A 110,934-nucleotide genomic window follows, 5' to 3' on the forward strand; every position below is an offset into this window, starting at 1 on the left:
CGTTCGTCTGGCACGGCTCGATCCGCTCGCCCGAGATCGCCGAGCAGGCCGCGTACTACGGCGACGGCTTCTTCCACAACAACATCTTCTGGCCCAAGGAGCACACCAAGCGGATGGTCGAGCTGTACCGGACCCGGTACGCCCACTACGGGCACGGCACGCCGGAGCAGGCGATCGTGGGCCTGGGCGGCCAGGTGTTCATGCGCCCCAACTCGCAGGACGCCATCCGCGAGTTCCGGCCGTACTTCGACAACGCGCCGGTGTACGGGCACGGGCCGTCGCTGGAGGACTTCACCGAGCAGACCCCGTTGACGGTGGGCTCCCCGCAGCAGGTGATCGAGAAGACCCTGTCCTTCCGCGAGTACGCCGGCGACTACCAGCGTCAGCTGTTCCTGACGGACCACGCGGGGCTGCCGCTGAAGACCGTGCTGGAGCAGATCGACATGCTGGGCGAGGAGGTCGTACCGGTGCTGCGGAAGGAGTTCGCGAACGGCCGTCCGGCCCATGTGCCGGGGGCCCCGACCCACGACTCCCTGCTGGCCGAGAACGAGGTGACCGCCGCATGAAGCTCGTCGTCGTGTCCGCGGGGCTGAGCGTCCCGTCCTCCACCCGGCTGCTGGCCGACCGGCTCGCCGCCGCCGTGGACCGTCAGGCGCCGGTGGACCTCCAGGTGGTCGAACTGCGTGACCTCGCGGTCGAGATCGCGCAGAACTTCACCAACGGGTTCCCCGGGCGGAAGCTGGCGGCGGCGCTGGACGCGGTGACGCAGGCGGACGGGCTGATCGCCGTCACGCCCGTGTTCACCGCGTCGTACAGCGGGCTGTTCAAGTCGTTCTTCGACGTGCTGGACAAGGACGCCCTGGCCGGGAAGCCGGTCCTGATCGCCGCGACGGGCGGTACGGCCCGGCACTCGCTGGTCCTCGAGCACGCACTGCGTCCGCTCTTCGCCCACCTCCGGGCCGTGGTCGTCCCGACCGGCGTCTATGGCGCGTCGGAGGACTGGGGCGCGCAGGGGCTTGCGGAGCGGATCGAGCGGGCCGCCGGGGAGCTGGCCGCGCTGATGAGCGGGCTGTCGGGCGCCCGCCCGAGCCCGGCCGCGGAGGAGCGGCCGGCCCCTGTCGAGGTCGCCGACTTCACCGTGGTCCCCTTCGAGGAGCAGCTCGCCGCACTGCGATCCGCGGGGTGAAAGGACGGTAGGGGCACGCTCCCGGTTGCCCGTGTGACGGTGAGAGCCGGGTAAAAAGGGTGATCGTAGGCCCGCTCGCCCCGGCCGAACCGCCGGCGGCCTTGGCAGACTGGGGACGTGCCCCAGACTGTGCTGCTCGCCGAAGACGACCGCGCCATCCGTCATGCCCTGGAGCGGGCCCTGACCCTGGAGGGGTACGAGGTCACGGCGGTCTCCGACGGAGTCGAAGCCCTGGCGCAGGCGCACACGACCCCGCCGGACGTCCTCGTGCTCGATGTGATGATGCCGGGCATCGACGGACTCCAGGTCTGCCGGGTGCTGCGGGCCGAGGGCGACCGCACCCCGATCCTCATGCTCACCGCCCTGGTGGAGACCGCCGACCGGATCGCGGGCCTGGACGCCGGCGCCGACGACTACGTGGTCAAGCCGTTCGACGTGGAAGAGGTCTTCGCACGGCTGCGGGCCCTGCTGCGGCGCACCAGCCCGGTGCCCGCCGGCGGTGGCAGTGCGGCTGCCGGCGGCGACGGCGGGCGGGAGGTGCAGGTCTCCGACCGGCAGCTGGAGGCCGCCGGGATCAGGATGGACCTGCAGGCCCGCCGGGCCTGGCGCGGCAAGCGCGAACTGGAGCTGACCCGCACCGAGTTCGAGCTGCTGGAGCTGCTCGTGCGCAACGCGGGCATCGTGCTCGACCATTCGACGATCTACGACCGCATCTGGGGCTACGACTTCGGACCCGGCTCCAAGAACCTCGCGGTGTACGTCGGCTACCTGCGCCGCAAGCTGGACGAGCCCGGCGCCCCCCAGTTGATCCACACCGTGCGGGGCGTGGGTTACGTGCTGCGGGAGGACTAATGGGCCGCCGCTGGCGGCCCCCGGCCGGGCCCCGGCCCCGGCTGGTGTCGCTGCGCACCACCTTCGCGGTGTCCTTCGCGGCCGTCGCCGCGGCCGTGACCATGCTCGTCGGCATCCTGTCGTACGGCTCCGCCGCCCGCCTGGTCCGGGTCGACCAGCAGTCGGTGTTCACGCAGGTCGTGCAGGACGTGCAGGACGAGGTGCGGCAGCACGCGATGGTCCCCGAGGACTTCTCCTCCTCCCGCCCCGGACACGATCTGGTCCGGCCGGCCCGGACCGATGTGCAGGTGCTCGGCGCGCAGGGGCAGATCGTCGACCACGGCAGCCCGGTGCTGCCCGTCACCGCCGGGGACAAGGCCGTGGCCACCGCGCCGGCGGCCGGCCGGGTGGTCCAGCACAAGGACGTCCGGGTCGACCAGGACCTGTTCCGCGTCGCCACCGTCTCGCTCGGCCGCGGCAAGGGCGCCGTGCAGGTCGCCCAGGAGTTCAGCGACACCGAGGACCTGCTGCGGGCGCTGCAGCAGCGGACGCTGATGCTGATGGCGGCGGTCGTGGTCGCCGCAGGACTGTTCGGCTGGTGGCTGGCGCGCCGGATCACCCGGCGCCTGGTGATCCTCACCTCCGCCGCCGAGGACGTGGCCCGCACCCGGCAGCTGGGCATCGAGGTGCCCGTCGCGGGCCTGGACGAGGTGGGCCGGCTGGGTCGCGCCTTCGACCGGATGCTGGGCCGGCTCGCCCAGTCGGAGGAGGACCAGCGCCGGCTGGTCCAGGACGCCGGACACGAGCTGCGGACACCGCTGACCTCACTGCGGACGAACATCTCCCTGCTGCGCCGCATCGACGAGCTGCCGCCCGCGACCCGGGAGGAACTTGTCGCCGACCTCACCCAGGAGGCCCGCGAGCTGACCGACCTGGTCAACGAGCTGGTCGACCTCGCCGCGGGGCAGTCCGACAGCGAGCCGCCGCAGCGGGTGGACCTCGCCGACATCGCCGAGGACGTGCTGGGGCTGGCCAAGCGTCGTACGGGCCGGGAGATCGTGCTCCGCACCAGCGGCGACACACGCACCGACGGGCGGCCCGCGATGCTGCAGCGGGCCCTGTCCAACCTGGTGGAGAACGCGGCGAAGTTCGACCGCGACGGCACGGCGCCCATCGAGATCAACATCACCGGGCCCGCGCGGCCGGGCACGGTCCGCGTCGAGGTCCTCGACCGGGGGCCGGGCATCGCCGAGGGCGATCTGATCCGCATCTTCGACCGCTTCTACCGGGCCGCCGACGCCCGGTCCCAGCCGGGGTCGGGGCTCGGCCTGTCCATCGTCCGCGAGGTCGCCATGGCGCATGGCGGGGCACCCTTCGCCTACCGGCGGGAAGGGGGCGGGTCGGTGATCGGGTTCACGTTGGGCGGCGGGATCGTCGGCGGCGGGGGCTGAGCTGGTGGGGATGCTGTTCGGGGCGGCCTCCGTGGGGCGGGAGCGCCGTCGGCGGCCTTCGGTCGTCCGGGATCTGGTCCCGACGCGGGCCGTGGGGTGATGATCGGCACAGAGAACGCACCCTAGGCGGGGAGTCGCCGTGCTCAGTGACCAGGAGGCTGCCGCCCTCGCGCAGCTCGACGAGGGTGACGTCGGGCGGATGCTGCTGGAGTTGATCTCGGTTCCGAGCGTGACCGGGAGTGCGGCCGAGTCGGAGATCCAGCATCTGCTCGCCGGATGGCTGGAGCGGCTCGGGCTGGACGTCGATCTGTGGTCCATGGATCTGGCCGGGCTGCGCGCCGACCCGGGGTTTCCCGGCGCGGAGGCCGCCCGGGACGAGGCGTGGGGGCTCGTCGGGTACACGGCCCAGGGGGGCGACGGGCCCACGCTCGTCCTTCAGGGGCACGTGGACGTCGTACCGCCCGGGGATCCGGGGGCCTGGGACGGGGATCCGTTCGTGCCGCGGGTGGTCGGCGATGTCGTGTACGGGCGTGGGGCCTGTGACATGAAGGCGGGGCTCGTCGCGCATCTGGCGGCGCTCGCGGCCGTCGGGGCGGCCGGGATCCGGTTGCGCGGGCGCGTCGCCGTGCACTTCGTCGTGGGGGAGGAGGACGGTGGGCTCGGTGCCTTCGGGACCCTGCGGCGCGGGCACACCGGGGACGCCTGTGTGATCACCGAGCCGACCGCCGGGACCCTGATCACCGCCAACGCCGGCGCCCTCACCTTCCGGCTCACCGTCCCCGGCAAGGCCGCCCACGCCAGTTCCCGGGACGCCGGGGTCAGTGCGATCGACGCGTATGTGCCGCTGCACCGGGCGCTGGCCGAGCTGGAGAGCGAGCGGAACCGGGATCCGTCCGCACTCATGGCCGAGTACCCGATTCCCTACGCACTCTCCGTCGGCACCCTGCGCGCCGGTGACTGGGCCAGCAGCGTGCCCGGCCTGCTGGTCGCGGAGGGGCGGCTCGGGGTGCGGCTGGGCGAGGAACCGGCCGCCGCTCGTGCTCAGTTCGAGCGGTGTGTGGCCGAGGCCTGCGCCGGTGATCCCTGGCTGCGGGACCATCCGGCGACCGTGAGCTGGCCGGGCGGGCAGTTCGCCGGTGGACGCCTCCCGGAGGGACATCCGCTGCGGGACGAGGTGCGCGACGCCTGCACGGACGCCAACGGCTGGGCCGCCCGGCCCCGGGAGCGCGGGGCGCCCTACGGGAGCGACCTGCGGCTGTACGCCGGGGCCGGGATCCCGACCCTGCAGTACGGGCCGGGGGACGTACGGGTCGCGCACAGTCCGCGGGAGTGTGTGTCCCTTCCCGAGGTGGTGGAGGTGGCGCGGACCCTGGTGCTCACGGTGCTGCGGACGGCCGGGGTGAAGTGAGGTCCGGGCCGGCCTGCTGCCTGCGGCGGGTGAAGGCCGGCAGGGCGGGCGGGGTGAGGAAGCCCTCCGCACGGGCGCTGGCCAGGCCGATCCTCGGGATGTCGCTGCTCTTGGCGAAGAGCAGGAAGCGTGGCTCCCAGACCGGGCGGTACTTGGCGTTGGCGCGGTAGAGGGACTCGATCTGCCACCAGCGTGAGAAGAAGGTGAGGATCGAGCGCCACAGGCGCAGCACCGGGCCGGCGCCGAGTCGGGAGCCGCGTTCGAAGACCGAGCGGAACATGGCGAAGTTCAGGGACACCCGGCGGACGTTCAGTTCGTCGGCCCGGAGCAGCAGCTCTACGACCATGTACTCCATCAGGCCGTTCTCGCAGGCGCGGTCGCGGCGCATCAGGTCCAGGGAGAGACCGTGTTCGCCCCAGGGGACGAAGCTGAGCAGGGCCCGGGGCACGTCGTCCGCGTCCCGGCACTCCAGCATCACGCAGCGGCCGTCGCCGGGGTCGCCGAGGCGGCCCAGGGCCATGGAGAAGCCGCGCTCGGTGGCGCCGTCGCGCCAGTGGTCGGCGCGGTCGACGAGGTGGGCCATCTCCTCGTCGGGGATGTCCTCGTGGCGGCGGATGCGGACCGTGTAGCCGGCCCGGCGGACCCGGTTGTGGGCCTGGCGGACCACGCGCATGGCCCGGCCGTCGAGGGTGAAGTCGGCGAGGTCGACGAGCGCCTCGTCCCCGAGTTCGAGGGCGTCCAGGCCGTGGCGGGCGTAGATCGTGCCCGCCTCCTCGCTCGCGCCCATGACGGCCGGAGTCCAGGCGTGCCGACGGGCCTCGGCCAGCCAGGCGTCGATGGCGCCGGGCCAGGCCTCGGGGTCGCCGATGGGGTCCCCGGAGGCCAGGCTGACGCCGCCGACGACGCGGTAGGTGACGGCCGCCTTGCCGCTGGGGGAGAAGATGACGGCCTTGTCGCGGCGCAGGGCGAAGTAGCCGAGGGAGTCGCGGTCGCCGTGCTTGGCGAGGAGGCAGCGGAGCTTGTCCTCGTCCTCCGCGGCCAGCAGGCAGGCGCCGCGGGGGGCGCGGAAGCAGGCGTACAGCACCAGGAGGAAGGTCGCCGCGATCAGGATGTTGACGATCACGTCCGCCCAGCGGGGGGCGTCGACGGCGTCGACGCGGTCGGCGAGCGGGCCGACGCTGATGCCGCGCAGCAGGGTGTAGGCGATCTCGTCCGTGAGGGTGGCGCCGGGGAGCTTGTTGGTCGCGTGCACCAGCAGGGTGCCGAGCACGCCGCTGACCAGTGCGCCGCCGGTGCCGACGGCGAGGGCGAGGCGCGGGTTGGAGCGGTCGCCGATGGCGTCGAACTCGCGCCGGCCGAGCAGCAGGGCGGCCACGAACAGGCCGGTCAGGCCGGCGGAGAGCCAGTTGAAGAGGTGCTCGCGGTACGGGTCGCGGGTGAGGGCGAGGACGTAGAGGCCGAAGAGCGGGCCGGCCAGGAGGAGGTTGAAGACCCAGGCGGCGCGTTTGCGGCGGCGCATCACGAGTGCGAGGAAGAGGGCGAGGGCCGCCGAGACCAGGCCGGCGGTGGCCAGGTACGGCGTGAAGTACGCGCCCGCGTTGTGCTCGTGCACCTCCTCGCGGAACGGCAGCGAGAGGACCGCGGCGATGTTGAGCACGGCCTGCAGGCGCAGGTACCACACGGTGGCCGCCGCCGCCCGCTTCCGCAGCCGGTTGTCGCCGGTGGGCATGAAGGCGGGCAGGAAGGGGATGCGGGGGCGCGGGTCGCGCTGAGCGGGAACCTGTGGGGAGATCAGGGTCGACTGTCGTGCGGGCATGGTGACGGGCACCTTGGGGAAGGGGACGGGGCAAACGCTGACCCTACAGCTTGTAGGACTGCGTGGACACCGATGTGCACATACCTGGTGCACAGGGTCTCATCCCGAGCCCTCTCCGCCGCGCCGGGCCGCCGCCAGTATCCAGGCCAGATTGCCCACCGCCGCCCCGGCCGCCACCACGGCGACGATCACCCCGCCGGTCGCGAGGCCGTCGCTGAACAGATGCGGGCGCCGGTCGAGGCTGTGCAGCCCGAAGCCGCACAGCTCGTACACGCCGACGGCGGCGACGACGAGGCTGCTGACCAGCAGGGTCAGCGTCGGGCCGAGGCTGCGCACCCCGACCTCCGTCGGACTCAGCTCCGGTTCGGTGTCCTGCATGGTGTCCCCCGATGAACAGACGTGTGGCCGTGGGCGGTTGGGAACCTACAATACGTAGGGTCGGGTTAGGGTCGGTGCCATGCGCATCTATCTGAGCGTGGACATGGAAGGCATCACCGGTCTCGTCGACGCCGACGACGTCCAGCCCGGCGGGCGGGACTACGAGCGGGGCCGCTCCATGATGGCGGAGGACGTGAACGCGGCCGTGCGCGGCGCGCTGGCGGCCGGCGCCACGGACATCCTCGTGAACGACGCCCACGGCCCGATGCGCAACCTGCTGCCCGAGGCACTGCACCCGGCCGCCCGCCTGGTGCGCGGCTAGGGCCTGTTGCGAAAGTCCCGTCGTCCGCCCGAAGGGCGGGCCCGGCGGCGTCCGGTGCGTGCTCTCGGCGTGCCGGGTGCAGGCCCTCGTACTGGACGTACTTGGGTCTGTACCTGGTGCGGCGAGAGTGCGTGCCGGGCGTCGCCGGGCAGGCGGGACTTTCGCAACAGGCCCTAGCCCAAGCAGATGGGCATGCTGGAGGGGCTCACCGCCGGGTACGACGCCGCAGTGTGCGTCGGCTACCACTCCCGGGCCGGTGCGCTGGGCGTGCTCAGCCACAGCTTCATGGGCCACGAGATCGAGGACATCTGGCTGGACGGCCGCCCCGTCGGGGAGATCGGCCTCGCCCACGCCACCGCGGCGGCCCTCGGCGTCCCCGTGGTGGCCCTCACGGGTGACGACGCCGCGTGCGCGGAGATGACGGCGTGGGACGCGTCGGTCGGCACCGTCCCCGTGAAGTACGCCCACGACCGGTTCGCGGCCAGGCTGCGTCCGGCGGACGAGGCACGCGAGGCCATCGAGGAAGGCGTCGCACGGGCGCTGACGCGGAGGCCGGCGACCCCGCCGGCCTCCGCCGCCGAGGCGACCCTCGCCGTCCGCTGGCAGTCCGCCTCGGTCGCCTCGACGCTGCTCGGCATACCCGGGGTCACCGCCGACGACAGCCGCACGGTCCGGGCGAGCGCCGGCCTTCCGTCCCTCTACCGGCAGTTCGGCATCTGGATGCGCGTGGCAGCCTCGCTCACCAACCAGCCGCCGTACTGCTAGGGCGCGGGGAGGAGCGCCTCGGCGGCGCTCATGCGTCGCTGTGCAGCAGGCGGTATGCCGCGCCCGTCAGGGCGAGTGCCGTCCAGGCGAGGAAGACCAGCAGGCCGGGCAGGGGCGAGAGGGTGGTGGAGTCGTGGGTCAGGGCGAACAGTGCCCGGCCCGCGGTGCTCGGCAGGTAGGGGCTGATGTCGGCCTGCCAGGAGCTGGGCAGGAGGGAGACCAGGCCGGGGATGAGCATCAGGGTGGCGACCAGGACGGCGATGCCGGCGGCCACCGACCGCAGCAGCGCGCCGAGGGCGGTGCCGATCACGCCGACCAGGCCGAGGTAGAGCCCGGCGCCGAAGAGGCTGCGGACGACTCCCGCGTGGGCCAGGTCCATCGCGGCGGGCGTGCCGGAGAGGATCCCGCTGCCGATCAGGAAGGCGACGAACGCGCCGAGGGTGCCGACGACCAGCGCGACCAGCCCGTACACGGCCGCCTTCGACCACAGGACGGGCAGCCGGCGTGGTACGGCCGCCAGGGTCGAGCGGATCGTGCCGGTGGCGTACTCCCCGGCCGTGACCAGCACACCGAGGACGCCCAGGGCCAGTTGGGCGAAGTTGGTGCCGAAGAGGGACAGGCTCACGGCCGTCGCGCGGGCGAATTCCTGGTCCATGCGAGGCGTGCCGGTCAGGGCCTTGTAGCGGCTCGCGGCGATCAGCCCGAAGACGACGAGGAAGAGCAGTCCGAGGCCGAGGGTGATCCAGGTCGACCGCAGCGACCAGAGTTTGGCCCACTCGGAGGCCAGCACCCGCCGCCCGGTCACGCGGTAGGCGGTGCGGGCCGGTGCGGTGCGGGGTGCGTCGGCGGCGGCGGTGAGGGTGCGGGTGCTCATGCGGTCCTCCCGGCGGTCTCGGGGATCTCGATGCCGGTCGCGCAGCCGTGGTACTCGACGGCGTCCCGGGTCAGGTCCATGAACGCCTCCTCCAGGGAGACGGTCCGCGCGGTCAGCTCGAACAGCGGGATCCCGTGCTCGGCGGCCTTCAGCCCGATCTCACGGGCGGTCACCCCCGTCACCTGCAGCTCCTCGGAGCCGACGCGGCCGGTGATCTCGACGCCGGGCCCGGCCAGCAGCTCCCGCAGCCGTACCGGGTCCCGGGTCGCCACCTTCACCGTGTGGCCGCCCGCCGCACGGACCAGGTCGCGCACGGTGGTGTCGGCCAGCAGCCGCCCCCGTCCCACGACGATCAGGTGGTCCGCCACCAGCGCGACCTCGCTCATCAGGTGGGAGGAGACGAACACCGTCCGGCCCTCCGCGGCGAGCGAGGTCAGCAGGGTGCGGATCCACCGCACGCCCTCCGGGTCCAACCCGTTGACCGGCTCGTCCAGCATCACCGTCTGCGGGTCGCCGAGCAGCGCCGCCGCGATGCCGAGCCGCTGGCCCATGCCCAGGGAGAAGGCGCCGGTCCGCTTGTGCGCCACGCTGCCGATCCCGGCCAGCTCGATGACCTCGTCGATCCGGCGGCGCGGAATGCCGTGGGTCAGCGCGAGCGCCCTGAGGTGGTGGTAGGCCGTGCGGCCCGGGTGGACGGACTTGGCCTCCAGGAGCGCCCCGACCTCCTGCAGCGGTGCTCGGTGACGGGAGTAGTGGCGGCCGCCCACGGTGACGGTGCCGCTCGTCGGGGCGTCGAGCCCGACGATCATCCGCATGGTGGTGGACTTCCCGGCGCCGTTGGGCCCCAGGAAGCCGGTCACCGTGCCCGGCTTCACGACGAAGTCCAGCCCGTCGACGGCCGTCTTCTCCCCGTACCTCTTGGTCAGTTCCCGTGCGTCGATCATGAGCGTTGCTTTCTCTCGGACGCTTTCTCTCGGACTCGGGCGTCCGTCGCGTCTGACGCCTCACTCGCAACGCTATGGTCCTCATCGCCCCGATTTCGTGGTATTGGGGGCCGAACGGGGGTGGGGGGAGTCGTACGGGGTTCAGTCCAGCTGCAGCCGGTCCACCAGACCCGCCTCGACGAACGCGGTCACCACGTCCTCCTTCGTCTCCGTGAAGTGGGCCCAGCTGTCGCAGTGGGCCGGGACCACGCGGCGGGCGTCGAGGAGGCGGGCGGCGGTGGCGGCTCCGACGCCGTCGAGGACGAGGAGGGCGTTGTCCAGCACGGGCAGGCGGGGAGCGCCGGCGAAGAGGACGGCGGTGTCGACGGGGGCGTACCGGTCGGCGATCTCCTGGACCAGTTCGAGGGAGGCGTTGTCGCCGCTGACGTAGACGGTCGGCAGGTCGGGGGAGGTCAGGACGAAGCCGGTGACCTCGCCGACGATCGGCTCGGAGCCCTTGGGGCCGTGCAGGCCGGGCGCGGCGGTGACGGTGAGGGTGCCGCCGTCGGGGCGGGGCAGCTCGACGGACTCCCAGGGGGCGAGGGCCCGGGTGGTGCCGCCCAGGCGCTCGGCGGCGCTCGGGGTGGTGAAGGTGCGGGGCACCTCGGCGATGAGGGCGCGTCCGGAGTGGTCGAGGTTGTCGGCGTGCTGGTCGTGGGAGAGCAGGACGACGTCCACGGGGCCGAGTTCGGCCGGGGTGAGGCGGGGCGGTGCCGTCTTGGTCAGGACCCGGCCGCTGGGTGCGGGGTAGTCGCCGGGGGCGTCGAAGGTGGGGTCGGTCAGCAGGCGGAGGCCGCCGTACTCGATGAGGACGGTGGGGCCGCCGAGGACGCGGACGGGCACCTGCTCGCTCGTGGGGTGGGGGGTCGGACCGGCAGCAGCCATGGGAGGCACCTCGAAGATCGTCTCACGGATGGCGAGTTGTCCATCCGTGAAGTGACGTTAGTCCTGTCTCACGGATGGGCGCAAGCCGTACCATGAGACTCATGAAGGGGACCGTGACCGAGGACCTGCTGACCATGCCCCCCGCGCCGGGCGCGGAGCAGTACGCCGCCCTCGACCTCGCCAACAGTGCCGTCGTCGTGCCCGGCGGCCGGGTCGTCGATCTGCTCGGCACGCCCGAGGCGGCGAACCGGTGGCTGGTGGCGCACGGCCTGGCCCCGGCCGATGCGGATCTCCAGGAGAGCTGCGCGGCCCAGCTGCGGGCCCTGCGCGAACGGATCCGTCCGCTGCTCGCCTCCCGCATCGACGGCAGCCCCGCGCCCGCCGACGCCCTGAACGCCCTCAACCACGCGCTCACCCGCGCCCCCGCGGCCGCGCTGCTGCACTGGGACCCCGCACGCGGCCTGTACCGGGCGGCCGCCCACCCCACGACCCAGATCGTGGAGCACGCCCTGGCGGCCCTCGCCGCCGACGCCGCCGAACTGCTCACCGGCCCCGACGCCGACCGCCTGACCGCCTGCGGCTCCGCCCCGTGCAACCGCTACCTGCTCCGGCACGGCCGCCGCCACTGGTGCTCCACCCGCTGCGGCGACCGCGCCCGCGCGGCCCGCGCCTACGCCCGCCGCGCCGCGTCCGCACGGCCGGACTGAACCAACCGAAGCATGGCCACTACACACACGGCTCCTGCACGGAGATGACATGGACCGTTCATCTACGGGCCGTCTACGTCGCCCGGAAGCGACAGCATCCAGCCATTGACTCTCCCCGCGCGGGGACGCCGTTCCCGTACATGTCGCTGCATGTCGCTTGGGGGGCCATACGTGGTGTCCGCGGTAGTGGGGCCCGGCAGACCGGAGCCCAGTGGATCCGAAGATCCCGAAAGACCTGAACGGCCGTTGCCCCGAAGGGCGTTCGCCGCTCGGGGACTCGGGGACCGGATCTTCCGATACCAGTTGACGGCCACCGGTGTCGCTGTCCTCGCCGTCATGGCAGGGGTTGGCCTGTTTCTGCTGCTCCGGGCCGGGCAGGCGCTGCGGGTCAGAGGGTTCCGCTTCCTCACGACCGCCGAATGGCAGCCGGACGTCCACAACTTCGGCATCGCGGCCGTGCTCACCGGGACGCTGCTCATCGCCGCCGTCGCCGTGACCATCTCGGTGCCGCTGGCCGTGGGCACCGCACTGTTCATCTCCGACGTGGCACCGCGCCCGCTGCGCCGCACCCTCGTCACCATGGTCGACCTGATGGCGGCCGTGCCGTCGGTGGTGTACGGGCTGTGGGGGCTGTTCTTCCTCCAGCAGCACGTGATCGGGCTGTCGCGCTGGCTGTCCGACTGGTTCGGCTGGATCCCCTTCCTGAAGGTGGACGGCGCCCAGCCCGGCGAGCCGCTGGCCTCCGAGAGCGTGTACACCGCCTCGACCTTCATCGCCGGGCTCGTCGTGGCCCTGATGGTGGCGCCGATCCAGTGCTCGGTGATGCGCGAGGTGTTCGCGCAGGCCCCGGCCGGTGAACGGGAGGGCGCCTACGCCCTCGGCGCGACCCGCTGGGGGATGATCCGCTCGGTCGTCCTGCCGTACGGCAAGGGCGGGATCATCGGCGGCACCATGCTGGGGCTCGGGCGGGCCCTCGGCGAGACCATCGCCGTCTACCTGATCATCTCGCCCGTCTTCACCATCCAGCCGCACATCCTGCAGACCGGCACGAACTCCGTCTCCTCGCTGATCGCCCTGCACTACGGCGACGCCTCCACCTTCGGCATGTCGGCCCTGATGGCGGCGGGCCTGGCGCTGTTCCTGCTGACCCTGGCGGTCAACTTCACCGCGTCGTCGATCGTGGCCCGCTCCCGGTCCGGCGCCCAGAGCGAGGCCTGAGATGACCGTCGTGGAAGAGAACGCCGTGCGCGACGGCGGCGTCGAAGAGAGCGCAGCAACCCCGCAGGCCGCGGCCGAACTCCCCGATCTGCCCCGCCGGATCGGCGGCCCCACCCGCTCGGGTGTCCTGTCCCTGACCGGCGCCGCCGCCTCCGGACTGTGCACGGCGGTGCTGCTGTTCGGCCAACTCGCCCCGTTCTCCGGCGGGTTGGGCTTCACGGTGACGGCCTACCTCGTCTTCCTCCTGGTCTACGGCGTGCTCACCGGCCTGGAGGAGGACGGGCAGGCGGTCCGGGACCGGGTGATGACCGTCGTGCTGTGGAGCGCGGCCACGCTGCTGTTCGTCGCCCTCGCCCTGGTCGTCGGCTTCACCGCCTGGCGCGGGCGCGAGGCGCTGCCGCACGGCAACTTCTTCACCCAGGACATGCAGGCCGCGGGCCCGCTCGACCCGCTCACCAACGGCGGCATCGCCCACGCCATGCTGGGCACCCTCATCATGATCACCATCGCCCTGGTGATCACGGTCCCGCTGGGCCTGGCCTGTGCGGTGTACCTGAACCAGATACCGGGCCGCTTCTCCCGCTTCGTCCGCACCATCGTCGAGGCGATGACCGCACTCCCGTCGATCGTGGCCGGCCTGATGGTGTACGCCACCTGGATCCTCGGGCTCGGCATGCAGAAGTCGGGTGTCGCGGCGGGATTCGCGATCAGCGTGATGATGCTGCCGATCGTGATCCGGGCGTCGGACGTCGTGCTCCGCCTCGTGCCCGGCACGCTGACCGAGGCGGCGGAGGCGCTGGGCGCCCCGCGCTGGCGCACGGTGTGGCACGTGGTGCTCCCGACCGCCCGCTCGGGCCTCGCCACGGCCGTCATCCTCGGCACCGCCCGCGGCATCGGCGAGACCTCGCCGGTCCTGCTGACCGCCGGCTTCACGGCGTCCCTGAACGCCAACCCCACCGACGGCCCGATGGTCTCCCTGCCGCTCGCCGTCTTCAACTTCGTCAAGTCACCGCAGCCGACGATGATCGCCCGCGGCTTCGGCGCGGCGGCGGTCCTCATGGCCCTGGTGCTGGTCCTGTTCGCGATCGCCCGCGTGATCGGCGGCCGCGGCCCCGGCCACCAGAGCAAGCGCCAGGCGCGCAGAGCGGCCCGGGCGTCCCGCCGGGACGCGGCCAGATTCGCCGAACTCCACGTACCGGGCCTCCAGCTCTTCGAGACCGGCGAGAACAACGAACCCAGGGGCGCGGAGCCGAATCGATCAGCGGCTCCGCCGCGATGGGGGTCCCCCCGCTCGAGCGAAGCCGAGAGTGGGGGAGCGCCCAGCCACCAAGCACCCGCACCCGCCGACGGCGAACAGCCCCCCTCTTCCGCAGGAGACGCGCACTGATGTCCAGCCAAGTCATCAACGCCCTACGACGGCTGGGCATCCTGGCCGCGCTGATAGGCATCCTCACGACCGCCACCCCCGCGTCGGCGGACAGCTACACCCCGATCGCCGGCGCCGGCTCCACCTGGGCGGAGAACGCCGTCGACGAGTGGCGCCGCGCGGTGAACCAGTACGGCATGCGCATCAGCTACGCCGGCACCGGCTCCTCCGACGGCCGCCGCCAGTTCCTCAGCGGCACGGTCGACTTCGCGGTGTCCGACATCCCCTTCCAGACCCACCCGACCGACGGCTCCGCGGCCGAACGCCCGGCACCGGGCAGTTACGCCTACATGCCGATCGTGGCCGGCGGCACCGTCTTCATGTACCACCTGACCGTCAACGGCAAGCGCGTCACCAACCTGCGCCTGTCCGGCGACATCGTCACGAAGATCTTCACCGGGGTCATCAAGACCTGGGACGACCCGGCGATCAAGGCGGACAACCCCGGCCTGCAGCTGCCCCACCGCACGATCGTCCCGGTCGTCCGCTCCGACGGCTCCGGCTCCACCGCCCAGTTCACGCTGTGGATGACCAACCAGCACAAGGCCCTCTGGCAGGCCTACTGCCGCAAGGTCGGCCGTTCCGGCGCCTGCGGCCAGACCTCGAACTACCCGACCAGCCCCGGGATGATCGCCCAGTCCGGCGACCTCGGCGTGGCCGGGTACGTCGCCCAGAACTACGGCGAGGGCGCGATCGGTTACGTCAACTACTCCTACGCGCTCAACGCGCACTATCCGGTCGCCAAGGTCCTCAACCACGCGGGCTACTACACCGAGCCCACCCCGCAGAACGTGGCGGTCTCGCTGCTCAAGGCGCGGATCAACACCGACAAGAGCTCCCCGGACTACCTCACCCAGCAACTCGACGGCGTCTACAACGACTCCGACCGGCGCAACTACCCGCTGTCCAGCTACTCGTACATGATCCTGCCGCTGAAGGTGCGGGGCACCTTCAGCCAGGTCAAGGGCAAGACGCTGGGCGCGTTCTCGTACTACTTCATGTGCCAGGGCCAGCAGCAGGCGCCCGACCTCGGCTACTCCCCGCTGCCGATCAACCTGGTCAAGGCGGGCTTCGAGCAGATCCGCCGGATCCCGGGCGTGCAGGCGCAGAACATCAACATCAAGCGCTGCAACAACCCGACGTTCACCCCGGACGGCCACAACCGGCTCGCCGACACCGCGCCGTACCCGAAGCCCTGCGACAAGAAGGGCGCCCCGCCGTGCACCACGGGCAGCGGCGGCGCCAAGGACGGCAACGGCGGTTCCGGCGGCGGATCCGCGGCGGGCGGTGCGACGGGCGGCGGGGCCTCGGCCACCGGAGGAAACGGTACGGCGGGCACCGGCGGCAGCGGCGGACCGTCCGTCGACCCCGACACCGGCCAGACCCTCGCGCCGGGCGGCAGCTCGGGCGGCGCCTCGGGCGGCACCGGCACGGGGGCCGACAACACCGTGGCCCTCGCCCAGCCGGTCGCCGTCGCCGCCGGCCACGGCTGGACCGCGACACAGACCCTGATGCTGCTCGCCGCGTTCCTGGTGCTCGGGCTGCTCCTGCTGCCCTCGGTCGTCTCCCGCCTGGTCGGCGCCCGCTCGCAGAACGGGCCCCAGGACAGCTTCAAGGACGGTGGTCGGCGATGACCGGCAGACGGCCCGGCCGCATCCGCGGCGCCCTGCTCCGTCTGGTCGCCGGCGCCACCGTGGGAGCCCTCGCGGGCTTCGCGGTCGCCCAGGCGGCACCCTCCGCGACCGCCGCCCCCGCGAACTCGGCGGTCACCGTCTCCGGGCGGGGCGAGTTCAAGAGCATGAAGTTCACCGTCGACCAGACGAGCCACCTCACCAGCCAGGCCGTCAAGGTCTCCTGGAGCGGCGGCACCCCGACCACCTTCGCGGGCACCTGGTTCAACACCGACTTCGTGCAGATCATGCAGTGCTGGGGCGACGACGACCACAGCGTCCCGGACAACCCCGGACCGCCCCGCACCCAGTGCCAGTACGGCGCCTCCCCGACCACCGACCGGGGCAACTGGCCCGGCAACCAGCAGGACGACACGCGCCAGGTCTTCTACAGCGCCGACCCCACCAACTACGGCCAGGACAACAGGTACGGGGCCGCCCAGCCCCCCGGCGTCCCGGGCGAGGTGCCGTTCAAGTCGGTCACCGGCGAGACGATCACCACCAACACCCAGAACAACCGGTTCTTCAACCACAACACCACCAACGAGGTGGACTTCGCCCGCACCGGCGCCGCCGGCAGGGGCGAGGAGTACTTCGAGGTGCAGACCGCCAACGAGGCCCCGCACCTGGGCTGCGGCGCGCCGGTCACCGAGAACGGCGTGACCAGGCCCCGCTCCTGCTGGCTGGTGATCGTCCCGCAGGGCCACCTCGACCTCGACGGAAAGCCGTACGCCGACCACAGCCAGGTCAACGCGGGCTCCCCGGTCTCCTCGACCAACTGGCAGAACCGCATCGCGATCCCGCTGCACTTCAACCAGGTGGGCAGCAACTGCGCGCTGGGCAGCGCCGAGCGCCCCACCACCGGCAGCGAGCTGATCGCCGACGCCGTGACCAGCTGGCAGGCGGCCCTGTGCCCGTCCGGCAAGGTGTACGGCTACACGGAACTCGGCGAGCCCGACACCCGCTCCCGGCTCGGCAACGACGGCACCTTCGGCCTCGGCTTCACCACCCGCGCCCTGGGCGCCGACGAGGGCACCTCGGCGCCGCCCGGTACGACGGCGTACGCGCCCGTGGCCCTGTCCGGAACGGTCATCGGCTTCACCATCGAACGCAGACCCAAGGCCGGAGCACCCGAGGACATCCGCAGGCTCGCGGGCACCAGGGTCGCGTCGATCAAGCTGACGCCCCGGCTGGTCGCCAAGCTGCTCACCGAGTCGTACCGCAACTCCACCTGGGGTTCGGTGCTCGGCGGCAAGGCGGCCCACGGGTACCGCTGGGCGAAGAACAACCCGGCGGGCCTCGCGAGCGACCCCGAGTTCATCTCCCTCAACCCCGAGTTCGCGCAGCTCTCGGTCGCCGAGACCCCGGCCACCGACACCGACCTGCTCACCTCGCTCGGGCACAGCGACTCCGCCCGCGCCGTGTGGCAGTGGATCCTGTCGGACAAGGAGGCCCGGCAGTTCCTGTCCGGCGTCTCCGACGACTGGGGCATGCAGGTCAACCCGTACTACAGCACCAACGCGGAGTGGAACCCCGTCGGTCTCGCCTTCGACCCCACGCACGTCGACGAGTACCCGAAGAGCGACCCCTGGTGCACGGTCCCGCCGGGCACGGATGCTCCCAAGGAAGCCAAACAGTGCATGACCGACTTCCACCCGTACGTCGAGAACATGCACTCCGGCGCCCTGCACACCCGCCGTGCCGACACCCTGTGGAAGTCGACCTGGGACCCGCTGTCCAACCCGCCCGCGTGGCGCAGCCCCGGCCCGCAGACGGTCGGCTCCCGGTTCGTCGTCACCGTCACCGACGCGGCCTCCGCCGCCCGGTACGGCCTGCAGACGGCCAAGCTGCGCAACGCGGCGGGCACGTTCGTCTCCCCGACCACCGGCGCGCTGACCGATGCGGCCAAGAGTGCCTCCGGCAAGGGCGTCGCCGAGATCACCCCGGGCGGCGCCAAGGCGAAGGGCGCCTATCCACTGGCCCAGCTGGTCTACGCGGCCGTACGGCCGGGCTCGCTGAAGGCGGACGCCCGCGCGGACTACGCGGCGCTGCTGCGCTACGCGGCGGGCGCCGGTCAGGTCAGCGGCGCCGACCCGGGCCGCCTGCCCGCCGGTTACGCCCCGCTCTCCCGCACCCTGCGCGACCGCGCGCTGCGGGCGGCCGACGCGATCCTGCACTACAAGGGCGCGCCCTCCACCCACGGTGACTCGACCTCGGGCGGCACCGGCGGCGGCGACACCACCGGCGGCACCGGCGGCGGGTCGGGCGGCACCGGCTCCGGCGGCGGGTCGGGCGCCGGCGGCACGGGCGCGGACGGGGGTCCCAGCGCCTCGCCCAGCGCCCAGCCCTCCTTCGACGGCGGCAAGGCCGTGGCGACCACGGCCGCCGGGAACACGCCCGGCGACCCTGCGAATCCGCTGCGCTATGCCGTACCGGTCGGTGCCGCACTCGGCGCCTTCGCCGGTGTCGGCGCGCCCTTCGCGGGCGGCGGCCAGCTCCGGCTGCCCCTGCGGCTGCCGCTGCCCGGCGGCCGCACGGTGACCGTCGTCCCCGCCTTCACCCTCCCGGAGTGGCTGCGCAGGCGGCTGCCCTGAGGCCCTGAGACCGGGGCGCCCGCACCGGGCGCCCCGCACAGACGGCCGCCCGCCCCGAAAGGCAGTCGGGGCGGACGGCCCGTACCACCCTGCCAGATCCCTTCTCCCGCACCCACGCACTACCTCAGGAGACTCTCGATGCGCAGAACGCGCTCTACGGCGGCGCTCGTCGCTGCCGCCGTGGTGGCCGGCGGCCTGGCTCTGGCGAGCCCCGCATACGCCGACCCCACCCCCGCCGGAACCTTCCGCCAGCTGGTCGGCGTGGGCTCCGACACCACCCAGGACGTCCTCAACGCCCTGGCCGGTGACACCGTCAACGGCAAGAGCTACACCGCCACGGCCGTGAAGTCGGCGTCCGGCGCGGGCATCGCCTCCTACGACGCGATCGAGCCCGGCACCGGCTCCACCAGCTCGAACATCGCCACCCGCTCCGGCGGCCCGGCCTTCCTGCGCCCCAATGGCTCCGGCAAGGGCCGCCTGGCCCTGAGCGAGTCCCTGACCGGTGACAAGTACCCGGACTCCTCCGGTGTCTCCATCAAGGGCCAGGTCTCCTTCGCCCGCTCCTCCAGCGGCCCGTCCACCTCCGGCACCGCGCTCACCTACATCCCGTTCGCCCGGGACGCGGTCGGTGTCGCGGTCAAGGGCTCGGCGCTGAACAGCCTGACGGTGGACCAGCTGCACGACATCTACTCCGGCTCGCTCACCTCGGTGAACGGCCAGACCGTGCACCCGAAGATCCCGCAGAGCGGCTCGGGCACCCGCAAGTTCTTCCTGTCGGCGATCGGCCTCACGGACGCCACGATCTCCCCGAACATCCCGACCGTCCAGGAGAACCAGGGCAACAGCGCGCTGACCGAGGACGGTGCCCTGGTGCCGTTCTCCGTGGGCAGCTGGATCGCCCAGAACAACGACGTCGCCCCCGACTACAGCAAGACCGCGGCGGCGGCCGGCGGTCACCTGGCGGCCGTGCAGCTGCCCGGCGACGCCGGCGCCACCAGCCCGGTGACGACGGTCAACGGCAAGCTCTCCCCGGTCAACGCCTACTACGAGAACGCCACCTTCGGCCGTGACGTCTACAACGTCGTGCCCTCCCGGGCGATCGACCCGACCAGCATCTTCTTCGACAAGGACCTCTACGACGTCTTCGTGACCAGCGGCAGCCACAGCGCCGCGCTGGCCTCGGACGCCGCCGAGGGCGTCATCTCCGCCTTCGGCTTCGTCAACGAGTCGTACAACGGCTCGGTCAGCGTGGCCAAGCACGCCAAGCTGGGCGGCCTGGAGGAGTCGGGCATCGACACCTCGACGCCCTCCGCGCCGACCGGCCTGAAGGCCACCCCGGGCGACGCGTCCCTGAAGCTGTCCTGGACCGCCCCGGCGCCCACCGGTCTGCCGCTCACCGACTACCGGGTCACGCTGACCGGCTCGGACGGCGCCGTCGTGGCCGTCAAGGACATTCCGGCCGGCTCCACCTCGTACACCTTCACGAACCTGGCCAACGGCAGCTACACCGCCTCGGTCGCCGGCGCCAACCTCAACGGCCAGGGCTCGCCCGCCACGTGGTCCGGCTCGGTCAAGTTCGCCAGCACCACCACGGCGACCGCCGCCACCACCGCGTACGGCAGGACCCCGAAGGTCGTCGTCACCGTCAAGGGCTCGCACAGCGTGGCCCCGACCGGCAAGGTCACGGTGAAGGAGGGCTCCACCGTCCTCGGCACCGGCACCCTGGACGCCTCCGGCAAGGTCACCATCGGCCTGTCGAACCACCTCAAGGTCGCCACGCACACGCTGTCCGTCTCCTACGCGGGCAGCGCCAAGCTCAACGCGTCCTCGACGACGGTCTCGCTGAAGATCACCAAGGCGACGGCGTCCGTCAGCTCCACCGCGCCGTCCTCGGTCAGCCACACGGCGCGGGCCAAGGTCACCGTGAAGGTCGCCGCGACCGGCACCACGCCGACCGGCACCGTGCGCATCTACGAGGGCACCAAGGTGATCGCCACCGGCACGCTGAGCGGCGGCAAGGTGACCATCACCCTGCCGAAGCTGAGCCGCGGCAACCACACGCTGCACGCCTTCTACGCGGGCTCCTCGACGGTGAACGCCAAGAGCGGCCCGAACTTCACCATCAAGTCCACCTGACCCACCCGGCTGCCGGGGAGACCCGCCCCGTCTCCCCGGCAGCCCCCCTACGACCACCGAAGGAGGCGGGCCGCCGTGACCGTCGCCGTACCGACCACGCTCGCACCGGCCGCACCGGCCGCATCGTGCACCCGTGTCCGCGGCGTCACCGCCGTCCGCCACCTGGCCCGCGGCGGCCTGCTCAGCCTCGCCGCCCTGCTGCTCGGCATCACCGTCCAGCTGCTGCTGGTCAGCGGCATCCAGGAGCACAGCGCGCAGCACGCCGCGTTCGACGAGCTGCGCGAGCAACTCGCCCTGGGCACGGCCCCGGTGTCCCAGACCGACCAGCAGGGCAAGCTGCTGGCGCCGGGCACCCCGGTCGCGCTCATCGGCGTACCGAAGCTCGGTCTGAGCGAGGTGGTGCTCGAGGGCACCGACTCCGCCGTCATGACCGACGGCCCCGGTCACCGCCGGGACACCCCGCTGCCCGGGCAGGCCGGGACCAGCGTCCTGATGGGCCGGGCGGCCGCGTACGGCGGCCCGTTCGGACACCTGGCCGACCTCGCCGCGGGCGACACGTTCACCGTGACCACCGGTCAGGGCAGGGCCGAGTACCGGGTGTCCGGCGTCCGCCGGGCCGGCGACCCGGCGCCCACCCCGCCGGCCGCGGGCAAGGGCCGGCTGGTGCTGGTCACCGCGACCGGCCCGCACTTCATGCCGGGCGGCGTCCTGCGCGTCGACGCCGACCTCGTCTCCGCCGCCTTCCAGACCCCGCCGGCCGTGATCCGCTCCGGCACGCTGCCCGGGTCCGAGGAGCCGCTGGCGCGCCCCTCCGGGCTGCCGTGGCCGCTGGTGATGTGGCTTCAGGCGCTGCTCCTGACCGCGGTCGCCGCGGTGTGGGCGTGGCACCGCTGGGGCCGCCACCAGACGTGGATCGTCTTCGCGCCGGTCGTCGCGGTGCTGGGCCTCCAGGTCGCCACGCGCACCACCGAGCTGCTCCCGAACCTGCTGTAACCCCTTCCGACCCGAGGTGCCCACCATGACGATCGACACCGCCGACACCGCGGACACCGCCGTACTGCCCGTCACGGCCGCTTCCCCCTTCGCCGCGCCCGCCGCCCTGGAGGCCCGCGCGGTCTCGGCCTGGTTCGGCAGCCACCAGGTGCTCAGCCGGGTCTCGCTGACCATGCCCGCGGGCCGGGTGACCGCCCTGATCGGCCCCTCCGGCTGCGGCAAGTCGACGTTCCTGCGCACCCTCAACCGCATGCACGAGCTGATCCCGAGCGCGGCCTTCGGCGGCGAGGTGCTCTTCGACGGCGAGGACATCTACGCCCCCGAGCGCCGGCTGACCGACGCCCGCCGCCGGATCGGCATGGTCTTCCAGAAGCCCAACCCGTTCCCCGCGATGTCGATCTACGACAACGTGGTGGCGGGCCTGAAGCTGACGGGCACGCGCGTGAGCCGCCGGGAGAAGGACGAGCTGGTGGAGGAGTCGCTGACCCGGGCGGGCCTGTGGAAGGAGGTCCGCGACCGCCTCCGGCAGCCCGGCGGCGCGCTCTCCGGCGGCCAGCAGCAGCGCCTGTGCATCGCCCGCGCCCTGGCCGTACGCCCCCGCGTCCTGCTCATGGACGAGCCGTGCTCGGCGCTCGACCCGACCTCCACCCGCCGGGTCGAGGAGACGATCCACGAACTCGCGGGCCAGGTCACGATCGTGATCGTCACCCACAACATGCAGCAGGCAGCCCGCGTCTCCGACCAGTGCGCCTTCTTCCTCGCCGAGCAGGGCACCCCCGGCGGGATCGTCGAGCACGGCGCGACCGAGCAGATGTTCAACTCTCCGGCGGACCAGCGGACGGCGGACTACGTGGCGGGCCGCTTCGGCTGAGGCGCGGCCGCGGTCGCTTCGGGCGGGAGATTCCCTTCAGGCGGGAGATTCACCCGAACGGAGTCACCTGATCGGCCCCGGCCGAAGACCGGAGCAGCCCGGGCGCGGCGGGCCGGACAGTGCGCGCGGTCTTCCGTGGTATCAGGACCGGCCGGTTCTCGCCGGGCGCCGTCGAGAACGCGGTCGGATAGTGGTGCCGGAACGACGTCCCGACGGCTCTGCCCCCGTACAGGAGGCTCCATGCGCGCTTCACGGTCGCTGGTCGCGCTCACCGGCATCGCGCTGCTCGGCATCGCGCTGACCGCCTGCCAGGATCAGGCGTCCGGCACGATCGTGGCGCGCAACGGTGTCAAGCCGGTGCAGACCCTGTCGAATCCGCCGACCCACGGGTGCCACCGTTTCCGCGAGGGCGTGACCCACGTCGACAACTTCACGCTGAGCAACATGCTCCTGTACACGACACCCGACTGCACCGTGCCGCCCGGCGGGGCGAGCGTCTATCTGGACATGGGGTCGTCGGACGAGGTGGTCAGGGCCACCGGTCCGTGGCGCAGTTTCTCGTTCGCCCCCGAGTGAGGCCGGTGACCCCAAGGGCTCACCGTGGCCCGGGTCAGGACTCCGACGGCGGCCGGACCCCGAGGACGTCGAGCATCGCCCGGGTGGCGGGGCTGGGGTTGAACCGGCTCCAGACCAGATACTCGAGGCGATGCGGTCCGTCGACCACCGGGACCAGCGCCAGGCCGGGGTCGTCGGCGGCCAGCGGCCGGATGAACGCCGACGGCAGCAGCGCGACGCCGAGCCCGCGCGCGATCAGCCGCGTGATCAGCTCGACGACCCCGGCCTCGTACGCCACGTCGCGCACCAGTCCCGCGGCCGCGAACGCCTGATCGGACTGGGCCCGGGCGGGCGTCCCGGCCACGAAATCCACGAACGTCTCCCCGGCGATCTCCTCCAGCGTGACCTGCGCAGCACCCGCCAGCCGGTGCCCGGCCGGCACCACCAGCACATGTGCGTCATGGTCGAGCACGACGGTCTCCACACCGGAGGGCCGCTCGCCCTCCGGCAGGCCGAGGAAGGCGATGTCCAGGTCGCCGCCGCGGACCGCCTGCGCCAGCTCGTCGCTGCGCCCGGAACGGAGCAGGACGCGGACCTCCGGGTGCTGGGCGCGGTACCGCTGGAGCAACTCGGGTACGTCGACGGCAGCCGTGGTCACGATCACGCCGACGGCGAGCCGGCCGCGTACGACGCCGGTCGCCGCGGCGGCGTCGGCGGCCGCGCGGTCGGCAGCGGCCAGGCACTCGCGCGCGCCGACGACAAACGCCTCTCCTGCGCTGGTCAGTTCGACGCGGCGGCTGGAGCGGGCGAACAGCTTGACCCCGAGCTCCCGCTCCAGGCTCGCGATCCGGTGACTGAGTGACGACTGCACCACGAAACAGCGCTCCGCCGCGCGCGTGAAGTTGCGGGTTTCGGCGACGGCGACGACGTAGCGCATCTGCTGGAGATCCACACGGCAATCGTTCTCGTTCATGGCTGGCATCGCAAGCATGTATTGGACTCATGGCTGTCCGTGCCGAGACTTCATCACATGCATTCCTTGACCGAGCGAACACCGGGTCGGCTGCGGACCTCGCACCCACGGCAGGCCGCAACCGTCGCTCTGACCGCACTCGCTCCCGCGTCCTGGGGCACCACGTACGCCGTGACCACGCAGCTGCTGCCGCCCGGGCATCCGCTGTTCGCCGGGCTGATGCGCGCCCTGCCCGCCGGGCTGCTCGCGCTGGCGATCACGCGGGTGCTCCCGCGCGGGGACTGGTGGTGGAAGGCCGTCGTCCTCGGCGTGCTCAACATCGGCGGGATGCCCCTGCTGTTCCTGGCGGCCGAACGACTCCCCGGCGGTGTCGCCGCCACCCTCGGCGCCGCCCAGCCGCTGCTGGTCGCCGGGTTGGCGACCGCGCTGCTCCGCGACCGCCCGACGGCCTGGCGACTGGCCTGGGGCGTCATCGGCGTGGTCGGCGTCGGACTCGTCGTGCTCGGTCCGCAGGCCCGGCTGGACGCCGTCGGGGTGCTCGCCGGCCTCGGCCATACGGCGACCATGGCCGGCGGGGTCGTCCTCACCAAGCGGTGGGGCCGTCCGACGGGGGTCGGCCCTCTCACCCTGGCCGGCTGGCAACTGACGGTCGGCGGCCTGCTGTTGCTCCCGCTCACACTCGCGGTCGAGGGGGCGCCGCAGGGGATCGACGCCGCAGCGGTCGGCGGCTACCTGTGGCTCGGCAGCATGGGCGGGCTGATCGCGTACACGCTGTGGTTCCGCGGGATCGGACGGCTGCCGGTCGGTGCGACCGCACCGCTGGTGCTGCTGTCTCCGCTGGTCGCGACCGTCATCGGCCTCGCGCTCGGCGAGTCACTGAGCCTCCTGCAGACCCTCGGCTTCGCCCTCGCCCTGGCCGCCTTGCTCGCCGCACAGCTCAATGCACCGAAGGGACACATCCGATGAGGACGGCTTCGATGAAGACAGCTTCGACGAGGACAGGGTCGACGAAGACAGATGCGATGAGGCCAGCCATGACGATCGCCGTGGTCGGCGCCACCGGGATGGTCGGCAGCCGGGTGATCGCCGAGGCCCGGGCACGCGGACACCGGGTGCTCGCCCTGTCCCGGAAGCCGGCGAGCGAGGACCCGCACGTGACGCCGGTCGCGGTCGATGCGAACGACCCGCACGCCGTACGCGGGGCACTCGCAGGCTCCGCCTCGAACAGCACCGCGGATGCCGTCGTGCTGGCCGTGCGGAGCTTTCCGGTGGACCAGGAGTTCCTGGTCGACGCCACCCGTACGGTGCTGGACATCGCCGCGGAGCTGGGCCTTCGTGTCCTGGTGGTCGGCGGCGCCGGCGCCTTGCGCAGCCCGGGCGACGACGGCCTCCTGGTCGCCGACAATCCCGCGTACGTACCCGCCGAATGGAAGGCCGTCGCCGCTGCCGGAACAGCCCAGCTGCGGACCTGCCGGGCCCATGCCGATGCCGACTGGGTCTACCTGAGCCCACCCGCCCTGCTCGCACCCGGTGAACGAACCGGCCGCTACCGCCGCGGCACCGACACCTTGCTCACCGGGGCCGACGGGCGCTCGTGGATCAGCGCCGAGGACCTGGCCGTCGCCGTGGTCGACGAACTCGACACCCCCGGCCCCGAACGCCACATCACGGTCGTCCACCGCGACGTACACCCGGCGGTGTGAGCGCGTCCAGGCCGGGGAGGCGGTGGGCCTCCCCGGCGAGGACGGTGCGTTCGACCAGCCGGTCAGGCCTTGGCGCCCCGCTGTTTCCGCCGGGACAGCCGGCGGGTGCTCAAGACGCCTTCCCGCCGCTGCAGGCCGCGCCCGGCTCAGGTGTCTGCGGGCCCTGCACGTACTTGTCGAAGAACTCGTTCACGCGCTTGTCGGACGCCGACGTCACGTTCAGCTGGTGCCCCCAGGCGGACAGCGTGATCGGCGACGACTCGCTCTTGTACGGGCTCATCAAGGTGTACGGCGTCTTGGCCACCTTCGCCGCGAGCGTCTTCACGTCGGCCTGTGGGGCCTTGTCGTTGTAGGTGACCCACACGGCGCCGTGCTCCAGGGAGTGCACGGCGTTCTCGTTCTGGAGCTCGTGGGTGTAGACGTTGCCGTTGCAGTCCTGCCACACCGGGGCGTGGTTGCCGCCGACGGGCGGGGTCATCGGGTAGCCGACCTTGGTGGAGACGTGGGTGCGGCTCAGCTTCGACCAGGTCCTCTCCCCGGTGACGGGGGCGGTCTTGGCCTGCTCCTTCTCGTTGGCCCGGTCGACGAGGTACCAGCCCCCGCCGACCAGCCCGGCGAGGATCGCGGTGGACGCGACGACGGTGATGATGCGGTTGCGGCGCTCGCGGGCGCGTTCGGCGCGGCGCTGTTCCTCTATGCGGGCGCGGCGGGCGGCGGCCCTGTCCTTGCCCGAGGGCTTGTTCGGGTTCTTGCCCTTGTTGGGGTTCGGTGTCCTGGAATCGGCGGAAGCCATGGCGAAGTGCCTTTCGTGCAGCGGAAAGTGACGGATGCCGGTGAATCTGTGGGGAAGGGCGTCCGTCTAGGTCCGCAGCACCTGGAGCACGTGAAGGTCCGGCGCACGCGGGGCCGCGGGGTGCGCCGTGACGGCCGTCGCAACGGTGGTCGGCCGGGCGTCCACGCGGGCGGGCAGCGCCTGCGGGAACGGGTGGGGCTCGGGGCCGGTCGCCGGTGAGTACGCCGACGTCTTCGCCCCGCACTGGTCGTGACCGGGTACGGCGCACACGCGGTCGCGGGAGTCGCCGGACGAGCCGTGGTGGACGGCCGGTGCGCCGGTGACGGGCTGCATCACAGCGGATTGCTGCATCACGGCGACGGGCTGCATCACGGGGCCGTGCGCGCAGAGGCAGGCCGCGCCGAGCACCGTGGCCAGGACCACCATCAGGCCCAGCACCACGGACGCAGTCCGCCACCGTATGCGCATCGTCAGTCGCCGTTCTCCGTAGCCTCTGCAGCTTCCGCGGCCTCCGGACAGGTGAAGGAGCGGCGGATGAGGTGATCCGGTCCCACCAGTGTCTCGCGTGTGATGCGATCGTGGTCGTCCAGGGTCACCCCGCGGGGGAGAGGCGACGGCGGAGGTCCGCCGCGAGCCGCTCAGGCAGTCCTGATCAACGGGCGTGCCCAGCACTCGGGCGGGAAAATGGGTTCGTCCCGGCCACTGTCGGCGGGAGGAGCGGACATGGAGATCAGGCCGCAGGCGGTCGTCCTCCCCAAAGAGACGGATCATCTCGAACAGGGGAAGTACGGGCCCATATTCCCCAGGACTCCGGCTTGTTACGGCTTCACCATCGTCGCGCGGGTCAAGCCCGGCCACGCCGACGCGATGCGCCAGTACGGCTACGCACTGGCCGAGGCGCTGGAACAGGATCCGTACCTTCTCGCGCCGTTGAAGCTGCACTATCTGCGCTGGGTCCTCTTCGACGACGACACGCGCTTCATGTACCAGGGGATCTTCGACACCGACTTCGACAAGTACACCGAGGACGCCGTCGCGCTGTTCTCGAAGGCGGGCGTGAGTACGGCGTTCGAGCATCTGGAGGGGTTCCCGGAGGACTGGCGGACCAATCCGGAGGCGTTCGTCAGGTTCGTTCGCGAACACCACTGTCCGAGCTTCATCGAGTACGGAGAGTATCCGTATGTGACGGCGGACGAGATCAAGAAGGCTCTGCGGATCAAGGGCGCTCTGTCGGAGATGCTCGACCAGATGCAGTGAGGGCTGGGCCATGAGTGAGGCCAGAACAGCGCGGACCTACAACCAGCGGCACATCCCCCGGAAGTACACCCCTGCCGGGCATCGCGTGAGCATCTACGTCTCGTGGAGCTACCCGGCTGAAGCAGGCCGGAACGCGGCCGAGCTGGACAACCGGTTCTCCACCATGACCGAGGTGCGGCGGGTGGCGTGGCCGGCCTACGAGGACCCGAAATGGTCGGACCCGTATCGGTTCCAGCAGGGCATCGCGGGATCGCTGGAGCTGTTCTTCTGGGCCTGGGTGCCGTTCCAGGACTTCGTCGGAGAGGTCACCGGGCATCCCGTCCCGGTCTATCAGCGCATCGACCAGGCCGGTTTCCACACCCCGCTCGACGAGCGGGTGCTCGACGACACGGACGTCCTGTTCGTCTTCGGACTGGACCACATGGTCACAGGTCAGGAGGCCGAGCCCGGCGAGATCGAGGCCCTGCGGGCTTTCCTCGCGCGGGAGGACGCCTGCCTCGTCCTGGGGCCCCATCACGACGTCGGTGCGTCGGACGACCTGTCCGTGCGGGAGGTGGAGTACCGCCACCACGGCGATCCCCTGGTGCCTCGCCAGCAGCGGTTCGCCACCTACGTCAGGGACGTGATGAAGGGCCTGGGCGTGCCGGTCGTCAACCAGTACGGGCTGCGCCCCGCCACCGGTGAGGGCAACCGGATCGCCCCTTTGTCGACCATCAGGGATCTGGACGAAAAGGGATGGCTGAACGGGGTCACGAACTTCAACTTCCACATGCACCTGCCGCACTACGCGGTGACGACCGAGGAGCCGAAGGCCATCCATGTGCTGGCCCGGCAGCCGATCGACACGTCCCGGCCCCATCCGTTCACCGAGGACGGGAACACCGAGTTCAACATGTTCCTGTGGATGCCCCCTGGCGACGACCGCGCGGCAGACGTGCTGCTGGCCGATTCGACGATCTTCAGCACGCTCTTCGGCGCCGACGACAGCCTGCGGAATTTCTGGCGCAACCTCGTTACGTAGCGATGCCGGAGGGAGGCCGACGTTGAGCGCACCCACGGACGTCACACTGGAACTCGACGACATTCAGCGCGGGGTCCTCAGCCCGCGGCCGACCCCGTACGCGGCGACGTACCTGGTCTTCCGCATCGACGACCGCTCCCAGGGCCGGGAGTTGATGCGGCGGGCGAGCGCGGCGGCGACCTCCGCCGCCGACGCGGCCAGCCCCCTCGGGGACACCTGGGTCAGTGTCGCCGTCACGTACTGGGGCCTGGAGGCCCTGGGAGTGCCGCGCGCATCGCTGGAGACGTTCGCGTGGGAGTTCCGGCAGGGAATGGCCGCCCGCGCACGAGCGCTGTGCGACGAGGGAGCGAGCAGCCCACAGCACTGGGAAGCGCCGCTCGGTACGCGCGACGTCCATGTGGTGATCACGGCGGTCGCACCCGATCCCCCGCGCCTGGAGGCGGCCATCGACCGCGCCCGGCCCGCCTACGACCGCCTCCCCGGCGTGACGGCGATCTGGCGGCAGGACTGCCACGCACTGCCCACCGGGAAGGAGCACTTCGGCTACCTCGACGGCGTCAGCCATCCGGCGGTCGAAGGCAGCGGCATTCCGGGATCGAACGAGCTGGAAGTGCCGTTGAAGGGCGGGGAGTTCATCCTCGGTTACCCGGACGAGATCGGCGGTGTCCAGGCGCCACTGCCGACCGTGCTGGGACGCAACGGCAGTTACGCGGTCTTCCGTAAACTCCACCAGGACGTCGCCGCGTTCAGGCGCTATCTGAGGGACAACTCCACCGGGGCCCAGGACGAGGAGCTGATCGCGGCGAAGATCATGGGCCGCTGGCGCAGTGGAGCGCCCCTGGCTCTCTCCCCGCAGCACGACGACCCGGCCCTGGGAGCCGACCCCCACCGCCGCAACACCTTCGTCTACGAGCAGGACGACCCGACGGGCTTCACCACCCCCGGCGGCTGTCACATCCGCAGGGCCAACCCGCGCGACGCCTCGGTGGCCGGTGAGGTGCGGTTGCACCGCATGATCCGGCGCGGCGCGGTCTACGGCCCGCCGCTGCCCGAAGGCGTCCTGGAGGACGACGGAGCGGACCGGGGTCTGATGTTCGCGTTCATCGGTGCCCATCTGGGCCGGCAGTTCGAGTTCGTCCAGTCGGAGTGGATGAACGACGGCGTCTTCTTCGGATCCGGCAACACGAAGGACCCCGTCGTCGGATCCGCGGACGGGCAGACCGGCTACACCATTCCCCGACGGCCTTTGCGGCGCCGCCTCGCCCCGCTGCCCCGGTTCGTCGTCACCCGGGGAGGCGAGTACTGCTTCCTGCCGAGCCTGAGCGCCCTGCGCTGGCTCGGCGACCTTCGCGACTGAACGGGCGGGGCAAGCGCCATGGACACCTTGCATCTCGTCCTCAACGCGGTCACCGTCATCTTCATCGCGGCCACCATGTTCGCCGCCGGCCTGAGAGCCACCGTCCCGGCACTGCGCGGCGTCTTCGCCGACGTCCCCCTGCTGGTGCTGGCGCTGATCGCCAACCTGGTGGTCATCCCGCTGCTCGGCTGGGGCATCGGCGCGCTGCTCAGTCTCCCCTCGGCCTCCTTCATCGCCCTCGTCCTGATCGCCTCGTCCCCGGGCGGCCCCTTCGGGGCGAAACTGGCGACGGTGCAGCAGGGTGACGTCGTCGCGGGCGCGGCGATGCAGGTACTGCTCGCCTCCATCGGCAGCCTCACCTTCGCCCCCACCGCCGGCGCCCTCCTCACCGCCGCCGACATCGGCACCAAAGTCTCCCTCGACGTCGGCGCGCTGGTGCGGACGGTGGCGCTCCTGCAACTCGTCCCCTTCGCCGTCGGCCTGCTCCTGCGCCGCTACGCCGAACCCACCGCACAGTCCTGGCACCCCCCGGCAGCCGCGGTCTCCAACATCACGTTCCTGATCGTGCTGGCAGGCATGCTGCTCGGCAGCTGGCACGATGTCGTCGGCCTCTTCGGCTCACTCGCCCTGCTCGCCGGCTTCCTGCTCGCCGTCTTCGCCTTCGCCGTGGGAACACTGCTGGCCACCGGCCCGATGCCACGCCGCACCACCATGGGAGGCGTCGCCTCGGTACGCAACGCCGGCCCCGCCCTGGCCGCCATCGGCCTCGCCTTCGCCGACCAGCCCGCCGTCCTGGGCGCACTCGCCGCGATCCTCCTCAGCGGCCTGGCGGCGGCCCTCCCGATCGCCACGCTTGTCCGCCCGAGAAAGGCGCCATGACAAGGGCGGAACCCGAAAGCCCCGCCCGCACCCCACGAAACCCCAGCTCAGGGCCAAACCAAGCAATACGGCTGATGCCCCGCCTCATGAAACCGATGCGAAAATCCTGCCACTCATGCAGCGATTGGGGGTGGCGGGGCGCTGACCTGGGGTTTTTCAGTGAAACGCATGTGCCCTGGATGTGCCCTGGAACGCCCCTGGTGGGTTGTGTCCCGGAGTGGCCGAGCCGACCCAACTGCGTGGCCGAGGTCGCCTGCGCTGCCGAAGCGCCCCATTTACGACACCCGCTTTAGGAGTTTTCCCTGGGCGGGGCTGTGACCTGCGGAAACGCCAGCCTCGTAGGGCCTGGCCTGGGAAAACACCGCTCCGTAGTTCTCATGTGTTCACGGGGTTTCCCGGCCTCATGTGTGCTGGATCCGTTCCGGCGGTGGTCTGCCTGAAAGTCGACCGGGTCGGCCATGATGCCCGCGTCACTCAGCGCCCGTGCGGCCCGTCAGGTGATGGACGACCGTTTCGCAGATTTCCGTGAGGCACTCCAGCTGCTCGCTAGTGAGCGCCTCGACGAAGTGGCGCCGGACGTTGGCCACATGAACCGGGGCCGCGCGGCGGATCGCCTCGAGCCCCTGAGGCGTGAGCACGGCGAGAGCACCTCGGGCGTCTGTCGGACACTCCTCGCGGCGCACGAGACCGCGCTGCTCCATGCGGCGAACCTGGTGGGAGAGCCGGCTCTTCTCCCACCACGCCTGCGCGGCGAGGTCCTGCATCCGAAGCTTGTGGTCCTTCGCCTCGGACAGCGGGACGAGGATCCGGTAGTCGGCCATGGACAGCTCGCCCGCCTGCCGGAGACCACGGTTCACCTGCGTCTCGACCAGTTGGCTCACGGCGACGAAGCCGCGCCACGCGCGCTCCTCCTGATCATCCAGCCATGGGGTTTCCGTCACTGGTCGAGCCTAACTCCCGGTTGATTGACACATCAACCTTAGCGTCCGGAGTGGGGCCCTTGGCGGTGGTGGCCGGTCGCCGCCGACCACCACCGCACCTCCTGGCCTGTGTACCGCAGCGCCCGCTGTCAGGACGCGCCCACGTTGCTGTCCACCCGAAGGCTCTGGATCAGGGTCCAGCAGTTGCTCTCGGTGAAGGTCTCCGAACCGCCGAGGGTGCGGGCCCACTTGCTGTTCGTGGCCTTGGCGCACTGCCCGGCAGCCTCGTCCAGGTATGTGGCGTACAGCTTCCACGGATCCTTCGTGCCGACGCGCCTGGCGACGGCGGCGAAGTCGACGGTCTTCAGCGCGTTGGCCGCGTTGGCCCGCACGTCTTGGATGCACTGGCGTGAGACCTGGACGTCCTGCCGTGTGCCGTAGCGCGTCACGTGTCCGCCGACGATGTACTTGAGGGGGTAGGTGAGGATCTTGTCGTAGGCGTCGTAGACCCCTGGTACGTCCTCGGCGATGGCCATGTTGGCGAACGGCACCCAGCCCGGGGCGAGCAGGTCGACGGCCATCAGGACCTTCTGGCGGGGAGCCCAGATGAAGATGTTGCCCGGCTGGTGGTTGGTGCCGAAGTACCTGAGCTCCACCGTCTGGTTGCCGGCCTTCAGGACGTACCGGTCGCGGAAGGTGATCTCCGGCAGTGGCCGCTTGGGATCGTGCGCTCGCTTGAGCAGACGGGCTGTCTCCTCGTGTGCGATGACCGTGGCGTCCTTGGGGTATCGGTGGGCCTCTCCGATGTGGTCTCCGTGGGCGTGGCTGTAGATCACCCAGCGGATGGGCTCGGAGGTCACCGATTTGATGGCCTGGAGCATCGGGCCGGCGAGCCCGGGCGGTGCGTCGACCACGATGACGCCCTTGCCCGTGGTGAGGAACTCGGTGTCGTAGGCCCCATTGGACACCCAGTACAGGCCGTCCCCGAGCTTCTTCATGGCGTAGCCCTTGGCCGGGTCCACGGCGGGGCCCTTGGCGCCGGGCGGGATGTCTCCGTCCTCGGCGGCCTGGGCGGCAGCCGCGAGGGCTGCGTCCTCGTCGCCACCCGGCGGCCGGGGCTGGGACGCGGTCCGAGCCGGGTGATCGGTATCAGTGGAGACGGTGGGAGCGCTGGTCGGGGAGACCAGCGCGGGGATGGCCGCCAGCGTGCCCAGCACAGCGCCCCGACGGTACCGGCGAACGGAAGGCATGACAGCCCCCTTGTGCCTGAGGATGACGAAAGTACCCCCTGGGATCCGAGGGCCGGATGGGAAGCGGTCCACGGACCGTGAACGGGCTCCGAGCGAAGCGTGCGGCCTGCCGGTCTTGCGGTGACGCGCCAACCAGCCCCTGGCTCGGCAGCTGCGGTGGATGAGTCAACTGCCTCCGGCGGGCCGTTGAAGCCCGTTGCGTACGGTTGCCGTACTTGAGCTGCGCCCGCAGAAGTACCGATGGCTGAGAGTCCCCTGCCGCAAGCCCTGGTGCAGAACCACCCCGAGCTGGGGCGCTTCGAGATGTGTGGGGCCGGAGCCGGCCGGTCGCGAGTTCGGGGGTCGCGGGCTGGGGAGCGCGGACTGCATCCACCGGCATCCACGGTACGTGGAGCTCGTGGATCCCGCTCGCCGTCGGGGTTCACCGGCTGACCGGGAGGCCGGCGAGGGGACGTCATAACAGACTTCCCAGACACCACCCCACCTCCGGACCGCCCGGCAAGGCGTACCGGGGCAAGGGCGTTGACGGCCGCGGCTGGCCAAGGGGGACGGGGAGCTGACGGAGACTCGCGCCGCCCTGTGCCGCTGCGGGGGAAGCGGCAACCTGCCCTTCTGCGACCGCAGCGGCTCCTGTTTCGGCAACGAGGGCCAGGAGGCGTCAGGGGCGGACACCGAACGGTCCGAGAACCCCGTAGTCGATCCGTAGCGACTCGAACAGCGCGAAGGCGTTGTCGAAGGTGAATACGTCGACGCCCCCCAGGCGGTCCTTCCAGTCGGCGATGACGCGTTCGCCCGCCGTTCGGCTGACCTCGTCGAGGTAGGTCTTGAAGATCGCCCACGGGTTGTCCGGGTACCGGGCGAACATCGGTGTCGGGTCCACGGCGGCGATTGCATCGCGCGTACTGCGCTCCAGGTCGCGCATGTAGTCGAGCTGGGTCTCGACGTCCTGACGGGTGCCCAGCCGGTTCAGGTGTCCCCCGATGTAGGTCTCGAAGGGGAAGGCCAGGGCCTGCTTGTGCGCCTCGATCCAGCCCGGGATGTCACTGGACATGGCGAGGTTCTTGAACGGGACCCAGCCTGGGAACACGACGTCGACCAGCATCAGGACGCGTTGCCGGGGCGCGTAAATGAACAGGTTGTCCGGACTGTGGTTCGGTCCCTTGTAGCGCAGTTGCAGCACCTGGTCGCCGACCTCCAGCCGGTACGAGTCCGACACGAACCGCGTCGGCATCGGCCGGTTGGAGTCCTCCACCTCGCCCAGCAGATGACGGGTGCTCTCATGGGCGATGCGCACGGCTTTGCTCGGGTAGAGGCCGGCCGCCCCGATGTGGTCCGCGTGGTGGTGCGAGTAGACCACGTGCGTGATCGTCTCCGGCGTGACCTCGGCGATGGCGCGGAGGATGTTGTGGCCAAGGGTGGGTGGGGCGTCCACGACGATCACCCCCTCGCCGCTGACGAGGAACATCATCTGGTACGTGCCGTCGGTGAGCCAGTACAGGCGGTCCCGGATCTCGCGCACCAGATAGCCCTTGGCGGGGATCTGCGGGCCTTGGGCAGCGGCAGGGATCGGCGCGTACCCGGTGTCGGCCGCGGCGGCGGTGCTCGGCCGCCAGAGCGGCTCCAGGAGCGCGGCGCCGGCTGGGATGGAGGCCGCGAGCGCTGAGTACCGCAGGAGGCTCCTGCGACTGGGCATGGCGCTGGACGGCGTGGATGGGTGTGGAGCATGTGAGTCGGGCATGGCGGCCTCTCCGCGTGAATAGTTGAAGCATCAACCAATAGCGGAATCATACGAGGGGGAAAGTTGATATGTCAACCACTGTGGCAGGACTGCTGGCGGACACCCTTGAGAGGTCGTTTTCTGCACTTCCTCGCTTTCGCCGGCATGGCCGCGACCCTGATCGGCTACCGGCGACTCGCCAAATGAAGCGACGTCGCAGGTTCAAGCTGCCCTGGTAGCCGCGCTCTCGGGTCTCATGGAGGAGCTGAAGGAGGCTGTGCCAAATGTGCCATGGGTCACTGACCTGCAGCGCTTTCGGCAGGGCCCTGCATACGGCTTCCGCGTAGCCGGCGGCGCTGTCCCGGCAGGCGATCTCGACGCCCCCATGTAGCGCGAAGTCGTCGACGACCAGCACCCGTGGCGTCGTTGCTGTCGGGTAGCAGACGCCGCAGGGCCGTTACTGAGATCTGCGTTTCCGCGTGACGGTTCGCACTGTCCGGCCTGGTGTCACGGCACCTGGCTGAGTTCGAGGAGATGGCCGTCCGGGTCGCGGAAGAAGCAGCGGATCTCGGCACCGGAGTTCACGGGTGGAGTCAGGAAGACCGCCCCGCGCCGCCGCAGCTCGTTGTACGCGGCTTCGCAGTCCCGGACGCGGAAGGTCATCTCATGGCTGACCCGGTCGGCATCGTCCGGCGGGGCGAACACGACCGTCGGTTTGTCGGGCGTGGGGCCGCCGCCCGTGACAAGGAGCAGCCACGTGCCGAACAGGCGCAGGACGGCGCTGGTGCCTGCGTACTCCCGTGTCACTTCGGCGCCGACCACGTCCCGGTAGAAGTCGCGGGCGGCGGCCAGGTCGCGGACCACCAGCAGATGTGTCAGTTCGGCACCGGTCTGGAACTCGTTGTCACTCATGGCGTTGTCCTCGCTGTCAGGGCGAAGGGCCTCCTGCCGGCGTGCGCCCGGGAAGGCGGCCAGGCTATTCCTCGGCGCGCTGGGTGACCGGAGCACTGGTCTGGTCGCCGAGGAACTCGTACCAGCAGCGTTGCAGCGCGGGGTAGCGTGTGTCGGCCTCGGTGAGACTGAGAAATGCCTTCACGGTGGCCGCGAGCCGCTCCTGCAGTCCGGCGTCGTTCAGGTCGCCGCTGCTGCCGAACGCCTGGTGGGCCTTTGCCAGGCTGAACATGTCCGGGTAGACGCGGGCCCCGAGATGCTCCAGCGGTACGCGGAGCGCCCACAGTCCCCGGTTTCCTCCCACCATTGAGGGAGAAGCCGAGACCAGAAGGGCGTGCTTGTCCTTGAACGGCTGCGGCCGAAAGCGCGACAGCCAGTCGATCGCGTTCTTCACCACGCCCGGGATGGATGCGTTGTACTCCGGCGAGGCGAGTACGAACGCCTGCGCAGCCTGAAGCCGATCCCGCAGTGCGACGGAGTTCTGTGGCGGACCCTGGGCGGTCTCGACGTCCCCGTCGTACGACGGCGTGTCGAAGTCCCGCAAGTCGGCAAGATCGGCGGCGGCACCGTTCTCGTTCACCAGCCTGGCGGTCAGCCTGGCCAGCTGTCCGTTGAACGATCCCTTCCGGTAGGACCCGGACAGCACCAGCACGCGCAGCGGCTCACCGTGGCCGTCGCCCGGAACTGGCTGGACGACATTCCGCAGTGAGCCCACCGTACGGGCGGAGGCCGGAATGGCTGGGTTCGCGCTCACATGCGCCACCTTGCCACGCGACTGCCCACCCCGCCGCCGACGCTGGTCCGAACGCGGGCGCACAGGCACGCCAGCCCGGCCCCGCCGGCTACCTGGCTTCGGCTTGTCAGGGTGGCGTTGAGGCGCCCGGCGTGGGCTGGTTCGGCGAGGATGCCTGCGCCGTGCTGGACGACACCGAGGTCTCGCATGCGCTGGCTGGGCCGTCCGTCAGCCACCTGGACTCCCTTGGGTGTGAGGAGGCAGTGCCCCAGGCTCCCTTACCTGAAGGCGAGTTCCCGGAACGCGTTGCGGACGTCGGTCAGAGGGCCGCGGTCGCGGGTGTAGTAGAGCTTGTTGGTCAGGAGCACTGCCCACCGAGCTTGAGCAGGCGCGATCCACATGCCCGTGCCGGTGAACCCGTAGTGGACCCACACGTCCTGCTCGGCGGTGGTACCAACGGCCGGATGCCAGAAGAGCCCACGGGCTGGCTGTAGCCGGCCCGATTGGATGGTCAGGGAGCACGTGGTCCACTCGGTCCCGAAGCCGGGGGTGGTCCGGGAGCTGGAGCTGTCGAGCATGTAGCGGAGAAGGGCGACGAGGTCGTCAAGGACCGTGAAGACACCGGCGATGCCGCAGACGCCGCCCAGGAGGCGGGCCGAGAAGTCGTGGGCGATGCCCTTTAGGTGAGTGTCGGTGTCCTGGTCGAGTTCGGTGGGGGCGCAGCGGTTTGCGATCTCGTCGGGCAGGGGGCCGAAGCGTGTGGAGTGCATGCCCAGTGGGTGCCAGGTGCGTTCCGTTGCGAGCTGGTCGAGTCGCTTGCCGGAGAGGTGTTCGGCGAGGTAGCCGAGGATGAGGGCGGCCCGGTCGGTGTACTCGACTGCTTCGCCGGGTGGCCGGTGGAGCTGCTCATGCAGTACGCCGCGGCGGATGTCGTCGGGGTTGGCGCCGTAGAGGTTCTTCAGCTGGGCTCGCAGTGGGACGCCGGCCGTGTGGGTCAGCAACTGTCGGGCGGTCACGGCGCCGAGCGGATGGCCGGTGACCTCGGGCCAGAAGGTGCCGAGCGGCTGGTCGAGGTCGAGGGCGCCGTCCTCCCACAGGGCGCCGACGGATGACCACACGGCGAGGATCTTGGTGAGGCTGGCGGCGTCGAAGACGGTGTCCGCGCGCATCGGCACGTCCGGCTCGTCGGGATCGAGGACGCCGGTGGTGCCTTGGGCGTGGATGCCGGTGGCGTCGCCGACGGCCCACACGGCGCCCGGGTACACCTTGTCGCGAACTCCCTCGTCGAGCAGGGCTTCGATGCGGTCGCGGTCGTACGTCATGGTCTCCCTCTTCGCCGGGGGTATCCCGTCGGTCAGCGTAGTGACGTTCGCGGAGCGGTTCGGGTAGTGACGTGTCGGGTCGTCTGGCGGTCGGTTCATGTGAGCTGTCGGCCGAGGTCGGTCAGGGATCGTGCGGTCGCCGAGAGGGGATAGCGTGCCGCGTTGGCATAGCTCGCCTGTCGGAGGGCGGTCAGCAGCCCGGGTGTCTTTCTCAGCCGGTCGAGGGCGCGCGCCAGTGCGGCGGAGTGGGTGAAGTCGGTGGCCATGCCGGAAGCGGCGAGGGATTCGTTGAGGCCGGGTACGGGCTGGTAGAGGACGGGGAGTCCGCACGCTTGGGCTTCCAGTGCGACCAGTCCCATGGCTTCCAGGGTGGTGGACGGCATGACCAGCACGTCGTGTTCGGTGAAGACTTTCCACAGCTGTGGGCGACGGAGCCAGCCGAGGTAGCGGACTCGTACGCCGGCTCGTTGCAGCAGTGGGGCCAGTGCGTGGAACTGGGCTCTGGGCGCTGCGACGCTCAGCTCGACACCGGGCACGGGAGCCAGGCTTTTGATCAGGGCCTCGACACCCTTTTCTGCGGTCAGGCGTCCTGCGTACAGGAGCCGCAGGTGGCTGGTGGAGGTGCGTGCCGGCCGGGCGGGCGGGGCGGTGAGCAGGTGGTCGGGGATGCCCCAGGGGATATGGGTGATCTTGCGGCGTTCGATCTGCGGGGCGAGCTTGAGGAGGCGGTCGGCCATTGCGGTGGTCGGGACCACGATGGCGTCGGTGGCCCTGGCCGTTTCGCGTAGCACCTGGAGCTGGTCTCGGTGGGTCTCGGCGAAGAGCAGGTCCGTGCCGTGGACGAGGGCGATCCGGGGATGCGAGGGCAGAGCCCGGATGAGGGCAGGAGTGGCGCCGAATGCGAGGTGCTGCAAGTGGAGGACGCCGATCTGTGTGGGATCGAGCGTGGCTGTAAGCGCTCTGCGCAGGGTGGCGACGTAGCGGCTGAAGGCCGTTCCTTCCAGGCATTTGCCCGCTACGGGGAGCACGTTGAGTCCGGCGGGTGGACGGGGAGCGTGACCAGGTGGTGCGAGCATGAAGGCGCGGGCCGCGATGAGGGGTTGTTGGCCGGTGTAGAGGTCGAGGAAGAGCTCGACGCTGCCGCCGGGGCTTCCGGCGGGGAGATCCAGGAAGGTGGCGGCCATCGGACCGGTGGCCGAGCGAGCGTTCACCGCGCTCCTCCGTCGATCTCCTCGTAGAGGCGCGAGATGTCGATGCCTTCCGTGGACGCGTACTTGGCAGGCTGCTGCTGGTAGCTGGCCGGGGCGCCGAAGGTGGTGAGGAAGACGAGCTTGCCGAAGGTCATGCCCGGATACACGCGCACCGGTCGGGCGGCGCGGATCTCCAGCGTCCAGCGGATCGCATGGCCCTGGTGTCCGAGCGGAGCCGACACGTGAACCCAGATGCCCAGGGAGCCGGTGGTGCGGTCGCCGTTCAGCAGCTGCGCGTACGTCTCCGAACCGGTCCGCTCCAGAGTGATGCCGAGGTAGAGCAGGTCAGGGCGCAGCACGAGGCCGGCGTCGGGGATGGGCTGATCGGTGAAGGCGGTGGGGGTCGCGGCGTCGAGGTCGCCGTCGCAGACGCGGATCGTGTCCCCGAGCCGCCAGTCGTAGGCGTTGGGGGAGACGCGGCTGGGCTCGTACGGGTCGATGGTGATATCGCCGGCCTGGACGGCCGCGGCGATGGCGGGGCCGGTGAGGATCACGATGCCACCGCCCGGAGTCGGGCGAGGTCTCGCCAGTAGGCGGAGGGCTGCGGTCCTGCGGCGGCCTGGTACTTGCCGCGGTAGAGGTCGATGGCGCCGGTGGAGACGAAGAACATGATCTGCCCGATCGCCATGCCGGCGTACACGCGCAGTGGTCGGATCGGGGTGAGCATGAGCGTCCACTGGCCGTGGAACCCGATGTCGCCGATGGGGGCGGTGATCTCGACGAACAGGCCGAGGCGGCCGACGGAGGAGCGGCCGAACAGCAGTGGCACGAAGGTGTTGGAGCCGACCTCTTCGAGGGTGTGGCCGAGGTAGAGCTCGCCTGGCTGGAGGATGTGCCCGTCCGGGCCGATGCTGATTGCGCGGGTGGGGTTGGGCCGGTGTGCGTCCAGGACCGTACTCGTGTAGGTGATCAGGGTGGGGCCCAGACGCACGTTGTAGCTGTTGGGGTTGACCTGGTCAGCGGCGAACGGGGTGATGCGGAGGCGGCCGTCGTGAGCGGCAGCGGTGATCTCCGGGCCGGTGAGGATCATTACCTGCCTCCTTCCGCGGTGTCGGGAGCGGTGAGGACGTGTTGGACAGCCTGATCCAGACGCAGACCGGCCTCGTGCGTGCGCCCGCCGAGGTAGGTGTCGGCGAGATAGTCGGTGGTCAGCACGGTGGTGAGAGCGTCCGGCAAGGGATCGGGGGCGGTGACGAGCGGGCCGGTCTGGGTGGTCAGATGTGACAGCAGGCCACGGGGGTCGCTGCGTGCCGGCTCAGGTACGTGGGCGTGCACCAGCTGGTTGGCGAACGGCTCGATGGAGAGCAGGTCGCCCTGGGTGAGGGTGTCGCCGAGCGGGAGGGCACGTAGTGCCGTCTCGTTGAGGACGACCGCGTCTGCCCCGAGCGCCGTACGCAGGCGGGCGGTGAGGTCCACGAGCAGGCTGCGCCGGTCGAGGGACTGGTGGCGGTAGGCCGGTCTGATCGGGCCGAGGACGCCGGCCAGCTGCTGCTTGACGTCCTCGATGCGTGAGCGCAGGGCCGCAAGCTCCGTGGGAACAACGCTCGGGGCCCGATCCGGGAAGGACGTGGTGCCCGCACCCCATCCCGTGCCCACGGGCGTGGCGATGGCATAGCCATCGGCGAGTTCCCGGCCCTTGACGACCAGGGTGTCGTCGACCCGGACCGGCCCGTACTGATCGCTGTGGCAGTGCCCGGCGAAGACCACGTCGAGAAACGGACAGGCTGCCGCGAGTTTCCGGTCCTCGTCGAAGCCGGAGTGGCTGAGCAGGACCCAGCTGTCCACCTCATGGTGGTGAGCGAGCATCAGCTCGCGTAGGGCCTGGACGGGATCAGTGACGCAGTGGCTTGCTCGCTGGGCGGCCGGGATCGAGTGGAAGGCTTGCCGACCGATCACAGCGGTTACGCCGATGCGACGTCCAGCGATGTCCGCGATATACAAGCGGCGGAAGAGTGCGTCGCCGGTGTTGGCGTCGACGGCGTTGGCGCAGACAGTGCGCCGGTGAAGGTCCGGCTCGAAGTGGTGACCCCAGCCGTGGTTGCCGGGGGCCAGCACGTCGTACAGCTTGAGCAGGATCTCCCGCTCGATGGTGCCGTGAGCGAGACGGTAGTAGCCGCTGCCTTCGAAGAAGTCGCCGCAGTCCGCGATGAGCGAAGTCGGGCGGAGGGCGTGGAGGTGGGCTAGGAACGGCGCGGCGTTATGGAAGGCGGAGTGGACGTCCGCAGTGGCAACGATTTGGCGCAGGTTCCGGCTGTCTGTGGTCATGGGGTGACCTCGCAGATGTCGGCACCCAGAGTGCGCAGTTTGCCGGACAGGTCGGCGTGGCCGCGGCGCAGCTGGTCGAGGCCGCCGATAGTGGTGACGCCTCGGGCGGTGAGGCCGGCGATCATGAGAGCGGACCCGGTGCGGATGTCAGTGGCTTCGACGCCCGCGCCCGTCAGCTGCTGGGGCCCGGTCAGGCGGCATTCGGTGGGGGAGATCTCCTCGATCTCGACGCCCAGGCGGGACAGCTGCGGCAGCAGGTTGCCGTGGCGGCCGGGATTGATGGCGTCGGCGAACAGATGCGTGCCGGGCAGTCCGACGGCGAGTGCCATGAGCGGTGGTTCGAAGTCGGCGTCCAGGCCGGCCGGGCTCAGGGAGGCGATGGCCCGCAGGGGACGGCCAGTGGGGGCTGTCTCCTGGGCGCGGACGGTAAGGCCATTCGGCTCCGCGTCTGCGGGGATGCCGAGTTGATGAAGGGCAGCCACGAACGGGCCTACGTCCTTGCCCTGCACGCCGTCGATGCGGGCAGTACCGCGCGTCGCGGCGATCGCGCAGGCCAGCGTGGCTGCCTCGATCTTGTCTCCGGGGACTGTCCAGGCAGTGGGGGCAGTCGGCGGCCAGGAGGTCGGTGCGAGAGTGAGTACATGCTCGCCGGCGTGCGTTTCCCAGCCCACCGAACTCAGGGCGTCGAGCACGCTCAGGACTTCGGGCGAGAGGTTTGGCTGACCCAGCCGTAAAGGTCGGCCGGTTGTGAAGGCGCGCAGTGTCGCGGCCACGGTCGCACCGCGGGAGCGGAAAGGCAGTGCGATGGAGACGGTGCCGGTCTGTGAGGTGTGGGCCTCGATGCCGTATCCGGAACTGTCCTGCCGGCTCCAGTCGCCGAACGCCTCGTATACCTTGAAGTGCAGATCCATCCCGCGCGCACCGATCCGGCAGCCGCCTGGCCAGGGCAGCCGCGCCTGGCCGTAACGCGCGAGCAAGGCGGGGACGAGGTAGTACGAGGCTCGGATGTGGGCTGCCTGCGCCAGATCGGGCAGTCCCCGAGATGACTCCGTCGGCAGGATCACATAGGTGGTCGGTTCGCCGACGGGCTGCGTGACATGCCAGCCCGCTTGTTGCAGCAGAACGAGCATGATCTGGACGTCCGTGCTGTCCGGGACATTGCTCAGCCGAACCGGGCGGCCGAGGGCAGCCGTGGCGGCCAGGAGCGGCAGAGCGGCGTTCTTGGACCCGTCGACGCTCACGGTGCCGGCGAGTGGTGGCCCAGGGCGTACGGCGATCACCTCGGCGGCCACGCCGGGGGCGTGGGTGGTCGTCATCATCAACTCCTCTGCAGAGGAAGGAAACAGGCCATGTCCTGGCTGGGTTTGGTGATCAGATCGATCTCGGCCCAGCAGCGCTTGCCGTTCTCCGTCGGCTCGGCGCGGTACCGATCAGCGAGAGCGGCGACGAGGAACAGGCCCCGGCCGCCCTCGCTGTCCGCATCGGGCAGAGCCGGCTGGGGCAGCACCGGGCTTGTGTCGCAGACCTCGATCCGCAGGACGACCTCGTCGAGACAGACCGCGAGCGAGACCGATCCGGTGTCGGCGTACTGGACCGCGTTGGTGACGAGCTCGCTGACCAGCAGTTCGGCCGTGCGCACCACCTCGGTGCCCAGTCCCGCGTCCCAGCCCGCTATTGCGCTCAGGGCCTGGTGCCGAGCCGCGGTCGCTGCGGCGGGCGTCGCGGGTAGGGAAAGAGCGAGCTGGTGCGCTTCCATGAGCGGCCTCCCGGTGTAGGTGGGGCCACACCAAGCAATCAGCCCGTCGCCGTGAGTGGTTAACTCATGCGCGGGCGCTGCATGACTTATGCAGGAGCTGCATCACCGCCAACTACGGCTGATCTATGCTCGATTGAGCAGGCAGGATCAGCGACGGCGGAGGGAGCCGTGGCAGATGGCCGATGCATATGGGGAAGCGAGACGGATCGGAGAACGAATCCGTCGGGCACGGGTGTTACAGCGGCGTTCACAGCACGACGTGGCTGCAGCGCTCGGGTATCACCAGTCCAAGGTGAGCCGTCTGGAGAGCGGTCGCGGCACGGAGGACATCCGCGTACTACGCGCCGTCGCGCAGGAATTAGACATCCCGCCCCACGAGTTGGGCCTCGCCCCCGCTCAGGACACCTCTGTCGCCGACCCAGAAGCTGATGACATGCACCGCCGCACCTTCCTCGCCGCGAGCATCGCAGCGCTCGCGACCCCGGCCGGCTCTTCCGCCTCGCACACCGCCCTCGTCCAGGCACTCCTGCCCGGCCCCGGCCACGCGGGCACCGGTGGCCCACAGGACACGGCCGTCCTGTACGAGCGAGTCGGATCGGCGCTCAGGCTCTTCCACACCTGCCACTACACAGAGCTGGAGCGCACCCTCCCGGATCTGATCGGTGACCTGCGACAGGCCGCCAGCGAGGCGACGGACAGGGATACGGTGTCCGGGCTCCTGGCCACGGCGTACCAGACCGCGACCAGCCTGCTGCTCAAACAGCACGACCAGGGCAACGCATGGCTCGCCGTCGGCCGGGCGATGGCCGAAGCAGAGCGCTCGGCCGACCCGGTGGTCCTCGCCTCCAGCGTCCGTGTCCAGGCCCACGTCCTGGTGCGCGAGAAGCACGCCACCGAAGCCGTCACTCTGGTCAGGCACACCGCCGACCACCTCACCGGTTCCTATGACCGGCGCTCTCCGAAGTACCTCGCTGCTGTAGGACTGCTGCTCCTGCGCGGTGTGACCGCGGCCAGCAGCCGCGGTGATCGCGCGGCCACGAAGGAATTCCTCACCGAGGCCAAGGAAGTCTCCCGGTACGTGACCCTGGACCGGCCTGACGCTTGGGCCACCTTCAGCCCCACCAATGTCGCCCTGCACGAGCTGAGTGCCCTGGTGGCCTTCGGTGACGCCGGCCTCGCCCTCCAGGCGGCCCGACCCCTCATGCGCCGACACATCCCGGTCCCCGAGCGCCGCGCCGCCCTATGGGTGGAGGCGGCTCGTGCCTACAGCCAGCAGGGCCGCCTCGCCGACGGCTACCAGGCCCTGCGCATCGCCGAAACCTGCGCCGCCCAGGACATCCGCCGTCCCGACGTCCGCAACCTGGTTGCCGACATGGCAGCCCGCGACCGCCGTCGTACCCTGCCGGAACTGCACCACTTCAGCCGCCAACTGGGAGTCCCCGCGTGACCGAACCGACCGCCCCGGACAAGAAGCCCTTCCTGTACGTCGTCGTGTGCGCGGCAGGTGTTGCCCGTGACGTCGGCAAGCTCATCACCACCGCCCAGGAGGCGAACTGGGACGTCGGCGCCATCGCCACACCGCAGGGACTCGGCTTCATCGACGCCAAGGCGATCGAGGCACAGACCGGCTACCCGATCCGCTCCGCCTGGCGGTCACCGGGAGACCCGCGCCCCCTGCCTCCGGCGGACGCGATCGCCGTCGCTCCCGCCACGTTCAACACGATCAACAAGTGGGCCGCCGGGATCTCAGACACCCTCGCCCTGGGCATCCTGTGCGAGGCGTACGGCATGGGTATCCCGACTGTGGCGCTGCCCTACCTGAACTCCGCCCAGGCCGCCCACCCCGCCTACCAGCAGAGCCTGGACCGGCTGCGGAGCATGGGTGTCCTGATCGGCTCATGCGAACCGCACCGGCCGAGGGCTGGCGGTGCGGCGGAACGCTTCCGCTGGGAGGAAGCCCTTGAACTGCTGGAATCCATAGTCGAAACGGCGCGGTGATTACCTGTGCCGTGCATGCAGCGGTGCCGGGACCGCAGCGGTTGCTGGCGTGTGATCGGGATCCGCGGAGGGCTGGGTTGCACCTCGTGCCTGTGCAGCACGGGCTCGTGTATTAGGCGCCGGCCCTTCGCCAAGGCGTTAGATGCGCCAGATGAGCGTCCCTGCAGTGGAGCGGGCATCATCCAGCGCGTGCTGGTGGGCGGCCTGCTGGAGGAGTTGTCGGGGGATCGTGGCCTGCTGCCTCGGTTCGGGTGAGGACGACGGTCAGAGCCGGCCAGGCGGGGTCGTCGAGGACTCGCTGGGCGTGTTCAGGTAGGGCCTCGTAGAGCATGGCGGCAAATCGTTCGACCTTGGGCGCCGGCGGCTTGCGGCGGGCGAGGACAGCCAGCGGAACTGCGGCTGCCTGGTCGTAGGCAGCCTGGAGGTCGACGAGCGCTTGGCGGGAGGCGACGACCTGCTGGTCGTGCTGCCGGAGTGCGTGCCAACGTCTGGCTGCGATGACCGGCAGCGTATTCAACATGGGGGACTGGAAGCGCGCTCTGGCCGCCGCCGGCGTGATCCCTCCGCGCGAGCGCGGGGCGAGGTACCTCCAGGCGGCCCCGGAGGACAGGATGCACGCCCTCCCGCACGCCTACGCCTCCGTGCTCCTGGACGCGGGGGAGAGCATCAAGGCGCTCTCCGAGTACCTCGGCACCCTGACACGGGCTTCACGCTCCGGACGTACACGCACCTGCTGCCGTCCAGCGAGACGCGTACCCGCAAGGCGATCGACGACGCCTTAACGGAAGCGGAGACGGAGGCGCAGGCCAGCGGAGACGCCCAGGGCACATCGGTGCCCTCACCGAAACCCATGTGCCCTCAATGTGCCCTGGCCGCCTAACGGCCCACCTCAGGCACTAGCGAAGGCAGGACCCGAAAGCCCCGCCCCAACCCCACGAAACCCCAGCTCAGGGCCAAACCAGGCAATACGGCTGATGCCCCGCCTCATGCAACCGATGCGAAAAGTCCTGCCACTCGTGCAGCAACTGGTACACATTGAACGCATCCCGCGGCCCACCCCGGTCCGGCACCGTCGACCAGATGAAGGCCGCCGCGCCCACCGCTTCCTCGCCGATGCCGCGGAGGGGGTCGACGACGGTCATGGGGAGCTTGACGACGGCGTAGTCGGGGTGCAGGACGACCAGCTCCAGGGGCGGCACCTTGTGCAGGGGCACGCCCTCGATGCCGGTCAGCACCATCGCGGCCATCGTCTCCGGCTTGATCTTGGTGAACATGCCGTTCATGCCCAGCTCGTCGCCGCCGAGTTCCTCGGGGCGCATCGAGATGGGGACGCGGGCCGCGGTCGCGCCGTCCGGCGCGCCGAAGTACTTGTACGTCACCCCCACCCGACCACCATTCCTGCTCCCCGCCCGGAGGCGGTCGGCCCGGCTCCGCTCGGGCTCACCCGGTACACCTTGTGTATGACGTGCTTCGGTACTTTCCTCCGCGTCGCGCCGGTGCCTTCCCCGCCGGGCACGTCGAGGACCCAGGTCATCAGTCCCCTCGCCCAGTCCGCCACCGCGATGCATATCTCCACCCGACTGCTTTTCTAGGACGCGTGGCCCCCGCCGCGCAACCCGATCATCGTGTCAGTGACCTCCCCCACGGCCGCCCGCCGAAACGTGCGGTGAAATACCAGTCCGCAGGATCTTCAACAGGCCCTTACTACTACGTGCCGCATGAGCTGTGTGTATCAGGTGCCAGTCTCGCAGATGCCACGACTGCGATCTTGAGGTCGGCCGCTCGCGGAGCGAGGCGCGGCCTACCCTGAGGAGGTCACCACGCAACCGGAGTCCGAGAAGTCGGAGAAGTCGCACGTCATGAGTGCCATGAGCGAACTGCCCTATCCCTATGAAGCGCCCGCCTCGCAGGCGCTCTTCGACCGTGCGTCCGTCGTCACGCCGGGCGGCGTGAACTCCCCGGTGCGCGCCTTCCGCGCCGTGGGCGGCACGCCCCGGTTCATGGTCTCCGGCAGGGGACCGTACCTGACCGACGCCGACGGGCGGGAGTATGTCGACCTGGTCTGCTCCTGGGGGCCGATGATTCTGGGGCATTCCCACCCCGAGGTCATCGCCGCCGTCCAGGAGGCGGTCGCGCGCGGTACGTCCTTCGGTACGCCCGGTGAGGGCGAGGTCGCGCTCGCCGAGGAGATCGTCGCCCGGGTCGAGCCCGTCGAGCAGGTGCGGCTCGTCAGCAGCGGGACCGAGGCCACCATGTCGGCCATCCGGCTCGCCCGTGGGTTCACCCGGCGGTCCAAGGTGATCAAGTTCGCCGGGTGTTATCACGGTCACGTGGACTCGCTGCTCGCGGCGGCGGGGAGCGGGGTCGCGACCTTTGCGCTGCCCGACACCCCGGGTGTCACCGGCGCCCAGGCCGGCGACACGATCGTGCTGCCGTACAACGATCTCGAGGCCGTGCAGGAGGCCTTCCACCGGCACCCGGGCGAGATCGCCTGCGTCATCACCGAGGCCTCGCCCGGCAACATGGGCGTCGTGCCGCCGGGGCCCGGCTTCAACCAGGGGCTCAAGGACGCCTGCCGGAAGAACGGCGCTCTGTTCATCTCCGATGAGGTCATGACGGGCTTCCGGACCAGCAGGAGCGGCTGGTACGGGATCGACGGGGTCACGCCCGATCTCATGACCTTCGGGAAGGTCATGGGTGGCGGGTTCCCCGCCGCCGCCTTCGGTGGTCGCGCCGATGTGATGGCCCACCTTGCGCCCGCCGGGCCCGTCTACCAGGCCGGCACCCTCTCCGGGAACCCCGTCGCCACCGCCGCCGGGCTCGCCCAGCTGCGGCTCCTCGACGATGCGGCGTACGAGAAGGTCGATGCCGTCTCCGAGCAGATCCAGGGCCTGGTCACGGAGGCGCTGAGCAAGGAGGGCGTCGCGCACCGGCTGCAGACCGCCTCCAACATGTTCTCCGTGTTCTTCACCGACCGGCAGGTGCGAGACTACGAGGACGCCAAGCGGCAGGAGTCGTTCCGCTTCACCGCCTTCTTCCACTCGCTGCTGGCGAACGGCGTCTATCTGCCGCCGTCGTCCTTCGAGTCCTGGTTCGTGTCCACGGCCCACGACGAGCGGGCCATCCAGAAGATCGCCGACGCCCTTCCGGCGGCGGCCCGAGCCGCCGCGGAGGCCACCGCGTGAGCGCCGACAGCGCCAACAGCAAGGACATCACCGTCGTCCATCTCATGCGGCACGGCGAGGTCGACAACCCGGACGGGATCCTCTACGGGCGGCTCTCCGGCTACCACCTGTCCGAGCTGGGCCGGCAGATGGCCGACCGGGTCGCGGACCACCTCGCCTCGCGGGACGTCACGTACGTGGCGGCCTCGCCGCTGGAGCGCGCGCAGGAGACCGCCACCCCGATCGCCAAGGCGCACGGGCTGGACCTCGCCACCGACGAGCGGCTGATCGAGGCCGACAACGTCTTCCAGGGCAAGACCTTCGGGGTCGGGGACGGCGCGCTGCGCAAGCCCGCGAACTGGAAGCACCTCGTCAACCCGTTCAAGCCGTCCTGGGGCGAGCCGTACGTCGACCAGGTCGTACGGATGATGGGCGCGCTGAACGCGGCCAAGGACCAGGCCCGCGGGCACGAGGCGGTGCTGGTCAGCCACCAGCTGCCGATCTGGATCGTGCGGTCGTACGTCGAGAAGCGGCGGCTGTGGCACGACCCGCGCCGGCGGCAGTGCACGCTCGCCTCCCTGACGACTTTCACATATCAGGGGGACAGGATCGTCTCCGTCGGCTACGGCGAGCCCGCCATCGACCTCGTACCGGCGCACCTGCGCGCCGGTGCCAAGCCGGTGAAGGGCAAGAGCAAGGCCTTCGGCGCGTAACTGCCGTTCCTGGCAGTCCGTTTGACATCCTTAGGGTGCTTTTGCCGGAGCTATTGCGAAAAACATAAGAATCAACGGAACCTCCCCGATCGTCGCACCCTCTGACTGGGTGACCCAGCAGGCGCGATGAATCGGGGATTTCCATGCGCACGTTCTCCCGGACCCTTTCCCGGAGGGGAATACTCGGCCTCGGCGCGGGCGCGGCGGCCGCCGCCGGGCTCGCCGGCTGTGGGTCCCTCAAGTCCTCGGACGGCGGCGGGCACACGTCCGGTTCCGGGAACTCCGGCGGAGGAGGCGGGGGAGGGAAGAACGGCGGGATCAAGGCGCGTCCCATCGGCGACGGCTCCACCTCCTTCACCGGCAGGCAGCCGCACCAGCCGGCCAAGCCCGAGCCGCTGGAGCCGGGCCAGACCCCGCCGCAGTTCGTGATCTTCTCCTGGGACGGTGCCGGCGAGGTCGGCAACGGTCTCTTCCCGCGCTTCCTGGACCTCGCCAAGGAGCACGGCGCGAGCATGACCTTCTTCCTCTCGGGGCTGTATCTGCTGCCCGAGGCGAAGAAGCGGATGTACGAGCCGCCGAACAACCCGCGCGGCGCCTCCGACATCGGCTACCTCACCGACCCGCACATCAAGGCCACGCTGACCAATGTGCGCCGGGCCTGGCTGGAGGGGCACGAGATCGGCACCCACTTCAACGGGCACTTCTGCGCGGGCACCGGCACGGTCGGCAACTGGACCGCGCAGCAGTGGGACAGCGAGATCCGGCAGGCCAAGGCGTTCGTGAAGGAGTGGCGCACCAACACCGGCTGGACCGACCTGCCCTCGCTGCCGTTCGACTACGACAAGGAGCTGGTCGGCGGCCGGACGCCCTGTCTGCTCGGCCAGAACAACCTGCTGCCCACCGCCAAGAAGCTGGGCTGGCGCTACGACGCCTCCTCGCCGGGCGGCCGTCAGGTGTGGCCGGAGAAGAAGCTGGGCATCTGGGACCTGCCGTTGCAGCAGATACCTTTCCCCGGACGCTCCTTCGAGGTCCTGTCCATGGACTACAACATGCTCGCCAACCAGTCGGTCAACTCGACCAAGGCGCCGCCCGCCAACTACCCGGGCTGGCGCAAGCAGTCCGCGGGGGCGTACATCGCGGGATTTGAGCGGGCATACAAGACAAACCGGGCACCGTTCTTCATCGGCAACCACTTCGAGCAGTGGAACGGCGGCATCTACATGGACTCCGTCGAGGAGGCCTTCAAGCACATCGCGCGCGAGAAGGAGAAGGGCGCGGACGTACGCCTGGTCTCCTTCCGGCAGTTCGTGGACTGGATGGACGTCCAGAAGCCCGAGGTGCTCGCCAAGCTGCGCACGCTGGGGGTCGGACAGCAGCCGACCGGCGGCTGGAAGGAGTTCCTGCGGGACACCAGGTCGGGCTCCTCCGATGCCGCCTGAAATGTCCGGAGTAAATACGCCCTGAAATGCGGTTTTCCGCCCGGCAGGGGGGCGCGCGAGATCCTCGGAACAGGCATGCGAAACTTTTCACATGAGTACCCGTAGCCGCGCCGCCCTGCTCGGTGCCGTGGCCGCCGCGGCGGCCCTGACCCTGTCCGCGTGCGGCAACGGAGGCACCTCCGGCGGGGGCGGCAACACCAACTTCGTCACCGGCAACAACGGCATCGACACCGCCCCGCAGGGCAAGCGGGCCACGGCGCCCGACCTGTCCGGCAAGACCATCGACGGCAAGACCCTGGACGTCGCCGACTACCGGGGCAAGGTCGTCGTGATCAACGTCTGGGGCTCGTGGTGCGGGCCCTGCCGGGAGGAGGCCCAGTACTTCTCCAAGGTCTCCAAGGCGTACGAGGGCAAGGGCGTCCAGTTCGTCGGCATCAACACCCGGGACACCAGCACCACCCCCGCGGTCGCCTTCGAGAAGGAGCACGGGATCAGCTACCCGAGCCTGTACGACCCGACGGGCAAGCTGATGCTCCGCTTCAAGAGGGGCACGCTCAACCCGCAGCTGATCCCCTCCACGCTCGTCATCGACAAGCACGGGAAGGTCGCCGCGCGGGCGCTGGAGGCGCTCGACGACACCAGCCTGCTGAAGATGCTCAAGCCGGTCCTCGCGGAGAAGTGACGTGAGCGCACTCGTCACGCTGGCCGCGGAGACGGGCCGGAACTCCACCGTCCTCAACGGCGCCCTGCTGATCGCCCTGCCGATCGCCGTGCTCGGCGGTCTCGTCTCCTTCTTCTCGCCGTGCGTCCTGCCGCTCGTGCCCGGTTACCTCTCCTACGTCACCGGGGTCGCCGGCACCGACCTGGCCGAGGCCCGGCGCGGGCGGATGGCCACGGGCGCCGCCCTCTTCGTCCTCGGCTTCACGGTCGTGTTCGTCTCCGGCGGGGCCCTGTTCGGGTTCTTCGGCTCGACCCTGCAGGAGTACAAGGACACCCTGTCCAAGGTGCTCGGCGTACTCATGATCCTGCTGGGCGTCTTCTTCATGGGCCTGATGCCCTGGCTGACCCAGCGCGAGTTCCGCTTCCACCAGCGCCCGGCCACCGGCCTGGTCGGCGCGCCCCTCCTCGGTGCCCTGTTCGGCATCGGCTGGACGCCCTGCATCGGACCCACCCTCGCCTCCGTCGTCGCCCTCTCCTCCCAGCAGGCGAGCGCCGGCCGGGGCGCGATACTGACCGTCGCGTACTGCCTGGGCCTGGGCGTGCCCTTCGTCATCACGGCCATCGCCTTCCGCAAGGCGCTCGGTGCCTTCGGCTGGGTCAAGCGCCACTATGTCTGGGTGATGCGCATCGGCGGCACGATGATGATCGTGACCGGTGTGCTGCTGCTGACCGGGGCGTGGGACAGTCTCGTGCAGGAGATGCAGGGCTGGTCCAACGGCTTCACTGTGGGGATCTGATCGATGAGCACAACCGAAACCGACAAGAGCCAGGACCAGGAGGACCTGGGGGCGGCCGGCTCCCAGTTGTCCACCGCCCCGCAGGAGGAGCTCGCCTCGGTGCCCGGCCTGGGGGTGATCGGCTGGGTCCGCTGGTTCTGGCGGCAGCTGACCTCCATGCGGGTCGCGCTGCTGCTGCTCCTGCTGCTCTCGCTCGGTGCGATCCCCGGCTCGCTGATCCCGCAGACCGGCGCCGACGCCACCAAGGTCGACGACTTCCGCAAGGCGCACGAGACGCTCGCGCCGATTTACGACAAGCTCGGCCTGTTCCACGTCTACAGCTCGGTGTGGTTCTCCGCGATCTACATCCTGCTGTTCGTCTCCCTCATCGGCTGCATCGTCCCGCGCACCTGGCAGTTCGTCGGTCAGCTACGCGGCCGTCCGCCGGGTGCACCGAGGCGGCTGACCCGGCTGCCCGCCTACACCACCTGGCGCACCACCGCCGAGCCGGAAGAGGTCCGCGAGGCCGCGCTCGCGCTGCTGAACAAGCGCCGCTTCCGCGCCCACCTCGCCGGTGACGCGGTCGCCGCCGAGAAGGGGTATGTGCGCGAGCTGGGCAACCTGGCCTTCCACATCGCGCTGATCGTGCTGCTGGTCGCCTTCGCCTCGGGCCAGCTGTTCAAGTCGGACGGCACCAAGCTGATGGTGGAGGGCGACGGCTTCTCCAACGCGCTGCCGATGTACGACGACTTCAAGTCCGGCAGCATGTTCCAGAACGACGACCTCGTGCCGTTCAGCTTCGACCTGAAGGACTTCCGGGCCACCTACGAGGTCAGCGGCCCCAACCGGGGCACCCCGCGCACCTTCCAGGCGAACATCACCTACAGCGAGGGTGCGTACGGCAAGGAGAAGCCGGCCACCGTCAAGGTCAACAAGCCGCTGGAGATCGGCGACTCCAAGGTCTACCTCGTCAGCCACGGCTACGCGCCCGTCGTCACCGTCCGCGACGGCCGGGGCACGATCGTCTTCCAGGACGCCGTCCCGCTGCTGCCGCTCGACGGCAACGTCACCTCCAACGGCGTGATCAAGGTGATGGACGGTTACCGCGACGGCCGGGGCACGAAGGAACAGCTCGGCTTCCAGGCCTTCTTCGTGCCGACCTTCGACCCGAAGAGCGGCACGATGCTGTCGCAGTACCCGGCGCTGGTGAACCCGCTCCTCGCGGTGAACGCCTACCACGGCGACCTGGGCGGGGTGAACGCGGGCCTGGCGCAGAGCGTGTACCAGCTCGACACCAAGCACATGAAGCAGTTCAAGGACGCCCAGGGCAATCAGCTGAAGAAGCTGCTCAAGCCGGGCGACACCATGCAGCTGCCGAACGGCGCCGGGTCCATCACCTTCGAGAAGGACGTCAAGGAGTGGGCCGGCTTCGAGATCGTCCAGGAGCCGGGCAGCGGCTGGGCGCTCGGCGGTGCCATCGCGGCGATCTTCGGTCTGGCCGCCTCCCTGTTCATCCAGCGCCGCCGTGTGTGGGTGCGGGCGGTGCGCGGCGCCGACGGCGTCACGGTCGTCGAGATGGCCGGGCTCGGCCGCAGCGAGTCCGCCAAGGTGCCCGAGGAGCTGGGCGACCTCGCCGGAATCCTCTACGACCAGGCGCCGGGGGCACCCGACCCCGACGACGACCCTTCACAAACCCCCGACCCCGAAGTCGTACCTGCCGAAGGGGCTGACCAGTGACTCTCGCCGCCGCAACCGATCTCGCCGCCGCGACCAACGAACACCTGGCGAGCATCAGCAACACGCTGATCTACTCGTCCATGGCCGTCTACACCCTGGCCTTCTTCGCGCACATCGCCGAGTGGCTCTTCGGCAGCCGCAGCAAGGTGGCCCGTACGGCCGCCGCGCTGACCGCCGACACCGCGGCGAAAGCGAGCGGCCCCGCCGTCACCGTGAAGCAGGCCGGTGGCACCGCCGTACTGGAGCGGCCCAAGGTGGTCGTCCGCTCAGCCTCCGGCGCCCGCGACGTGCCGGACGGGCCCGGCGCGCACGGCGGGGACGAGCAGGGCGACCTCTACGGGCGGATCGCCATCTCGCTCACGGTGCTCGCGTTCCTGGTGGAGCTGGCCGGGGTCGTCAGCCGCGCGGCCTCCGTGGAGCGGGCGCCGTGGGGCAACATGTACGAGTTCAACATCACCTTCTCCACGGTCGCCGTCGGCGTGTACCTCGGGCTGCTGGCGCTGAAGAAGAACGTGCGCTGGCTCGGCCTGTTCCTGGTCACCACGGTCCTGCTCGACCTCGGCCTGGCGGTCACCGTCCTGTACACCGCCAGCGACCAGCTGGTCCCCGCCCTGCACTCGTACTGGCTGTACATCCACGTCTCCACCGCGATCTTCTGCGGCGCGGTCTTCTACGTCGGCGCGGTCGCCACGATCCTGTACCTGTTCAAGGACTCGTACGAGAACAAGCTGCAGACCGGCGGCAAGCCCGGCGCGTTCGCGGCCTCGGTCCTGGAGCGCCTGCCCGCCTCGGCGTCCCTCGACAAGTTCGCCTACCGGGTCAACGCGGCCGTCTTCCCCCTCTGGACGTTCACGATCATCGCGGGCGCCATCTGGGCGGGCGACGCCTGGGGTCGGTACTGGAACTGGGACCCCAAGGAGACCTGGTCCTTCATCACCTGGATCGCCTATGCCTGCTACCTGCACGCCCGCGCCACGGCCGGCTGGAAGGGCCGCAAGGCCGCCTACCTGGCGATGATCGCGTTCGGCTGCTGGCTGTTCAACTACTACGGCGTCAACATCTTCGTGAGCGGCAAGCACTCCTACGCGGGCGTGTGACTGCCCGGTCGGGGACACTGGTGCCATGACCGGTTCCATCGAACAGGGCACCAGCCAGACGCACGGGGACACGCACATACTCCACTTCCTGGTGCGGATCCCGCGGCGCATGGAGGAGGTCTGGGCGGCGGTGGGCACCCCCGCGGGGCTCGGGGGCTGGTTCACCCCCGTCGACGAGCTCGAACCCCGGCTCGGCGGCGCGGTCACCCTGCGTGACCTGGGCAGCGGGCGGGTGACGGCGTGGGACGTCGACCGGGTGGCGGAGTACACGGTGGAGGGCGGCGGCCGGATCCGGTTCCACCTGGAGCGGGACGGGGAGACGGCGAGCGTGCTGCGCTTCACCCATGAGTTCAAGGGGGAGCGGGAGTCGGAGGCCGGCTGGCGCACCCGCTTCGAACGCCTGATCGAAGTCCTGGAGCCCTCCCAGGCCTAGGCCAGGCCTGGGCCCGGTCCGGCTAGGACGGCGGCAGGCACTCCTTCGCCGGGGGCTTCCCCTCCGGCCAGGCGATCCGGACGAACCGTGAGCCGCCCTCGGGGGTCAGCTCCACGATGGGCACGGCCTTGTCGTACGGGTTGCCGTGCACGTCCAGGCAGATCCAGCCGCTCGCCCCGCTCACCCTGAGCGAGCCCTTGACCTGCGGCCACTGGAGGCCGACGTCCGCGAGCGCCGGGACGCTCCTCCCGTCCGGCACCGCCTCGCGGATGCCGTGCACCGCCAGCTGCAGGGCGTCATAGCCGATGATCAGCTGGCCGTCGTCCAGGGCGACCGGGCCGATCGGCCCGGACGGCTCCCGCCCGGCGGCCGTCAGCAGCCGCTGCAGCACCCCGAAGTCCGCCGCCGAGCCGCCGGTCTTCGCCGGGTCCCTGGTCCAGGCGTCCGGGTGGGCGAGGGAGGTGTAGCGCACGGAGAGGTTGTGGCGCAGGGCGTCGCGGTCCAGGTCCTTCTCGTGGGTCAGGTACGAGGCCTCGTCGCCGGTCAGCACGGTGAACTTCCGGTCCTGGCAGCCGCGTCCGCCCAGCGCGTTGATGAACTGCCGCAGCTGGGTGTGGCGTCCCGCGAACAGGATCGTGTCGGTCCCCCGGGAGGTGTCGCACACCAGGTGCGTGATCTGCCGGAAGGTGTTCGCGGTCGTGCCCTCCTTGCTGCGGTCGGCGGGCGGTGTGAACGGCTGCGGCTCGTACGGCGAGCCCTTGATCAGCGCCGCGAACGACTCCTGCAGCGTCCGGGTGTACGGGTCGCCCGGCTTGTCGTACACCAGCAGCGCCTTGCCCGCGCTCACCTTGGCGAAGGAGGCGAGCGCACGGGCCTCGTCGGTGTTCGTCGGCGACACCCGGGCCAGACCGGGATAGGGGTCCGCGCCGCCCTGCCCGTTGGCCAGGTCGTCGGCGGTGATCGAGGAGCCCACCACCGGGATCCCGCGTCGGGTCAGCGCCTGGACGGCCTTCTTGTTGTTGTCGGTGCTCTGCCCGATGCCCGCAACGGCCCGCAGCCGGTCCGCGCTCCTCGTCATCCGGGCCAGCTGGTCCACCGTCTGCTGCCAGTGGTCCCCGGTCGCGCCCGGGTTGGCGAGCACCAGCCGGATCGCGGGCGCCTCCCCGTTGGCGGCGTGGTTGGCCTGGTACTGCGCCAGATAGGCGCCCTGCAGCTGGTGCTGGATGTCGTTCAGGTTGGTCGGCGCGTCGGAGCTGTACGGGAGCATCAGCGCGACCGTCACGTAGCCGCCGGGCTTGAGGCGGTCGTTCTCGCGCGCGATCGCCCGTACGACGTCCCGGAGTTGGGCGTGCCCGAAGTCGTACGAGCCCGTCGCCACGCCCACGCACTCGTCGCTGTCCGCCGGCCGGGCCACCCCCGGCGCGCAGGACCGGTCCTGGTGCGCGAGCGCCCGGACGCCGAACACCAGCCCCGTCACCACGGCCACCGTCACCAGCAGCGCCAGATAGCGGCGCAGCGGGATCTCCCACACGCTCTCGCGCACCCACGTGCCCACGCCTCTGCGCGCCATCACGCCTCCCCGGTCAGGTCGTCCGGTCCGTCGTCCGTGTCGTCGGGGTCGTCGGGGTCGTCGGGGTCGTCGGGGTCGTGGGGGTCGTGGGGGTCGTCGGGTACGCCCATCGGGCGCCCGGCGAGCGCCGCCGTCGGCCAGTCCCGGGACGCCCGCCACAGCAGCGCATTGCCCGCGGGCCGCAGGTTGGACAGCTGCTCCAGCTCGAAGCGGAGCCGGTCGCACACCTTCGGGTCGGGCAGCACCAGCGGATCGCCCAGGTGCCACACCGCGTGCAGCAACCGCCGTATGCGCAGGTGCAGTACGGCGTCCGCGTCCTCGGGCGGCCGCTGCCCGGCGTCCGTGCGGCCGAGCGCGATCGCGGCCCGCCGGTCGCCGCCTCCGCCGAAGTCGCGGCCCTCGGCGTCGTGCGCGTGGAAGTAGGGCGCGGCCGCGACGAAGCGCAGCGTGCGCAGCCAGGCGCGGGTGTCCGCGGTGGGGAAGGTGTCGCGCAGATGGGCGACCGCCGCCTCCGTGCTGCCCAGGGCGAGCTGGTGATGGAGCCGGTAGCGGGCCTGCTCGGGGTCCGGGTAGTGCGCGATCAGCGTCTCGTGGGCCGTACGCCACGAGGCGTGGTCGGCGTCCAGCAGGTGCAGCCGGAGCAGCAGCAGGGTGCGGACGAAGGGATCGCCGACGAACTGCCCCGGCACGGTCGGCAGCCCCTCCTCGGCCAGCCGGGCCTGCAGGGCCCGTACGTCCGCCGGGCCGAAGGTGTCCGGCAGCAGGGCCGCGGCCAGCGCACAGGCAGAGTCGTGGTCGTGGGCGGCAGCCAGCACCGTCAGCTCCTCCAGGTGCTCGGCGGGCACCAGCCGGTCCAGCAGCGCCTCGTGGACGGGCACGGCCGGCTGGTCCTCGCCGGGCCGTACGTCCGCCGTCAGCAGCTCGCCCAGCGAGGACGCCTCCGGCAGGTGCTGCGCGGCAGACTCGGCGAGCAGGACGATCCCCAGCGGATTGCCGCCGGTCAACCGGTGGGTGGCATGCGGGAGTTGGGGCGGGACCGGGATGTCGTCGCAGACCGCGCCGACGATGTGCAGGGTGTCGTCCGGGCTCAGCGGCGGCAGCGCGACGACCAGCGCCCGCGAGGAAGGGGCCGCGTCCGGCGTCCACTCGCTGCGCCGGGCCACCTCCGGCAGCTCCCGCCGGACCGCGCTCTGCAGCTCCGTCCGGCCCTCGCCGCGCCGGGCCGCGACGAACGCCACCTGGTCGGCGATGCCCTCGGCGCGGTCGCGCAGCACGGCCTCCACGAGCCCCGGACCCGGCGCGGTCTGCGCGTCGTCGATCAGCACCAGGGGCCGGCCGAGGCGCTGCATGCGCGGCAGCACCCCCGCGTACGCCTCCGTCAGGTCGGCCAGCAGCGCCCGCACCAGATACCGCTCGGCGTGCTCCCGGGAGGTGCCGCCCGCCCGGAAGTGCCCTGACAGCAGTATGAGCCCGCGCTGGGCGTGCCCGCCCGCGTTCGGGTACGTCCGGTACCACACCGACGCCTTCTGGTGCCGTCGGCTGGTGAAGCCCTCGGCGACGGACTCCAGGGTCGCCTCGATCGCGCCGGACAGCAGCGGCCCGGTGCCGGTGGCCGCGGCGACCACCTTGGCCGTCACCTTCCCGGCCCAGCGCCCGGCGAGACCGCTGATCCACGAGCCGCTCTCGTTGAGCAGCAGGATCCGCTCGACCTCCCGGCGGATCCGCTCCGAGTCGGCATCGCCCCAGCCACTCGCGGCGACCGCGACCAGGCCCGACATCAGCCGCGGGAAGGTGATCCGCCCGGCGCCCGTCACCGGCGCGGCCAGCTGCTCGGCGATCACCAGCAGCGCCTGCGCCACCGGCGACCACGACTCGGCGGGCCGCTCCGCGGGCGGCCTCGCGAACTGCTCCTCCGCGCAGTCGATCAGCGCGACCGGCGTGTGGCCCTTGTAGGCGTCCCGTAACTCGCCCAGCACCGCGCTCTTGCCCAGACCGCGGGCACCCGTGAGCACCACGAAGGGCAGTTCGCCCGGATGCTCGTACGGATGACCGCGGTGTTGGTGGGGGCGCAGCCCCACCAGCCGGGGCGCGAGACCGGCCGGATCGACGTCGAACAGCGCTCCGCGCCCGTGCAACCGTCTGTGCACCGCATTCCCCCCTCAACAGCAGTGTAGAAAGGGGAAGTTGTAACTGACCAGGGTCGGTGATGTCCGTTGAGTTACGAAGTCGGTGGACGTAGTTTCACGAAACGGTCGTCGCGACCAGATCCCTCAGCCGTTCGACGTACAGCCGCATGGTCTTGGCCGCCGTCTCGGTGTCCGGGTAGCGGCTCGCCAGCCACAGGCCGTCGTGCAGCCGGTTGACCCACACGCACACCTGGTCGCCGTACGACACCCGCATCAGCCCGTACGCCTTCTGTTCGGCCCACTGCCCGGCGCCCGGGATTCCGCGGGCGTCCACGAACGAGACGATCGAGTACAGGTCGGGGGAGGTCGGCTTGAAGTCCGCGCCGAGCAGGCGCAGCACCCGGGCCAGCGGCATCCGGGACAGGGACCGGTTGGCCTGCAGCTCGGCGCGCACGGCCCGCAGGGTGCTCGGCAGGTCGGGGGCGCGGGCCACGGGCACCTCGATCGGGGCGCCGCCCACGTACCAGCCCACCGAGTCGCACCAGCGGGACTTCACCCGGGTGTGGAACGGCACCACCGTCCGGTACACGGACTGCCCGCCGAGTTCGTGGACGATCAGTCCGGTGGCCGCCAGCAGACCGACCAGGCTGCCGCCGTGGGGCCGGCAGTACGCCTCGAAGGCGGCGGCCGTGTCCGCGTCCGTGAGGGGCTCGCAGAGCATCTTCTGCGGCGGCAGCGGGCCGCCCGCCTCCAGACCGAGGTCGACGGGGAAGCTCGGCAGCATGCCGTCGCCCCGCCGGATGAACTCCCGCCAGCGGGCGACGATGTCATGACGTTCGTCGATGCGGTCGGCGTCCGCCCGCTCGATCTCGCAGAAGTCGACGTAGCTGGCGGCCGGCATCAGCGCCACGGGCCCGCGCCCCTCGACGCCCGCGGTGTACAGCTCCTGGATCTCGGCGGGGATGCTGTGCAGGGAGTAGGCGTCCACGTTGCTGTGGTCGAAGGCCAGGTACACGCTGGTCGAGTCGGACCGGGCGACCGCCGCGTACAGGAGGTTCGGCCAGCGCAGCGCGTCCGCGACGGCGTCGAAGCGGTCCTGGAGGTGCCCGGCCAGGGCGCCGGGATCGGCGAAGTCGCCGACCGTCTCGCGGTGCAGGGACACGTCGGCGGCGTCGAGCGTGAACCGGCGCAGCTCGTCCCCGGCCTCGCCCGACCAGCGGAAGCCGCTGCGCAGCGTCTCGTGCCGCACCGTCCAGGCCCGCAGGGCCTCCTGGAGCACGTCGAGGTCGACCCGGCCGGGCAGGTCGAAGGCGGTACCGAGCCAGGTCGGCACGAACAGCCCGCCGTCCCGTACGGACTTGGCGGTTCTGATGTGCGACTCCTGGATGTAGGCCGGCGGCCGGGAGTCGTCCGGCAGGTTCCTCGCCGTGGCGACGGTGGCCGGACTCAGCGTCCACTCGACGAGCCGTCCCGGCCGGACCTCGCAGCGCTGGATGTCAGTGATTCGCACGCGTCTCCGATCGCAGAAAGGGGGCCCCAGAGTGCGGGCCCCCTTCAAGGCAATGGCGTCGGGCGCGGCCGGGACATGCCCGCCCGGGGCATTTCAGCGGAACGGGTGGCGGGCCGAACGTGGAAGTGATTAACCGACGGTGATCGAGTTCAGCTTCTCGCGCAGGTACACGTGCGAGTCGACGGGCGGGTACGCCACCCGGCCCACCGGCGCCGGCACGGACTCCACCAGGGTGCCCGGGGTGCACTCGCCGAAGTACACCAGGGACATCAGCTCCTCCGAGGGCGCGTCGGCGGGCGGCGGCAGCACCCGGTGCCGCCCCGAACGCCACCGGTCGCCGGTCCAACGGGCCATCAGGTCCCCGATGTTGATCGTGAAGGCCGCCGGATCGTAGGGCGCGTCCTCCCACCCGACACCTCCATCCGCGGGGTCCGTGTACACCTGCAGGCCGCCCTTCCCCGCCTGCCGGTCGAGGATGGTGACGGTCCCGAAGTCGGTGTGCGGTCCGATCCGGAACTGCCCGGGCCGGGCCTCGCCGACCACCTCGGTCCCCGGATACCAGTTGATGTTGAAGCCGTACGTCGGATGGTCCATGTGCCGGGAGAAGAAGTCGGGCTCGAGCCCGAGGGCGTACCCGAGCAGCGACAGCAGCTCCTTCTCCAGGGCGGCCATGTGCGCGAGGTACTCCTCGCACACCGGCCGGAGTCCCGGCGCCTCGGCCGGCCACACGTTGGGCGCGTACCACTCGGCGTTGACGGCCGGGTCCTCGAACGGCTCGTGCGTGGCGAAGGTCAGCGACTCCTTCAGGTCGGGCGGGGTCTCGGTCCCCTCCGCATAAGCGTTGGCCTCGGCCCCCGGCCCCAGCCACCCTCGCCCGCCGACCTTGACCTCGTACCTCCGCTTGATCTCTTCCGGCAGCAGGAAGAAGCCCCGGGCGGCGGTACGGATCCGCGCGCGCAGCTCCGGGTCCACACCGTGCCCGGTGACCAGCAGGAAGCCGGCGGTCTGCAGGGCCCGGTCGACGGTACGGGCGAGGGCGGCGCGGGTCTCGGCGTCCCCGTCCAGCCAGGGGCGCAGATCGATGGTCGGAACGCGCGGATCAGTCACCGATGTCCTCGTTCCACAGAGCCGGGTTGTCCTTGATGAAGCCGCGCATCATCTCGATGCAGTCGGGGTCGTCCAGCAGCACGATCTCCACACCGTGCCCGGCGAGCCAGTCGTGCCCGCCGTGGAAGGTGGCCGCCTCGCCGATCACCACCCGCCCTATCCCGAACTGACGGACCAGGCCGCTGCAGTACCAGCAGGGGGAGAGCGTGGTCACCATGGTCGTGCCGCGGTACGTGCGCTGCCGTCCCGCCGCCCGGAACGCCGCCGTCTCCGCGTGCATCGAGGGGTCGCCGTCCTGGACGCGGCGGTTGCGGCCGCGGCCCAGCAGGGTGCCGTCGGGGCCGTAGAGGGCGGCGCCGATCGGGATGCCGCCCTCGGCGAGCCCGGCGCGGGCCTCGGCGACGGCGGTGGCGAGCCAGGCGCGGGCCTGTTGCTGATCCATGAGGTCACTGTTCCCCGGAGAGGGGGCGGGGGCAACGCACAGAGGTCATTTCGGCTCTGCGCAGACCGATCGCCAGATCCGGTCCGGCAGGACCAGTGCCGCCTCGTCCAGGTCGACGTCGTCGATGCCGGACAGCCAGCGGCGGGCGACCCCGATGACCGGGCCGAGGACCAGGGACTCGATCAACGGCAGCGGCAGCGGGGCGAGTTCGCCGGAGTCGACGTACGCCTGGGCCCACTGCGCGAGCGGGGAGAGACGGGCCTCCTGGGCGTCGCGCAGCTGCTTGCCGTCGGCCATGCCCTGGCGGTCGGCGTAGGAGGAGTGCAGCAGCAGGGCGGCCGCCCGGTGCTCCTGGACGAAGCCCAGGTAGGCCGTGACCAGGGCCCGGATGCCGGTGTGCGCGGTGCGGGTGCCCTCCAGAGCCTTGACCATCTCGTCCAGCAGCCGGCCCAGCCAGCGCATCAGCAGCGCGTTCATCAGGCCGTCGATGCTGCCGAAGTGGTGGTAGAGGCTGCCCAGGCTCACCCCGCTCGCCTTCGTGACGGCACCCACCGTCAGGCCCTGGTCGCCCGCCTCGGCGTACACGCGCAGGGCGGTGTCCAGGAGGTTCTCGACGGTGGCTGCGCCACGCTGCTGTTTGCGGCTCATTCTGGAATACTTTTCTAGAAACATATTTTAGAACTGTGGTCTGCTGCACCACGCTGGTGCACATCCTCACACCCAGGAGTCGCCGGTGTCGTCACCCGAGTCGTCCGAGATTCACGTTTCCCTCACTCCGCAGCAGGCCGCCTCCGGAACGGTCCTTCGACTGCCCCCGGAGGCAGGCGTGCCGCCGGTCCGCATCCCTCCCGTCCGGGACGGCGACCTGGTACGGCTCCGGGCAGGCGACCGCGAGGTGCTGCTGCGGATCCGGGTCACGCCCGCTCCGGCCGCCGGCGGCGGCAAGCAGGGCCTCGCCTGCCTGGGGGTGATCGGAGTCGCCGTCGCGATCGTGCTGCTCCTGGTCCTGACCGACGGGAGCGGCGACAGTTCGTCCGACGACTCCGCGAGCGGCTCCTCGTCGTACACCCCGTCGGCACCCGCCACCGACGACCCGTACACGAGCGACCCCTACTCGTCGGACCCGTACACGAGCGACCCGTACTCGTCGGACCCGTACACCGAGGACCCGACTGAGGAACCGAGCCCGTACGACACCGGAACCTGCCTCAACGGGACCCTGCCCGACTCCACCACCGCGCAGTCGGTCAGCGGGGTCGAGGAGGTCTCCTGCTCGGCGTCCGACGCGCACTACAAGGTGATCGAGAGCATCCCGCTGACCTCCGACATGAGCCGCTGCAACGACAACCCCCGTACGCAGTACGCCTTCTCGTACCGCTACACCTGGAACGGATCGACCATCAACGAGTACGTGTACTGCCTGGTGGGCCTAGGCTCGTTCGCGCGCTGACGTCAGGGGGAGAGAGTTGAACGGGGAACACGACGGGGTCGAGCCGCTGGAGGACGACGATCCCCGGCGGATCGGGCCGATCCCGCTGGTCGGACGGCTCGGGGCCGGCGGCATGGGGCGGGTCTATCTGGGCGTGCACGAGGGCCGGTACGCGGCCGTCAAACAGGTGCTGCCCTCCGTGGTCGGCGAGGGACAAGGACTTCGTACGGCGCTTCGGACACGAGCTGGACAACCTCTCCCGGCTGCCCGCAGAGGCCACCGCACCGCTGCTCGCCGGCGACCGCGACGCCCGGCCGCCGTGGTTCGCCACCGCGTACGTGCCCGGGCTGACCCTGCGCGAGGCCGTCGAACTGCACGGCGGACCCCTGCCGGCGGACGCGCTGTGGCTGCTGCTGAGGGAGGCCGCCGCGGGACTGGCGGCGGTGCACGAGCTGGACATGGTGCACCGGGACGTCAAACCGTCGAACGTCATGCTGACCCTCGACGGGGTCACCCTCATCGACTTCGGCGTGGCCCGGGCCGCCGAGCAGAGCCAGCTGACCCGGACCGGCATGGTAGTGGGCACCCCGGCCTACATGTCTCCCGAGCAGGCCTCGGGAGCACGGCGGTTGACCGGCGCCGTGGACGTGTTCGCGCTGGGTTCGGTGATCGCGTTCGCGGGCAGCGGCCGCCCGCCCTTCGGCGACGAGTCCGGGCACGGCGTGCTGTACCGGATCGTGCACGAGCAGCCCGACCTCGCGCAGCTGCACGACGCCGACGCGGAACTGGCCGCCGTCGTCGCGTCCTGCCTGGACAAGGACCCCGAGGGCCGCCCCACCGCCGCCGAACTCCTCGGACTGTCCACGGGCCACGGCCCGTCCGAGCCCCCGCTGTGGCCCGAGGCGATCACGGAACGCCTGACGCGACGGGCGGCCTTCGCGGCGGTGGTGCCGGAGGCGACGGTGACGGAGCCGGAGCCCGACATGGTCGTCCAGCAGCAGCGAAAGACAGTGCAGCCACGTGAACGGCGCAGAAAGCGTGCCCTGTTGGCGGTCGTACCGGTCGTTGTGGTGGTCGGTACGACGACCCTGGCCTTTCAGCTGCTGCCGTACGCAACCGGAACCGACAGGGGCCGGGACGGCGCCGCAGGCACCCCCGCTGCCTCCGTGTCCGCGTCAGCCGACCCGGCGCCGGACGACCAGTCCCCCTCCGCGAGCCCGTCCCGCACCGAGAAGCCGGGCAAGAAGGGCTCGGAGGCGCCGTCGGACAAGAAGAAGCCCGACGAGGGAGGTTCGGGCGGCGGCAAGGATCAGTCGGCCGACTCCGGCGCCTCGGGTTCATCGATCGGCGGAGGCGGCGGCAGTGACTCCGGCTCCGGCTCGGGAAGTTCCGGAGGATCCGAAAGCAGCTCAGGCGGCTCCTCGGGCGGTTCCACCGGATCGGGCGGATCCTCCGGAGGAACCGCCACGACCAGCCCCGGTTCGGGCACCTTCCGTCTCAGGAACGGCGAGAACGGCAAGTGCCTGACCCAGGTCTACGGCTCCACGGGCCTCGGCGACTGCTCGGCCTCGACCGCCCGGTGGACCTTCCGCAGCGCCGCCGGCGGCAGCGTCAAGGTCGTCAACGTGTCGACCGGCGCCTGTCTGAGCGCCAACGGCATGGGCCAGGCCGTCTTCGTCGGCGACTGCGCCCAGAGCAGCAGCGTCCGCTTGTGGAGGACGGGCTCCGGCAAGTCCCTGAGCACGGTCTACGACGGCGGCTGCCTCGACCTCGCCTTCGGCGGCGGCGTGGCCGAGGCGACCTGCCAGTCGGGCGCCTCCTCCCAGAGCTGGGCCAGGACGTGACAGCTACCCGCTGATCATCCCGAGATCATTCCGAGGACCGCCCGCACGGCCTCGGCGACCGGCTGGCCCACCGCTCCGACGGTGGACGCGATTCCGGCGACGGCCATCAGCGCGCGGTGCCGCTCCTGTGCGGGGACGGCGGCGTCGGCGCTGATGGCCGGCAGGGACTCGTCGAGGAGCTGTGCGCTGGGAGCCGGCAGCTGGGCGCGCAACTCCCCGATCTGCCGGTGCAGTTCGGCGAGGGCGGCGACGAGGGCCGGGTTCAGCTGCTCGGCCCCGCCGCCGACCCCGCTCTTGACGATGCCCCGGTTGCCCTGGCCGCCGTACATGTTCACGTTGTCGCCGTAGTAGTAGTTGTTGTTGCTCATGCCGCGATCCCCACGTTCCCGCTTCCGCCGTACATGTTGACGTTGTCGCCGAAGTAGTAGTTGTTCGGCGAGACGGTGAGACGTTCCACCGTCACCTGGAACTCGGTGTCGGGGTGCTCGATGGCGTACTGCGGGCTGGCGGTGAGGACGGAGAGCATCTCGCCGAAGAAGTAGAAACCGGCGAGGCCGGCGACCGTCCACACGAACTGGACGAAGCCACCGGGGCCGGAGCTCTCCCGCCCGTAACCGCCTCCGCTCATGCTCGCGTTGAGCAGGTCGGGCAGCGAGAGCACGAACGTGACGGTCAGGATCACGGCGGCGGCCTTCAGGAACCGCATCACCGCCTCCTTAACTCGCTGAGGAACATTAGCCACCTGACGCGCCTTCAGTGCAACCGGTCACCGACGCTCGCGAGAGCTGCTCATCCCGACCCCAAGGTCACTGATGGACCTTCACATTCCTTTAGCCGCTTGTTCGTTGGACGTTTGGGCGGCAGCCTTGCCACACTCGGACGATCCTGCCCCCGCTCACGCAGGAGAACCGGGTGGCCACTCAAAGATCAGAGACCGACAGACCTCGTCCGACCGGTGAACCCCGCCTGAAGGTCGGCGCTCCGGCAGTCTTACCCAGCCGGCGAGGCCGCATACGCCGGCTGGTCCCGCGCGTCGTGGCGGCCGCCACCGCGCTGTGCGCGATCGTGGTGACGGTCCAGGGGCACGTCGCCCTGCCGCTCACCCGCATCGTCACGATCGAGGCCAAGATGGCCTCGAAGTCGGACTACTTCGAGGACCCCGAGGTCCAGCGGCTGCTCATTCGACACGGCTTCCGCGTGCACGTCACGCGCATGGGCTCACGCGGCATCGCAGCGCAGAGCTACGACGGCTACGACGTCGTCTTCCCCTCGGGGCAGCCCGCCGCAGACCTGATCACCAGGAAGCGCGCGTCCGAGGGCCGCCCGGCGACGACGTACCGCCCGTTCGTCAGCCCGATCGTGCTCGGCACCTACCGCGAGTACGCCGAGACGCTGCAGGACGCCGGAATGGTCAAGCCCCTCCCGGGAACTCCCCCCGGGGCCGAGCCGCTCTACTACTCGCTCGACATGAAGAAGTTCCTCGACGCGACCGCTCACAACAAGCGCTGGGACGGCCTGGGTATCTGGCGGCACGGCATACACAACGGCAACAAGGTGCTCGCCCAGTCCTCGGACATCTGCGACTCCAACTCCGGGGGTACCTACCTGGGGCTGGTCTCCTACGTGTGGAACCACGACGACATCCCGCAGGACGCACAGGAGGCGAAGAGCTTCGCGGAGAAGGTCAAGCACCTCCTCAACGACCAGGGCATGCCGTCCGGCGAGAAGAACGAGACCTACGTGTCCCCCGAGGGCAAGAGCATCTCCCCGATCGCGGTCATCTACGAGCACCAGTTCCTGGCCCACCAGATAGCCGGCCAGGCCGGCACCGGACACGTGGACGGCGAGCGCGTCCTGCTGTATCCGTCGACGCGGTTCGTCACCGAGCCCCAGTTCATCGCGCTGACCTCGCCGGGTGACCGGCTCGGCAGGCTGGTCTCCACCGACCCGGCGCTGCAGAGGCGCGCGATGGAGCTGGGCTTCCGGGTCCGGGCCGCCGGCAGCGAGTCCACCAGCGACGCGCTCACCGGATTCCTGCACGAACACCACATCCAGGCACCCGCCCTGTCGGCCGACGACACCAAGGCGGTGCTGCCCCGGCTGGACCTGCTGGAGCAGATGATCGAGGTGGTGGGGGACTGCGATCCCGTCGCGCCCTCGGCGGCGGGCGGGGAGGCGCCGTGAGGGTCCGTGGTCTCCCCTTCGCGCTGTGCCTGGTCCTCCTCGCCGCACTCGGCGGCCTGGTCTCCTGCTCCGGCGGCGGCAGCGGACCGGACACCACCCTGCGCGTGCTGGCCAGCGACGAACTCTCCGACCTGCGCCCGCTGCTGGACCGGCTGCGCGAGGACACCGGGGTCCGCCTGGAGATGGACTACCGGGCGACCAACGACGCCGCCGACACCCTGCTGACCGGCCGTCACTCCTACGACCTGGCCTGGCTCTCCTCCGACCGCTACCTGCGCCTGAAGGCGAAGCAGGCACCCTCCGGGGCCACCCCGGCCACCGGTCTGCAGAGCACCTCGATCATGCGCTCCCCGGTCGTGGTGGGCCTCACCCAGGACGTGGCCCGGCGACTGCGCCCCCAGGCACCCGGCGGACGCGTGTCCTGGGCGGACATCGCCGACGCCGCCGCCACCGGCACCGTGCGCTTCGGCATGGCCGACCCCCGGCACAGCAACAGCGGCCTCGCCGCCCTGGTCGGCGTCGCCACCGCCGCGGCCGGCACCGGCGGCGCGCTGCGTCCCGCGGACGTCAGCTGCGACCGGCTGCGCGGCTTCCGCTCCGGCCAGAGCCTCACCGCCGAGACCTCCCGCACGCTGCTGGACGCCTTCGCCGACCGTCCGGGCCGCACCAACGCCCTGATCACCTACGAGTCCGAGCTGCTGACGCTGAACGCCTCCGGGCGGCTGAAACAGCCCCTGGTCATCGTGCACCCCGCCGACGGCATGGTCCTGTCCGACTATCCGCTGCTCCTGCTGGACGCCGGCCGGCGGGACGCCTACGACCGGGTGGTGAAGTGGCTGACGGACGCCGCCCACCAGCAGGAGATCATGCGGCTCACGCTGCGCCGCCCGGTCAACACCGCCGTCCACCGCGACGCGCGGCTGAAGACACCCCTGGACAACGCCCTGTACTTCCCCGACGACCCGGCCGTCCTCGACCGGCTCCTGGCCGACTACGGCGATCCCCGGCGTCGCGGCGCCGACCAGGTGATCTTCCTGCTCGACTTCTCCGGCTCCATGCGCGGCTCCCGTACGACGGCACTGCGCGCCGCGTTCGCGGGCCTGAGCGGGGCGGACTCCTCGGCGTCGGCCAAGTTCGTCCGCTTCTACCAGGGCGAGCGGCTGACCGTGGTCCGCTTCGGCGGCCGGCCCCTCGACGAGCGCACGGTCACCGTCCACGACACGGCCGACCTCACCCGTCTCGCGGACTTCGTCGCCGACGGCGGCTACGACCGCTCCACGGCGATCTGGTCCGCCCTGGACCACGGCTACGACGCCGCCGAGCGGGCCGTGCGCGAGGACCCCGGGCGGGTGGTGTCCCTCGTGCTGATGACCGACGGCGAGAACAACGCGGGCATCGACCGGACCACGTTCGTCAGCCGCTACCGGGCCCGTCCCGCCGACGCCCGGGCGGTGCACACCTACCCCGTCCACTTCGGGGACGCCGACGCGGCGGAGCTGCGCCAGGTCGCCTCGGTGACCGGAGGCCGCATGGTCGACGCCCACGACTCGTCCCTGTCCACCGCGTTCAAGGAGATCCGTGGCTGTTCTTGACGGCACCTGGTGGAGCGTCTGGTGGGGCGCCATGGCGTGGTGGCTGGCGGCGTTCGCCGGTCTCGTCACGCTGGGCGTGTTCGCCGTACTGCGGCTGCGCGCCCTGCGCCGCCACCCCGTGGGGCGGGGCCTGCCCCTGTACCTGGACAACGCGGCCGTGATGGACCTGTACAAGATGGGCAACCACACGGCCGCGCTGCGCAAGGAGGTCGAGGAGCGGCGCAGCCGCACCATCGGCTGCCTGGCGGTGATTCCCCTGGTGTCCCTGCTGTTCCGGGTGAAGGGCGGCGGCGAGGAGGGGACCTTCGTCAAGTACGTGCAGAAGAGCGAGCCGATCATGGTGATCGGGCTGCTGCTGTCCGTGCTGGAGCGTCAGGACGCCCTCGTCGAGGTCGAGCTGCGGCCCGGGGGCGGCAGCGTCACCCCGAACCGCGCCCTGGTGCGGAAACTGGCCCGGCGGCAGACCGAGGAGGACCCGCCCGACCGGGTGGTCCTCAGCGAGATCGGCGAGTTCGTCATGGTCACCGGCCGGTTCGAGGCCCAGGACGGCGGCGAGACCCTGGTGATGCGGGCACCGTACGCGGAGCGCGACGCGACCGCACAGCTCAGGGTCGTGCTCCACCGGGCCGGGCTGCGGCGCACGAACAGGCCGCTGCCCGAGGGCCAGTTCGAGGCCCACTGCCTGGGCAAGGTGACGAGCTGGGACCCTCGGGCCCGCGAGGCCGTCCTGGGCGAGCCGATCGCGGTCTTCCTCTGACGGCGCGGCTCGCTGCGCGGCCCCATCGGTGCTGCCGATGGGGCCATCGGCAGGACGCCCCACCGGCGCGTGGACCCGTGCCTGCAGCCGCTCGTAGCGTCGTCGCATGACCTCAGAGCACAAGGGAACCGCCCAGCTGATGACCGCGATGGTGCTGTCCGGCACCCTCGGCGTCTTCGTCGTCGAGTCGGGCGCCTCGCCCTTCGACGTCGTCTTCTTCCGCGTCCTGTTCGGCGCCCTGGCGCTGGGCTCCTACGTTGTCGCCCGCGGCTGGCTGCGCGACCACGGCTTCACCCCGCGCACCCTCGGACTGGCCGTCCTGGGCGGGGTGTTCATCGTCTTCAACTGGGTGCTGCTGTTCCAGTCGTACGAGAACACGTCCATCTCCGTGGCCACCGTGGTCTACCACACGCAGCCCTTCTACGTGGTCCTCCTCGGCGCCCTGCTGTTCCGCGAGCGCCTCACCGCCGCCCGGGTGGGCTGGATCGCCGTCGCCTTCGCGGGCCTGGTCCTGGTCTCCGGGGTGACCCCCGCCGACTTCAGCGGCGGCGGCGCCTACCTCACCGGCATCGGCCAGGCCCTGCTCGCCGCCCTCCTCTACGGCCTGTCCACCCTGGTGACCAAGCGGATCACCGGCGTACGCCCGCATCTGATCGCCCTCGTCCAGGTCCTCGTCGGCATCCCGCTGCTCCTGCCGTTCGCGGACCTCGGCGCGATGCGGGGCACCGGCTGGGACTGGGGCTGGCTGGTGGGCCTCGGACTCCTGCACACCGGCGTGATGTACGTCCTCATGTACGCCGCCTACGCGCAGCTGCCCACCGCGAAGATCGCCGTTCTCGCCTTCGTGTACCCGGCCGTGGCGATGGTGATGGACTGGGCGGTGTACGGCCACCACATCGGGCTCGTCCAGGCACTCGGCGTCCCGCTGATCGTGACCGCGAGCCTGAAGGTCACCCTTGCTCGGACACCAGCTTCCGCGCCTGCTCGACAAACAGCCGCGCATGCGCCGGAAGCCGCTTCCCGGCCCGCCACGCCAGCTGCGTGCGAAGCGTGAACGGCGGTTCCCAGACGAGCCGTACGAGGGAGCCCTCCGCGAGTTCGGCGGCGACCGTCACCTCGGGCAGCAGCGCGATCCCGAGGCCGGCCGCCGCCGCGCGCTTGGTGGCCTCGATCGTGCCGAACTCCATGAACTGCACCGGCTCCAGCCTGGTCAGCTCCCGCTCGAACAGGTCCCGGTAGGCGCAGCCGGGCTCGGTGGCCAGCAGCGGCTGCCCGGTCAGCTCGGCCGTCTCGACCGGCCGTCCGGCCAGCGTGTGTCCGGGTGCCGCGACCAGCGCCAGCGGCTCCACCGCCAGCACCGCACTCTCCAGCCCGGGGTGCTCGGTCTCCTCCTCCATCAGGAAACCGACGTCGTACGTCCCCTGCCGCAGCGCCTGCCGGGTCTCGTCACCGATGGTGGTGCGCAGGGCGAGCCGCACCTTGGGGTGACGGTGGTGGACGTACTCCAGCAGCGGAGGCAGCCGGTAGGAGGTGAGGGACTCCATGGTGCCGACGGTGAGGGTGCCGGACGGCTCCTCGGATCCGGTGACGGCCGCCCGGGCCTCCTCGGTCAGCTCGATGATCTGCCGGGCGTAGGGCAGCAGCCGCTCGCCCGCCTCGGTGAGCCGGATACGGCCGCCGAGCCGGTCGAACAGCTCGGCACCGAGGGAGGACTCCAGGGCACGGATCTGACTGGTCACGCTGGACTGGGCGTACGACAGTTCGGCCGCCGCCCGGGTGAAACTCAGGACGGTGGCGACCTTCTCGAAGGTGACGAGCAGCCGGAGTTCCATCAGCTCTTCTCGGGGTCGTCCTTGTCGAGGGACTTCAGGAACTCGGGGTTGTCATCGGGGGCGACCCAGTTCGCGGCGGTGTTCCTGTGCCACTCGGACGGAGTGGAGCCGTTCTCGGGGGCGCGCCGCGCCTTGCCGGTGATGAGCCAGGCGACGGGGCCCACCAGCACCTCGCCGAAGAGCAGGATGATGACCACCCACGCCACCTTGGGCAGGTGGCGCACCTCTTCCTCGGGGGTGTTCAGACAGTCCACGAAGGCGTAGATCCACAGCGCCAGGACCAGTAGGAACGGCAGATACCTGAGCATCGTCGTGCGCTCTCTTCGAGAAGTGAGTGGGCCCCGGTGACCGGGCCAGAGTATCCGGTGGCCGATACTGGGACGCATGGCTTACGACGATCTTCGCTCCCTGCTCAGGGCGCTGGAGCGCGAGGGAGACCTCAAGCGCATCAAGGCCGAGGTCGACCCGTATCTGGAGGTCGGGGAGATCGTCGACCGGGTGCAGAAGTCCGGGGGACCGGCGCTGCTCTTCGAGAACGTGAAGGGCTCGGCGATGCCCCTCGCGATGAACGTCTTCGGCACCGACCGGCGCCTGCTGAAGGCGCTGGGCCTGAAGTCGTACGGCGAGATCTCCGAGAAGATCGGCGGGCTGCTGCGGCCCGAGCTGCCGCACGGGTTCGTGGGCGTGCGCGAGGCGTTCGGGAAGCTGGGCGCGATGACCCACGTGCCGCCCAAGAAGGTGAAGGACGCTCCCGCGCAGGAGGTCGTCCTGCACGGCGAGGACGTCGACCTCGACCGGCTGCCCGCCCTCTTCACCTGGCCCCAGGACGGCGGCTCCTTCTTCAACCTCGGTCTCACCCACACCAAGGACCCCGAGACCGGCATCCGCAATCTCGGGCTGTACCGCCTGCAGCGCCACGACAAGCGCACCATCGGCATGCACTGGCAGATCCACAAGGACAGCCGGAACCACTACCAGGTGGCCGCGAGGCGCGGCGAGCGGCTGCCGGTGGCGATCGCCTTCGGCTGCCCGCCCGCCGTGACGTACGCCTCCACCGCCCCCCTCCCCGGGGACATCGACGAGTACCTCTTCGCCGGGTTCATCGCGGGCAAGCGGATCGAGATGGTCGACTGCAAGACGGTGCCGCTCCAGGTCCCCGCGAACGCCGAGGTCGTCCTGGAGGGCTGGCTGGAGCCGGGCGAGATGCTCCCGGAGGGCCCCTTCGGCGACCACACCGGCTTCTACACCCCGCAGGAGCCGTTCCCGGCGCTGAAGATCGACTGCGTGACGATGCGGAAGCGCCCGCTGCTCCAGTCGATCGTCGTCGGCAGGCCCCCCACGGAGGACGGCCCCCTCGGCCGCGCCACGGAACGCTTCTTCCTGCCCCTGCTGAAGATCATCGTCCCGGACATCGTGGACTACCACCTGCCCGAGGCCGGCGGCTTCCACAACTGTGCGATCGTCTCGATCGACAAGAAGTACCCGAAGCACGCGCAGAAGGTCATGCACGCGATCTGGGGGGCCCACATGATGTCCCTCACCAAGCTGATCGTGGTCGTGGACGCCGACTGCGACGTGCACGACCTGCACGAGGTCGCCTGGCGGGCCCTCGGCAACACCGACTACGCCCGCGACCTCACCGTCGTGGAAGGCCCCGTCGACCACCTCGACCACGCCTCCTACCAGCAGTTCTGGGGCGGTAAGGCGGGCATCGACGCCACGAAGAAGTGGCCGGAGGAGGGCTACACCCGGGACGGCGGGTGGCCGGACATGGTCCTGTCGGACCCGGATACGGCGGCCCTGGTGGACCGCCGCTGGAAGGAGTACGGCCTATGAGCAGCGCCTCCGCGGCACTCCCGCAGCCGGGACGCACCAAGGCGTTCCTCCGCCTGGTGATGATCGAGCACTCGGTCTTCGCGCTCCCCTTCGCCTACATCGCCGCCCTGACCGCGATGTACCAGTGGGACAAGAACATCCACTGGGGCCGGCTCCTGCTGGTCACGATCTGCATGATCGGCCTGCGCACCTTCGCCATGGCGGTCAACCGGATCATCGACCGCGAGATCGACGCCCGTAATCCGCGTACGGCCCACCGCGAACTGGTGACCGGCGCGATGACGGTGAAGCACGCCTGGACGGGCGCCCTGATCGCCCTGGTGATCTTCCTGGGCGCGGCGGCCCTGCTGAACCCCCTGTGCCTGGCCCTGGCCCCCATCGCGGTGATCCCGATGGTGGTCTACCCGTACGGGAAGCGGTTCACGAACTTCCCGCAGGCCATCCTGGGCCTGGCCCAGGCGATGGGCCCGGTCGGCGGCTGGCTGGCCATCTCGGGCTCGTGGTCCTGGGACGCGGTCATCCTCGGCCTCGCCGTCGGCATCTGGATCGGCGGCTTCGACCTGATCTACGCCTGCCAGGACGTCGAGACCGACCGCGAGATCGGCGTCATGTCGGTCCCGGCCCGCTTCGGCATCCCGGCGGCGATCTGGGGCGCCCGGGCGTGCCACGCGGTCACGACGGCCCTGTTCGTCTGGTACGCCCTGGCCACCCACGCCGGAGCCTTCTTCTGGCTGGGCCTGGTGATCGTCGCGGGCGCGTTCGTGTACGAACACCGGATCGTCCGGCCCCATGACCTGTCCCGCCTGAACCGGGCGTTCTTCAGCGTCAACGGATTCATCGGGATTGCCCTGTTCGTGTGTGCGCTGCTTGATCTTCTGGTTCGGGGTCTGACCGTCTGAGTACGGTGCGGCCGTGGATCGCCTGCACGCACAGCTTGCCCGGTTCGAAGACGCGTTCCCCGGGTTCCGGACGGAGATCGAGGAGGGAAACGTAGTCGCGTACCCGGTCAGACCGCTCCATGGCGGCACCATCCATGCGATGTGGGGCCTGGTCGAGGCGCAGCTGGCGTCGGAGTGGGCTGTGGTGAGCGACGTGGTGTTCCCCTTCGACGAAGGGAACGAGTTCTGCCCGGACATCGCGGTCATTCCGGAGGCCGAGGCGACCAAGAACGCGGTCGCGTACTCGCTGGTCGCGACACCATCTCCTACGGCCCCGAACTGACCGTCGTCTCGCCCCTCGGCAAGCTCACCGTGCCCACCTCCCGGCTCCCCGTCGGCCCCAAGGCGCCCCACCCGGCCTGAGCCCTGGGCAACCCACCGGTACGCTCAAGGTGTGAACGCAGGAGAAACGCAGCGCGCGCCTTGGATCGTGGGGGTGTCCGGAGCTTCCGGGACGCCGTATGCGGCTGCCGTGCTGCGGGCTCTGCTGGCAGCCGGGGAGGCGGTCGACCTGGTGGTCAGCCGGGCCTCGCGGCTGACGCTGCTGGACGAGACGGGGATCTCGTTCCGGGACGCGCACTGGCAGGAGGACCTGCGGGAATGGCTGGGCCGGGGCGCCGACGGGAAGCCCGGGACCTTCGAAGCGGACGTCAGCGGGGTGCGGTACTGGAGCGCGGGGGATCTCGCGGCGGGCCCGTCCTCGGGGTCGTACCCGGCGAAGGGGATGCTCATCGTGCCCGCCTCGACCGCCTGTGTCGCCGGTGTCGCCCTCGGCCTGTCCAAGGATCTGCTCCAGCGGGCGGCCGGCGTCACACTGAAGGAGCGCCGGCCGCTGGTCGTGGCCGTACGGGAGACCCCCTTGAACGGGCAGACCCTGCGGCACCTCGTCGCGCTGGACGACGCGGGGGCGAGCGTGGTGCCGGCCTCGCCCGCCTTCTACGCGGGCGCGACCCACATCCAGGATCTGGTGGACTTCGTCGCCGGGCGGGTGCTGGACGCGGCGGGCGTCGGGCACGGGCTGTACCGGCGCTGGAAGGGCGAACTGGGCGGCGGCTCGGCGGTCCGGTAGCCGAGCAGGCCGAGCAGGTCGAGCAAGTCGCAGTACCTCTCGTCACTTCAGGAACGTTGAGAACTTTTCCAGGGGAAGGCTTCGATCGCATGGACGCGGTGGACAGGCAGCTCATCCAGGCCCTGAGGGAGAACGGCCGGGCCTCCTACGCGGAGCTGGGACGCCTCGTCGGTCTGTCGGGACCCAGCGTCACCGACCGCATCAACCGGCTGGAGGCGGCCGGCGTCATCACCGGCTACCGCGCCACCGTGAACGCGGCCTCCCTCGGCCTCGGCGTGACCGCCCTGATCGGCATCTCGCTGTCCGACGCCGCCGACCACGAGGACGTGGCCCAGCGGCTGAAGGAGCTGCCCGAGATCGAGGACTGCTGGTTCATCGCCGGCGACGACTCCTACATGCTCAAGGTGCGGGCGGCGGACGTGGACGGGCTGGAGCGAATCATCCGGCGGCTGAGCGGGACCAAGGGCGTCTCGCGGACCCGTACCACGATCGTGCTGTCCACGAAGTGGGAGAACCGGGTCGGGGAACTGCCCGAAGAGGTCTAGGGATACCGTGGGGCGAGCTGTCGTAGAAAGGGCGTGTTGGCATGGACGTCGGGCTCAAGCGCGAGCTGGAGGAGAAGGTGAGGGCGAGCGTTCGCCTGACCCGCGAGGACGGCATCGCGCTGTACGAGTCGGACGACCTGGCGTGGCTCGGCGGCCTCGCGCACGAGGTGCGCACCCGCAAGAACGGTGACGTCGTGCACTTCAACGTCAACCGGCACCTCAACATGACCAACGTGTGCACGGCCTCCTGCGCCTACTGCTCGTTCCAGCGCAAGCCGGGCGAGAAGGACGCGTACACGATGCGCATCGAGGAGGCCGTCAAGCTCGCCAAGGCGATGGAGTCGGAGAACCTCACCGAGCTGCACATCGTCAACGGCCTGCACCCGAACCTGCCCTGGCGCTACTACCCGCGCTCGCTGCGGGAACTGAAGGCGGCCCTGCCGAACGTCTCCCTGAAGGCCTTCACGGCCACGGAGATCCACCACTTCGAGACCATCTCCGGGCTGTCCGCCTCCGAGATCCTCGACGAGCTGATCGACGCCGGTCTGGAGTCGCTGACCGGCGGTGGCGCCGAGATCTTCGACTGGGAGGTCCGGCAGCACATCGTGGACCACCGCACCCACTGGGAGGACTGGTCCCGCATCCACCGGCTGGCGCACGAGAAGGGTCTGAAGACCCCGTGCACCATGCTCTACGGCCACATCGAGGAGCCCCGCCACCGCGTGGACCACGTGCTGCGCCTGCGTGAACTGCAGGACGAGACGAACGGCTTCCAGGTCTTCATCCCGCTGCGCTACCAGCACGACTTCGTGGACATGAAGGACGGGAAGGTACGCAACCGCCTTCAGGCGCGTACGCAGATGGCCACGGGGGCGGAGGCCCTCAAGACCTTCGCGGTCTCCCGGCTGCTCTTCGACAACGTCCCGCACGTCAAGGTCTTCTGGGTCATGCACGGCGTCCAGACCGCGCAGTTGGCGTTGCAGCACGGCGCCGACGACATGGACGGCTCGGTGGTCGAGTACAAGATCACGCACGACGCCGACAACTACGGCACCCCGAACAAGCTGACCCGCGAGGACCTGCTCGACCTGATCCGCGACGCCGGCTTCCGTCCGGTGGAGCGCAACACCCGCTACGAGATCATCCGCGAGTACGACGGCCCGGACCCGGCGCGCCGCGAGTCCCCCCAGCCGATGCGCGTGTGACGTGATGCGGGTGGCCGGACGGGTACCCGTCCGGCATGACCGTCACGAAGGCGCCCGAGGACGCCTACACCGCAGAGCCCTTCGTCCCTGACCGGGGCGGTCTCTCCGCGCTGCGCAAGGCCGCCGCCGGCTGCCGCGGCTGCCCCCTGCACCGGGAGGCCACGCAGACCGTGTTCGGCGAGGGCGCGGCGGACGCGCGGGTGATGCTGGTCGGGGAGCAGCCGGGGGACAAGGAGGACCGGCAGGGGAGGCCCTTTGTCGGGCCCGCCGGGAAGCTGCTCCACCGGGCGCTCGCGGAGGCCGGCATCGACCCGGGTGAGGCGTATGTCACCAACGCCGTCAAGCACTTCAAGTTCACGTGGGACGAACCCCGTAAGCGCCGTATCCACAGGGCGCCGAGCCTGCGGGAGATGACCGCGTGCGGGCCCTGGCTCGCGGCCGAGCTGGCGATCGTCGAGCCCGAGCTGATCGTCGTGCTCGGCGCCACCGCAGGGAAGGCGCTGCTCGGCTCCTCGTTCCGGGTGACGCAGATGCGTGGGACCGTACTGGAGCGGGAGATCCACGGGCGGCCGGAGCGGCTGGTGCCCACCGTGCATCCGTCGGCCGTGCTGCGGGCGGAGGACCGGGAGCAGGCGTACCAGGGGCTGCTGGCGGACCTGAAGGTGGCTGCACGAGCGCTGGGGTAATGGATACCATCCCTCCATGCCCCTTACCTTCACGCTCGACCCCGCCGTCGACCGCGCCCTGCGCGACGGCATCCTGGACCTGTGGACCGACGTCAGCAACGCCGACGGCGCCGTGGGCTTCGTGCCCCCGGTGGCCCGGGAGGAGGTCCGCCCGGAGCTGGTGCGGCACTTCGTGCAGATGGCCGAGGGGCGCACCCGGCTGCTCGTCGGGCACGACGAGTCGGGGGCCGTGGCCGCGGCCGCGTTCCTCTCCTTCAACACCCACCGGCTCATGACGCACTGGGTGTGGCTGTACACGGTGATGGTCCATCCGAAGCACCAGGGCATGGGCTACGGCCGCGACCTGCTCGCGGCCGCCGCCGACGCGGCCCGCGGCTTCGAGGGCATCGAGGCGATACGGCTCACCTGCCGGGGCGGCCTCGGCCTGGAGCGGTTCTACGGGTCCTGCGGCTACAAGGAGGTCGGCCGGGTGCCCGGTGCGATACGGGTCGCTCCTGGTGACGACCGGGACGACATCCTCATGCTGCTCCCCCTCGTCTGACCCCCCTGCAAGATCGGGTCCGCGCCGTGCTTCACTGGACGGTGCCCCCTTTTGGAATCGGAAGAGTGGATTGAGATGCTCCGCTACACACTGATGCGCCTCGGCATCTTCGCGGGCTGCCTCGTGGTCGTCTGGGGAGCCGTCTACTCCGGCATCGTCCCGCGCGGCTTCGGCGACTCCAACTTCCTGTGGGTGCTGCTGCTCGCGCTGGTCATCTCGGCGCCGATCAGCTGGGTCGTGCTGCGCGGGGAGCGGGACCGGGCCTCCGTGCAGATCGTGACCAAGGTCGACCGGATGAAAGCCAACCTGGAGGCCAACCGCAGCCAGGAGGACGTGGTGGACGAGTCCGCGCGGGCGCAGGGCGGGGCAGCCGCGCCCAACTAGGCTTGCCCTCATGGGTGCCGTGAAGACCAAGCGGATGCCGCGGGCGGTGCGTGAGCAGCAGATGCTCGATGCCGCCGTGCAGATCTTCGGCCAGCGCGGCTACATGGCCGCCTCGATGGACGAGATAGCCGAACTCGCGGGCGTGTCCAAGCCGTTGGTCTACCTCTACCTCAATTCGAAGGAAGACCTCTTCACCGCCTGCATCCGCCGCGAGGGCGCCGCCCTCACCCAGGCCGTCCGCGCCGGTGTCCGCCCGGGGGAGCCCGCCGACCGTCAGCTCTGGGACGGACTGTGCGCGTTCTTCGCCCACACCGCCGAGCACCCCGACGGCTGGTCCGTGCTGCACCTCCAGGCCCGTACCCACGGCGAGCTGTTCGCCGCCGAGGTCACGGCGATGCGCGAGGAACTCGTCGCGTTCGTGACCCAGTTGATCGCGGTCGCGTGCCGAGCGGCACACCGGGACCCCGACCTGCCCGAGCGTGAGGTCGCCGGGCTCGCCGAGGCTCTGGTGGGCGCCGCCGAGTCCCTCGCGGCGTGGGCGAACGCCACCCCCGGGGTCACGGCCCGGCAGGCGGCCGCGACGCTGATGAACTTCGCCTGGGCGGGCCTCGGCAACCTCATGGACGGACGGCCCTGGACCCCGCCGGTCCCGGGGGAACAGGGGAGCTGACGGTCACAGCGGGGCCGGTGCGCCGGCGGTCACCTCCTCCAGGAACGCCGCCGCCCGCGGTGCCGCCCCCGCCTTCAGCCGGCCCCGCGCATCCGCGCACACCGTGATCTCCACGCCCGTCCCGGCGAGCACCAGCGGCAGGGTGTACAGCGTCCACGAGGGCGGCGGCCGGGACCTCGCGCCGGGTGTCGGGCACGATGCCGATCTCGGCGAGCTGCCGTTCGGTCGGGGTCGACCGGGTGCGCAGGAAGTACGCGTCGAGGGCGTGCTCCGGGGCGAGCTGACGCGCGACCTTTGGCAAGCCGGGATTCCCCTGAGAATGCGGCTGCTCAGGGAACGAGCGGCCGGATCTCCCCCTCCACGTGCACCTTCTCCCCGCCGCCCCGCAGCTGGAACCGCCCCTCCCGCGCCGCGTACCCCACCGTCCCCGGCAGCAGCACCGGCGCCCTGAACCGGGCCCGCACCCGCACCGCGTCCGGCACGCCGTGCGCGGCGAGACACCGGGCCACCGTCCACATGCCGTGCGCGATCGGCCGGGGGAAGCCGAAGAGCCGGGCGGTGAAGGGGTGCAGATGGATGGGGTTGCGATCCCCGGACGCGGCCGCGTACCGCCGCCCCACGTCACCGCCGAGCCGCCATTCGGCCAGGACGGGCAGCAGCTCTCCGGGATCACCCTCAAGGGACCGGACGGCACCGGCATCCGTCCGGTGGCGGGCGAGATACGCGCTCCTCGACTCCCAGACGACCGCGCCGCCGGCCCGCAGCTCGGTGACGACGCGGGCCTCGGTGCCGCGCCGGTGCGGGGCCAGCCCGTCCACGTGCACCGCGAGTTCGTACGCCGCCCCCGACGCGAGCGTGCTGCGCCGGGTGATCTCGATCGAGGTGTGGACGAGGCCCAGCAGCGGGAGCGGGAAGCCGCGCGCGCTCATGAGGCTCATGGCGAGCGGGAAGCCCAGGACGTGCGGATACGTCACCGGCAGGGCCTCGTCGCCGGTCGCGAAGCCGCACACCCGCTCGTAGGCGGCCAGCCGCACCGGATCGATGCGGACGCGGGCCAGGACCAGCCGGGAGCGCGGGAAGTCGGCGTCCGCGTGCGGCCGTTTGAACGGGGAGCGGAGCGCACCCCGGGCCAGCAGGGGCGCGAGGGCGGGCGTGCGGGTGAGGCTCAGGTAGCGGTCGGTCATGTGCGACTCCCGCGCGACTCGGTCCAAAATCCTTACTCTGGAGTAAGGTTACCGGAGGTAAGTCGAAGGGTCGGGCCCGGGGGCGGGAAGGGAACGCGAAGTTGAGGCACCCTCAGGAAACCCCCGAGGCTGCACACCCCCGGCTCCGGACCACCCCCGAACCCGCACAAGCCCCCCACAGGGGCCTCGTACGATCACCTGCCTAACCGGCGGTAACCCTCTGTTTGCGGTCCGTCGGTGAACACCTCGCCGCGCGAGGCACGTACGTCATGCAGCAAGCAGTTCACCGCTGCACGCCCCAGGAGCCGCCCGTGTCCACTGAGTACGTAGTCCACTCCACCGACTACGACGGCCTCCCGGTCCTCGTGGAGCCCGAGACCCGGCGGCTGGACGGCGCCGTACGCGAGGCGTACGTCCCGCCGTTCGCGCCGCAGGTGAAGCACGGCTCGCTCGCCGACCTGCCGTTCGACAACGCCGAGACGGACCCCGGCGCGATCGTGCTCAGCCGCAGGCTCGCCGACGGCAGCTGGACGGACGTGACGGCGGCCGACTTCGCCCGGCAGGTGCTCGCCGTGGCGAAGGGGCTGATCGCGGAGGGGCTCGTGCCGGGCGACCGTATCGCCGTCATGGCCCGGACCACGTACGAGTGGACCCTGCTCGACTTCGCCGCCTGGGCGGCCGGCCTGGTCACCGTCCCCGTCTACCCCACCTCCTCCGTCTTCCAGACCCGCTGGATCCTGCACGACTCCGGCGCGGTGGCCCTGGTCACCGAGACCGCGGGCCAGGCCGCCGCGATCGGCCCCGAGCTGGAGCGCATGCCGGACCTCAGGCACCTGTGGGTGATGGAGAAGGGTCACGTGGAGCGGCTGGCGGAGCTGGGCGCCGAGGTGCCGGACGGTGAAGTGGGCGTACGCCGGGGGATGCTGGGCCCCGACACACTCGCCACCCTCATCTACACGTCCGGCACCACCGGCCGCCCCAAGGGCTGCGCGCTCTCGCACGGCAACTTCTTCGCCGAGGTGGACAACGCCATCGAACTCCTCTACCCGATCTTCAAGGCGAAGTCGGGGGAAGAGGTGTCGGTGCTGCTCTTTCTGCCGATGTCCCACGTCTTCGGGCGGATGGTGGCGATCGCCTGCGTACGGGCCCGGGTACGGCTCGGGCACGCGCCCAGCCTGAAGGCGCAGGACCTGCTGCCGGACCTCGCCGCCTTCAGACCGACCTGCCTGCTGACCATCCCGTACATGCTGGAGAAGGTCTTCAACTCCGCGCGGGCGAAGGCCGAGGCGGGCGGCAGGGTGTCCGTCTTCGACCGGGCGACCCAGGCGGCCGTACGGTACGGCGAGGCGCTGGAGGCCCGGCAGACCGGCACCGGCGGCGGCCCGGGCCGGGCCCTGAAGACCGCCCGTTCCTTCTACGACCCGCTCGTCTACCGCCGCATCCGCAACGCCATGGGCGGCAAGGTCAAGTACGCCATCTGCGGCGGCTCCCCGCTCGGCCGCCGCCTCGCCGCCTTCTACGCCGGAGCCGGCATCGAGATCTTCGAGGGGTACGGCCTCACGGAGACCACCGGCGCCTCCACGGTCACCCCGCCGCTCAAGCCCCGCCTCGGCACCGTCGGCTGGCCGCTGCCCGGCACCCGTGTGCGGATCGCGGCGGACGGCGAGATCCTCATCGCGGGCGACCACGTCCTGCGCGGCTACTGGGACCCGCAGGCCGGCGGAGTCGTCCCCGCGACCCGGGACGGCTGGCTGCCCACCGGCGACCTCGGCGAACTGGACGACGAGGGATATCTGACCATCACCGGCCGCAAGAAGGAACTGCTGATCACCGCGGGCGGCAAGTCGGTCGCCCCGGCCCCGCTGGAGAACTGGCTGCGCCAGCACCCGCTGATCTCCCAGTGCATGCTCGTCGGGGACCAGCGTCCCTACGTCGCCGCCCTCATCACCCTCGACCCCGACGGCATCACCCACTGGCGCCAGATGAACGGCAAGCATCCGGTGCCGCCGGAACTCCTCATCGGCGACCCGGAGTTGACGGCCATCCTGCAACGGGCCCTGGACGAGGCCAACAAGCTGGTGTCCCGCCCCGAGTCCATCCGCCGGTTCGCCGTCCTGCCCGTGGACTTCACCGAGGAGGCGGGCCATCTGACCCCGTCCATGAAGCTGCGCCGGGAGCAGATCATGCGCGACTTCGCGCACGAGGTGGCGGGCCTATACGAGCGGTGAAACGGTCGGCACCCGCTCCCCGCGCGTGGAGCGGGTTGCCGCCTGGGCCGGCCGCGTCCCGGTACCGATCCTCGTACGGCCCCTGAAGCACAGTCAATCCTTGGGTTTCCTCGGCAAATCCAAGTGTTAGCTTGGGTGTTGTGACCCTGGACGACCTGCGCGTGTTCGTCGCCGTGTGCCGGGCGGGCAGCCTCAGTTCCGTTGCCCGGGACCTCGGCTGCACCCAGTCCGCCGTCAGCCAGCACGTCAGACGCCTGGAGCGGGAGACCGGCGTGGCCCTGCTGGAGCGGCTGCCGCGCGGGGTGCTCCCCACCCGGGCCGGCCGGATACTGGAGGCGGCGGCCACCGAGGGAATCTCGGGCCTGGACCTGGCCGTACGGCAGCTCCGCGACCTCCTCGACGGCCACAGCGGACACGTCCGCGTCGCCACCGGTGCCACCACCGTCCGGCACTTCATGGCGGACGCGGTCGTCGCCTTCCGCCGCAGCCACCCGAAGGTCAACCTCGAATTCCGCACGGTCAGTTCGGGCCGCGGCAGCTTCGACGCCCTCGCCGACGGCACCCTCGACCTCGCCTGGATCACCGTCGGCCCACCGGTACGGGGCATCGAACAGCGGACGGTGGTGGAGCTGCCGTGGGTGCTCGCCGTACGCGCCGACGACCCCCTGGCCGAGCGGCCCCGCCTCGACCCCGCCGAGCTGTCCGACGTACGGCTCATCCGGCTCCCCCCGAACTCCACCTCCGCCGCCCACCTGGACGCCGCGTGCGCCGAGCTGGGCGTCAGGTTCGGCTACGACACGAGCGTCGCGGACTGGGACACGGCCCTGCTGCTCGCCGAGTTGGGGGTGGGGCGGGCGGTCGTACCCGCCGTACCGGGCCTGCCGGTGCCGGGGGAGGGCGGCCTGCGGCTCGTCCCGCTGCCGGGCCTGCGCCCTCTCCCCGTCGGCTGGGCCGTCCGCCGCTGGGACGCCCTCAGCCCTCCGGCCCGGGCCTTCGCGGACACGGTCGTCGCATGCCGGGGCGCTGCCGCGCGCCGAGCGTGAGTTCCGCCCACACCGTCTTGCCGACGTCCCGCTCCGCCACGCCCCACTTCGACGCCAGCACCTGCACGAGGACGAGACCTCGGCCGTGCTCGTCCTCCAGGTCACCGGCCAGGAACCGGAGCGGGCGGTCACCTCGTGCGTCGCTCACCTCGATGCGCAAGGTGTCCTCCGGGGGCAGGAGCAGCAGCCGTAGCTCGAAGTCCCTTCCGGGGATGCGACCGTGGGCGACGGCGTTCGCCGCGAGCTCGGCCACGAGGTGCCGGGCGGTGCAGTTCAGGTCGCCGTCAAGGGGGTAGCCCCAGGCGGCCAGTTGGGTGCCGGTGAGGCGTCGGGCCAGGCGGGCGCCCCGTGGGGTGGAGCTGAGCCGCTGGACCAGTTCGGCTGTGGGGGTGGAGATTTCGACGTTCACGTCACCGAGCGTGGTGACTTCTCCCTACTCTGACCAGGGGAGACCTGGCGACTGTGAGTAGTCGTACGGGTGCGGCATGTCTTGGGTACGGGTCGTCGGAGGCTGGAGTGACTGAGGAGCAGGAGCGGAGGCCGGAGACTCCGACGGAGGCGAACGGGGCGGTGGCTGTGTTCGTCGTGATCGGCAGGCAGCTGAGGTTGCTGAGGGAGAGGGCAGGGCTGAACCAGAGGGAGTTCGGCAACCTGGTGGGGTACGGCCCGGATCAGGTCTCGGCGATGGAGAGGGGGGTGCGGACGCCGAGGCCGGAGTTCTTGGTGAAGGCGGATGAACTTCTCAAGGCTGAGGGCCTGCTCAAGGAGGTGATCCCCCAGGTCGAGGAGGCGATGACCAAGGCGCGTACGCGGCATCCCGAGTGGTATCGGAGCTATGCGGGGATGGAGGCGGAGGCCGTTGAGCTGCATCACTACTGCAATCACGCGATGCACGGCCTCCTCCAGACCGAGGAGCACGCACGGGTGGTGTTTGCCAAACGGCGGCCATTTCTCAGCGAGGAGACCATCGAGAAGCGTGTGGCCGACCGGCTGTCGCGCCAGCAGGTCTTCGAGCGCTGGCCCTCGCCCATCGTCAGCTACGTCCTCGAAGAGGTCGTTCTCGACCGGCCGATCGGAGGGCCAAGGGTCCACGCCGACCAACTACGGCGCCTGCTGAGCGTCAGCAGCAAGCAGAACATCGAAATCCAGGTGATGCCGACTCGCTGTGAGGAACACCCCAACCTGGACAGCGCGTTCAACCTCTTGGTGCCCAAGGGGCAGAGTCAGGTGGCGTACACGGAGGCACAAGGTTTCCCTCGGCTCATCACAGACCCGGAGGGCGTCCGGACGATTGCCGACCGCTATGGGATCATGCGCGCGGTGGCACTCAGCCCTATGGAGTCCCGGTCTCTGATCAAGCGGAAGCTGGAGGAGCTATGAGCATCGAGAACCTGGCCTGGTTCAAGTCCAGCTACAGCAGCGGTGAAGGCGGTGATTGCATCGAACTCGCCTACAGCTGGCGCAAGTCCAGCTACAGCAGCGGTGAAGGCGGCGAATGCCTCGAAGTAGCCGCCCACCCCACCGCCATACACATCCGCGACTCAAAGCAACCCCCCACCGCCCCCCACCTCACCCTCACCCCCGCCACCTGGTCCGCCTTCCTCGCCTCGGGAACCGGTCGGCCGGGACCCGATCAGTGAGTCGCGTTCACCGGCCCTTCGTGGAGATGTCGCGGGTGGCTTCGAGGAGGGGCAGCGGGTGGACACCGTCTGCGGGCTGCTTGTCGGAGGGCGGTCCGTCCGGCTGGACCGACATCACGACGACCACCTGGTAGTCGCCGGGGTGCTTGTCCATGTCGGACCATGTGGTGCCGGTGCAGAGGCTGTCGACCGTCAGGGACTTGGTGTAGGGGCGCCGGCCGACGGGGTACAGGAGGGCCGACAGGCGGACCGGACCAGTGTGGGCGACGGGCTTCTGGCGGCCGACGATGACGCCGTGCTTGAGCACGAGAGCCGTGGGCGGGACATCGACGATCGGCAGGAGGAGTGCCTGTGTCCGGTCGTGGGCGGTGATCTTGTAGGTGGTTCGCAGCGTGGAGCCTTGGCGCCGCAGGGACGTGATGGTCAGCGGCAGGGATTCATCGGGGCCGCTGACGCGGACTGGAGGTGCGATGGTGCTCCCGCAGGGCAGGGAGCGGTCCTGGAGCTTCACCGGCGGGGAGGTGGTGGTCGGGGCGGGGTGGGCCGGATCATCGGTCGCCGCGTCGGAATTCCCCCCGCATCCGGCGAGGGCGAGCAGCAGGACGGGGACGGCGGGCAGCAGGGTGCGGCGCATGAGTTCCTCCATGAGATGTCGAGAGGCCGTTCATTCGGACAGCGGGGCACGGGCGACGATCAATGGATCAGGGGCCCGGGTACCGGAGGGCTCGGTCTGCTGGGCGGCGAGGACGACGGCCACTTCGTAGCCGTCCTTCCACACCGAGCTCCAGGAGGTTCCAGCGCAGGGACGGCCCGGCACGGGCGCGAGCCGGGCGCGGTGCGGACGGTCGGGGGTGATGGTCACCTGATGCGCGGTGTTCTCGGATGCCGGTCCGGAGGGGTCCTGACCGGCCACGACCCGGCCGTCCTTCAGGACGAGAACCAGTGGCTCGCCGGACAGGACCGCCGGGGCGGTCGCGTTCACCGCGTAGGTGACCTGCGGGGCTCCGTCCGGGGCCGCGCGCACATCGGAGATGCGTACGGTCACGGCTCCGCGGCCGGTACTCGCCGGAATTCTCGCGCCGCAGGTGTGGTCCGGGAGTCCCGGAGCTGCGCTACTCGCCGCCCAGGGCTGCCTGATCGAGGAGTCCGCCGGTGTCTTGGTCTCCGGTGTGGAGGCGGACGGCAGCGTGTTCAGCACCACCGCGGCGGCCACGGCCAGGCCCGCCCCGGCCACGGCGGTGTAGCGGGCGCGCCTGCGCCTGCGCACCCGGGTCCGCACGCGCTCGGTGTCGATCTCCGGTGGCGGTGTGCGGTGCGCGGCGGCCAGCAACTGTTCGCGCAGGTCCTCGGGGTTCATGTCTCCAGCCTTTCCTCCGCGACGTGATGCTGTGGTGGCCGCAGTTGGGCGCCCAGCCGTGCCAGCGCGTCGCTCAGATGACGCTTGACCGTGCCTTCACCGCAGCCGAGCCGCGCCGCGATGTCCGCGGTGGACCTGTCCTCGTAGTAACGGAGCACCACGCAGGCCCGCTGCCTCGGCGACAGTCCGCGCATGGCGTCCATGAGGTCGATCCGGTGCAGGACGTCCGTGCTGTGGTCGGCGACCGGCGCCGAGGACACGAGCCGTGGCAGCGCGCGGATCCAACGGGCGCGGCGCCGGTGCAGGTCCAGGTAGCGGTTGAGCATCGTGCGGCGTACGTATGCCTCCGCCTCCCCCAGTTCCCACGCACGGCGAGGCCGGGAGAAGACCCGTACCAGTGCCTCCTGAACCAGGTCGGCGGCCTCCGCGCGGTCGCCGCACAGCAGGAAGCCGTACCGGTTCAGCTCCGCGCCACGCTCCTGCGCGAGCTCGGACAGCAGCCTCGACCATTCGGCCACATCCCCTCCGATCCCCTTCACCCGGTATCACGAACAACTCGCCCGTCTGGTTGGGGCCTTGCGACCGATGAGTTCGACGGGGCGGTCGTGGCGGTCCCGCACGGGAGCCGCACACACGCGAGAGGGGCACCACGGGCCCCGGTCTACGCCGTCGGCGGCCGGGACGACACCTTCACGCCCTTGAGCTCGGTGGAGGTACTGCCTCTGGGCGGTTGACCGGCCTCGTCGATCGCGCGAGGTCGCCAGATACCCCTGGAAGGGAAAGGCCTTCCTGCCTGGGGTGTCGCTTCCGGCTCTCTGGGTGTGCCGGGGAGAGAATTGTTCGGGAAAAGGGTATTTCATGCCGAAATCATCATTCCCCTTCTGTGCCGCCACCATCTCGAGGGAAGACCCATGGCTCGCACGCCGCTTGCACAATCACTCCAGGACTTGGCCGCCGCGCTGAGCGCTCCTCGTGGCCTGACGCGGCGGGGGCTGCTTCGACATGCGGGGGTGCTCGGACTCGCCGCCGCGAGCGCGAACTATCCAGGGCAGGCGCCGGCGAGTGCGGCGACGGCGCCCCGGATCGTGGTCGTCGGCGCGGGGCTCGCGGGCCTCACCACGGCCTACCGGCTGAAGCAGGCCGGCTATACCGCGCAGGTGCACGAGGCCTCCGACCGGGTGGGTGGCCGCTGCTGGACGCTCCGCGGAGCGTTTGCGGACGGGCAGCTCGCCGAGCACGGCGGCGAGCTGATCGACCAGGGCCACACCGCGATCCGCCAACTCACGCAAGAGCTTGGCCTCAAGCTGGACAACCTCCTGGCAGCGGAGCAGAACGACACCGAGTCGCTCGGTTTCTTCGACGGAGCCCCCTACTCGTTCGCGCAGGCGGCCGCTGACCTGAGACAGGTGTGGAGGAAGCTGCACTCGGACGTCGTGGCGGCCGGCTACCCGACCCTCTACACGAGCAGCACCCCGCGCGGGCGCCAGCTGGACCAGATGTCGATCGTCGACTGGATCAACGAAAGCGTGCCCGGCGGAATCGGCTCGAAGCTCGGTCAACTGCTGGATGTCGCGTACAACATCGAGTACGGAGCCGAGACGAGCCGGCAGAGCTCGCTCAACCTCATCTACCTGCTCGGCTACCGCGGTCAGGGGCAGCTGCGCATCTTCGGCGCCTCGAACGAGAAGTACCACGTGGCAGGCGGCAACGATCAGATCCCGGCCCGCCTGGCGGCGACCCTCCCGGGGCAGATCACGCTCGGCTCCGAGCTCGTCGCGATCAGGCTGAACACGGACGGCACCTACACGCTGTCCTTCCAGCAGGGGACCAACGTGAAGGACGTCGTGGCCGACAAGGTCGTGCTCGCGCTGCCGTTCTCGATCCTCCGCTCGTCGGTCGACTTCACACAGGCCGGCTTCAAGGCCCTCAAGCGGACGGCGATCGCCGAGCTGGGCATGGGCACGAACTCGAAGCTGCACCTCCAGTTCAGGACAAGGCACTGGGAAGGTCTCGGTTCCAACGGCGAGACGTTCGCCGACACCGGCTACCAGAGCACCTGGGACGTGAGCCGCGCCCAGCCGGGAGCCTCCGGCATCCTCGTCGACTACACAGGAGGCACGATCGGGGCGAGCTTCGGCACCGGCACACCCCAAACCCGGGCGCGTCAGTTCCTCCGCCAGATCGAGCCTGTCCTGCCCGGGATCAGCGCGCAGTGGAACGGCCGCGCGACGATCGACTTCTGGCTCGGCAACCCGTGGACGAAGGGGTCGTACTCGTACTGGAAGGTGGGTCAGTACACGAGGTTCGCAGGGGTCGAGCGCGAGCGGGAGGGGAACTGCCACTTCGCCGGCGAGCACACGTCGATCGACTTCCAGGGCTTCCTGAACGGGGCCGTCGAGACGGGCGAGCGTGCCGCCAACGAGATCCTGGCAGACTTGAGGCAGCCTCGCGGCGCGCGGTGAGCCGGTCATGGCGGTCACCGCTCCGCCTGAGTGCCTGCCGAGTGTCCTGTGACCGGACCTAGGCGGGCTTCCGGGCGAACAGGAAGGCCTGGGGGGCCGATTCGCCGAGGCGCTCGTCGCGTGCGCGCACCGTGCGGGAGTCGAGCGCGAAACCGGCGCCGGTAAGCAGCTCCGCCACCTGCTCGGGGTGGCGCCGGTGGAAGTCCAGCGCCACCGGATGGCCCCAGGGGCCGTCGATCCGGAGGGGCTTGTCCCCGGCCTGGAAGGCGAGCAGGAGGTGGCCGCCGGGGGCCAGGACGCGGTGGAACTCGGCGAAGAGCACAGGCAGTCGGTCCACCGGAGTGTGGATGGCCGAGTACCAGGAGACGACACCGGCCAGCGCGCCGTCCGCGAGGGCGAGGTCCAGCATGGAGCCCTGCTCGAAGCGCAGCTCCGGGTGCTCGCGGCGGGCGACCGCCAGCATGGACGCGGACAGGTCGAGCCCGAAGACGTCCAGGCCGAGGGAGGCGAGGTGCGCGGTGACCCGCCCGGGCCCGCAGCCGAGGTCGGCCACCGTCCCGTCGGGTCCGACGAGTTCGGCATAGGCGGCGAGCAGGGCCCGGTCCAGGGGCCTGGTGGCGAGTGGCTCCCGGAAGTGCTCGGCATAGTCGTCGGCGACGGCGTCGTAGAAGGTGCGGGTGGCGGCGAGGAGTTCGTGGGTGTCGGTCATGGGAGGCGACCGTAGTCGGGGGTACTGACAGCCGCGACGGCCACTCGTCGGCGGGCCGAGTCGGGGGCTGGGGGTGGTGGTTGTTTGTGGGTGGGCCGAGTCGGGGGCTGGGGGTGGTGGCGGTCGCTTGTGGGCGGGCCGAGTCGCGTACCGACAGTCGTGGAGGCCACTTCTCAGCCGACCGAGTCGGGTGGTGGGTGGGCATAGGCCGGGGGTCCAGGGGGCGGAGCCCCCTGGTGGATGCCGACACGGCGCCTACGCCACCCCGGCCAGCCGCAGTACCGCGGTCGTTACGGCCGCGCCCAGAACCACCACGGCGAACGACGCCCGGCGCCAGGCCAGCACCGCCCCGGCCAGCACCCCGGCCGGGCGGGCCCAGCCCGCGAAACCCCCGCCCTCGGTCAGGGCGCCCGTGGCCAGCAGGGCGACGAGCAGGACGATCGCCCCCGCCGACGCCAGCTCCTGCACCCGGGCCGGGACCGTCACCCGGCCGTGCAGCAGGGGCCCCACCAGACGGAAGGCGTACGTGCCGACCGCCAGGGCCAGGATCACGGCGACCGTGGCGCTCATGCGGCAGCTCCGTCGGCTCCGGCGGAGCGGCGGTGCAGCAGCAGCCCCGCCAGCGCGAGCAGCACCGGCACCCCGGCCGGGACCGCGGGCGTCGCGGCCAGGGCCAGGGCGGCACCGAGCAGGGCACAGCGCCGTACCGCAGCGTCGGCCCGCAGGCTCGGCAGCACCAGGGCCACCAGGACGGCGGGGAAGGCCGCGTCGAGGCCGTAGCGGGCGGTGTCACCCAGCGCGCGGCCGGCCAGCGCGCCCCCCAGCACGCCCGTGTTCCATACGGCGAAGAGGCCGAGCCCGGAGATCCAGAACGCCCGGCGCTGCCGTACCGGGTCGGACTGGGCCAGGGCGAAGGCGACCGTCTCGTCGGTGACCAGGTGGGCGCCGAGGAGACGGGCGGCGCGGCTGGTGCCGAGGATGTCCGCCACGGCGAGGCTGAAGGCGGCCGTACGGGTGTTCAGAAGCAGGCCGGTGGCCGCAGCCGCGACCGGCCCGCCCCCGGCGAGCAGTACCCCGACCGCGCTGAACTGGGCCGACCCGGCGTACACCACCAGCGACATCACCACCGGTACCCACATCGGCAGCCCGCCGGCCACGGAGACCGCGCCGAAGGAGATGCCGACGATGCCGCTGGCCAGCCAGACGAGGGAACTGTCCCGGACCAGCGAGCCGTCCTCGGGACCGGATGTTCGGAGCAGCGAACGCATGTTTCCTACAATGAACACCGGACGCCCTGTCCGTCAAGGCGAACGATCGTACCGATGGAGCGAACGACATGTCCGAGGCGCCGTCCGGGCCCCCCGCCCGGCTCCCGATGGAGTGGATCGCCGCGTCCCTGAAGCGCGAGCGCACCCGCACCGGGCTGTCCCTGTCCGAGCTGGCCAAGCGCGCCGGGATCGCGAAGTCCACGCTGTCCCAGCTGGAGGCGGCGAGCGGGAATCCGAGCATGGAGACCATCTGGGCGCTGGCGGTCGCCCTCGGGGTGCCCTTCAGCGCACTCGTGGAGCCGCCCGCGCCCGCCGTCCAGGTGATCCGGGCCGGCGCGGGGCCCACGGTCCACTCCGAGCAGTCCAGCTATCTGGCCACGCTGCTCTCCGCGAGCCCGCCGGGCGCCCGGCGGGATATCTATTACGTCCGGCTGGAACCCGGAACCGTAAGGGATTCCGAGCCGCACATTCCCGGGACCACGGAGCACATCGTGGTCGCAGAGGGAGGAGTCAAGGCGGGACCGCGCGGGGAGGCGGTCGAACTGGCGCCCGGGGACTACATGTCCTACCGCGGCGATGTGCCGCACACCTACGAAGCGCTCGCCGCCGGAACGAAGTTCGTGCTGATCATGCAGCACACGTGAACCGGAAATGAACGGGAAAAGGCAGGAGCCCCGTCGCCTTGCGGCGCGGGGCTCCTTGGGTACTGCACTCAGGTTCTGCGATCAGGCAGTGATCAGACGGGGGTGACGTTCTCCGCCTGCGGACCCTTCGGGCCCTGCGTCACGTCGAAGCTCACCTGCTGGTTCTCCTCGAGGGAGCGGAAGCCGGAGGCGTTGATCGCGGAGTAGTGAACGAAGACGTCGGGGCCGCCGCCCTCCTGGGCGATGAAGCCAAAGCCCTTTTCGGCGTTGAACCACTTCACGGTTCCGGTAGCCATAAGCCCTCCTTGGGCTCAAAAGGGTTGCCCTGCTCCAGAACCTGCACGTGCGAAACGGTGCTGCACAACTGCATTCGTCTGAAAACGACGAGAGCCCGCGGTCACATGCTCCGCAGGCTCTGTACTGCAAGGGAAACCAAACTGCAACTTGCGGCGAGCCTAGCACGCAGGCAGCCGAAAGCAATAGAGGTCAAGATCATGTCACCCGGATGTTTGAACCGCCGGACGGGTGGGTTGACGGTGGGGCCGGTCTCAGCACGGTACAGGACGGGGTCTAGTCTCGCGATGTGGACAATCCTCGCACCCGGCCGCGCGTAGGCCACATCCAGTTCCTGAACTGCCTGCCCCTCTACTGGGGGCTCGCGAGAACGGGCACGCTCCTCGACTTCGAGCTGACCAAGGACACCCCTGAGAAGCTCAGCGAGCAGCTGGTGCGCGGCGACCTCGACATCGGGCCCGTCACCCTCGTCGAGTTCCTGCGCAACGCCGACGACCTGGTCGCCTTCCCGGACATCGCCGTCGGCTGCGACGGCCCGGTGATGTCCTGTGTGATCGTCTCGCAGGTCCCGCTCGACCGGCTGGACGGCGCCCGGGTGGCCCTCGGCTCGACCTCGCGCACCTCGGTGCGCCTCGCCCAGCTCCTGCTGGCCGAGCGGTACGGCGTGCAGCCCGACTACTACACCTGCCCGCCCGACCTCGGCCTGATGATGCAGGAGGCGGAGGCCGCCGTACTGATCGGCGACGCCGCCCTGCGCGCCAACCTGCACTACGGGCCCAAGCTCGGCCTGGACGTCCACGACCTCGGGGCCATGTGGAAGGAGTGGACCGGCCTGCCGTTCGTCTTCGCGGTCTGGGCGGCCCGGCGCGACTACCTGGAACGCGAACCGGCCCTCACCCGCCAGGTCCACGAGGCCTTCCTCGCCTCCCGCAACCTCTCCCTGGAGGAGGTCGGCAAGGTCGCCGAACAGGCCTCGCGCTGGGAGGCCTTCGACGAGGCGATCCTGGAGCGGTACTTCACCACCCTCGACTTCAGCTTCGGCGGCCCGCAGCTGGCCGCGGTCGCCGAGTTCGCCCGCCGGGTCGGCCCGACGACCGGCTTCCCGGCGGACGTGACGGTGGACCTGCTGCAGCCGTAATCGCTGCGGCACTACGCTGCGGGCAGTGAGGCGTTGAGGGGGGAGAGGTGGACGCCATGCAGCCGCTCGGAGCCGACGAACCGGCCGCCGTCGGGCCCTACCGGCTGCTCGGCCGGCTCGGCTCCGGCGGCATGGGCCGGGTCTACCTGGGCCGCAGCGCGGGCGGCCGTACGGTCGCCGTGAAGATCGTGCATCCGCACCTCGCGCTGGACGAGGAGTTCCGCGCCCGGTTCCGGCGCGAGGTGGCGGCCGCCCGCCGGGTCGGCGGCGCCTGGACCGCGGCGGTCCTGGACGCGGACCCGGAGGCCGCCGTGCCGTGGGTCGCCACCGCCTTCGTGGCCGGGCCCTCCCTCGCCGCGGCCGTCAAGGACGGCGGCCCGCTGCCCCCGCACACGGTACGGGCCCTGGGCGCGGGCCTCGCCGAGGCGCTCGCCGCGGTGCACGAACTGGACCTCGTCCACCGGGACGTGAAGCCCTCCAACGTCCTGCTGACCCTGGACGGCCCGCGGCTGATCGACTTCGGCATCGCCCGGGCCACGGACGGTACGGCGTCCCTCACCTCGACCGGCGTCTCCGTCGGCTCGCCCGGCTACATGTCCCCCGAGCAGATCCTCGGCAAAGGCGTCACCGGGGCGGCCGACGTCTTCTCCCTAGGCGCGGTCCTGGCCTACGCGGCGACCGGCGAGCCCCCCTTCCCCGGCGACTCCTCGGCCGCGCTGCTCTACAAGGTCGTCCACGAGGAGCCGGAACTCGGCTCCCTGAGTGGAGAGTTGCGGGAGGTCGCGGGCGCCTGCCTGGCGAAGGACCCGGCGGCCCGCCCGACCCCCGCCGAGCTGGCCAGCCGGCTCGCCCCCGACGGCGCCGCCCGCCTGATCGCGGGCGGCTGGCTCCCGGGCGCCCTGGTGGAACAGGTCAGCCGCAGCGCCGTACACCTCCTGAACCTGGAGACGACGGATCGGGAGACGACGGATACGGCGCCGTCGGGCCCGGTGGAGTTCGGCAGCCCCTCGGTGGGCGGGGGATCGGGGGTGCCCGGGGTGGCCGGGGTGCCGTCGGGTTCGCTGCCGGGGGAGTCTTGCTCGGGCGCGGGGCAGTTCGGGGTGGCTGCGGGTGGGGCTGCGTCGGTGGCGGGGCAGTTCGGGCCGGCTCCGGTGATGACTCCGTCCGGGGCTGCGGTTGTGACTCCGGGGGTTCCGGGTGTGCCGCTTGGGAAACCGGCTGTGGAGCCTGGAGTTCCGGGTGTGCCGTCCGGGACACCGGCCGACTCCTCGGGGGCGTCGGCCGGGCACGCGGGGGCCTCGGGCATGCCGGGCGGCGTGGAGTCCGCCGACGTGCCCGGTCCCGGCAAGGTCAGCGTCAGTGTGGCGGCGACCTCCGGGCCGGGGGAGAGCGGGCGCGGGCGGCGGGTGAGCTGCACCGTCGCGCTGGCCGTGGCGGGGGCGCTGGCCGGCGCGGTCGTAGGGCTCGGAGCGCTGCTGCAGCCGTGGGCCGGTGGTGACCACGACTCGGCGGCAGGCAGCGCACCGGCCGCCTCCCGCTCCGCCTCGTCCGGAACTGGAGCGTCCGACGCCTACTCGGCGCAGCCGAGCGCCACCGCCGGCCCGAAGTCCCCGGCACCCAGCGCGAGCGGCGGCACGGGGAAGGCGATCCCGGCCCGCTACCTCGGCACCTGGGAAGGCCAGGCCACCGTACTCGGCGGCAGCCTGCCCGCGGGCACCTTCCGGCTCACCGTCCACCAGGCGGGCGTCGGCGAGGAGTTGGGGCGGCTCCAGCAGACCGACCAGCTCGGCGCTGTCTGCACCGACATCCTCACCCTGAAGCAGGTGACGGCGACCCGGATCGTGGCGACCTCGGTGGGCGCCAAGGGCAACCACCCCGGCTGCGACCCCGCCCCGCACCCGGTGGAGTTGACGCCGGTCGGCGACGACCTCCGGTACTCCGCGGAGAGTTCGGCCGAGGGTAACCCGGTGTCCCGGATGTCCAAGGTCGGTTAGCCCGGCTGCGTCGAAGGCCCCCGGCGGAACGCCCCCGTCACCCCACCTTCCCCTGCTGTCACTACTGTGTGTCTGCGTCGGCAAACGACCGACTACGGCCAGGCGAAGAGCCCCACCAAGTACCGCACGGCCGTGGCGGCCGTCAGCCACACCACGGGCAGGACCGTGTGGCTGCAGCGGCGCGACTGGGGCACCAAGGACTACGACGTCTATGGCGCGGTCTCCGGCAAGTACCTCGTCTACGCCGACTCCAACCACAACCTCACCGTGCGCGACACCGCCACCGGCGAGCAGCTGTGGACCAAGAAGATCGGCGACGACTGGAGCTGGCAGCCCACGGCCTCCGACGGGGTGGTGTTCCTGCCGGGCGAGAAACTGACGGCCGTGGAGCTCGGGACGGGCAGCACCCGCTGGACGCTGTCGCCGAACGGCCGCCGCGGCTTCCACAACCCCACCGTGATCGACGGCGTCGTGTACGTGAGTGACTTCGACCGCGGCCTGTGGGCCGTCGACATCAAGGACGCCCGGCGGATCTGGCTCTGCGCGGAGGGCAACCGCGCGGCGAGGGAGTCGTTCCTGAGGGCCGGGACGACGCTGTACGCGGCCGCCGGTGCGATCGGCGGCGGCATCATCGCCCTGGAGGCCAAGACCGGCAAGGTGCGCTGGACCTGGGTCGACAACACGGACGCCACCGACTACTGGCAGATCGCCCTTTCGGGCAGCCGGCTGCTGGTGACCGGCGGTCAGGAGGTCTACGCGATGCCGGCCGTCTGAGACCGGCCCCGCCCGTCGGCCGCACTCCCTAGGATCTCCCCATGAGCATGGGCGCGTTGGTCCTCCTCGCCGCGTTGTGGGGTGCGGCAGCGGGGGCGCTGCTGCCCCGGGCCGCGTACCGCTTCGCCGTCCCGGAGCAGGAGCCGTGGCGGCAGCGGTGCCCGGACGGCCACCTGATCCGCGGGTGGCTCGGACGGGCGCGGTGCGGGGAGTGCGCGCAGACGTCGTACGACTCGTCCGTGGTCCCCTTCGTCACCGCCACCGCGCTCACCTGCGCCGTTCTCGCCGCCGCCACCGGTACCCGCCCCGAGCTGGGGGTCTGGCTGCTGCTCGCGCCGGTGTGGGTGCTGCTGGCCGCCGTGGACCTGCGGGTGCGGCGGCTGCCCGACCCGCTGACCCTGCCGCTCGCGGCCGCCGGGCTCGCGCTGCTCGGCGGGGCCGCGCTGCTGCCCGAGCACGCCGGCCACTGGCTCACCGCGCTGTACGGCGCCCTCGCGCTCGGCGGTGGCTACTACGTGCTCTGGCTCGTCAACCCGGCCGGCATGGGCTTCGGTGATGTGAAGCTCGCGCTCGGCACGGGCGCCGTCCTCGGCTGGTACGGCTGGCCGACGGTCCTGCTCGGCACGTTCGCCGGGTTCGCGTTCGGCGCCCTGTACGGCGGTGCGCTCGTCGTCGCCCGGCGGGTGGGCCGCAAGACGGCGATCCCGTTCGGGCCCTTCCTCCTCGCGGGCGGCCTCGCCGGCCTGCTGATCGGCGCGTACACGGCCTGAGCGCGGGCGGCCGAAAGCCCTGGCGTAGGCTGGATCAGTCCGTCCACAACCCTTGACGAAAGGGACCTCTGGTGACCGAGAAGGCCGACCTCCAGGCTGTCCTCGACCGTGCCGCTGCGGGTGGGCGGATCACCCCGGAAGAGGCGCTCGTCCTCTACCGCGACGCCCCGCTGCACGCGCTGGGCGCCGCCGCCGACGCCGTACGCCGCCGCAAGTACGCGGGTATCGAGCACATCGCGACGTACATCATCGAGCGCAACATCAACTACACGAACGTGTGCGTCACGGCGTGCAAGTTCTGCGCCTTCTACGCGGCCCCCAAGGACACCGCCAAGGGCTGGACCCGCGACCTCGACGACATCCTGCGCCGGTGCGCGGAGACCGTGGAGCTGGGCGGCACCCAGATCATGTTCCAGGGCGGCCACCACCCGGACTACGGCGTCGAGTACTACGAGAAGCACTTCAAGGCCATCAAGGACGCCTTCCCGCAGCTGGTGATCCACTCGCTCGGCGCCTCCGAGGTCGAGCACATGGCCCGTATCTCCGGAGTGTCGGTCGAGGAAGCCATCACCCGGATCCACGAGGCCGGCCTCGACTCCTTCGCCGGCGCCGGCGCGGAACTCCTCCCCGAGCGCCCCCGCAAGGCCATTGCGCCCCTCAAGGAGAGCGGCGAGCGCTGGCTGGAGATCATGGAGACCGCGCACAGGCTGGGCGTGGAGTCCACGTCCACCATGCTCATGGGCACGGGCGAGACCAACGCCGAGCGCATCGAGCACCTGCGCATGATCCGGGACGTCCAGGACCGCACGGGCGGCTTCCGGGCCTTCATCCCGTACACCTACCAGCCCGAGAACAACCACCTGAAGGGCCGCACCCAGGCGACCCTCTTCGAGTACCTGCGGATGATCGCCATCGCCCGCCTGTTCCTCGACAACGTCCAGCACATCCAGGGCTCGTGGCTGACCACCGGCAAGGAGGTCGGCCAGCTGTCCCTGCACTACGGCGCGGACGACCTCGGCTCGATCATGCTGGAGGAGAACGTGGTCTCCTCGGCCGGCGCCAAGCACCGCTCCAACCGGCTCGAGATCATCGACCTCATCCGCAAGGCGGGCCGTGTCCCGGCGCAGCGCGCCACGACCTACGAGCACCTCGTCGTGCACGACGACCCGGCGAACGACCCTGTCGACGAGCGGGTGATGTCGCACATCTCGTCGACGGCGATCGAGGGCGGGACCGCGCATCCCGAGCTGAAGCTGCTGGCGTCCAACTAGGTCCACCGTGCTGACACTTCACCTCGCCGAGCGGTCTCCGGAGGTGGCCGTTCTGGTCGACGGGGCGTCCGTCGCCGCCGTCGGCCCGTACGAGGAACTGGCCGCCGCCGAGCCCCGGGCGAGGGTGCGGCGCTGGCCCGGCATCCTCACCCCGGGGCTGCTGAACCCGTACGGTCCGGAGCTGCTGGAGGCCACCTACTTCCCCGACCCGCGCGAGGCCGACGTCCTCGGCACCGAGCCCATCGGCGGGGCGCGGGCGAGGGAGATCTTCCGCAGTGATCCCGCGCGCCTGGGCGCGAGCGCGCGACGCGGGGTGCAGCGGATGCTGGCGCACGGCACGGTGGCGGTGGCCGGGGAGTTGCGGTCGCGGGCCGTGGTCGACGCGGTGCGCAGGGCCGGGCTCGCGGTGGGGCAGCGGCCCGACCGCCTTCCGGGCCCGGCGGCGCTGTCCCCGACCCCGCTGATCCTGCTGCCGAGGCTCGTCCCCGGCGGGCCCGCTCGCTTCGCCGTGTTCGACGTCGCGGACCGCGCCGAACTGGTCCGCCGCGGCGCCGGAACCTGCGTGGCGACCGTGATCGGCGGGCGGTTGGTGTACCGGGGCCGCTGAGCCGCGCGTGGTCCCGTGCACCCGGGCTGCAACAATGGGCGGGTGACCCGCGCTTCCCTGAACAAGCAGCCGCACGAAGTCGCCTCGATGTTCGACGACGTGGCGGAACGGTACGACCTGACGAACGACGTGCTGTCGCTCGGCCAGGACCGGCGCTGGCGCAAGGAGGTGGCGAAGGCGGTCGACGCGCGCCCCGCGCAGAAGATCCTCGACCTCGCGGCCGGTACGGCGACCTCCTCGCTGCCCTTCGCGCAGACGGGCGCGTACGTGGTCCCCTGCGACTTCTCCCTCGGGATGCTCCAGGTCGGCAAGAAGAAGCACACCTGGCTGCCGTTCACGGCGGGCGACGCGACGAGGCTGCCGTTCAAGGACGACACCTTCGACGCCGTCACGATCTCCTTCGGGCTGCGCAACGTGCAGGACTTCGACGCGGGCCTGCGCGAGATGTACCGGGTGACCCGGCCCGGCGGCCGCGTGGTGATCTGCGAGTTCTCGCACCCGACGTGGAGGCCCTTCCGGACCGTCTACACCGAGTACCTGATGCGGGCCCTGCCGCCGGTCGCACGCGCGGTGTCCTCGAACCCGGACGCGTACGTCTACCTCGCCGAGTCCATCCGCGCCTGGCCCGACCAGCCCTCCCTCGCCGAGCGGCTGCGCAAGGCGGGCTGGTCGAAGGTGGCGTGGCGCAACCTCACCGGCGGTGTGGTCGCGCTGCACCGCGGCTTCAAGGAGAGCTGAGTCCCTCCGGCGGGGGCCGGTGTCTCACCGGTTGATCATCTCGAAGGCGTCCCCGGGCTCGCCCAGTTCGCGTCGGATACCGCCCCTCGGCGGCCGCGGGATGCGTGGCTCGCGCACGCCCCCGCCGCCCTCTCCCTCACCGAAGTCGAACCACACGTACACCATCGACTCCCGCGGCACCTCGGCGCCGGGCTGCGGGTACTGGCGTACGACGTAGTCGACGACCGTGAGGTGGAAGTCCGGGCGGTCCGGCGCGTTGAGCAACAGGCCCTGCGCCCGGGCCGTTTCGCGCGCGTCCATGGCCATGAGACCGACCAGACGAGGAACGCGCACTTCGGGTGTTTTGGGTGTTATACGCACAGATGTCACCCCCAGCGGTACTGGCAGGGTAACTCGGTCGCGTGCCGCCCGGAAGCGCCATGTGGCTTTCTGTAACAGAAGATTACTCTGCGTCACAGATCGAGTCGGTAGCAGCGCCCTTCCCGGCCCGAGTTCGGCGTCACGAACGTCTCCGCGAGCCGCATGCCCAGCCGCCGGGTGACCGCGATGGAGCGCTCGTTGCGCGCGTCGACCATCGCCACCACGCTCGGCACCCCCGCCGCCCGCAGCCGTGCGAGCGTCTCGTCGGCGGCCGCTGTCGCGTATCCCCGCCCCCAGTGCGCCCGGCCGAGCCGCCAGCCGATCTCGATCTCGCCCGACGGCCCCCATGCGTGCGGCCACGGCTGCGCCCCGGTGAAACCGACGACGTCACCGGACCCGTCCAGCACCGACCACAGACAGAATCCCCGCTCGGCGTCGTGCCGGCGCTGGCGCGCGGTCAGCTCCTCGTAGACCGAGAGTTCGGCGGAGCGACCGCCGTGGAACTCCATGACCTCGGGGTCGTCGAAGACCTGGTGCCAGGCGAACGCGTCCTCGTCCGTGGGCACGCGCAGGCTTACTGCGGGGAGAGCTTCGTTCACGGGGCAGCCCTTCAGTCGGTGATCAATTCTGCTGAATAGACTGCCCATGTCCAGTGCCGGTCGGCACGCAGATTTCGAACCTTGGGGAGATCCCGCCGTGACCGAGCCCCTCTCCGACAACACCGCCGATGTGATCGTCGTGGGCGCGGGGCCAGCCGGCTCCACCACCGCCTACCACCTCGCCAAGGCCGGACTCGACGTGCTCCTCCTGGAGAAGACCGAGTTCCCGCGGGAGAAGGTCTGCGGCGACGGGCTGACCCCGCGCGCGGTCAAGCAACTCGTGGCGATGGGCATCGACATCTCCGAGGAGGCCGGCTGGCTGCGCAACAAGGGCCTGCGCATCATCGGCGGCGGCTCCCGACTCCAGCTGGACTGGCCGGATCTCGCCTCGTACCCGAACTACGGCCTCGTCCGCAAGCGCGACGACTTCGACGAGCAGCTCGCCCGCCAGGCCCAGAAGGCCGGAGCGCGGCTCTTCGAGCTGTGCAACGTCAGCGGCCCCGTCATCGACGACCGCACCGGCCGCATCACCGGCGTGACGGCCAAGCTCGGCGAGGAGAGGCGTGAGGTCACCTTCCACGCCCCGCTGGTCGTCGCCGCCGACGGCAACTCCACCCGTCTCTCCCTCGCGATGGGCCTGCACCGCCGCGAGGACCGCCCGATGGGCGTCGCCGTCCGGACGTATTTCGAGAGCCCCCGCCACGACGACGACTACCTGGAGTCCTGGCTGGAGCTGTGGGACCGCCGCGGCCCCCAGGACCGCCTGCTGCCCGGCTACGGCTGGATCTTCGGCATGGGCGACGGCACCTCCAACGTCGGCCTCGGCGTCCTCAACACCTCCGCCTCCTTCAAGGAGCTGGACTGGCGCGAGATCCTCAAGGCCTGGTGCGCCTCCATGCCCGAGGACTGGGGCTACACCCCCGAGAACATGACCGGCCCGATCCGGGGCGCCGCCCTGCCCATGGCCTTCAACCGCCAGCCGCACTACACGCGCGGGCTGCTGCTCGTCGGCGACGCCGGCGGCCTGGTGAACCCCTTCAACGGCGAGGGCATCGCCTACGCCATGGAGTCCGGCCAGATCGCCGCCGACGTCATCGTCCAGGCCCACGCGCGGGCCACGCCCGCCCAGCGCGAGATCGCCCTGCAGCGCTACCCACGCGTCCTCAAGGACACCTACGGCGGCTACTACACCCTCGGCCGCGCCTTCGTGAAGCTCATCGGCAACCCGAAGGTCATGCAGATCGCCGCCCAGCGCGGCCTCACCCACCCGCAGCTGATGAAGTTCACCCTGAAGCTCCTCGCGAACCTCACCGACCCGACGGGCGGCGACGCGATGGACCGCATCATCAACGGCCTGAGCAGGGTGGCGCCGAAGGCGTGACCAGTGCCCCGGCACGCAACGTTTGCACGGGGCGAACGTTGGCTGTTGGGGCACCAACTGCTGAGGGCCTCGACGTTGGCGGCCCGGCGGGCGAACACCTCGTCCCGTCGGTCCGCTACCTGCCGCAGTGCGTCCTTTCAGCCGCCGTCCGGCGGGATCGGGCCTGAATTCGGCGGGATACGAGTCCCTTGTGTTGTGAGGATGCTGTGGGCGGCCGGGAAACGGTCTTCCGGCCTGCGGAGCCTCTCCCTACCCTCCGGTGACCATGACAACAGAACACACGCAGGAGCCGCAGGAGAAGATCGGCAACACCCGCAGACGATTCCTGGCGGCCACCGGAGGAGCGGTCCTCGCCTTAGGAACCGTCGGCACCGCGTTCGCCGCCCCCTCCGGCAAACGGGTCGCCGTCCTCGGCGGCGGAGTCTCCGGCCTCAGCGCCGCCCACGAACTCGCCGAACGCGGCTACGCCGTCACCGTCTACGAGTACTACGACCACCTCGGCGGCAAGGCCCGCTCGATGGACGTCCCCGGCACCGGCACAGGCGGCCGCAAGCCACTCCCCGGAGAACACGGCTTCCGCTTCTTCCCCGGCTTCTACCGGAATCTGCCGGACACCATGCGCCGCATCCCCTTCCCCGGCAACGCGAACGGCGTCCACGACAACCTCCGCAGCAGCACGGAGGCTCTGTTCGCGCGCGCCTTAGGCCGCCCCGACCTCCACTTCCCCCTGCGCCGGGTCACCACCCCGCCCGCACCCGGGGACATCACCCCGTCCTGGCTCCGCGACCAGATCCTGTCCGTCCTGGACCTCGGCACCCGCCTCCCGGCCCACGAGGCCGCCTATTTCACCGACCGGCTCCTGGTCCACCTCACCAGCTGCGACGCCCGCCGCGAGGACCAGTGGGAGAAGACGGCCTGGTGGGACTTCATCCGGGCCGGCGAGATGAGCAAGGAGTACCAGGTGCTCCTCGGCATCGGCCAGACCCGCAACCTGGTGGCCACCCGCGCCGAGATCGCCTCCACCCGCACGGTCGGCCGCGTCATCATCGAGGCCCTGCTCCTGTGGGGCCTGCTCGGCCGTGGCGCGGACGGCGACGGCGACATCGACCGCGTCCTCAACGCCCCGACCAGCGAGGCCTGGATCGATCCCTGGGAGGCGTACCTGCGCTCCCTCGGCGTCGCGTTCGTGCTCGGCACGCAGGTGCGGGAGGTGGTCTACGAGGGCGGCCGGGTGACCGGCGCCCGCGTCTCGGCCCGGGACGGCGGCCAGGAGCGCACGGTCACCGCCGACCACTACGTCTCCGCGCTGCCCGTCGAGCATGCCCGCACGACCTGGGGCCGGGCCCTGCGCGCCGCCGACCCGCAGCTCGGCCGCTGCGACGCGCTGAAGACCGACTGGATGACCGGCGTCCAGTTCTATCTGCGCACGCCCACACCCGTCGTCCACGGGCACATCAACTGCCTCGACTCCCCCTGGGCGGTGACAGGCGTCGGCCAGGCCCAGTTCTGGGACGTACGGGACTTCTCGCGCGACTACGGGGACGGACAGGCCCACGACTGTCTGTCCGCGATCATCTCCGAGTGGGACAAGCCGGGCATCCTGTACGGCAAGACGGCCCGCGAGTGCACCAAGGACGAGATCGTCGCCGAACTCTGGGCTCAGCTGAAGGACGGGCTGAACGACTCCGGCAAGACGACGCTCAGGGACGAGGACCGGCTCGGCTGGTTCATGGACCCCGCGGTGACCGGCCTGGGCGGCCCCGACCCGCAGAACCGCGAACAGCTCCTCATCCACCCCACGGGCACGCTCTACAACCGTCCGTCGGCGAGGACGGCGGTGCCCAACTTCTTCCTCGCGGGCGACTACGTCCGCACGGACGTGGACCTGGCGACGATGGAGGGCGCCAACGAGTCCGCGCGACGGGCCGTCAACGCACTCCTGGAAGCGGACAATTCGGGCGCCGAGCGCTGCCGGATCCGGGAGCTGTTCCGCCCGCCCGAGATGGAGCCCCTCAAGCGCGTCGACGAGCTGCGCTACCGGCTGGGGCTACCCAACACCTTCGACCTGGGATGACCTCAAAGCGGGCGAACCTGCCCGGATCGACCCGGAAATGAGGGAGACGGGATGAGCCCGAAGGGCCGCTGCCCCCGAGCGGCTGCGGCCCTACGCGTGTGAGAGGCGTACCGGGCGCTCAGAGCACCCGCACGGCGCCGGTCGGCGGGTCGTACGACAGCGGCTTCTCCACGATGCCGGTGGAGGGGTTCTGCGCGCCGACGAACATGCCGTCGCCGGCGTAGATCGCCACGTGGTACGCGCTGCCCGCGCTGCCCCAGTACAGGATGTCGCCCGGCTGCAGGTTGCTCAGCGAGACCTGGGTGCCGGCGGTCGACTGGTCCTGGGAGACGCGCGGCAGGCTGACGCCCACCTGTTTGAAGGCGGCCTGGACGAGGCTGGAGCAGTCCCAGGCGTTGGGGCCGGAGGCACCCAGCACGTAGCTCTTGCCGATCTGCGCCTTGGCGAAGGCGAGGACCGCCGCGGCCGAACCGGTGGCCGTGGAGGTGCTCGTGGAGTCGCCGGTGCCCGCCTTGGTGGACAGCGTCGTCCGCTCCGCATTGCGCGACGCACGCTCGGCGGCGGCCTTGCGGGCGGCCTCCTGGGCCTTCTTCTTGGCCTCCGCCGCCTTCTGCTTCGCGTCCGCGAGGTCCGCCTTGGCCTGCTTCGCGGCATTCGCGGCGGCCTGGTCACGCTCGGCCTGCAGCTGGTAGTTCGCGGCGGTCAGCTGCGTGGCGTCCGCGGACTGGGCGACCTGAGCGGCCAGGTCGGCCGTCAGGGTGGGCAGTTCGAGGGTCTGCGTCACCGGCTCGGCAGCGTTCGCCGAACCGGACGCCCCGGCGACTGCCAGGGAGCTGAGGACGCCACCGGCAACACCGGCCCGCACGACGATGGTCGACGCGCTGCGGCGGGGCTTCCGGTGGCTGCGTATGTGAGCGGTGTGGGACATGGGAATAACCGGTACCAGGGGCTCCTTCATATCTTCAAGAAACGTGGGCTGCGCCACAGTTGTTCAATCGAGACCTGGAATCCCGGGCGTGTCGCTCTTTATTGACGCCGTAACGGACATTGCGGACGCCCGTGATCAAGCCGTTGATCACGGTCTTTGATCATTACGTCCGAATTGCCCCGCGCCTACCACTGGTTCGGGTGGATGGCCAAGCCCGGTTCTCAGACCCTTCTCATGGATGTGGCGGAGGTCACGGAACGATTACCGGAAGGGCGGCGTCCCGCGCGGGCGGGACTTCGTGAACGCGTGCACGCATCCACCCCGCGTCCACACCCCGCTCCGGACCTCCCTCTGATGTGTGAACGCGCCCCTCTAGCAGGGCGACGAGTCCAGCGCCAATTTGCATGCAGCGGAACTCTCTTGATATGGAGACGACCCTCCCGGCCTGCGACGACGAGCGAAATTGTCACTTCTGGTGATCACCTGAACGCTTCGCGTACGAAGATCACTCATCATCCGACTTCATGATCCTTCGTCAGGTGGTGGAGATCACAAAGCTTGTGCAATACCCCGTGTCGCAGATCACAGAGTGGCGGGCATAAGATGCGAGGCAGTTGGGCTTGTGACCTGCTTCACATGTTCTCGATCTTCGCCCGGGACGCGCGGGGCTCGTGGGACCGGTGAGGCGGACGTGAGCCCAGTGCAACCGCCAGCAGTCAGCGCCGACTGAGAGGAGCGAGGAGCGGTGAACGCGTATGCGCCCATCCTCGTACTGGGAGCCCTCGGGGCAGGCTTTGCGATCTTCTCCGTGGTCATGGCCACGCTGATCGGTCCGAAGCGGTACAACCGCGCGAAGCTCGAGGCCTACGAGTGCGGTATCGAGCCGACCCCCACGCCGGCCGGCGGCGGGCGCTTCCCCATCAAGTACTACCTGACGGCGATGCTCTTCATCGTCTTCGACATCGAGATCGTCTTCCTCTACCCCTGGGCCGTCACCTTCGACGCCCTGGGTGTCTTCGGGCTCGTGGAGATGCTGCTCTTCGTGCTCACCGTCTTCGTCGCCTACGCGTACGTATGGCGGCGCGGCGGCCTGGAATGGGACTGAGGGGCCTTTAGAGATATGGGACTCGAAGAAAAGCTGCCGAGCGGCTTCCTGCTCACCACCGTCGAGCAGGCCGCGGGCTGGGTGCGCAAGGCGTCCGTCTTCCCGGCCACCTTCGGCCTGGCCTGCTGCGCCATCGAGATGATGACCACCGGCGCCGGCCGCTACGACCTCGCGCGCTTCGGCATGGAGGTCTTCCGCGGCTCGCCGAGGCAGGCGGACCTGATGATCGTCGCCGGCCGGGTCAGCCAGAAGATGGCGCCGGTCCTCAGGCAGGTCTACGACCAGATGCCCAACCCGAAATGGGTGATCTCCATGGGCGTCTGCGCCTCCTCGGGCGGCATGTTCAACAACTACGCGATCGTCCAGGGCGTCGACCACATCGTCCCGGTCGACATCTATCTCCCCGGCTGCCCGCCCCGGCCCGAGATGCTGATGGACGCCATCCTCAAGCTCCACCACAAGATCCAGACCTCCAAGCTCGGCGTGAACGCCGAGGAGGCGGCCCGCGAGGCGGAGGAGGCGGCGCTCAAGGCCCTGCCCACGATCGAGATGAAGGGGCTGCTGCGGTGAGCGACGCGAACGGCACCAACGGCGTGAACGGGTCCGCGAACGGGGTGAACCCCGAGAAGGACCTCGCCGCCTCCAACCTCCCCGGCCAGCGCGGCCAGGGCGGCGAGGAGATCCGCGTCCAGCGCGGCATGTTCGGCGCCAACAACGGAGGAGACACCTCCGGCTACGGCGGCCTCGTCCGCTCGGTCCGGCTCCCGGGACCGGCGAACCGGCCCTACGGCGGCTGGTTCGACGAGGTCGCCGACGAGCTGGAGGGCGCCCTGGAGGAACAGGGACTCCTCCCCGAGAACGCCATCGAGAAGACGGTCGTCGACCGCGGCGAGCTGACCTTCCACATCGAACGCGAGCACCTGGTCCGCACCGCCCGCACCCTGCGCGACGACCCGGCCCTGCGCTTCGAGCTGTGCACCGGCGTCAGCGGCGTCCACTACCCGCACGACAAGGGCCGCGAGCTGCACGCCGTCTACCACCTGCGCTCGATCACCCACAACCGGCTGATCCGCCTCGAAGTCAGCGCCCCCGACGCCGACCCGCACATCCCGTCCCTGGTCTCCGTCTATCCGACCAACGACTGGCACGAGCGCGAGACCTACGACTTCTTCGGCATCGTCTTCGACGGTCACCCGGCCCTGACGCGGATCATGATGCCGGACGACTGGCAGGGCCACCCGCAGCGCAAGGACTACCCCCTCGGCGGCATCCCCGTCGAGTACAAGGGCGCCCAGATCCCGGCTCCGGACCAGCGGAGGTCGTACTCGTGAGCACGCAGTCAGCATCGGCACGCGAGACCACCGAAGGCACCGTGTACACGGTCACCGGTGGCGACTGGGACGAGGTCGTCCAGTCCGCGGCCCGCGCCGACGACGAGCGCATCGTCGTCAACATGGGTCCCCAGCACCCGTCCACCCACGGGGTGCTCCGCCTGATCCTGGAGATCGAGGGCGAGACGGTCACCGAGGCCCGCTGCGGCATCGGCTACCTCCACACCGGGATCGAGAAGAACCTCGAGTACCGCACGTGGACGCAGGGCACCACGTTCGTGACGCGCATGGACTACCTGACGTCCTTCTTCAACGAGACCGCCTACTGCCTCGCCGTCGAGAAGCTCCTCGGCATCGAGGAAGAGATCACCGAGCGAGCCAAGATCATCCGGGTGCTCCTGATGGAGCTGAACCGGATGTCCTCGCACCTGGTGTGCATCGCCACCGGCGGTATGGAACTCGGTGCCACCACGATCATGATCTACGGATTCCGTGATCGTGAAATGATTCTCGACCTCTACGAGCTCATCACGGGCCTGCGCATGAACCACGCGTACATCCGGCCCGGCGGACTCGCCCAGGACCTGCCGCCCGGCGCGGTGGACCAGATCCGCGAGTTCGTGAAGAAGATGAAGAAGAACCTCCCGGAGTACGACAAGCTCGCCACCGGGAACCCCATCTTCAAGGCCCGCATGCAGGACATCGGCTACCTCGACCTGTCCGGGGCCATGGCCCTCGGCTGCACCGGCCCGATCCTGCGCGCCACGGGTCTCCCGCACGACCTGCGCAAGACGCAGCCGTACTGCGACTACGAGACGTACGACTTCGACGTCCCGACCGCCGACAGCTGCGACGCCTACGGCCGCTTCCTGATCCGCCTGGAGGAGATGCGCCAGTCGCTCAGGATCGTCGAGCAGTGCCTGGACCGGCTCCAGCCCGGCCCGGTCATGGTCGCCGACAAGAAGATCGCCTGGCCCGCCCAGCTCGCCCTGGGACCGGACGGTCTCGGTAACTCCCTCGACCACATCAAGAAGATCATGGGCACCTCCATGGAGGCCCTGATCCACCACTTCAAGCTGGTCACCGAAGGCTTCCGCGTCCCGCCCGGACAGGCGTACGCGGCCGTCGAGTCGCCCAAGGGCGAACTCGGGGTGCACGTCGTCTCCGACGGCGGCACCCGCCCCTACCGGGTCCACTTCCGCGACCCGTCCTTCACCAACCTGCAGGCCATGGCGGCGATGTGCGAGGGCGGCCAGGTCGCCGACGTCATCGTCGCCGTCGCGTCCATCGACCCCGTGATGGGAGGCGTCGACCGGTGACCACCAGTTCCTCTGAGCGGGGCGTCAGCCTGGGCATGCCCGAACTGCCCGCACCCGCGTACCCGGACGACGTCCGGGCCCGGCTGGAGGCGGACGCGCGTGAAGTGATCGCGCGCTACCCGGACTCCCGGTCCGCCCTGCTGCCGCTGCTCCACCTCGTGCAGTCGGAGGAGGGCCACGTCACGCGCACCGGCATGAAGTTCTGCGCGGACATGCTGGGCCTGACCACGGCCGAGGTCACCGCGGTCGCCACCTTCTACACCATGTACCGACGCAAGCCGTCCGGTGACTACCAGGTCGGGGTGTGCACCAACACGCTGTGCGCGGTGATGGGCGGCGACGCGATCTTCGAGGCCCTCCAGGAGCACCTGGGCGTCGGCAACGGCGAGACCACCGACGACGGAAAGATCACCCTGGAGCACATCGAGTGCAACGCGGCCTGCGACTTCGCACCGGTCGTGATGGTCAACTGGGAGTTCTTCGACAACCAGACGCCCGGCAGCGCCAAACGCCTGGTCGACGACCTGCGCGCGGGGCATCCCGTCGAGCCCACGCGCGGGGCGCGGCTGTGCACCTTCAAGGAGACCGCGCGGATCCTGGCGGGCTTCCCCGACGAGCGGCCAGGGGCCGTCGAGGAGAGCGGCAGCGCGGGACCCGCCTCGCTGGTGGGCCTCCGCCTGGCAAGGGGAGAGGCCGCACCCGCGCGCGTGGTCCATCCGCGTGCCCAGGAACCTCAGGATGCGCCGTCCGCGGGCCAGGCCGAAGAGGAGGGGGAGTGATGACCGTGACGCCTGAACTCAAGGACACCAGCCCCGAGAAGCTGCTCGCACCCGTGCTGTCGGCCTTCTGGGACGAGGACCGGTCCTGGACTCTGGACGTCTACCGGAGGCACGAGGGGTACGAGGGGCTCCGCAAGGCGCTCGCCATGTCGCCGGACGACCTGATCGCGTACGTCAAGGACTCCGGTCTGCGCGGGCGCGGTGGCGCGGGATTCCCGACCGGAATGAAGTGGCAGTTCATTCCGCAGGGTGATGGAAAACCGCACTATCTAGTTGTCAACGCCGACGAATCGGAGCCCGGGACCTGCAAGGACATCCCGCTCCTCTTCGCGAACCCGCATAGCCTCATCGAGGGCATGGTGATCGCGTGCTATGCCATCAGGTCGTCGCATGCCTTCATCTATCTGCGTGGTGAAGTCGTCCCCGTTCTGCGGCGGTTGCACGAGGCCGTGCGCGAGGCCTACGCGGCGGGCTACCTCGGCGAGAACATCCTGGGCAGCGGACTCGACCTCGAACTCACCGTGCACGCCGGCGCCGGCGCGTACATCTGCGGTGAGGAGACCGCACTGCTCGACTCGCTCGAAGGCCGCCGTGGTCAACCGCGGCTCCGTCCCCCCTTCCCTGCGGTGGAAGGCCTCTACGCCTGTCCGACTGTGGTGAATAACGTCGAATCGATCGCGTCAGTTCCCGCCATCCTGAAAAACGGCAAGGAATGGTTCAGGTCGATGGGGAGCGAGAAGTCGCCCGGCTTCACGCTCTACTCGCTCAGCGGCCACGTCGCGAGCCCCGGCCAGTACGAGGCGCCGCTCGGCGTCACGCTCCGCCAGCTCCTCGACATGAGCGGCGGCATGCGGCCCGGGCACCGCCTGAAGTTCTGGACGCCGGGCGGCTCCTCGACGCCGATGTTCACCGACGAGCACCTCGACGTCCCTCTTGACTACGAAGGAGTGGGCGCCGCGGGTTCCATGCTCGGCACGAAGGCCCTGCAGTGCTTCGACGAGACGACCTGCGTGGTGCGGGCGGTGACCCGCTGGACCGAGTTCTACGCCCACGAGTCCTGCGGCAAGTGCACACCCTGCCGCGAAGGGACGTACTGGCTGGTGCAGCTGCTGCGGGACATCGAGGCCGGCAAGGGCGTCATGTCCGACCTCGACAAGCTGAACGACATCGCCGACAACATCAACGGCAAGTCCTTCTGCGCCCTCGGCGACGGCGCGGCCTCACCGATCTTCTCCTCGCTGAAGTACTTCCGCGGGGAGTACGAACAGCACATCACCGGCCGGGGCTGCCCCTTCGACCCGGCCAAGTCGACGGCCTGGGCGGACCGCCCGGAGGTGAACGCATGACCGTGACCACCAGTGCTCCCTCCGGAGGGGGAGAGGCGGCGGTCCCGCCGGAAGACCTCGTCACGCTGACGATCGACGGCGTCGAACTCAG

Annotated in this window: 114 protein-coding genes and 4 pseudogenes (1 of these 118 only partly in view); 72 read left to right on the forward strand and 46 right to left on the reverse strand. The window is 70.7% G+C overall.

Features of this window, described 5'->3' with window-relative positions; all coding sequences use genetic code 11:
- From ACZ5DS_RS35185 to ACZ5DS_RS35205, 5 genes are all read left to right on the forward strand, one after another.
- A partial coding sequence (locus ACZ5DS_RS35185; protein ID WP_468246736.1) for an LLM class flavin-dependent oxidoreductase occupies positions 1–566 on the forward strand: 566 nt, incomplete at its 5' end.
- On the forward strand, positions 563–1,186 hold the full coding sequence (locus ACZ5DS_RS35190; RefSeq protein WP_468246738.1) for an FMN reductase: 624 nt from the start codon (positions 563–565) through the stop codon (positions 1,184–1,186). The genes ACZ5DS_RS35185 and ACZ5DS_RS35190, both read left to right, overlap by 4 nt.
- Positions 1,187–1,303: 117 nt before the next feature.
- Entirely contained in the window at positions 1,304–2,038 is a 735-nt protein-coding gene (locus tag ACZ5DS_RS35195) for a response regulator transcription factor (protein ID WP_468246740.1), read from the forward strand.
- Positions 2,038–3,468: a sensor histidine kinase gene (locus ACZ5DS_RS35200; RefSeq protein WP_468246742.1), complete on the forward strand. Its 1,431-nt coding sequence runs from the start codon at positions 2,038–2,040 to the stop codon at positions 3,466–3,468. Before ACZ5DS_RS35195 ends, ACZ5DS_RS35200 begins: the two co-directional genes overlap by 1 nt.
- Positions 3,469–3,607: 139 nt before the next feature.
- A complete protein-coding gene (locus tag ACZ5DS_RS35205; protein WP_468246744.1) occupies positions 3,608–4,876 on the forward strand; it encodes an ArgE/DapE family deacylase in 1,269 nt (422 codons plus the stop codon).
- On the opposite strand, the gene ACZ5DS_RS35210 is transcribed toward ACZ5DS_RS35205, so the two are convergent.
- On the reverse strand, positions 4,845–6,692 hold the full coding sequence (locus tag ACZ5DS_RS35210; RefSeq protein ID WP_468246746.1) for a phosphatidylglycerol lysyltransferase domain-containing protein: 1,848 nt from the start codon (positions 6,690–6,692) through the stop codon (positions 4,845–4,847). The two genes, ACZ5DS_RS35205 and ACZ5DS_RS35210, sit on opposite strands and share 32 nt — an antisense overlap.
- A 99-nt stretch (positions 6,693–6,791) precedes the next feature.
- Positions 6,792–7,070 (reverse strand): hypothetical protein, encoded by a 279-nt coding sequence (locus ACZ5DS_RS35215; protein ID WP_468246747.1) that lies wholly within the window; start codon positions 7,068–7,070, stop codon positions 6,792–6,794.
- Between the two features lie 79 nt (positions 7,071–7,149).
- On the opposite strand from ACZ5DS_RS35215, the pseudogene ACZ5DS_RS35220 reads away from it, so the two are divergent.
- Positions 7,150–7,393 (forward strand): annotated as a pseudogene (locus tag ACZ5DS_RS35220) (M55 family metallopeptidase); the annotation flags it as partial.
- A 176-nt stretch (positions 7,394–7,569) separates the two neighbouring features.
- Positions 7,570–8,157 (forward strand): annotated as a pseudogene (locus tag ACZ5DS_RS35225) (M55 family metallopeptidase); the annotation flags it as partial.
- A gap of 28 nt (positions 8,158–8,185) precedes the next feature.
- Here ACZ5DS_RS35225 and ACZ5DS_RS35230 read toward each other — a convergent pair.
- From ACZ5DS_RS35230 to ACZ5DS_RS35240, 3 genes are all read right to left on the reverse strand, one after another.
- Complete coding sequence (locus ACZ5DS_RS35230; RefSeq protein WP_468246750.1) at positions 8,186–9,031, reverse strand: ABC transporter permease; 846 nt, start codon at positions 9,029–9,031, stop codon at positions 8,186–8,188.
- Complete coding sequence (locus tag ACZ5DS_RS35235) at positions 9,028–9,975, reverse strand: ATP-binding cassette domain-containing protein (RefSeq protein WP_468246752.1); 948 nt, start codon at positions 9,973–9,975, stop codon at positions 9,028–9,030. The genes ACZ5DS_RS35230 and ACZ5DS_RS35235 overlap by 4 nt, the downstream gene beginning before the upstream one ends.
- 141 nt (positions 9,976–10,116) lie before the next feature.
- Positions 10,117–10,899, reverse strand: a complete 783-nt coding sequence (locus tag ACZ5DS_RS35240; RefSeq protein WP_468246755.1) for an MBL fold metallo-hydrolase — start codon at positions 10,897–10,899, stop codon at positions 10,117–10,119.
- Between the two features lie 92 nt (positions 10,900–10,991).
- Here ACZ5DS_RS35240 and ACZ5DS_RS35245 point away from each other — a divergent pair, with 92 nt between their 5' ends.
- The 9 genes from ACZ5DS_RS35245 to ACZ5DS_RS35285 all read left to right on the forward strand — a co-directional run bounded on the left by ACZ5DS_RS35245 (position 10,992) and on the right by ACZ5DS_RS35285 (position 23,090).
- Complete coding sequence (locus ACZ5DS_RS35245) at positions 10,992–11,606, forward strand: CGNR zinc finger domain-containing protein (RefSeq protein ID WP_468246757.1); 615 nt, start codon at positions 10,992–10,994, stop codon at positions 11,604–11,606.
- 150 nt (positions 11,607–11,756) lie between these two features.
- Positions 11,757–12,824 carry a phosphate ABC transporter permease subunit PstC gene (gene pstC / locus ACZ5DS_RS35250; RefSeq protein ID WP_468246759.1) on the forward strand — a complete coding sequence of 356 codons (1,068 nt, stop codon included), beginning with the start codon at positions 11,757–11,759 and terminating at the stop codon, positions 12,822–12,824.
- Position 12,825: 1 nt separating this feature from the next.
- Positions 12,826–14,211, forward strand: a complete 1,386-nt coding sequence (gene pstA / locus ACZ5DS_RS35255; protein WP_468246762.1) for a phosphate ABC transporter permease PstA — start codon at positions 12,826–12,828, stop codon at positions 14,209–14,211.
- The gene (gene pstS / locus ACZ5DS_RS35260) at positions 14,211–15,884 is read left to right on the forward strand and encodes a phosphate ABC transporter substrate-binding protein PstS (RefSeq protein ID WP_468246764.1); all 1,674 of its coding nucleotides are present in this window, start codon (positions 14,211–14,213) and stop codon (positions 15,882–15,884) included. The genes pstA and pstS overlap by 1 nt, the downstream gene beginning before the upstream one ends.
- Positions 15,881–18,514, forward strand: coding sequence for a hypothetical protein (locus ACZ5DS_RS35265; RefSeq protein ID WP_468246767.1), 2,634 nt, complete (start codon positions 15,881–15,883; stop codon positions 18,512–18,514). The genes pstS and ACZ5DS_RS35265 overlap by 4 nt, the downstream gene beginning before the upstream one ends.
- A gap of 138 nt (positions 18,515–18,652) precedes the next feature.
- A complete protein-coding gene (locus ACZ5DS_RS35270; RefSeq protein ID WP_468246768.1) occupies positions 18,653–20,650 on the forward strand; it encodes an Ig-like domain repeat protein in 1,998 nt (665 codons plus the stop codon).
- 75 nt (positions 20,651–20,725) lie between these two features.
- A complete protein-coding gene (locus tag ACZ5DS_RS35275) occupies positions 20,726–21,643 on the forward strand; it encodes a sortase (RefSeq protein ID WP_468246771.1) in 918 nt (305 codons plus the stop codon).
- A gap of 25 nt (positions 21,644–21,668) precedes the next feature.
- Positions 21,669–22,514 (forward strand): phosphate ABC transporter ATP-binding protein PstB, encoded by an 846-nt coding sequence (pstB, locus tag ACZ5DS_RS35280; protein WP_468246774.1) that lies wholly within the window; start codon positions 21,669–21,671, stop codon positions 22,512–22,514.
- Between the two features lie 240 nt (positions 22,515–22,754).
- Positions 22,755–23,090 carry a hypothetical protein gene (locus tag ACZ5DS_RS35285; protein ID WP_468246777.1) on the forward strand — a complete coding sequence of 112 codons (336 nt, stop codon included), beginning with the start codon at positions 22,755–22,757 and terminating at the stop codon, positions 23,088–23,090.
- Between the two features lie 34 nt (positions 23,091–23,124).
- On the opposite strand, the gene ACZ5DS_RS35290 is transcribed toward ACZ5DS_RS35285, so the two are convergent.
- Positions 23,125–24,021 (reverse strand): LysR family transcriptional regulator, encoded by an 897-nt coding sequence (locus tag ACZ5DS_RS35290; RefSeq protein ID WP_468247159.1) that lies wholly within the window; start codon positions 24,019–24,021, stop codon positions 23,125–23,127.
- Between the two features lie 78 nt (positions 24,022–24,099).
- Between ACZ5DS_RS35290 and ACZ5DS_RS35295 the strand changes: the two genes are divergently transcribed.
- Together ACZ5DS_RS35295 and ACZ5DS_RS35300 are read left to right on the forward strand one after the other, a co-directional pair.
- Positions 24,100–25,008, forward strand: coding sequence for an EamA family transporter (locus tag ACZ5DS_RS35295; protein WP_468246780.1), 909 nt, complete (start codon positions 24,100–24,102; stop codon positions 25,006–25,008).
- A 68-nt stretch (positions 25,009–25,076) separates the two neighbouring features.
- Positions 25,077–25,745 (forward strand): NAD(P)-dependent oxidoreductase, encoded by a 669-nt coding sequence (locus tag ACZ5DS_RS35300; protein WP_468246783.1) that lies wholly within the window; start codon positions 25,077–25,079, stop codon positions 25,743–25,745.
- A gap of 109 nt (positions 25,746–25,854) precedes the next feature.
- Here the strand turns inward: ACZ5DS_RS35300 and ACZ5DS_RS35305 are convergent, their stop codons facing one another.
- Positions 25,855–26,538, reverse strand: a complete 684-nt coding sequence (locus ACZ5DS_RS35305; RefSeq protein ID WP_468246786.1) for a DUF3105 domain-containing protein — start codon at positions 26,536–26,538, stop codon at positions 25,855–25,857.
- Positions 26,539–26,604: 66 nt separating this feature from the next.
- Complete coding sequence (locus ACZ5DS_RS35310; protein ID WP_468246789.1) at positions 26,605–27,006, reverse strand: hypothetical protein; 402 nt, start codon at positions 27,004–27,006, stop codon at positions 26,605–26,607.
- 255 nt (positions 27,007–27,261) lie between these two features.
- On the opposite strand from ACZ5DS_RS35310, the gene ACZ5DS_RS35315 reads away from it, so the two are divergent.
- From ACZ5DS_RS35315 to ACZ5DS_RS35330, 4 genes are read left to right on the forward strand one after another with little or no spacing between them, the layout of a single operon-like run.
- Positions 27,262–27,795: a hypothetical protein gene (locus ACZ5DS_RS35315; RefSeq protein WP_468246792.1), complete on the forward strand. Its 534-nt coding sequence runs from the start codon at positions 27,262–27,264 to the stop codon at positions 27,793–27,795.
- 10 nt (positions 27,796–27,805) lie between these two features.
- A complete protein-coding gene (locus ACZ5DS_RS35320) occupies positions 27,806–28,816 on the forward strand; it encodes a hypothetical protein (protein ID WP_468246794.1) in 1,011 nt (336 codons plus the stop codon).
- 22 nt (positions 28,817–28,838) lie between these two features.
- Positions 28,839–30,173 carry a Dyp-type peroxidase gene (locus ACZ5DS_RS35325; RefSeq protein ID WP_468246797.1) on the forward strand — a complete coding sequence of 445 codons (1,335 nt, stop codon included), beginning with the start codon at positions 28,839–28,841 and terminating at the stop codon, positions 30,171–30,173.
- A gap of 18 nt (positions 30,174–30,191) precedes the next feature.
- Positions 30,192–31,052, forward strand: coding sequence for a bile acid:sodium symporter family protein (locus tag ACZ5DS_RS35330; protein WP_468246799.1), 861 nt, complete (start codon positions 30,192–30,194; stop codon positions 31,050–31,052).
- 470 nt (positions 31,053–31,522) lie between these two features.
- On the opposite strand, the gene ACZ5DS_RS35335 is transcribed toward ACZ5DS_RS35330, so the two are convergent.
- Both ACZ5DS_RS35335 and ACZ5DS_RS35340 read right to left on the reverse strand, forming a co-directional pair.
- The gene (locus tag ACZ5DS_RS35335) at positions 31,523–31,993 is read right to left on the reverse strand and encodes a MarR family winged helix-turn-helix transcriptional regulator (protein ID WP_468246802.1); all 471 of its coding nucleotides are present in this window, start codon (positions 31,991–31,993) and stop codon (positions 31,523–31,525) included.
- A gap of 128 nt (positions 31,994–32,121) precedes the next feature.
- Positions 32,122–33,222, reverse strand: a complete 1,101-nt coding sequence (locus ACZ5DS_RS35340) for an MBL fold metallo-hydrolase (RefSeq protein WP_468246804.1) — start codon at positions 33,220–33,222, stop codon at positions 32,122–32,124.
- 535 nt (positions 33,223–33,757) lie between these two features.
- Between ACZ5DS_RS35340 and ACZ5DS_RS35345 the strand changes: the two genes are divergently transcribed.
- Positions 33,758–33,928, forward strand: coding sequence for a CDGSH iron-sulfur domain-containing protein (locus ACZ5DS_RS35345; protein ID WP_468247161.1), 171 nt, complete (start codon positions 33,758–33,760; stop codon positions 33,926–33,928).
- On the opposite strand, the gene ACZ5DS_RS35350 is transcribed toward ACZ5DS_RS35345, so the two are convergent.
- The 11 genes from ACZ5DS_RS35350 to ACZ5DS_RS35400 form a co-directional block, all read right to left on the reverse strand.
- Positions 33,881–34,915, reverse strand: a complete 1,035-nt coding sequence (locus ACZ5DS_RS35350; RefSeq protein ID WP_468246806.1) for an MBL fold metallo-hydrolase — start codon at positions 34,913–34,915, stop codon at positions 33,881–33,883. The two genes, ACZ5DS_RS35345 and ACZ5DS_RS35350, sit on opposite strands and share 48 nt — an antisense overlap.
- 91 nt (positions 34,916–35,006) lie before the next feature.
- Entirely contained in the window at positions 35,007–35,354 is a 348-nt protein-coding gene (locus ACZ5DS_RS35355) for a transposase (protein ID WP_468246809.1), read from the reverse strand.
- A gap of 92 nt (positions 35,355–35,446) precedes the next feature.
- Positions 35,447–35,851 carry a VOC family protein gene (locus tag ACZ5DS_RS35360; RefSeq protein WP_468246812.1) on the reverse strand — a complete coding sequence of 135 codons (405 nt, stop codon included), beginning with the start codon at positions 35,849–35,851 and terminating at the stop codon, positions 35,447–35,449.
- A gap of 64 nt (positions 35,852–35,915) precedes the next feature.
- On the reverse strand, positions 35,916–36,644 hold the full coding sequence (locus ACZ5DS_RS35365; protein WP_468246815.1) for an NADPH-dependent FMN reductase: 729 nt from the start codon (positions 36,642–36,644) through the stop codon (positions 35,916–35,918).
- Between the two features lie 257 nt (positions 36,645–36,901).
- Complete coding sequence (locus tag ACZ5DS_RS35370; protein ID WP_468246818.1) at positions 36,902–37,945, reverse strand: serine hydrolase domain-containing protein; 1,044 nt, start codon at positions 37,943–37,945, stop codon at positions 36,902–36,904.
- Between the two features lie 95 nt (positions 37,946–38,040).
- Positions 38,041–39,129 (reverse strand): glycosyltransferase family 4 protein, encoded by a 1,089-nt coding sequence (locus ACZ5DS_RS35375; protein ID WP_468247162.1) that lies wholly within the window; start codon positions 39,127–39,129, stop codon positions 38,041–38,043.
- 23 nt (positions 39,130–39,152) lie between these two features.
- Positions 39,153–39,689, reverse strand: coding sequence for a dCTP deaminase (locus ACZ5DS_RS35380; protein WP_468246821.1), 537 nt, complete (start codon positions 39,687–39,689; stop codon positions 39,153–39,155).
- Entirely contained in the window at positions 39,686–40,225 is a 540-nt protein-coding gene (dcd, locus tag ACZ5DS_RS35385; RefSeq protein WP_468246823.1) for a dCTP deaminase, read from the reverse strand. Before dcd ends, ACZ5DS_RS35380 begins: the two co-directional genes overlap by 4 nt.
- Complete coding sequence (locus ACZ5DS_RS35390) at positions 40,225–41,460, reverse strand: bifunctional UDP-sugar hydrolase/5'-nucleotidase (RefSeq protein WP_468246825.1); 1,236 nt, start codon at positions 41,458–41,460, stop codon at positions 40,225–40,227. Before ACZ5DS_RS35390 ends, dcd begins: the two co-directional genes overlap by 1 nt.
- The gene (locus ACZ5DS_RS35395; RefSeq protein WP_468246827.1) at positions 41,457–42,776 is read right to left on the reverse strand and encodes a UDP-N-acetylglucosamine 1-carboxyvinyltransferase; all 1,320 of its coding nucleotides are present in this window, start codon (positions 42,774–42,776) and stop codon (positions 41,457–41,459) included. The genes ACZ5DS_RS35390 and ACZ5DS_RS35395 overlap by 4 nt, the downstream gene beginning before the upstream one ends.
- Positions 42,777–42,778: 2 nt before the next feature.
- Positions 42,779–43,216, reverse strand: a complete 438-nt coding sequence (locus tag ACZ5DS_RS35400; RefSeq protein ID WP_468246828.1) for an ATP-binding protein — start codon at positions 43,214–43,216, stop codon at positions 42,779–42,781.
- 175 nt (positions 43,217–43,391) lie between these two features.
- Here ACZ5DS_RS35400 and ACZ5DS_RS35405 point away from each other — a divergent pair, with 175 nt between their 5' ends.
- The 3 genes and pseudogenes from ACZ5DS_RS35405 to ACZ5DS_RS35415 all read left to right on the forward strand — a co-directional run.
- The gene (locus ACZ5DS_RS35405) at positions 43,392–44,663 is read left to right on the forward strand and encodes a helix-turn-helix domain-containing protein (protein WP_468246831.1); all 1,272 of its coding nucleotides are present in this window, start codon (positions 43,392–43,394) and stop codon (positions 44,661–44,663) included.
- Positions 44,660–45,214 (forward strand): flavoprotein, encoded by a 555-nt coding sequence (locus tag ACZ5DS_RS35410; RefSeq protein WP_468246834.1) that lies wholly within the window; start codon positions 44,660–44,662, stop codon positions 45,212–45,214. Before ACZ5DS_RS35405 ends, ACZ5DS_RS35410 begins: the two co-directional genes overlap by 4 nt.
- A gap of 500 nt (positions 45,215–45,714) precedes the next feature.
- A pseudogene (locus ACZ5DS_RS35415) lies at positions 45,715–46,094 on the forward strand (site-specific integrase); the annotation flags it as partial.
- 67 nt (positions 46,095–46,161) lie between these two features.
- On the opposite strand, the gene ACZ5DS_RS35420 reads toward ACZ5DS_RS35415, so the two are convergent.
- Positions 46,162–46,782, reverse strand: coding sequence for a hypothetical protein (locus tag ACZ5DS_RS35420; protein ID WP_468246836.1), 621 nt, complete (start codon positions 46,780–46,782; stop codon positions 46,162–46,164).
- Positions 46,783–47,082: 300 nt separating this feature from the next.
- On the opposite strand from ACZ5DS_RS35420, the gene hemL reads away from it, so the two are divergent.
- The 8 genes from hemL to ACZ5DS_RS35460 all read left to right on the forward strand — a co-directional run bounded on the left by hemL (position 47,083) and on the right by ACZ5DS_RS35460 (position 55,233).
- On the forward strand, positions 47,083–48,399 hold the full coding sequence (gene hemL, locus ACZ5DS_RS35425) for a glutamate-1-semialdehyde 2,1-aminomutase (protein WP_468247165.1): 1,317 nt from the start codon (positions 47,083–47,085) through the stop codon (positions 48,397–48,399).
- 44 nt (positions 48,400–48,443) lie between these two features.
- The gene (locus ACZ5DS_RS35430; RefSeq protein ID WP_468247167.1) at positions 48,444–49,091 is read left to right on the forward strand and encodes a histidine phosphatase family protein; all 648 of its coding nucleotides are present in this window, start codon (positions 48,444–48,446) and stop codon (positions 49,089–49,091) included.
- Between the two features lie 143 nt (positions 49,092–49,234).
- Positions 49,235–50,530 (forward strand): polysaccharide deacetylase family protein, encoded by a 1,296-nt coding sequence (locus ACZ5DS_RS35435; protein WP_468246839.1) that lies wholly within the window; start codon positions 49,235–49,237, stop codon positions 50,528–50,530.
- 91 nt (positions 50,531–50,621) lie between these two features.
- Positions 50,622–51,212: a TlpA family protein disulfide reductase gene (locus ACZ5DS_RS35440; RefSeq protein WP_468246841.1), complete on the forward strand. Its 591-nt coding sequence runs from the start codon at positions 50,622–50,624 to the stop codon at positions 51,210–51,212.
- A 1-nt stretch (position 51,213) separates the two neighbouring features.
- Entirely contained in the window at positions 51,214–51,987 is a 774-nt protein-coding gene (locus ACZ5DS_RS35445) for a cytochrome c biogenesis CcdA family protein (RefSeq protein ID WP_468246844.1), read from the forward strand.
- A gap of 3 nt (positions 51,988–51,990) precedes the next feature.
- Positions 51,991–53,703: a cytochrome c biogenesis protein ResB gene (resB, locus tag ACZ5DS_RS35450; protein WP_468246847.1), complete on the forward strand. Its 1,713-nt coding sequence runs from the start codon at positions 51,991–51,993 to the stop codon at positions 53,701–53,703.
- Positions 53,700–54,800 carry a c-type cytochrome biogenesis protein CcsB gene (gene ccsB, locus ACZ5DS_RS35455; RefSeq protein ID WP_468246849.1) on the forward strand — a complete coding sequence of 367 codons (1,101 nt, stop codon included), beginning with the start codon at positions 53,700–53,702 and terminating at the stop codon, positions 54,798–54,800. Before resB ends, ccsB begins: the two co-directional genes overlap by 4 nt.
- Before the next feature lie 25 nt (positions 54,801–54,825).
- Complete coding sequence (locus ACZ5DS_RS35460) at positions 54,826–55,233, forward strand: SRPBCC domain-containing protein (protein ID WP_468246851.1); 408 nt, start codon at positions 54,826–54,828, stop codon at positions 55,231–55,233.
- 22 nt (positions 55,234–55,255) lie between these two features.
- Here ACZ5DS_RS35460 and ACZ5DS_RS35465 read toward each other — a convergent pair whose 3' ends face one another.
- The 6 genes from ACZ5DS_RS35465 to ACZ5DS_RS35490 all read right to left on the reverse strand — a co-directional run bounded on the left by ACZ5DS_RS35465 (position 55,256) and on the right by ACZ5DS_RS35490 (position 62,636).
- The gene (locus tag ACZ5DS_RS35465; protein ID WP_468246854.1) at positions 55,256–56,803 is read right to left on the reverse strand and encodes a hypothetical protein; all 1,548 of its coding nucleotides are present in this window, start codon (positions 56,801–56,803) and stop codon (positions 55,256–55,258) included.
- A complete protein-coding gene (locus tag ACZ5DS_RS35470; RefSeq protein WP_468246857.1) occupies positions 56,803–58,950 on the reverse strand; it encodes a hypothetical protein in 2,148 nt (715 codons plus the stop codon). Before ACZ5DS_RS35470 ends, ACZ5DS_RS35465 begins: the two co-directional genes overlap by 1 nt.
- A gap of 94 nt (positions 58,951–59,044) precedes the next feature.
- Positions 59,045–60,439, reverse strand: coding sequence for a condensation domain-containing protein (locus ACZ5DS_RS35475; RefSeq protein WP_468246860.1), 1,395 nt, complete (start codon positions 60,437–60,439; stop codon positions 59,045–59,047).
- A 129-nt stretch (positions 60,440–60,568) separates the two neighbouring features.
- Positions 60,569–61,546 (reverse strand): isopenicillin N synthase family dioxygenase, encoded by a 978-nt coding sequence (locus ACZ5DS_RS35480; RefSeq protein ID WP_468246862.1) that lies wholly within the window; start codon positions 61,544–61,546, stop codon positions 60,569–60,571.
- Positions 61,539–61,988 (reverse strand): nucleoside deaminase, encoded by a 450-nt coding sequence (locus ACZ5DS_RS35485; protein ID WP_468246865.1) that lies wholly within the window; start codon positions 61,986–61,988, stop codon positions 61,539–61,541. The genes ACZ5DS_RS35480 and ACZ5DS_RS35485 overlap by 8 nt, the downstream gene beginning before the upstream one ends.
- 45 nt (positions 61,989–62,033) lie before the next feature.
- On the reverse strand, positions 62,034–62,636 hold the full coding sequence (locus ACZ5DS_RS35490) for a TetR/AcrR family transcriptional regulator (protein WP_468246868.1): 603 nt from the start codon (positions 62,634–62,636) through the stop codon (positions 62,034–62,036).
- An 85-nt stretch (positions 62,637–62,721) separates the two neighbouring features.
- Here ACZ5DS_RS35490 and ACZ5DS_RS35495 point away from each other — a divergent pair, with 85 nt between their 5' ends.
- On the forward strand, positions 62,722–63,438 hold the full coding sequence (locus ACZ5DS_RS35495; protein ID WP_468246870.1) for an LppU/SCO3897 family protein: 717 nt from the start codon (positions 62,722–62,724) through the stop codon (positions 63,436–63,438).
- 242 nt (positions 63,439–63,680) lie between these two features.
- Positions 63,681–65,261, forward strand: a complete 1,581-nt coding sequence (locus ACZ5DS_RS35500; RefSeq protein WP_468247169.1) for a serine/threonine-protein kinase — start codon at positions 63,681–63,683, stop codon at positions 65,259–65,261.
- Positions 65,262–65,275: 14 nt separating this feature from the next.
- Here the strand turns inward: ACZ5DS_RS35500 and ACZ5DS_RS35505 are convergent, their stop codons facing one another.
- Positions 65,276–65,629 (reverse strand): hypothetical protein, encoded by a 354-nt coding sequence (locus ACZ5DS_RS35505; protein ID WP_468246873.1) that lies wholly within the window; start codon positions 65,627–65,629, stop codon positions 65,276–65,278.
- The gene (locus ACZ5DS_RS35510) at positions 65,626–65,967 is read right to left on the reverse strand and encodes a hypothetical protein (RefSeq protein ID WP_468246875.1); all 342 of its coding nucleotides are present in this window, start codon (positions 65,965–65,967) and stop codon (positions 65,626–65,628) included. The genes ACZ5DS_RS35505 and ACZ5DS_RS35510 overlap by 4 nt, the downstream gene beginning before the upstream one ends.
- Before the next feature lie 329 nt (positions 65,968–66,296).
- Between ACZ5DS_RS35510 and ACZ5DS_RS35515 the strand changes: the two genes are divergently transcribed.
- The 4 genes from ACZ5DS_RS35515 (at position 66,297) to ACZ5DS_RS35530 (ending at position 70,848) form a co-directional block, all read left to right on the forward strand.
- Complete coding sequence (locus ACZ5DS_RS35515) at positions 66,297–67,445, forward strand: hypothetical protein (RefSeq protein ID WP_468246877.1); 1,149 nt, start codon at positions 66,297–66,299, stop codon at positions 67,443–67,445.
- Positions 67,442–69,037 (forward strand): vWA domain-containing protein, encoded by a 1,596-nt coding sequence (locus ACZ5DS_RS35520; protein ID WP_468246879.1) that lies wholly within the window; start codon positions 67,442–67,444, stop codon positions 69,035–69,037. Before ACZ5DS_RS35515 ends, ACZ5DS_RS35520 begins: the two co-directional genes overlap by 4 nt.
- Complete coding sequence (locus tag ACZ5DS_RS35525; protein WP_468246881.1) at positions 69,024–69,794, forward strand: hypothetical protein; 771 nt, start codon at positions 69,024–69,026, stop codon at positions 69,792–69,794. Before ACZ5DS_RS35520 ends, ACZ5DS_RS35525 begins: the two co-directional genes overlap by 14 nt.
- Positions 69,795–69,900: 106 nt before the next feature.
- Positions 69,901–70,848: a DMT family transporter gene (locus ACZ5DS_RS35530; RefSeq protein ID WP_468246884.1), complete on the forward strand. Its 948-nt coding sequence runs from the start codon at positions 69,901–69,903 to the stop codon at positions 70,846–70,848.
- On the opposite strand, the gene ACZ5DS_RS35535 is transcribed toward ACZ5DS_RS35530, so the two are convergent.
- Both ACZ5DS_RS35535 and ACZ5DS_RS35540 read right to left on the reverse strand, forming a co-directional pair.
- Positions 70,745–71,626 (reverse strand): LysR family transcriptional regulator, encoded by an 882-nt coding sequence (locus tag ACZ5DS_RS35535; protein WP_468246887.1) that lies wholly within the window; start codon positions 71,624–71,626, stop codon positions 70,745–70,747. The genes ACZ5DS_RS35530 and ACZ5DS_RS35535 overlap by 104 nt on opposite strands.
- Positions 71,626–71,934: a PLD nuclease N-terminal domain-containing protein gene (locus ACZ5DS_RS35540; RefSeq protein WP_468246890.1), complete on the reverse strand. Its 309-nt coding sequence runs from the start codon at positions 71,932–71,934 to the stop codon at positions 71,626–71,628. Before ACZ5DS_RS35540 ends, ACZ5DS_RS35535 begins: the two co-directional genes overlap by 1 nt.
- A gap of 76 nt (positions 71,935–72,010) precedes the next feature.
- Here ACZ5DS_RS35540 and ACZ5DS_RS35545 point away from each other — a divergent pair, with 76 nt between their 5' ends.
- The 10 genes from ACZ5DS_RS35545 to ACZ5DS_RS35590 all read left to right on the forward strand — a co-directional run bounded on the left by ACZ5DS_RS35545 (position 72,011) and on the right by ACZ5DS_RS35590 (position 79,500).
- Positions 72,011–73,462 carry a menaquinone biosynthesis decarboxylase gene (locus tag ACZ5DS_RS35545; RefSeq protein ID WP_468246892.1) on the forward strand — a complete coding sequence of 484 codons (1,452 nt, stop codon included), beginning with the start codon at positions 72,011–72,013 and terminating at the stop codon, positions 73,460–73,462.
- Positions 73,459–74,361, forward strand: a complete 903-nt coding sequence (gene mqnP, locus ACZ5DS_RS35550; RefSeq protein WP_468246894.1) for a menaquinone biosynthesis prenyltransferase MqnP — start codon at positions 73,459–73,461, stop codon at positions 74,359–74,361. The genes ACZ5DS_RS35545 and mqnP overlap by 4 nt, the downstream gene beginning before the upstream one ends.
- A gap of 13 nt (positions 74,362–74,374) precedes the next feature.
- Positions 74,375–74,683, forward strand: coding sequence for a hypothetical protein (locus tag ACZ5DS_RS35555; protein WP_468246896.1), 309 nt, complete (start codon positions 74,375–74,377; stop codon positions 74,681–74,683).
- Positions 74,684–74,794: 111 nt separating this feature from the next.
- Entirely contained in the window at positions 74,795–75,469 is a 675-nt protein-coding gene (locus tag ACZ5DS_RS35560; protein WP_468246898.1) for a UbiX family flavin prenyltransferase, read from the forward strand.
- Between the two features lie 89 nt (positions 75,470–75,558).
- Positions 75,559–76,014 carry an Lrp/AsnC family transcriptional regulator gene (locus ACZ5DS_RS35565; protein WP_066995366.1) on the forward strand — a complete coding sequence of 152 codons (456 nt, stop codon included), beginning with the start codon at positions 75,559–75,561 and terminating at the stop codon, positions 76,012–76,014.
- 41 nt (positions 76,015–76,055) lie between these two features.
- Positions 76,056–77,219 (forward strand): aminofutalosine synthase MqnE, encoded by a 1,164-nt coding sequence (mqnE, locus tag ACZ5DS_RS35570; protein ID WP_468246901.1) that lies wholly within the window; start codon positions 76,056–76,058, stop codon positions 77,217–77,219.
- 35 nt (positions 77,220–77,254) lie between these two features.
- Entirely contained in the window at positions 77,255–77,905 is a 651-nt protein-coding gene (locus ACZ5DS_RS35575; RefSeq protein WP_468246904.1) for a UdgX family uracil-DNA binding protein, read from the forward strand.
- A gap of 16 nt (positions 77,906–77,921) precedes the next feature.
- Positions 77,922–78,446: a GNAT family N-acetyltransferase gene (locus ACZ5DS_RS35580; protein ID WP_468246906.1), complete on the forward strand. Its 525-nt coding sequence runs from the start codon at positions 77,922–77,924 to the stop codon at positions 78,444–78,446.
- A gap of 75 nt (positions 78,447–78,521) precedes the next feature.
- Complete coding sequence (locus ACZ5DS_RS35585) at positions 78,522–78,830, forward strand: DUF4229 domain-containing protein (RefSeq protein WP_468246909.1); 309 nt, start codon at positions 78,522–78,524, stop codon at positions 78,828–78,830.
- Positions 78,831–78,840: 10 nt separating this feature from the next.
- Entirely contained in the window at positions 78,841–79,500 is a 660-nt protein-coding gene (locus tag ACZ5DS_RS35590; protein WP_468246912.1) for a TetR/AcrR family transcriptional regulator, read from the forward strand.
- 3 nt (positions 79,501–79,503) lie between these two features.
- Here ACZ5DS_RS35590 and ACZ5DS_RS35595 read toward each other — a convergent pair whose 3' ends face one another.
- Together ACZ5DS_RS35595 and ACZ5DS_RS35600 are read right to left on the reverse strand one after the other, a co-directional pair.
- The gene (locus ACZ5DS_RS35595; protein WP_468246915.1) at positions 79,504–79,632 is read right to left on the reverse strand and encodes a hypothetical protein; all 129 of its coding nucleotides are present in this window, start codon (positions 79,630–79,632) and stop codon (positions 79,504–79,506) included.
- A 197-nt stretch (positions 79,633–79,829) separates the two neighbouring features.
- Positions 79,830–80,684, reverse strand: a complete 855-nt coding sequence (locus ACZ5DS_RS35600; protein WP_468246918.1) for a MaoC/PaaZ C-terminal domain-containing protein — start codon at positions 80,682–80,684, stop codon at positions 79,830–79,832.
- Positions 80,685–80,953: 269 nt separating this feature from the next.
- Here ACZ5DS_RS35600 and ACZ5DS_RS35605 point away from each other — a divergent pair, with 269 nt between their 5' ends.
- Both ACZ5DS_RS35605 and ACZ5DS_RS35610 read left to right on the forward strand, forming a co-directional pair.
- Positions 80,954–82,912, forward strand: a complete 1,959-nt coding sequence (locus ACZ5DS_RS35605; protein ID WP_468246921.1) for an AMP-dependent synthetase/ligase — start codon at positions 80,954–80,956, stop codon at positions 82,910–82,912.
- Positions 82,913–83,052: 140 nt separating this feature from the next.
- Positions 83,053–83,955, forward strand: a complete 903-nt coding sequence (locus ACZ5DS_RS35610) for a LysR family transcriptional regulator (protein ID WP_468246924.1) — start codon at positions 83,053–83,055, stop codon at positions 83,953–83,955.
- Here the strand turns inward: ACZ5DS_RS35610 and ACZ5DS_RS35615 are convergent.
- Positions 83,885–84,364 carry an ATP-binding protein gene (locus tag ACZ5DS_RS35615; protein ID WP_468246926.1) on the reverse strand — a complete coding sequence of 160 codons (480 nt, stop codon included), beginning with the start codon at positions 84,362–84,364 and terminating at the stop codon, positions 83,885–83,887. The two genes, ACZ5DS_RS35610 and ACZ5DS_RS35615, sit on opposite strands and share 71 nt — an antisense overlap.
- Positions 84,365–84,471: 107 nt before the next feature.
- On the opposite strand from ACZ5DS_RS35615, the gene ACZ5DS_RS35620 reads away from it, so the two are divergent.
- Positions 84,472–85,335 carry a helix-turn-helix domain-containing protein gene (locus ACZ5DS_RS35620; RefSeq protein WP_468246929.1) on the forward strand — a complete coding sequence of 288 codons (864 nt, stop codon included), beginning with the start codon at positions 84,472–84,474 and terminating at the stop codon, positions 85,333–85,335.
- Positions 85,332–85,595 (forward strand): DUF397 domain-containing protein, encoded by a 264-nt coding sequence (locus ACZ5DS_RS35625; protein ID WP_468246932.1) that lies wholly within the window; start codon positions 85,332–85,334, stop codon positions 85,593–85,595. The genes ACZ5DS_RS35620 and ACZ5DS_RS35625 overlap by 4 nt, the downstream gene beginning before the upstream one ends.
- A 7-nt stretch (positions 85,596–85,602) precedes the next feature.
- On the opposite strand, the gene ACZ5DS_RS35630 is transcribed toward ACZ5DS_RS35625, so the two are convergent.
- The 3 genes from ACZ5DS_RS35630 to ACZ5DS_RS35640 are packed head-to-tail and all read right to left on the reverse strand — an operon-like array spanning position 85,603 to position 87,470.
- Complete coding sequence (locus ACZ5DS_RS35630; protein WP_468246934.1) at positions 85,603–86,229, reverse strand: hypothetical protein; 627 nt, start codon at positions 86,227–86,229, stop codon at positions 85,603–85,605.
- A gap of 30 nt (positions 86,230–86,259) precedes the next feature.
- Positions 86,260–86,952, reverse strand: a complete 693-nt coding sequence (locus ACZ5DS_RS35635; protein WP_468246936.1) for a hypothetical protein — start codon at positions 86,950–86,952, stop codon at positions 86,260–86,262.
- Positions 86,949–87,470 carry a sigma-70 family RNA polymerase sigma factor gene (locus ACZ5DS_RS35640; RefSeq protein WP_468246939.1) on the reverse strand — a complete coding sequence of 174 codons (522 nt, stop codon included), beginning with the start codon at positions 87,468–87,470 and terminating at the stop codon, positions 86,949–86,951. Before ACZ5DS_RS35640 ends, ACZ5DS_RS35635 begins: the two co-directional genes overlap by 4 nt.
- 393 nt (positions 87,471–87,863) lie before the next feature.
- Between ACZ5DS_RS35640 and ACZ5DS_RS35645 the strand changes: the two genes are divergently transcribed.
- Positions 87,864–89,414 (forward strand): flavin monoamine oxidase family protein, encoded by a 1,551-nt coding sequence (locus ACZ5DS_RS35645; protein WP_468246941.1) that lies wholly within the window; start codon positions 87,864–87,866, stop codon positions 89,412–89,414.
- 58 nt (positions 89,415–89,472) lie between these two features.
- Here ACZ5DS_RS35645 and ACZ5DS_RS35650 read toward each other — a convergent pair whose 3' ends face one another.
- The 3 genes from ACZ5DS_RS35650 to ACZ5DS_RS35660 all read right to left on the reverse strand — a co-directional run bounded on the left by ACZ5DS_RS35650 (position 89,473) and on the right by ACZ5DS_RS35660 (position 91,391).
- Complete coding sequence (locus ACZ5DS_RS35650; protein WP_468246943.1) at positions 89,473–90,123, reverse strand: class I SAM-dependent DNA methyltransferase; 651 nt, start codon at positions 90,121–90,123, stop codon at positions 89,473–89,475.
- A gap of 255 nt (positions 90,124–90,378) precedes the next feature.
- A complete protein-coding gene (locus ACZ5DS_RS35655; RefSeq protein WP_468246946.1) occupies positions 90,379–90,693 on the reverse strand; it encodes an AzlD domain-containing protein in 315 nt (104 codons plus the stop codon).
- A complete protein-coding gene (locus tag ACZ5DS_RS35660; RefSeq protein WP_468246950.1) occupies positions 90,690–91,391 on the reverse strand; it encodes an AzlC family ABC transporter permease in 702 nt (233 codons plus the stop codon). Before ACZ5DS_RS35660 ends, ACZ5DS_RS35655 begins: the two co-directional genes overlap by 4 nt.
- A gap of 68 nt (positions 91,392–91,459) precedes the next feature.
- On the opposite strand from ACZ5DS_RS35660, the gene ACZ5DS_RS35665 reads away from it, so the two are divergent.
- Positions 91,460–92,035, forward strand: a complete 576-nt coding sequence (locus ACZ5DS_RS35665) for a helix-turn-helix domain-containing protein (RefSeq protein WP_468246953.1) — start codon at positions 91,460–91,462, stop codon at positions 92,033–92,035.
- Positions 92,036–92,127: 92 nt separating this feature from the next.
- Here ACZ5DS_RS35665 and ACZ5DS_RS35670 read toward each other — a convergent pair whose 3' ends face one another.
- A complete protein-coding gene (locus ACZ5DS_RS35670) occupies positions 92,128–92,331 on the reverse strand; it encodes a cold-shock protein (protein WP_003992177.1) in 204 nt (67 codons plus the stop codon).
- Between the two features lie 287 nt (positions 92,332–92,618).
- On the opposite strand from ACZ5DS_RS35670, the gene ACZ5DS_RS35675 reads away from it, so the two are divergent.
- The 7 genes from ACZ5DS_RS35675 to ACZ5DS_RS35705 all read left to right on the forward strand — a co-directional run bounded on the left by ACZ5DS_RS35675 (position 92,619) and on the right by ACZ5DS_RS35705 (position 99,621).
- Positions 92,619–93,467 carry a menaquinone biosynthetic enzyme MqnA/MqnD family protein gene (locus ACZ5DS_RS35675; RefSeq protein ID WP_468246956.1) on the forward strand — a complete coding sequence of 283 codons (849 nt, stop codon included), beginning with the start codon at positions 92,619–92,621 and terminating at the stop codon, positions 93,465–93,467.
- 56 nt (positions 93,468–93,523) lie between these two features.
- Entirely contained in the window at positions 93,524–95,461 is a 1,938-nt protein-coding gene (locus ACZ5DS_RS35680) for a serine/threonine-protein kinase (protein WP_468246959.1), read from the forward strand.
- Between the two features lie 66 nt (positions 95,462–95,527).
- Entirely contained in the window at positions 95,528–96,235 is a 708-nt protein-coding gene (locus tag ACZ5DS_RS35685; protein ID WP_468246961.1) for an outer membrane protein assembly factor BamB family protein, read from the forward strand.
- Between the two features lie 41 nt (positions 96,236–96,276).
- Positions 96,277–97,005, forward strand: coding sequence for a prepilin peptidase (locus ACZ5DS_RS35690; protein ID WP_468246963.1), 729 nt, complete (start codon positions 96,277–96,279; stop codon positions 97,003–97,005).
- Positions 97,006–97,076: 71 nt separating this feature from the next.
- Complete coding sequence (gene mqnC, locus ACZ5DS_RS35695) at positions 97,077–98,276, forward strand: cyclic dehypoxanthinyl futalosine synthase (RefSeq protein WP_468246966.1); 1,200 nt, start codon at positions 97,077–97,079, stop codon at positions 98,274–98,276.
- Positions 98,277–98,283: 7 nt separating this feature from the next.
- Positions 98,284–98,883 (forward strand): hypothetical protein, encoded by a 600-nt coding sequence (locus ACZ5DS_RS35700; protein WP_468246968.1) that lies wholly within the window; start codon positions 98,284–98,286, stop codon positions 98,881–98,883.
- A gap of 42 nt (positions 98,884–98,925) precedes the next feature.
- Entirely contained in the window at positions 98,926–99,621 is a 696-nt protein-coding gene (locus tag ACZ5DS_RS35705; RefSeq protein WP_468246970.1) for a demethylmenaquinone methyltransferase, read from the forward strand.
- A 24-nt stretch (positions 99,622–99,645) separates the two neighbouring features.
- Here the strand turns inward: ACZ5DS_RS35705 and ACZ5DS_RS35710 are convergent, their stop codons facing one another.
- The gene (locus ACZ5DS_RS35710; RefSeq protein ID WP_468246973.1) at positions 99,646–99,954 is read right to left on the reverse strand and encodes a PASTA domain-containing protein; all 309 of its coding nucleotides are present in this window, start codon (positions 99,952–99,954) and stop codon (positions 99,646–99,648) included.
- A gap of 119 nt (positions 99,955–100,073) precedes the next feature.
- Complete coding sequence (locus tag ACZ5DS_RS35715; RefSeq protein WP_468246974.1) at positions 100,074–100,580, reverse strand: GNAT family N-acetyltransferase; 507 nt, start codon at positions 100,578–100,580, stop codon at positions 100,074–100,076.
- A gap of 46 nt (positions 100,581–100,626) precedes the next feature.
- Between ACZ5DS_RS35715 and ACZ5DS_RS35720 the strand changes: the two genes are divergently transcribed.
- A complete protein-coding gene (locus ACZ5DS_RS35720) occupies positions 100,627–101,961 on the forward strand; it encodes a geranylgeranyl reductase family protein (protein ID WP_468246977.1) in 1,335 nt (444 codons plus the stop codon).
- 56 nt (positions 101,962–102,017) lie between these two features.
- On the opposite strand, the pseudogene ACZ5DS_RS35725 reads toward ACZ5DS_RS35720, so the two are convergent.
- Positions 102,018–102,098: pseudogene (locus tag ACZ5DS_RS35725) on the reverse strand (peptide deformylase); the annotation flags it as partial.
- Positions 102,099–102,226: 128 nt separating this feature from the next.
- Here ACZ5DS_RS35725 and ACZ5DS_RS35730 point away from each other — a divergent pair.
- Positions 102,227–104,035, forward strand: coding sequence for a hydroxysqualene dehydroxylase (locus ACZ5DS_RS35730; RefSeq protein ID WP_468246979.1), 1,809 nt, complete (start codon positions 102,227–102,229; stop codon positions 104,033–104,035).
- A gap of 118 nt (positions 104,036–104,153) precedes the next feature.
- On the opposite strand, the gene ACZ5DS_RS35735 is transcribed toward ACZ5DS_RS35730, so the two are convergent.
- Positions 104,154–104,963 (reverse strand): C40 family peptidase, encoded by an 810-nt coding sequence (locus ACZ5DS_RS35735; RefSeq protein WP_468246980.1) that lies wholly within the window; start codon positions 104,961–104,963, stop codon positions 104,154–104,156.
- Positions 104,964–105,708: 745 nt separating this feature from the next.
- On the opposite strand from ACZ5DS_RS35735, the gene ACZ5DS_RS35740 reads away from it, so the two are divergent.
- The 7 genes in view from ACZ5DS_RS35740 to ACZ5DS_RS35770 are tightly spaced (at most 15 nt apart) and all read left to right on the forward strand, a layout consistent with a single transcriptional unit that may run on beyond the window.
- Positions 105,709–106,068, forward strand: a complete 360-nt coding sequence (locus ACZ5DS_RS35740) for an NADH-quinone oxidoreductase subunit A (RefSeq protein WP_007383963.1) — start codon at positions 105,709–105,711, stop codon at positions 106,066–106,068.
- A 15-nt stretch (positions 106,069–106,083) separates the two neighbouring features.
- On the forward strand, positions 106,084–106,638 hold the full coding sequence (locus ACZ5DS_RS35745; RefSeq protein ID WP_023547484.1) for a NuoB/complex I 20 kDa subunit family protein: 555 nt from the start codon (positions 106,084–106,086) through the stop codon (positions 106,636–106,638).
- Entirely contained in the window at positions 106,635–107,399 is a 765-nt protein-coding gene (locus tag ACZ5DS_RS35750; RefSeq protein ID WP_468246982.1) for an NADH-quinone oxidoreductase subunit C, read from the forward strand. The genes ACZ5DS_RS35745 and ACZ5DS_RS35750 overlap by 4 nt, the downstream gene beginning before the upstream one ends.
- A complete protein-coding gene (locus ACZ5DS_RS35755) occupies positions 107,396–108,718 on the forward strand; it encodes an NADH-quinone oxidoreductase subunit D (protein WP_468246985.1) in 1,323 nt (440 codons plus the stop codon). Before ACZ5DS_RS35750 ends, ACZ5DS_RS35755 begins: the two co-directional genes overlap by 4 nt.
- Positions 108,715–109,497: an NADH-quinone oxidoreductase subunit NuoE gene (nuoE, locus tag ACZ5DS_RS35760; RefSeq protein ID WP_468246986.1), complete on the forward strand. Its 783-nt coding sequence runs from the start codon at positions 108,715–108,717 to the stop codon at positions 109,495–109,497. The genes ACZ5DS_RS35755 and nuoE overlap by 4 nt, the downstream gene beginning before the upstream one ends.
- The gene (gene nuoF, locus ACZ5DS_RS35765; RefSeq protein ID WP_468246988.1) at positions 109,497–110,843 is read left to right on the forward strand and encodes an NADH-quinone oxidoreductase subunit NuoF; all 1,347 of its coding nucleotides are present in this window, start codon (positions 109,497–109,499) and stop codon (positions 110,841–110,843) included. The genes nuoE and nuoF overlap by 1 nt, the downstream gene beginning before the upstream one ends.
- Positions 110,840–110,934: the 5' end (the start) of an NADH-quinone oxidoreductase subunit G gene (locus ACZ5DS_RS35770; RefSeq protein ID WP_468246990.1), read on the forward strand. 2,410 nt of this gene lie beyond the right edge of the window; 95 of the gene's 2,505 nt are visible here — the first part of the coding sequence; its start codon is at positions 110,840–110,842; its stop codon lies off the right edge, out of view. The genes nuoF and ACZ5DS_RS35770 overlap by 4 nt, the downstream gene beginning before the upstream one ends.

The sequence above is a fragment of the Streptomyces sp. NPDC031100 genome (assembly GCF_055570785.1).

Excerpts from the sequence above, each read along its gene's own strand:
- ACZ5DS_RS35190 (WP_468246738.1), top strand. The coding sequence starts at position 563 with ATGAAGCTCGTCGTCGTGTCCGCGGGGCTGAGCGTCCCGTCCTCCACC.
- ACZ5DS_RS35200 (WP_468246742.1), top strand. The coding sequence starts at position 2,038 with ATGGGCCGCCGCTGGCGGCCCCCGGCCGGGCCCCGGCCCCGGCTGGTG.
- ACZ5DS_RS35210 (WP_468246746.1), bottom strand. The coding sequence starts at position 6,692 with ATGCCCGCACGACAGTCGACCCTGATCTCCCCACAGGTTCCCGCTCAG.
- ACZ5DS_RS35215 (WP_468246747.1), bottom strand. The coding sequence starts at position 7,070 with ATGCAGGACACCGAACCGGAGCTGAGTCCGACGGAGGTCGGGGTGCGC.
- ACZ5DS_RS35230 (WP_468246750.1), bottom strand. The coding sequence starts at position 9,031 with ATGAGCACCCGCACCCTCACCGCCGCCGCCGACGCACCCCGCACCGCA.
- ACZ5DS_RS35235 (WP_468246752.1), bottom strand. The coding sequence starts at position 9,975 with ATGATCGACGCACGGGAACTGACCAAGAGGTACGGGGAGAAGACGGCC.
- ACZ5DS_RS35240 (WP_468246755.1), bottom strand. The coding sequence starts at position 10,899 with ATGGCTGCTGCCGGTCCGACCCCCCACCCCACGAGCGAGCAGGTGCCC.
- ACZ5DS_RS35245 (WP_468246757.1), top strand. The coding sequence starts at position 10,992 with ATGAGACTCATGAAGGGGACCGTGACCGAGGACCTGCTGACCATGCCC.
- pstC (WP_468246759.1), top strand. The coding sequence starts at position 11,757 with ATGTCGCTTGGGGGGCCATACGTGGTGTCCGCGGTAGTGGGGCCCGGC.
- pstA (WP_468246762.1), top strand. The coding sequence starts at position 12,826 with ATGACCGTCGTGGAAGAGAACGCCGTGCGCGACGGCGGCGTCGAAGAG.
- pstS (WP_468246764.1), top strand. The coding sequence starts at position 14,211 with ATGTCCAGCCAAGTCATCAACGCCCTACGACGGCTGGGCATCCTGGCC.
- ACZ5DS_RS35265 (WP_468246767.1), top strand. The coding sequence starts at position 15,881 with ATGACCGGCAGACGGCCCGGCCGCATCCGCGGCGCCCTGCTCCGTCTG.
- ACZ5DS_RS35270 (WP_468246768.1), top strand. The coding sequence starts at position 18,653 with ATGCGCAGAACGCGCTCTACGGCGGCGCTCGTCGCTGCCGCCGTGGTG.
- pstB (WP_468246774.1), top strand. The coding sequence starts at position 21,669 with ATGACGATCGACACCGCCGACACCGCGGACACCGCCGTACTGCCCGTC.
- ACZ5DS_RS35285 (WP_468246777.1), top strand. The coding sequence starts at position 22,755 with ATGCGCGCTTCACGGTCGCTGGTCGCGCTCACCGGCATCGCGCTGCTC.
- ACZ5DS_RS35295 (WP_468246780.1), top strand. The coding sequence starts at position 24,100 with ATGCATTCCTTGACCGAGCGAACACCGGGTCGGCTGCGGACCTCGCAC.
- ACZ5DS_RS35300 (WP_468246783.1), top strand. The coding sequence starts at position 25,077 with ATGACGATCGCCGTGGTCGGCGCCACCGGGATGGTCGGCAGCCGGGTG.
- ACZ5DS_RS35305 (WP_468246786.1), bottom strand. The coding sequence starts at position 26,538 with ATGGCTTCCGCCGATTCCAGGACACCGAACCCCAACAAGGGCAAGAAC.
- ACZ5DS_RS35310 (WP_468246789.1), bottom strand. The coding sequence starts at position 27,006 with ATGCGCATACGGTGGCGGACTGCGTCCGTGGTGCTGGGCCTGATGGTG.
- ACZ5DS_RS35315 (WP_468246792.1), top strand. The coding sequence starts at position 27,262 with ATGGAGATCAGGCCGCAGGCGGTCGTCCTCCCCAAAGAGACGGATCAT.
- ACZ5DS_RS35320 (WP_468246794.1), top strand. The coding sequence starts at position 27,806 with ATGAGTGAGGCCAGAACAGCGCGGACCTACAACCAGCGGCACATCCCC.
- ACZ5DS_RS35330 (WP_468246799.1), top strand. The coding sequence starts at position 30,192 with ATGGACACCTTGCATCTCGTCCTCAACGCGGTCACCGTCATCTTCATC.
- ACZ5DS_RS35340 (WP_468246804.1), bottom strand. The coding sequence starts at position 33,222 with ATGCCTTCCGTTCGCCGGTACCGTCGGGGCGCTGTGCTGGGCACGCTG.
- ACZ5DS_RS35350 (WP_468246806.1), bottom strand. The coding sequence starts at position 34,915 with ATGCCCAGTCGCAGGAGCCTCCTGCGGTACTCAGCGCTCGCGGCCTCC.
- ACZ5DS_RS35360 (WP_468246812.1), bottom strand. The coding sequence starts at position 35,851 with ATGAGTGACAACGAGTTCCAGACCGGTGCCGAACTGACACATCTGCTG.
- ACZ5DS_RS35370 (WP_468246818.1), bottom strand. The coding sequence starts at position 37,945 with ATGACGTACGACCGCGACCGCATCGAAGCCCTGCTCGACGAGGGAGTT.
- ACZ5DS_RS35375 (WP_468247162.1), bottom strand. The coding sequence starts at position 39,129 with ATGGCCGCCACCTTCCTGGATCTCCCCGCCGGAAGCCCCGGCGGCAGC.
- dcd (WP_468246823.1), bottom strand. The coding sequence starts at position 40,225 with ATGATCCTCACCGGCCCGGAGATCACCGCTGCCGCTCACGACGGCCGC.
- ACZ5DS_RS35390 (WP_468246825.1), bottom strand. The coding sequence starts at position 41,460 with ATGACCACAGACAGCCGGAACCTGCGCCAAATCGTTGCCACTGCGGAC.
- ACZ5DS_RS35395 (WP_468246827.1), bottom strand. The coding sequence starts at position 42,776 with ATGACGACCACCCACGCCCCCGGCGTGGCCGCCGAGGTGATCGCCGTA.
- ACZ5DS_RS35400 (WP_468246828.1), bottom strand. The coding sequence starts at position 43,216 with ATGGAAGCGCACCAGCTCGCTCTTTCCCTACCCGCGACGCCCGCCGCA.
- ACZ5DS_RS35405 (WP_468246831.1), top strand. The coding sequence starts at position 43,392 with ATGGCCGATGCATATGGGGAAGCGAGACGGATCGGAGAACGAATCCGT.
- ACZ5DS_RS35420 (WP_468246836.1), bottom strand. The coding sequence starts at position 46,782 with ATGCATCGCGGTGGCGGACTGGGCGAGGGGACTGATGACCTGGGTCCT.
- hemL (WP_468247165.1), top strand. The coding sequence starts at position 47,083 with ATGAGCGAACTGCCCTATCCCTATGAAGCGCCCGCCTCGCAGGCGCTC.
- ACZ5DS_RS35430 (WP_468247167.1), top strand. The coding sequence starts at position 48,444 with ATGCGGCACGGCGAGGTCGACAACCCGGACGGGATCCTCTACGGGCGG.
- ACZ5DS_RS35435 (WP_468246839.1), top strand. The coding sequence starts at position 49,235 with ATGCGCACGTTCTCCCGGACCCTTTCCCGGAGGGGAATACTCGGCCTC.
- ACZ5DS_RS35440 (WP_468246841.1), top strand. The coding sequence starts at position 50,622 with ATGAGTACCCGTAGCCGCGCCGCCCTGCTCGGTGCCGTGGCCGCCGCG.
- resB (WP_468246847.1), top strand. The coding sequence starts at position 51,991 with ATGAGCACAACCGAAACCGACAAGAGCCAGGACCAGGAGGACCTGGGG.
- ACZ5DS_RS35460 (WP_468246851.1), top strand. The coding sequence starts at position 54,826 with ATGACCGGTTCCATCGAACAGGGCACCAGCCAGACGCACGGGGACACG.
- ACZ5DS_RS35465 (WP_468246854.1), bottom strand. The coding sequence starts at position 56,803 with ATGGCGCGCAGAGGCGTGGGCACGTGGGTGCGCGAGAGCGTGTGGGAG.
- ACZ5DS_RS35485 (WP_468246865.1), bottom strand. The coding sequence starts at position 61,988 with ATGGATCAGCAACAGGCCCGCGCCTGGCTCGCCACCGCCGTCGCCGAG.
- ACZ5DS_RS35490 (WP_468246868.1), bottom strand. The coding sequence starts at position 62,636 with ATGAGCCGCAAACAGCAGCGTGGCGCAGCCACCGTCGAGAACCTCCTG.
- ACZ5DS_RS35505 (WP_468246873.1), bottom strand. The coding sequence starts at position 65,629 with ATGAGCAACAACAACTACTACTACGGCGACAACGTGAACATGTACGGC.
- ACZ5DS_RS35510 (WP_468246875.1), bottom strand. The coding sequence starts at position 65,967 with ATGCGGTTCCTGAAGGCCGCCGCCGTGATCCTGACCGTCACGTTCGTG.
- ACZ5DS_RS35530 (WP_468246884.1), top strand. The coding sequence starts at position 69,901 with ATGACCTCAGAGCACAAGGGAACCGCCCAGCTGATGACCGCGATGGTG.
- ACZ5DS_RS35535 (WP_468246887.1), bottom strand. The coding sequence starts at position 71,626 with ATGGAACTCCGGCTGCTCGTCACCTTCGAGAAGGTCGCCACCGTCCTG.
- ACZ5DS_RS35540 (WP_468246890.1), bottom strand. The coding sequence starts at position 71,934 with ATGCTCAGGTATCTGCCGTTCCTACTGGTCCTGGCGCTGTGGATCTAC.
- ACZ5DS_RS35545 (WP_468246892.1), top strand. The coding sequence starts at position 72,011 with ATGGCTTACGACGATCTTCGCTCCCTGCTCAGGGCGCTGGAGCGCGAG.
- mqnP (WP_468246894.1), top strand. The coding sequence starts at position 73,459 with ATGAGCAGCGCCTCCGCGGCACTCCCGCAGCCGGGACGCACCAAGGCG.
- ACZ5DS_RS35565 (WP_066995366.1), top strand. The coding sequence starts at position 75,559 with ATGGACGCGGTGGACAGGCAGCTCATCCAGGCCCTGAGGGAGAACGGC.
- mqnE (WP_468246901.1), top strand. The coding sequence starts at position 76,056 with ATGGACGTCGGGCTCAAGCGCGAGCTGGAGGAGAAGGTGAGGGCGAGC.
- ACZ5DS_RS35575 (WP_468246904.1), top strand. The coding sequence starts at position 77,255 with ATGACCGTCACGAAGGCGCCCGAGGACGCCTACACCGCAGAGCCCTTC.
- ACZ5DS_RS35580 (WP_468246906.1), top strand. The coding sequence starts at position 77,922 with ATGCCCCTTACCTTCACGCTCGACCCCGCCGTCGACCGCGCCCTGCGC.
- ACZ5DS_RS35585 (WP_468246909.1), top strand. The coding sequence starts at position 78,522 with ATGCTCCGCTACACACTGATGCGCCTCGGCATCTTCGCGGGCTGCCTC.
- ACZ5DS_RS35590 (WP_468246912.1), top strand. The coding sequence starts at position 78,841 with ATGGGTGCCGTGAAGACCAAGCGGATGCCGCGGGCGGTGCGTGAGCAG.
- ACZ5DS_RS35600 (WP_468246918.1), bottom strand. The coding sequence starts at position 80,684 with ATGACCGACCGCTACCTGAGCCTCACCCGCACGCCCGCCCTCGCGCCC.
- ACZ5DS_RS35605 (WP_468246921.1), top strand. The coding sequence starts at position 80,954 with ATGCAGCAAGCAGTTCACCGCTGCACGCCCCAGGAGCCGCCCGTGTCC.
- ACZ5DS_RS35625 (WP_468246932.1), top strand. The coding sequence starts at position 85,332 with ATGAGCATCGAGAACCTGGCCTGGTTCAAGTCCAGCTACAGCAGCGGT.
- ACZ5DS_RS35630 (WP_468246934.1), bottom strand. The coding sequence starts at position 86,229 with ATGCGCCGCACCCTGCTGCCCGCCGTCCCCGTCCTGCTGCTCGCCCTC.
- ACZ5DS_RS35635 (WP_468246936.1), bottom strand. The coding sequence starts at position 86,952 with ATGAACCCCGAGGACCTGCGCGAACAGTTGCTGGCCGCCGCGCACCGC.
- ACZ5DS_RS35645 (WP_468246941.1), top strand. The coding sequence starts at position 87,864 with ATGGCTCGCACGCCGCTTGCACAATCACTCCAGGACTTGGCCGCCGCG.
- ACZ5DS_RS35650 (WP_468246943.1), bottom strand. The coding sequence starts at position 90,123 with ATGACCGACACCCACGAACTCCTCGCCGCCACCCGCACCTTCTACGAC.
- ACZ5DS_RS35655 (WP_468246946.1), bottom strand. The coding sequence starts at position 90,693 with ATGAGCGCCACGGTCGCCGTGATCCTGGCCCTGGCGGTCGGCACGTAC.
- ACZ5DS_RS35660 (WP_468246950.1), bottom strand. The coding sequence starts at position 91,391 with ATGCGTTCGCTGCTCCGAACATCCGGTCCCGAGGACGGCTCGCTGGTC.
- ACZ5DS_RS35665 (WP_468246953.1), top strand. The coding sequence starts at position 91,460 with ATGTCCGAGGCGCCGTCCGGGCCCCCCGCCCGGCTCCCGATGGAGTGG.
- ACZ5DS_RS35670 (WP_003992177.1), bottom strand. The coding sequence starts at position 92,331 with ATGGCTACCGGAACCGTGAAGTGGTTCAACGCCGAAAAGGGCTTTGGC.
- ACZ5DS_RS35680 (WP_468246959.1), top strand. The coding sequence starts at position 93,524 with ATGCAGCCGCTCGGAGCCGACGAACCGGCCGCCGTCGGGCCCTACCGG.
- ACZ5DS_RS35690 (WP_468246963.1), top strand. The coding sequence starts at position 96,277 with ATGAGCATGGGCGCGTTGGTCCTCCTCGCCGCGTTGTGGGGTGCGGCA.
- ACZ5DS_RS35720 (WP_468246977.1), top strand. The coding sequence starts at position 100,627 with ATGTCCAGTGCCGGTCGGCACGCAGATTTCGAACCTTGGGGAGATCCC.
- ACZ5DS_RS35730 (WP_468246979.1), top strand. The coding sequence starts at position 102,227 with ATGACAACAGAACACACGCAGGAGCCGCAGGAGAAGATCGGCAACACC.
- ACZ5DS_RS35735 (WP_468246980.1), bottom strand. The coding sequence starts at position 104,963 with ATGTCCCACACCGCTCACATACGCAGCCACCGGAAGCCCCGCCGCAGC.
- ACZ5DS_RS35745 (WP_023547484.1), top strand. The coding sequence starts at position 106,084 with ATGGGACTCGAAGAAAAGCTGCCGAGCGGCTTCCTGCTCACCACCGTC.
- nuoF (WP_468246988.1), top strand. The coding sequence starts at position 109,497 with ATGACCGTGACGCCTGAACTCAAGGACACCAGCCCCGAGAAGCTGCTC.